General features: G+C 67.8%; 95 protein-coding genes and 2 pseudogenes (1 of these 97 only partly in view). 40 read left to right on the top strand and 57 right to left on the bottom strand.

The features are described from left to right. Positions 1-117: 117 nt before the first annotated feature. The 4 genes and pseudogenes from narI to ACJH6H_RS07165 form a co-directional block, all read right to left on the bottom strand. Positions 118-861: a respiratory nitrate reductase subunit gamma gene (gene narI, locus ACJH6H_RS07180; RefSeq protein ID WP_318983978.1), complete on the bottom strand. Its 744-nt coding sequence runs from the start codon at positions 859-861 to the stop codon at positions 118-120. Further along, positions 858-1,544: a nitrate reductase molybdenum cofactor assembly chaperone gene (gene narJ / locus ACJH6H_RS07175; protein WP_318983979.1), complete on the bottom strand. Its 687-nt coding sequence runs from the start codon at positions 1,542-1,544 to the stop codon at positions 858-860. Before narJ ends, narI begins: the two co-directional genes overlap by 4 nt. Continuing rightward, on the bottom strand, positions 1,541-3,136 hold the full coding sequence (narH, locus tag ACJH6H_RS07170; RefSeq protein WP_318983980.1) for a nitrate reductase subunit beta: 1,596 nt from the start codon (positions 3,134-3,136) through the stop codon (positions 1,541-1,543). The genes narJ and narH overlap by 4 nt, the downstream gene beginning before the upstream one ends. Before the next feature lie 12 nt (positions 3,137-3,148). Beyond that, positions 3,149-6,815, bottom strand: a pseudogene (locus tag ACJH6H_RS07165) (nitrate reductase subunit alpha). Positions 6,816-7,202: 387 nt separating this feature from the next. On the opposite strand from ACJH6H_RS07165, the gene ACJH6H_RS07160 reads away from it, so the two are divergent. Beyond that, on the top strand, positions 7,203-8,441 hold the full coding sequence (locus ACJH6H_RS07160; protein WP_406774514.1) for a DUF222 domain-containing protein: 1,239 nt from the start codon (positions 7,203-7,205) through the stop codon (positions 8,439-8,441). Between the two features lie 117 nt (positions 8,442-8,558). Here ACJH6H_RS07160 and ACJH6H_RS07155 read toward each other — a convergent pair whose 3' ends face one another. The 12 genes from ACJH6H_RS07155 to glf all read right to left on the bottom strand — a co-directional run bounded on the left by ACJH6H_RS07155 (position 8,559) and on the right by glf (position 28,873). After that, positions 8,559-9,485, bottom strand: a complete 927-nt coding sequence (locus ACJH6H_RS07155; protein WP_318983983.1) for an alpha/beta fold hydrolase — start codon at positions 9,483-9,485, stop codon at positions 8,559-8,561. 157 nt (positions 9,486-9,642) lie between these two features. Then, positions 9,643-11,217 carry an acyl-CoA carboxylase subunit beta gene (locus ACJH6H_RS07150; RefSeq protein ID WP_212807528.1) on the bottom strand — a complete coding sequence of 525 codons (1,575 nt, stop codon included), beginning with the start codon at positions 11,215-11,217 and terminating at the stop codon, positions 9,643-9,645. Positions 11,218-11,227: 10 nt separating this feature from the next. Then, positions 11,228-16,666 carry a polyketide synthase Pks13 gene (pks13, locus tag ACJH6H_RS07145; protein WP_406774513.1) on the bottom strand — a complete coding sequence of 1,813 codons (5,439 nt, stop codon included), beginning with the start codon at positions 16,664-16,666 and terminating at the stop codon, positions 11,228-11,230. A gap of 45 nt (positions 16,667-16,711) precedes the next feature. After that, positions 16,712-18,595, bottom strand: coding sequence for a long-chain-fatty-acid--AMP ligase FadD32 (fadD32, locus tag ACJH6H_RS07140; RefSeq protein WP_406774512.1), 1,884 nt, complete (start codon positions 18,593-18,595; stop codon positions 16,712-16,714). Between the two features lie 219 nt (positions 18,596-18,814). Continuing rightward, a complete protein-coding gene (locus ACJH6H_RS07135) occupies positions 18,815-19,828 on the bottom strand; it encodes a cutinase family protein (protein WP_212807532.1) in 1,014 nt (337 codons plus the stop codon). Between the two features lie 114 nt (positions 19,829-19,942). Next, entirely contained in the window at positions 19,943-20,812 is an 870-nt protein-coding gene (locus tag ACJH6H_RS07130; protein WP_406774526.1) for an alpha/beta hydrolase-fold protein, read from the bottom strand. A 243-nt stretch (positions 20,813-21,055) separates the two neighbouring features. After that, complete coding sequence (locus tag ACJH6H_RS07125; protein ID WP_133426184.1) at positions 21,056-22,057, bottom strand: esterase family protein; 1,002 nt, start codon at positions 22,055-22,057, stop codon at positions 21,056-21,058. Between the two features lie 163 nt (positions 22,058-22,220). Then, entirely contained in the window at positions 22,221-24,215 is a 1,995-nt protein-coding gene (zomB, locus tag ACJH6H_RS07120) for a flagellar motor control protein ZomB (protein ID WP_371824498.1), read from the bottom strand. Beyond that, complete coding sequence (locus ACJH6H_RS07115; RefSeq protein WP_212807536.1) at positions 24,212-25,126, bottom strand: decaprenyl-phosphate phosphoribosyltransferase; 915 nt, start codon at positions 25,124-25,126, stop codon at positions 24,212-24,214. The genes zomB and ACJH6H_RS07115 overlap by 4 nt, the downstream gene beginning before the upstream one ends. Then, positions 25,123-25,662, bottom strand: a complete 540-nt coding sequence (locus ACJH6H_RS07110; RefSeq protein WP_212814508.1) for a phosphatase PAP2 family protein — start codon at positions 25,660-25,662, stop codon at positions 25,123-25,125. The genes ACJH6H_RS07115 and ACJH6H_RS07110 overlap by 4 nt, the downstream gene beginning before the upstream one ends. Positions 25,663-25,688: 26 nt before the next feature. Next, positions 25,689-27,638: a glycosyltransferase gene (locus tag ACJH6H_RS07105; RefSeq protein ID WP_212807538.1), complete on the bottom strand. Its 1,950-nt coding sequence runs from the start codon at positions 27,636-27,638 to the stop codon at positions 25,689-25,691. Between the two features lie 5 nt (positions 27,639-27,643). Beyond that, positions 27,644-28,873 carry a UDP-galactopyranose mutase gene (glf, locus tag ACJH6H_RS07100; RefSeq protein WP_212807540.1) on the bottom strand — a complete coding sequence of 410 codons (1,230 nt, stop codon included), beginning with the start codon at positions 28,871-28,873 and terminating at the stop codon, positions 27,644-27,646. Positions 28,874-29,074: 201 nt separating this feature from the next. Between glf and ACJH6H_RS07095 the strand changes: the two genes are divergently transcribed. After that, entirely contained in the window at positions 29,075-30,067 is a 993-nt protein-coding gene (locus tag ACJH6H_RS07095) for a hypothetical protein (RefSeq protein ID WP_212807542.1), read from the top strand. A gap of 155 nt (positions 30,068-30,222) precedes the next feature. After that, positions 30,223-31,839 carry an N-acetylmuramoyl-L-alanine amidase gene (locus tag ACJH6H_RS07090; protein ID WP_212807544.1) on the top strand — a complete coding sequence of 539 codons (1,617 nt, stop codon included), beginning with the start codon at positions 30,223-30,225 and terminating at the stop codon, positions 31,837-31,839. Between the two features lie 10 nt (positions 31,840-31,849). Here ACJH6H_RS07090 and ACJH6H_RS07085 read toward each other — a convergent pair whose 3' ends face one another. From ACJH6H_RS07085 to ACJH6H_RS07075, 3 genes are read right to left on the bottom strand one after another with little or no spacing between them, the layout of a single operon-like run. Beyond that, positions 31,850-32,662: an HAD family hydrolase gene (locus ACJH6H_RS07085; protein ID WP_212807546.1), complete on the bottom strand. Its 813-nt coding sequence runs from the start codon at positions 32,660-32,662 to the stop codon at positions 31,850-31,852. Next, a complete protein-coding gene (locus ACJH6H_RS07080) occupies positions 32,662-33,399 on the bottom strand; it encodes a 1-acyl-sn-glycerol-3-phosphate acyltransferase (RefSeq protein WP_212807548.1) in 738 nt (245 codons plus the stop codon). Before ACJH6H_RS07080 ends, ACJH6H_RS07085 begins: the two co-directional genes overlap by 1 nt. A gap of 4 nt (positions 33,400-33,403) precedes the next feature. Beyond that, positions 33,404-34,177 carry a 1-acyl-sn-glycerol-3-phosphate acyltransferase gene (locus ACJH6H_RS07075; RefSeq protein WP_212807550.1) on the bottom strand — a complete coding sequence of 258 codons (774 nt, stop codon included), beginning with the start codon at positions 34,175-34,177 and terminating at the stop codon, positions 33,404-33,406. Positions 34,178-34,229: 52 nt separating this feature from the next. Between ACJH6H_RS07075 and ACJH6H_RS07070 the strand changes: the two genes are divergently transcribed. Genes ACJH6H_RS07070 through ACJH6H_RS07060 form a run of 3 tightly spaced genes read left to right on the top strand, consistent with a single transcriptional unit; the run spans position 34,230 to position 36,876 of the window. Next, a complete protein-coding gene (locus ACJH6H_RS07070) occupies positions 34,230-34,907 on the top strand; it encodes an aminoglycoside 3'-phosphotransferase (RefSeq protein ID WP_212807552.1) in 678 nt (225 codons plus the stop codon). Between the two features lie 38 nt (positions 34,908-34,945). Next, positions 34,946-36,508: a Rieske 2Fe-2S domain-containing protein gene (locus tag ACJH6H_RS07065; RefSeq protein ID WP_406774511.1), complete on the top strand. Its 1,563-nt coding sequence runs from the start codon at positions 34,946-34,948 to the stop codon at positions 36,506-36,508. Then, positions 36,505-36,876 carry a hypothetical protein gene (locus ACJH6H_RS07060; protein ID WP_406774510.1) on the top strand — a complete coding sequence of 124 codons (372 nt, stop codon included), beginning with the start codon at positions 36,505-36,507 and terminating at the stop codon, positions 36,874-36,876. The genes ACJH6H_RS07065 and ACJH6H_RS07060 overlap by 4 nt, the downstream gene beginning before the upstream one ends. 14 nt (positions 36,877-36,890) lie before the next feature. Here ACJH6H_RS07060 and ACJH6H_RS07055 read toward each other — a convergent pair whose 3' ends face one another. Together ACJH6H_RS07055 and ACJH6H_RS07050 are read right to left on the bottom strand one after the other, a co-directional pair. Next, on the bottom strand, positions 36,891-37,139 hold the full coding sequence (locus ACJH6H_RS07055; protein WP_244872731.1) for a hypothetical protein: 249 nt from the start codon (positions 37,137-37,139) through the stop codon (positions 36,891-36,893). 69 nt (positions 37,140-37,208) lie between these two features. After that, a complete protein-coding gene (locus tag ACJH6H_RS07050) occupies positions 37,209-38,018 on the bottom strand; it encodes a DUF5718 family protein (protein WP_406774509.1) in 810 nt (269 codons plus the stop codon). Positions 38,019-38,123: 105 nt separating this feature from the next. On the opposite strand from ACJH6H_RS07050, the gene ACJH6H_RS07045 reads away from it, so the two are divergent. After that, positions 38,124-38,849 (top strand): hemerythrin domain-containing protein, encoded by a 726-nt coding sequence (locus ACJH6H_RS07045; RefSeq protein WP_212807559.1) that lies wholly within the window; start codon positions 38,124-38,126, stop codon positions 38,847-38,849. Here ACJH6H_RS07045 and ACJH6H_RS07040 read toward each other — a convergent pair. Together ACJH6H_RS07040 and serS are read right to left on the bottom strand one after the other, a co-directional pair. Then, positions 38,846-42,160: a BTAD domain-containing putative transcriptional regulator gene (locus ACJH6H_RS07040; RefSeq protein ID WP_406774508.1), complete on the bottom strand. Its 3,315-nt coding sequence runs from the start codon at positions 42,158-42,160 to the stop codon at positions 38,846-38,848. The genes ACJH6H_RS07045 and ACJH6H_RS07040 overlap by 4 nt on opposite strands. A gap of 22 nt (positions 42,161-42,182) precedes the next feature. Continuing rightward, positions 42,183-43,439 (bottom strand): serine--tRNA ligase, encoded by a 1,257-nt coding sequence (serS, locus tag ACJH6H_RS07035; RefSeq protein WP_212807563.1) that lies wholly within the window; start codon positions 43,437-43,439, stop codon positions 42,183-42,185. Positions 43,440-43,561: 122 nt separating this feature from the next. On the opposite strand from serS, the gene ACJH6H_RS07030 reads away from it, so the two are divergent. From ACJH6H_RS07030 to ACJH6H_RS07020, 3 genes are read left to right on the top strand one after another with little or no spacing between them, the layout of a single operon-like run. Further along, positions 43,562-45,037: a septum formation family protein gene (locus ACJH6H_RS07030; RefSeq protein WP_212807565.1), complete on the top strand. Its 1,476-nt coding sequence runs from the start codon at positions 43,562-43,564 to the stop codon at positions 45,035-45,037. A gap of 2 nt (positions 45,038-45,039) precedes the next feature. Beyond that, positions 45,040-45,390 (top strand): metallopeptidase family protein, encoded by a 351-nt coding sequence (locus tag ACJH6H_RS07025; RefSeq protein ID WP_212807567.1) that lies wholly within the window; start codon positions 45,040-45,042, stop codon positions 45,388-45,390. A 49-nt stretch (positions 45,391-45,439) separates the two neighbouring features. Then, positions 45,440-45,637 carry a hypothetical protein gene (locus tag ACJH6H_RS07020; RefSeq protein WP_212807569.1) on the top strand — a complete coding sequence of 66 codons (198 nt, stop codon included), beginning with the start codon at positions 45,440-45,442 and terminating at the stop codon, positions 45,635-45,637. Here ACJH6H_RS07020 and ACJH6H_RS07015 read toward each other — a convergent pair whose 3' ends face one another. Both ACJH6H_RS07015 and pheA read right to left on the bottom strand, forming a co-directional pair. Beyond that, positions 45,638-46,312: a histidine phosphatase family protein gene (locus tag ACJH6H_RS07015; protein ID WP_212807571.1), complete on the bottom strand. Its 675-nt coding sequence runs from the start codon at positions 46,310-46,312 to the stop codon at positions 45,638-45,640. It abuts the gene before it with no gap. Further along, entirely contained in the window at positions 46,309-47,214 is a 906-nt protein-coding gene (pheA, locus tag ACJH6H_RS07010; RefSeq protein WP_212807573.1) for a prephenate dehydratase, read from the bottom strand. Before pheA ends, ACJH6H_RS07015 begins: the two co-directional genes overlap by 4 nt. A gap of 121 nt (positions 47,215-47,335) precedes the next feature. Here pheA and ACJH6H_RS07005 point away from each other — a divergent pair, with 121 nt between their 5' ends. From ACJH6H_RS07005 to ACJH6H_RS06995, 3 genes are all read left to right on the top strand, one after another. Further along, positions 47,336-48,139 (top strand): DUF2470 domain-containing protein, encoded by an 804-nt coding sequence (locus tag ACJH6H_RS07005; protein WP_212807575.1) that lies wholly within the window; start codon positions 47,336-47,338, stop codon positions 48,137-48,139. 91 nt (positions 48,140-48,230) lie between these two features. After that, a complete protein-coding gene (locus tag ACJH6H_RS07000) occupies positions 48,231-48,998 on the top strand; it encodes a CPBP family intramembrane glutamic endopeptidase (protein ID WP_212807576.1) in 768 nt (255 codons plus the stop codon). Positions 48,999-49,160: 162 nt separating this feature from the next. Beyond that, positions 49,161-49,709, top strand: a complete 549-nt coding sequence (locus ACJH6H_RS06995) for a ferritin (protein ID WP_212807577.1) — start codon at positions 49,161-49,163, stop codon at positions 49,707-49,709. A 10-nt stretch (positions 49,710-49,719) separates the two neighbouring features. Here the strand turns inward: ACJH6H_RS06995 and ACJH6H_RS06990 are convergent, their stop codons facing one another. The 3 genes from ACJH6H_RS06990 to ACJH6H_RS06980 are packed head-to-tail and all read right to left on the bottom strand — an operon-like array spanning position 49,720 to position 51,936. Then, positions 49,720-50,580, bottom strand: a complete 861-nt coding sequence (locus ACJH6H_RS06990) for a glycerophosphodiester phosphodiesterase (protein WP_212807579.1) — start codon at positions 50,578-50,580, stop codon at positions 49,720-49,722. Between the two features lie 4 nt (positions 50,581-50,584). Continuing rightward, the gene (locus tag ACJH6H_RS06985; protein WP_244872730.1) at positions 50,585-51,532 is read right to left on the bottom strand and encodes a DUF4328 domain-containing protein; all 948 of its coding nucleotides are present in this window, start codon (positions 51,530-51,532) and stop codon (positions 50,585-50,587) included. Between the two features lie 59 nt (positions 51,533-51,591). Beyond that, positions 51,592-51,936, bottom strand: coding sequence for a rhodanese-like domain-containing protein (locus ACJH6H_RS06980; protein WP_212807583.1), 345 nt, complete (start codon positions 51,934-51,936; stop codon positions 51,592-51,594). A gap of 395 nt (positions 51,937-52,331) precedes the next feature. Here ACJH6H_RS06980 and ACJH6H_RS06975 point away from each other — a divergent pair, with 395 nt between their 5' ends. The 4 genes from ACJH6H_RS06975 to ACJH6H_RS06960 all read left to right on the top strand — a co-directional run bounded on the left by ACJH6H_RS06975 (position 52,332) and on the right by ACJH6H_RS06960 (position 54,851). Continuing rightward, the gene (locus ACJH6H_RS06975; protein ID WP_212807585.1) at positions 52,332-52,487 is read left to right on the top strand and encodes a hypothetical protein; all 156 of its coding nucleotides are present in this window, start codon (positions 52,332-52,334) and stop codon (positions 52,485-52,487) included. Between the two features lie 144 nt (positions 52,488-52,631). Beyond that, entirely contained in the window at positions 52,632-53,255 is a 624-nt protein-coding gene (locus ACJH6H_RS06970; protein WP_212807586.1) for a superoxide dismutase, read from the top strand. Positions 53,256-53,474: 219 nt separating this feature from the next. Then, positions 53,475-54,005 carry a hypothetical protein gene (locus ACJH6H_RS06965; protein WP_020099576.1) on the top strand — a complete coding sequence of 177 codons (531 nt, stop codon included), beginning with the start codon at positions 53,475-53,477 and terminating at the stop codon, positions 54,003-54,005. Between the two features lie 447 nt (positions 54,006-54,452). Beyond that, on the top strand, positions 54,453-54,851 hold the full coding sequence (locus ACJH6H_RS06960; protein WP_406774507.1) for a transcriptional regulator: 399 nt from the start codon (positions 54,453-54,455) through the stop codon (positions 54,849-54,851). A 48-nt stretch (positions 54,852-54,899) separates the two neighbouring features. Here the strand turns inward: ACJH6H_RS06960 and ACJH6H_RS06955 are convergent, their stop codons facing one another. The 3 genes from ACJH6H_RS06955 to ACJH6H_RS06945 form a co-directional block, all read right to left on the bottom strand. After that, positions 54,900-56,066: a hypothetical protein gene (locus tag ACJH6H_RS06955; RefSeq protein ID WP_406774506.1), complete on the bottom strand. Its 1,167-nt coding sequence runs from the start codon at positions 56,064-56,066 to the stop codon at positions 54,900-54,902. Continuing rightward, positions 56,063-56,554 carry an ImmA/IrrE family metallo-endopeptidase gene (locus tag ACJH6H_RS06950; RefSeq protein ID WP_061006642.1) on the bottom strand — a complete coding sequence of 164 codons (492 nt, stop codon included), beginning with the start codon at positions 56,552-56,554 and terminating at the stop codon, positions 56,063-56,065. The genes ACJH6H_RS06955 and ACJH6H_RS06950 overlap by 4 nt, the downstream gene beginning before the upstream one ends. 62 nt (positions 56,555-56,616) lie before the next feature. Then, positions 56,617-57,486 (bottom strand): hypothetical protein, encoded by an 870-nt coding sequence (locus ACJH6H_RS06945; RefSeq protein ID WP_406774505.1) that lies wholly within the window; start codon positions 57,484-57,486, stop codon positions 56,617-56,619. An 874-nt stretch (positions 57,487-58,360) separates the two neighbouring features. Here ACJH6H_RS06945 and ACJH6H_RS06940 point away from each other — a divergent pair. From ACJH6H_RS06940 to rraA, 3 genes are read left to right on the top strand one after another with little or no spacing between them, the layout of a single operon-like run. Next, positions 58,361-59,017: a DUF6474 family protein gene (locus ACJH6H_RS06940; RefSeq protein WP_212807597.1), complete on the top strand. Its 657-nt coding sequence runs from the start codon at positions 58,361-58,363 to the stop codon at positions 59,015-59,017. Between the two features lie 21 nt (positions 59,018-59,038). Further along, positions 59,039-59,461, top strand: coding sequence for a hypothetical protein (locus tag ACJH6H_RS06935; protein ID WP_212807598.1), 423 nt, complete (start codon positions 59,039-59,041; stop codon positions 59,459-59,461). 25 nt (positions 59,462-59,486) lie between these two features. Next, positions 59,487-59,966, top strand: coding sequence for a ribonuclease E activity regulator RraA (gene rraA / locus ACJH6H_RS06930; protein ID WP_212807599.1), 480 nt, complete (start codon positions 59,487-59,489; stop codon positions 59,964-59,966). 54 nt (positions 59,967-60,020) lie between these two features. Here the strand turns inward: rraA and ACJH6H_RS06925 are convergent, their stop codons facing one another. Continuing rightward, positions 60,021-61,490 carry an NAD(P)/FAD-dependent oxidoreductase gene (locus ACJH6H_RS06925; RefSeq protein ID WP_212807600.1) on the bottom strand — a complete coding sequence of 490 codons (1,470 nt, stop codon included), beginning with the start codon at positions 61,488-61,490 and terminating at the stop codon, positions 60,021-60,023. Between the two features lie 78 nt (positions 61,491-61,568). Between ACJH6H_RS06925 and ACJH6H_RS06920 the strand changes: the two genes are divergently transcribed. Then, positions 61,569-62,201 (top strand): TetR/AcrR family transcriptional regulator, encoded by a 633-nt coding sequence (locus tag ACJH6H_RS06920; RefSeq protein ID WP_212807602.1) that lies wholly within the window; start codon positions 61,569-61,571, stop codon positions 62,199-62,201. A gap of 17 nt (positions 62,202-62,218) precedes the next feature. Here the strand turns inward: ACJH6H_RS06920 and ACJH6H_RS06915 are convergent, their stop codons facing one another. From ACJH6H_RS06915 to ACJH6H_RS06905, 3 genes are read right to left on the bottom strand one after another with little or no spacing between them, the layout of a single operon-like run. Further along, positions 62,219-63,403, bottom strand: coding sequence for an FAD-binding domain (locus ACJH6H_RS06915; RefSeq protein ID WP_212807611.1), 1,185 nt, complete (start codon positions 63,401-63,403; stop codon positions 62,219-62,221). Continuing rightward, positions 63,400-63,891, bottom strand: coding sequence for a nitroreductase family deazaflavin-dependent oxidoreductase (locus ACJH6H_RS06910; protein WP_212807613.1), 492 nt, complete (start codon positions 63,889-63,891; stop codon positions 63,400-63,402). The genes ACJH6H_RS06915 and ACJH6H_RS06910 overlap by 4 nt, the downstream gene beginning before the upstream one ends. A gap of 42 nt (positions 63,892-63,933) precedes the next feature. Continuing rightward, entirely contained in the window at positions 63,934-64,560 is a 627-nt protein-coding gene (locus ACJH6H_RS06905) for a TetR/AcrR family transcriptional regulator (protein ID WP_212807615.1), read from the bottom strand. A gap of 57 nt (positions 64,561-64,617) precedes the next feature. Between ACJH6H_RS06905 and dinB the strand changes: the two genes are divergently transcribed. Both dinB and ACJH6H_RS06895 read left to right on the top strand, forming a co-directional pair. Continuing rightward, positions 64,618-65,841: a DNA polymerase IV gene (gene dinB, locus ACJH6H_RS06900; protein WP_406774504.1), complete on the top strand. Its 1,224-nt coding sequence runs from the start codon at positions 64,618-64,620 to the stop codon at positions 65,839-65,841. A 28-nt stretch (positions 65,842-65,869) separates the two neighbouring features. Further along, on the top strand, positions 65,870-66,301 hold the full coding sequence (locus ACJH6H_RS06895) for a pyridoxamine 5'-phosphate oxidase family protein (protein ID WP_212807618.1): 432 nt from the start codon (positions 65,870-65,872) through the stop codon (positions 66,299-66,301). Here the strand turns inward: ACJH6H_RS06895 and ACJH6H_RS06890 are convergent. From ACJH6H_RS06890 to ACJH6H_RS06875, 4 genes are read right to left on the bottom strand one after another with little or no spacing between them, the layout of a single operon-like run. After that, positions 66,298-66,690, bottom strand: coding sequence for a hypothetical protein (locus ACJH6H_RS06890; RefSeq protein WP_212807620.1), 393 nt, complete (start codon positions 66,688-66,690; stop codon positions 66,298-66,300). The two genes, ACJH6H_RS06895 and ACJH6H_RS06890, sit on opposite strands and share 4 nt — an antisense overlap. Further along, positions 66,687-67,007 (bottom strand): DUF4333 domain-containing protein, encoded by a 321-nt coding sequence (locus ACJH6H_RS06885; protein WP_212807622.1) that lies wholly within the window; start codon positions 67,005-67,007, stop codon positions 66,687-66,689. Before ACJH6H_RS06885 ends, ACJH6H_RS06890 begins: the two co-directional genes overlap by 4 nt. Positions 67,008-67,035: 28 nt before the next feature. Continuing rightward, positions 67,036-67,458 carry a hypothetical protein gene (locus tag ACJH6H_RS06880; RefSeq protein ID WP_212807624.1) on the bottom strand — a complete coding sequence of 141 codons (423 nt, stop codon included), beginning with the start codon at positions 67,456-67,458 and terminating at the stop codon, positions 67,036-67,038. Between the two features lie 10 nt (positions 67,459-67,468). Further along, positions 67,469-68,473: a PHP domain-containing protein gene (locus tag ACJH6H_RS06875; protein WP_212807626.1), complete on the bottom strand. Its 1,005-nt coding sequence runs from the start codon at positions 68,471-68,473 to the stop codon at positions 67,469-67,471. A gap of 72 nt (positions 68,474-68,545) precedes the next feature. Between ACJH6H_RS06875 and ACJH6H_RS06870 the strand changes: the two genes are divergently transcribed. Next, on the top strand, positions 68,546-69,397 hold the full coding sequence (locus ACJH6H_RS06870; protein ID WP_212807628.1) for an LLM class F420-dependent oxidoreductase: 852 nt from the start codon (positions 68,546-68,548) through the stop codon (positions 69,395-69,397). Positions 69,398-69,929: 532 nt separating this feature from the next. On the opposite strand, the gene ACJH6H_RS06865 is transcribed toward ACJH6H_RS06870, so the two are convergent. The 4 genes from ACJH6H_RS06865 to gltB all read right to left on the bottom strand — a co-directional run bounded on the left by ACJH6H_RS06865 (position 69,930) and on the right by gltB (position 78,454). After that, complete coding sequence (locus ACJH6H_RS06865; protein ID WP_029119172.1) at positions 69,930-70,721, bottom strand: polysaccharide deacetylase family protein; 792 nt, start codon at positions 70,719-70,721, stop codon at positions 69,930-69,932. Between the two features lie 186 nt (positions 70,722-70,907). Continuing rightward, a complete protein-coding gene (locus ACJH6H_RS06860) occupies positions 70,908-72,239 on the bottom strand; it encodes a glycosyltransferase 87 family protein (RefSeq protein WP_406774503.1) in 1,332 nt (443 codons plus the stop codon). 148 nt (positions 72,240-72,387) lie between these two features. After that, entirely contained in the window at positions 72,388-73,854 is a 1,467-nt protein-coding gene (locus tag ACJH6H_RS06855) for a glutamate synthase subunit beta (protein ID WP_212807632.1), read from the bottom strand. Beyond that, positions 73,847-78,454 carry a glutamate synthase large subunit gene (gene gltB, locus ACJH6H_RS06850; protein WP_406774525.1) on the bottom strand — a complete coding sequence of 1,536 codons (4,608 nt, stop codon included), beginning with the start codon at positions 78,452-78,454 and terminating at the stop codon, positions 73,847-73,849. Before gltB ends, ACJH6H_RS06855 begins: the two co-directional genes overlap by 8 nt. Positions 78,455-79,003: 549 nt before the next feature. Between gltB and aqpZ the strand changes: the two genes are divergently transcribed. Next, positions 79,004-79,753 carry an aquaporin Z gene (aqpZ, locus tag ACJH6H_RS06845; RefSeq protein ID WP_406774502.1) on the top strand — a complete coding sequence of 250 codons (750 nt, stop codon included), beginning with the start codon at positions 79,004-79,006 and terminating at the stop codon, positions 79,751-79,753. On the opposite strand, the gene ACJH6H_RS06840 is transcribed toward aqpZ, so the two are convergent. From ACJH6H_RS06840 to ACJH6H_RS06830, 3 genes are all read right to left on the bottom strand, one after another. Continuing rightward, a complete protein-coding gene (locus tag ACJH6H_RS06840; protein WP_406774501.1) occupies positions 79,750-80,646 on the bottom strand; it encodes a DNA-3-methyladenine glycosylase family protein in 897 nt (298 codons plus the stop codon). The two genes, aqpZ and ACJH6H_RS06840, sit on opposite strands and share 4 nt — an antisense overlap. 9 nt (positions 80,647-80,655) lie before the next feature. Then, a complete protein-coding gene (locus ACJH6H_RS06835; RefSeq protein ID WP_212807638.1) occupies positions 80,656-81,021 on the bottom strand; it encodes a DUF427 domain-containing protein in 366 nt (121 codons plus the stop codon). A gap of 99 nt (positions 81,022-81,120) precedes the next feature. Further along, on the bottom strand, positions 81,121-81,600 hold the full coding sequence (locus tag ACJH6H_RS06830; protein ID WP_406774500.1) for a chitin-binding protein: 480 nt from the start codon (positions 81,598-81,600) through the stop codon (positions 81,121-81,123). Positions 81,601-81,861: 261 nt separating this feature from the next. Here ACJH6H_RS06830 and ACJH6H_RS06825 point away from each other — a divergent pair, with 261 nt between their 5' ends. Then, the gene (locus ACJH6H_RS06825; protein ID WP_212807640.1) at positions 81,862-82,332 is read left to right on the top strand and encodes an SRPBCC family protein; all 471 of its coding nucleotides are present in this window, start codon (positions 81,862-81,864) and stop codon (positions 82,330-82,332) included. 13 nt (positions 82,333-82,345) lie between these two features. Here ACJH6H_RS06825 and ACJH6H_RS06820 read toward each other — a convergent pair whose 3' ends face one another. The 3 genes from ACJH6H_RS06820 to ACJH6H_RS06810 all read right to left on the bottom strand — a co-directional run bounded on the left by ACJH6H_RS06820 (position 82,346) and on the right by ACJH6H_RS06810 (position 84,759). Next, positions 82,346-83,167 carry a class I SAM-dependent methyltransferase gene (locus ACJH6H_RS06820; protein ID WP_212807641.1) on the bottom strand — a complete coding sequence of 274 codons (822 nt, stop codon included), beginning with the start codon at positions 83,165-83,167 and terminating at the stop codon, positions 82,346-82,348. 63 nt (positions 83,168-83,230) lie between these two features. Beyond that, a complete protein-coding gene (locus ACJH6H_RS06815) occupies positions 83,231-84,250 on the bottom strand; it encodes an NAD-dependent epimerase/dehydratase family protein (protein WP_212807642.1) in 1,020 nt (339 codons plus the stop codon). Continuing rightward, positions 84,247-84,759 carry a nuclear transport factor 2 family protein gene (locus ACJH6H_RS06810; protein WP_212807643.1) on the bottom strand — a complete coding sequence of 171 codons (513 nt, stop codon included), beginning with the start codon at positions 84,757-84,759 and terminating at the stop codon, positions 84,247-84,249. Before ACJH6H_RS06810 ends, ACJH6H_RS06815 begins: the two co-directional genes overlap by 4 nt. A gap of 92 nt (positions 84,760-84,851) precedes the next feature. Between ACJH6H_RS06810 and msrA the strand changes: the two genes are divergently transcribed. Beyond that, positions 84,852-85,355, top strand: a complete 504-nt coding sequence (gene msrA / locus ACJH6H_RS06805; RefSeq protein WP_212807644.1) for a peptide-methionine (S)-S-oxide reductase MsrA — start codon at positions 84,852-84,854, stop codon at positions 85,353-85,355. Between the two features lie 48 nt (positions 85,356-85,403). On the opposite strand, the gene ACJH6H_RS06800 is transcribed toward msrA, so the two are convergent. After that, entirely contained in the window at positions 85,404-86,219 is an 816-nt protein-coding gene (locus ACJH6H_RS06800; protein ID WP_212807645.1) for an alpha/beta fold hydrolase, read from the bottom strand. Positions 86,220-86,228: 9 nt separating this feature from the next. Further along, on the bottom strand, positions 86,229-87,572 hold the full coding sequence (locus ACJH6H_RS06795; RefSeq protein WP_212807646.1) for a cytochrome P450: 1,344 nt from the start codon (positions 87,570-87,572) through the stop codon (positions 86,229-86,231). A 102-nt stretch (positions 87,573-87,674) separates the two neighbouring features. Here ACJH6H_RS06795 and ACJH6H_RS06790 point away from each other — a divergent pair, with 102 nt between their 5' ends. Then, complete coding sequence (locus ACJH6H_RS06790) at positions 87,675-88,301, top strand: TetR/AcrR family transcriptional regulator (RefSeq protein WP_212807647.1); 627 nt, start codon at positions 87,675-87,677, stop codon at positions 88,299-88,301. Here the strand turns inward: ACJH6H_RS06790 and ACJH6H_RS06785 are convergent. Next, complete coding sequence (locus ACJH6H_RS06785) at positions 88,278-88,847, bottom strand: TetR/AcrR family transcriptional regulator (RefSeq protein ID WP_212807648.1); 570 nt, start codon at positions 88,845-88,847, stop codon at positions 88,278-88,280. The two genes, ACJH6H_RS06790 and ACJH6H_RS06785, sit on opposite strands and share 24 nt — an antisense overlap. Positions 88,848-88,902: 55 nt before the next feature. Here ACJH6H_RS06785 and ACJH6H_RS06780 point away from each other — a divergent pair, with 55 nt between their 5' ends. Further along, the gene (locus ACJH6H_RS06780) at positions 88,903-89,451 is read left to right on the top strand and encodes a nicotinamidase (protein ID WP_406774499.1); all 549 of its coding nucleotides are present in this window, start codon (positions 88,903-88,905) and stop codon (positions 89,449-89,451) included. A gap of 26 nt (positions 89,452-89,477) precedes the next feature. On the opposite strand, the gene ACJH6H_RS06775 is transcribed toward ACJH6H_RS06780, so the two are convergent. Then, the gene (locus ACJH6H_RS06775; RefSeq protein WP_318984021.1) at positions 89,478-90,278 is read right to left on the bottom strand and encodes an enoyl-CoA hydratase-related protein; all 801 of its coding nucleotides are present in this window, start codon (positions 90,276-90,278) and stop codon (positions 89,478-89,480) included. A 55-nt stretch (positions 90,279-90,333) separates the two neighbouring features. Between ACJH6H_RS06775 and ACJH6H_RS06770 the strand changes: the two genes are divergently transcribed. The 4 genes from ACJH6H_RS06770 (at position 90,334) to ACJH6H_RS06755 (ending at position 93,593) form a co-directional block, all read left to right on the top strand. Next, positions 90,334-90,792, top strand: coding sequence for a MarR family winged helix-turn-helix transcriptional regulator (locus ACJH6H_RS06770; protein WP_406774498.1), 459 nt, complete (start codon positions 90,334-90,336; stop codon positions 90,790-90,792). After that, complete coding sequence (locus ACJH6H_RS06765) at positions 90,789-91,598, top strand: ATP-binding cassette domain-containing protein (RefSeq protein WP_406774497.1); 810 nt, start codon at positions 90,789-90,791, stop codon at positions 91,596-91,598. The genes ACJH6H_RS06770 and ACJH6H_RS06765 overlap by 4 nt, the downstream gene beginning before the upstream one ends. A gap of 58 nt (positions 91,599-91,656) precedes the next feature. Further along, on the top strand, positions 91,657-92,397 hold the full coding sequence (locus tag ACJH6H_RS06760) for an ABC transporter permease (RefSeq protein ID WP_212814504.1): 741 nt from the start codon (positions 91,657-91,659) through the stop codon (positions 92,395-92,397). Positions 92,398-92,519: 122 nt separating this feature from the next. Beyond that, positions 92,520-93,593 carry a cellulase family glycosylhydrolase gene (locus tag ACJH6H_RS06755; RefSeq protein ID WP_318984024.1) on the top strand — a complete coding sequence of 358 codons (1,074 nt, stop codon included), beginning with the start codon at positions 92,520-92,522 and terminating at the stop codon, positions 93,591-93,593. A 25-nt stretch (positions 93,594-93,618) separates the two neighbouring features. Here the strand turns inward: ACJH6H_RS06755 and ACJH6H_RS06750 are convergent, their stop codons facing one another. Both ACJH6H_RS06750 and treS read right to left on the bottom strand, forming a co-directional pair. Beyond that, positions 93,619-94,884, bottom strand: a complete 1,266-nt coding sequence (locus ACJH6H_RS06750) for a maltokinase N-terminal cap-like domain-containing protein (RefSeq protein WP_212807654.1) — start codon at positions 94,882-94,884, stop codon at positions 93,619-93,621. After that, positions 94,884-96,623 (bottom strand): maltose alpha-D-glucosyltransferase, encoded by a 1,740-nt coding sequence (gene treS, locus ACJH6H_RS06745; protein ID WP_135355617.1) that lies wholly within the window; start codon positions 96,621-96,623, stop codon positions 94,884-94,886. Before treS ends, ACJH6H_RS06750 begins: the two co-directional genes overlap by 1 nt. A 38-nt stretch (positions 96,624-96,661) precedes the next feature. On the opposite strand from treS, the gene ACJH6H_RS06740 reads away from it, so the two are divergent. From ACJH6H_RS06740 to ACJH6H_RS06710, 7 genes are all read left to right on the top strand, one after another. Then, the gene (locus ACJH6H_RS06740) at positions 96,662-97,462 is read left to right on the top strand and encodes a HugZ family protein (protein WP_406774496.1); all 801 of its coding nucleotides are present in this window, start codon (positions 96,662-96,664) and stop codon (positions 97,460-97,462) included. 10 nt (positions 97,463-97,472) lie between these two features. Beyond that, positions 97,473-98,042: an orotate phosphoribosyltransferase gene (gene pyrE / locus ACJH6H_RS06735; protein ID WP_267325981.1), complete on the top strand. Its 570-nt coding sequence runs from the start codon at positions 97,473-97,475 to the stop codon at positions 98,040-98,042. Positions 98,043-98,102: 60 nt separating this feature from the next. Beyond that, the gene (locus ACJH6H_RS06730) at positions 98,103-98,696 is read left to right on the top strand and encodes a hypothetical protein (protein ID WP_061010110.1); all 594 of its coding nucleotides are present in this window, start codon (positions 98,103-98,105) and stop codon (positions 98,694-98,696) included. Then, positions 98,696-99,097, top strand: a complete 402-nt coding sequence (locus tag ACJH6H_RS06725) for a TIGR03668 family PPOX class F420-dependent oxidoreductase (protein WP_061002696.1) — start codon at positions 98,696-98,698, stop codon at positions 99,095-99,097. Before ACJH6H_RS06730 ends, ACJH6H_RS06725 begins: the two co-directional genes overlap by 1 nt. 69 nt (positions 99,098-99,166) lie before the next feature. Further along, a complete protein-coding gene (locus ACJH6H_RS06720) occupies positions 99,167-101,215 on the top strand; it encodes an elongation factor G (protein ID WP_406774495.1) in 2,049 nt (682 codons plus the stop codon). A 119-nt stretch (positions 101,216-101,334) separates the two neighbouring features. Beyond that, positions 101,335-103,131, top strand: a complete 1,797-nt coding sequence (locus tag ACJH6H_RS06715) for a hypothetical protein (protein ID WP_406774494.1) — start codon at positions 101,335-101,337, stop codon at positions 103,129-103,131. A 98-nt stretch (positions 103,132-103,229) separates the two neighbouring features. Continuing rightward, entirely contained in the window at positions 103,230-104,099 is an 870-nt protein-coding gene (locus tag ACJH6H_RS06710; RefSeq protein ID WP_406774493.1) for a DUF559 domain-containing protein, read from the top strand. A 56-nt stretch (positions 104,100-104,155) separates the two neighbouring features. On the opposite strand, the gene car (ACJH6H_RS06705) is transcribed toward ACJH6H_RS06710, so the two are convergent. Together car (ACJH6H_RS06705) and car (ACJH6H_RS06700) are read right to left on the bottom strand one after the other, a co-directional pair. Then, positions 104,156-107,674: a carboxylic acid reductase gene (gene car / locus ACJH6H_RS06705; protein ID WP_406774492.1), complete on the bottom strand. Its 3,519-nt coding sequence runs from the start codon at positions 107,672-107,674 to the stop codon at positions 104,156-104,158. A 172-nt stretch (positions 107,675-107,846) separates the two neighbouring features. After that, positions 107,847-111,307 (bottom strand): annotated as a pseudogene (car, locus tag ACJH6H_RS06700) (carboxylic acid reductase); it runs 60 nt beyond the window's last position.

Genomic DNA, 111,307 nt, shown 5'->3' with positions numbered 1-111,307 from the left:
TGCTTCGAATGCGGATACCCACTGGGCACGACAACCTCCCAAATCAATGGATGTTGTCTTGACCGTATGAATCTGCCGGCGATTTCTCGCTCTTGACGTTCGGCACAGCAGCAGGATCTAGACCCAGCGACTGCGAGGAGGCGGCGCCTGCGGCGTCACCCAGGCCTTCGCGTACCGACTGTTGCTGGCGCGCTGCGGGTCCCGGCTGCGGTAGACGACGTACGGCCGCACCAGGTACCCGACCGGGGCGCTGAACATGTGCACCAGCCGCGTGTAGGGCCAGATACCGAAAAGCGTCAGGACGATGAGCACGTGCACCTGGAAGGACAGGGGCGCTGTCGACATCAATTCGGGCGTCGGGTGCGGAGTGAAAAGACTCCGTAGCCAAGGGGATACGGTCTCCCGGTAGTTGTATGCCGACACCACGTTGCCCAGGGTGTTGACCATGCCGGTGACCAGTGCGCCGACCAGCAGCAGGTACATGAGCTTGTCACTGACGGTGGTGGCAGCGCGTACGGCGGGCACCTTCGTACGGCGGTACAACAGGATGGCGGCGCCGGCGATCACCGCGAACCCCGCCGGCGCACCCATCCCGATCGCCATCAGGTGATAGGTGTGTTCGGAAATGCCGATCGCCGAAGTCCACGATTCCGGGATGAGCAGGCCGACTACGTGTCCGCCCAGCACGCCGAGGATGCCGAAGTGGAACAGTGGGCTGCCGAGCCGCAGCAGTCGGCTCTCGTAGATCTGCGATGACCTTGTGGTCCAGCCGAATTGGTCGGTCCGGTAGCGCCAGATGTGCCCCAACACGAACGACGTGAAGGCGATGTACGGCAACGTCATCCACAAGAGGTTGGTCATCGTCTGCCTCCAGTCATGGCGGGATCCATCATCATCGGATCCATGCCGAACGGATCCAGGCCGACGTCCTCCTCTGGCGGGCCGTCGGCGGCGAGTTCAGTGATGCGCCGGCGATCGGCGGTGTTGATCGGCGGCAGGGTCGCCAGGACCGCGGCCAGCAGAGCGGCATATGGAGAACCGCTGTCCTGCAACGACAGCCGCAACAGCTCGAGAACCGGCACGTGCTCGGCCAGGAGTCGTTCGCCGCGCGCCTGGTCGACGGTGGCGGCGAATTCGAGCACCAGCGGCAGGTAGTCGGGCAGCTCTTCGTCGCCGATGGTGATGTCCGCCTGCCGATAGGCGTGCTTGAACCGCAGCAGCGCCATCCCTCTCTTGCGGGTGTCGCCGTAGGCGTAATACGTCAGGTGCAGGCTCGTCCGTCGGCGCATGTCGAACGTCTCGACGTACCGGGTGGCGCGCTCGGTGGCGTTGGTCTCGCAGAAGTACCACAGGAAGTCGGTCACGTGAGTGCGGATCGGCTCCGGCAGTTCACCTGCGGCAGCAGCCAGTTCGTCGGTGAGGGCGCATGTTTCGGCGGTCGGGTAGTCGAGCAACAGCGCCGTGATGCGCCACACCAGCCGTTGCTGGTGCTCGGACAGGTCCGGACCGGTCGCCGTCCGGCGCCCCAGGGACAGGAGCTTCATCGGCTCGGCACCAGTCCGTCGGGACTGCGGCCGTCCCAGTTGAGCAGGTTGACCCGCGTCGGATCGTCCTTCGGCACAGCACTGTTGGTGTCGACGAGGTGGAACTTGTCAGCCATCGCGTCGAAGGCCGACATTCCCGGACCACCGTCACCGTCGAGGCTGCAGCCGGTGGCGATCGCGTCGAGTCGGTGCGCGTCGGAACCCGCACCGCTCGGAATGACGTATCGGTCTTGGTATTTGGCGATGGCCAGCAGCCGGTACATCGACTCGATCTCCTCGCCGGTGAGTCGCACCGACTCGGGAATGGTCTCGTCGAACTCCTCGCCGAGGTTCGCCGACCGCATGTAGGCGCGCATGGCGGCCAGTCGCTGTAAGGCCGCCCGGACGGGCCCGACCTCCCCCGCGGTGAACAGCTCGGCGAGGTACTCGATCGGGATCCGCAGCGTGTCGATGGCGCCGAACAGGTTGTTCTTGTTCTCGCCGTCGTGGCCGGTTTCCTTGAGGATGTCCACCACCGGCGACAGCGGAGGGACGTACCAGACCATCGGCATGGTGCGGTATTCCGGGTGCAACGGCAGCGCCACCTGGTAATCGACGATCAGCCGGTAGACCGGTGAATTCTGCGCAGCCTCAATCCATTCGGGCGAGATGCCGGCTCGCTCGGCCTCGGCGACCACGCGCGGGTCGTGCGGGTTGAGGAACACCCCGAGCTGCGACGGATACAGGTCCTTTTCATCGGTGACCGACGCCGCTTCCAGCACCTTGTCGGCGTCGTAGAGCATCACACCGATGTACCGCAGCCGGCCGACGCACGTCTCGGAGCAGACCGTCGGGATACCCACCTCGACACGGGGGTAACAGAAGGTGCACTTCTCGGCCTTGCCGGTCTTGTGGTTGAAGTAGATCTTCTTGTACGGGCAGCCGGTGACGCACTGGCGCCAGCCGCGGCACTTGTCCTGATCCACCAGGACGATGCCGTCCTCGGCACGCTTGTAGATGGCGCCCGACGGGCACGCCGCGGCACAGGCCGGGTTCAGGCAGTGCTCGCAGATCCGCGGCAGGTAGAACATGAACGTCTGCTCGAATTCGAGCTTGACCTTCTGGCTGACCTCTTCGACCTTGGCCAGCAACGGATCCCGGCCCACCTGCTCGGGTCCGCCGCCGAGATCGTCGTCCCAGTTGGCGCCCCAGGTGACCTTGGTGTCCTGCCCGGTGATCAGCGACTTGGGCCGGGCCACGGGCGTCGTGTCCATCAATGGCGACGACAGCAGGTTGTCGTAGTCGTACGTCCACGGGTCATAGTAGTCGCTGACCGTGGGCAGGTCCGGATTGGCGAAGATGTTCAGCAGCCGCTTGAACCGCGAGCCCGATCTGAGCGTGAGCTTGCCGCGCTTGTTGAGCGTCCACCCGCCCTTCCAGCGCTCCTGGTCCTGGTACTGGCGCGGATAGCCCTGCCCGGGGCGGGTTTCCACATTGTTGAACCAGACGTACTCGACACCGCTGCGGTTGGTCCACGCCTGCTTGCAGGTGACGCTGCAGGTGTGACAGCCGATGCACTTGTCGAGGTTCATCACCATCGCAAGTTGCGCCATGACTCTCATAGGTCAGTACTCCACTTCTTGCGAACGGCGACGGATCGTCGTCACCTCGTCGCGCTGATTACCCGTGGGGCCGTGGTAGTTCAGTGCGAAGGACTGCTGGGCATAGCCGCCGATCAAGTGCGTGGGCTTGATCATGATGCGGGTCAGGGCGTTGTGAATACCGCCGCGCTTGCCGGTCTTCTCGGTACGCGGCACGTCGACCGCCTTGTCCTGGGCGTGGTACATGAAGACCAGGCCCTCGGGCATCCGGTGGCTGACGATCGCGCGCGCGTTCACCACACCGTTGCGGTTGGTGCACTCGATCCAGTCGTTGTCCTTCACCCCGATCTTGGCGGCGTCGACATCCGACATCCAGATCGCCTGTCCACCACGGGAAAGCGTGAGCATGTACAGGTTGTCCTGGTACGCCGAGTGGATGGACCACTTGGAGTGCGGTGTCAGGTAGCGGACGGTGATGCCACCACTGGTGTCACCGACGGCCGGCTCGTCGAACAATGCGGTCATGTCCAACGGCGGGCGGAACGTCGGCAACTGCTCCCCCATCTCGTCCATCCAGTCGTGGTCGAGATAGAAGTGCTGGCGCCCGGTGAGGGTGTGCCACGGCTTGAGCCGCTCGGTGTTGATGGTGAAAGGTGAATAGCGCCGGCCACCGGTTTCGGACCCCGACCACTCCGGCGAGGTGTTGACCGGCATGGGCCGGGACTGGGTGTCCGCGAAGGTGATTCGCTTGCCTTCGTTCTCGGCGGCCAGGTCGACGAGTTCGGTTCCCGTCCGACGCTGCAGGGCCTCAAAGCCCTCCACCGCCAGGCGGCCGTTGGTGGTGCCGGACAGCGCGAGGATGGCTTCGGCCGCGTGCGTGTCCTTGGCCAGCGACGGCCGTCCCGCCGCGACGCCACGATCGGACACTCCGTTGACGCCGGCCAGGTACTCGACTTCGGCATCGGGGTGGGTGGTGACGCCCTTGACCGTCAGACCCAGCGTTTCGACGAGGGGGCCGAGCGCGGCCATCTTGTCGGCCAGCGCCGGGTAGTCGCGTTCCACCGTCACCAGGCGCGGCATGGTCTTTCCCGGAATCGGTTCGCATTCGCCGGCTTTCCAGTCCAGAACCTTTCCGCCGGGCTGGGCGGTGGCGTCGGAGCTGTCGTGGGCCAGCGGCATCGCGACGATGTCCTTGCGCTTACCCAGGTGCTTCTCGGCGAGCCAGGAGAAGCCGCGGGCGATCCGGTGAAAGGCGTCGAAGTCGGTCTTGGTTTCCCACGGCGGCGAGATGGCCGGCGAGAAGGCGTGGACGAAAGGATGCATGTCGGTACTCGAGAGGTCGTGCTTCTCGTACCACGTCGCGGCCGGGAGCACGATGTCCGAGTACAGCGTCGTGCTGGTGTTGCGGAAGTCCAAGGACAGCAGCAGATCCAGCTTCCCTGCCGGTGCCTCGTCGCGCCAGCGCACATCCTGCGGATGTACGCCGTCCTCATCGCTGGCCGCCACGTTGTTGTCGGCGCCCAGCAGGTGCTTGAGGAAGTACTCGTTGCCTTTCGCCGACGAGCCCAGCAGGTTCGACCGCCACACCGTCAGGCAGCGCGGGAAATTCTCCGGAGCATCCGGGTCCTCGCAGGCGAACTGCAGGTGCCCGGACTTCAGGCCGTCCAGTACATGCTGTGCAGCGTCCTTGCCCTGACGCTCGGCTTCGTCGGCCAGATCCAGCGGATTAACGGTTGAACGTCGGGTAACTCGGCATCCACCCCAGCCGGCTCGCGAGAGCGATGTTGTCCGCCGCGGTGCGGCCCGCCAGCATGCCGGTGGCGAGCGGTGAGGTCATCGGCTCGGTGGTGAACCTGTCGTAGCGCCACTGGTCGGTGGCCAGGTACCAGAAAACGGTGCCCTGCATCTGGCGCGGTGCCCGCTGCCAGTCCAGCCCGAATGCCAGTGTCCCCCAGCCTGTTACCGGACGACACTTCTCCTGGCCGACGTAGTGTGCCCAGCCGCCGCCGTTGACGCCCTGACAGCCGGTGAGCATCACAAGAGACAGGAACGAGCGGTAGATCTGATCCGAATGGAACCAGTGATTCGTGCCGGCACCCATGAGGATCATCGAGCGGCCTTTGGAACGCTCTGCGTTGTCGGCGAATTCGCGCGCGATACGCTCCGCGGCCTGCGCCGGCACGCCGGTGATGGCCTGCTGCCACGCCGGGGTGTACGGCTCGGTGGCGTCGTCGTAGCCGGTGGGCCAAGTGCCCGGCAGACCGTCACGGGCCACGCCGTACTGGGCAAGCATGAGGTCGAAGACCGTGGTGACACGCTGTCCCGCAACGATTCTGGTCGGGACGCCGCGCTCCAGGACGCCGGGCTGGTCGGTATCGAACCGAGGGAGTGCAACGGTAGCGACATCATTGGCGCCACCGTGCAGCGTGAGGAGGGGGTCGACCCCCTGCAGGTCCAGGTTCCATTTTCCTTCACCGGAGGCGGTGAAGCGATGGCCCAGGGACCCGTTCGGCACCACCGGGGCGCCGTCGGCGTCGAGCAGTACCGGCTTGGAGACCGCGGCTTCCGTGTCCGCGTGTTCGCCGCCGAGATCCGCTGCGGTGAGGAACTTTCCGGGCACCAACCGGCCGTCGCGCTCGGTCAGCGCGACCAGGAACGGCAGGTCGGTGTACTTCTTGACGTAGTCGGTGAAGTACGGGGTGTTCTTCTCGACGAAGAACTCCTTGAGGATGACGTGGCCCATCGACATGGCGAGCGCGGCGTCGGTACCCGGGTGGGCCGGCAGCCATTCGTCGGCGAACTTGGTGTTGTCGGCGTAATCCGGCGACACCACAACGACTTTCTGGCCGCGGTAGCGCGCCTCGGTCATGTAGTGCGCGTCGGGCGTGCGCGTGACGGGGACGTTCGAGCCCCACATGATGAGATAGCCGGCGTCGAACCAGTCGGCGGATTCGGGGACGTCGGTCTGGTCACCGAACACCTGCGGCGATGCCACCGGCAGGTCGGCGTACCAGTCGTAGAACGACAGCATCGATCCGCCCATGAGCGAAATGAACCGTGCCCCAACGGCATGACTCACCATCGACATGGCGGGAATCGGTGAAAAGCCCGCGACACGGTCCGGGCCGTAGGTCTTGACGGTGTAGACGTGGGCGGCCGCGGCGATCTCGGCGGCCTCCCACCACTCGGCGCGGACGAAGCCGCCGCGACCGCGCGCCGACTTGTAGGCCTTGGCCTTCACCGGGTCTTCGACGACGTCGGCCCAGGCCAGCACCGGGTCCTGCAGCCGTTCCTTGGCTTCGCGGTAGTAGTCGAGCAGGAGGCCACGGACGTACGGATATCGCACGCGCGCAGGCGAATACGTGTACCAGGAGAACGACGCGCCACGAGGGCAGCCGCGCGGCTCGTATTCGGGCTTGTCGGCGCCGATCGACGGGTAGTCGGTTTGTTGCGATTCCCAGGTGATCACGCCGTCCTTGACGTAGATCTTCCATGAGCACGAACCGGTGCAGTTGACGCCATGCGTGGAGCGCACCACCTTGTCGTGGGCCCAGCGGTCGCGATAGAAGTCGTCCGCCGAGCGCCCGCCGACCTTGTGGATCGTGCGCTGGTCTCCGGAGATCTCCCCGCGGTGAAAGTACTTGGACAGTCGCAACAATGCATCGCCGGACGTCGCCGGGCTTCCTGCCAACTCGGCCACAAAGCCCTCCTTTCGAGCCGTCGAAACATGAGGCTAGAACCGGCCGAACGACTGTCAAAAGAACGCACAGAACCCCTCTGACCCTGTGCGACCGCGTTAACAGGGCCGTCATGTCCTGAAACAGACGCGATTTCGGCATCGCGGTTCCTACCTGCGAAGATTCGCCCGTCAGGGCTGGAGCGCAGCAGCGAGTGTGCGTTGCCCGTCACATTGCCGCGGCGGTGCGCCCCGGATTTCTTATCAGCGCGGTAACAAACCGCAGGCGGTGCCCGGAACGGCAGATCCCCTTCCACGGCCGACGACGGCACCGTCGCCGAAGTCCTGATGCAGGGCCCAAAAACCCCTTGCCGTTCGAACATGTGTTCGATACAATTGGGCATGGGAATCGCACCGGATTTCAACGCTCTTCTCGATCACCTGCGTGGCGTGGACATCCCCGACGACATGTCCAGGGACGACGCGGAGGAGGCGCTGCCGTACGTGCTGCGGCTGCGCAATGTGGTCGATCATGTGGCGGCGATGCTGACCGGGGTGCTGGATCGCCGCGATGCGGCGGCGGCGCAGGGGCGGACGCTGCGGGAGTTGTTGATGGCGTTGGGGTGCGCGCCGTCGGTGGCGCAGCGGCTGGTCCGGGTATCGGGCGCGTTGCCGGCGTTGCCGATCCTGGCTGCGCATGCTGCCGATGGTGCGATCTCCGGTGAGCATGTGGATGCGATCGTCAAAGGCATCAACCACATCCAAGCCCGCGCACCCGGTGAGGTGGACGAGGAGACCCGGTTCGCGCAGGTGACCGATCTGTTGGGGCAGTTCTTCTCCGGCGCCACCCCCGCAGACATCGACAAACGCGCCCGCCGGCTGGGCAACCGGGTCGCCGCCGCCGAAGGGGGCCTGCCGGCCGCCGAGGATCGGTCGGTCAACACCGTCGAGCACCGCGTCACCTCCGATGGTCGGGTGCAGGTGCGCGCGGACTTGGACGTGGAGGTGGGCGCCAAGCTGGTCGCAGCGATCGAGGAACACTCGGCACCGCGGCCAGAACCCGACGGCACCCCCGACACCCGCACGGCGGGCAGGCGGCGGGCCGACGCGCTGGAAGCGGTGCTGGACATCGCCGCCCGCGGCGGCGACACCGCGTCCGCGCCGCGCACCCAACTGCTGATCACCGTGCCCGCCGACGCCCCCGACCTGGCCACACTGGAATTCATCGGATCGATCAGCACCATGACCCTGGAACGAATCTGCTGCGACACCACCGTCACCACCATGATCGTCGACGGCGAACACGTACCCCTCGATATGGGGCGCGAGAAACGCCTGTTCCCGGCGCACCTACGCAAAGCGCTCTATCACCGCGATGAATGCTGCATCAAATGCGGCGCCCCACCCGGACGCACCCACGCCCACCACATCATCCACTGGACCCACCACGGTGAGACCTCACTAGCCAACGGCTGCCTGCTGTGCCCAGCCTGCCACGCCAACGTCCACCACGACGGCTGGGACGTCGTCATGGGCCTGGACAAACACCCCTGGCTCATCCCACCCGCGGCCGTCGACCCACACCGAAAACCCATCCCCGCATACAACCGCCGCACCATGCACCTCGACACAGCCGCCTAACACGCAAAGCATTGCGCACCTTGACAACTCAATAGAGAACCTGGCCCTCATGTTCGCGCGGCGGGTCGAATTCGCATCCGCCGCGCGAACATCACGGCTCGCCAATTTCGGCAGCGCCTAGGGTGTCCCGATGAAGTCGACGCCGGCGGTGATCGCCGGGCGATGCCGCAGAATCCGGTAGTGGGCCAGCCGGCCCAGGCCCTTCGTGGTCTCGAGCCGCGCGCCAGGCCACACCTCTGCGATCTCGACACTGGACGAGTAGGGGCTGTCCGGATCATCCGGATCGTGGATGAGCAGTAGCGGCCGGTCGCCGGCGTATTTGGCCGACGCGGTGATGTCGGTGCCCAGCAGCGGCATGCCGAGCCGTCGGTCCAGGCGCCGGTGCAGGCGGTCCCGGATCCGCGGCCCGAAGTTGTGGCGTTCGGCGAAAGCGTCCAGGTACCAGGTGAAGTCGCCCATCGGGGCGAGGAACACCAAGCGCCCCGTCTGCGCACCGCGCGCCGCGGCCAGCGCCGCCGCCTTTGCACCCAGCGAATGACCGACTACGGCGTGCGCCGGCCCGTGCTGAGCGATGACGGCCCGCACTGCTTCCGCGCACTCGACGATGGTGGTGCGGCCCGGCGCCAGTGCCCCCGGCTCCGAATCGTGGTGGCTGGGGAGGTCGAACGCGATGACCCGATACCCCGCCGCGACAAGGGGTTTGACGAAAACCGCCATGTGCGCCCGGCACCCGCCCCAGCCGTGTACCAGGTAGACCAACGGGCCCGAACCCCACGACTGCCCGGCAATGCGGTGGCCGTCCCACGCCGCTTCAAACGGCGTGCTGTCCGGCAGACCGGGCGGCATCTTGGTGCTCAGGTCGACGTCCGGAACCGTGCACCACAATTCGGTGGCCCAGCGAGCTCCGATCGCGGGCGCGAACCGCTCCAGCCACCAGAAGGCCCGGCGCGTTCGGGCCGGGACCGGGGGGAGCACACCGGCATCGGTGTCGGTCACCGCTTCGCCGTTTCGAGCCTGACCGGCACGCGATTCCGTCAATGCCATGCGTCAACCACCTTGGTACGAAGAGTGTCATCCTGCGACGACCGTCGCTGACGGTCTGGCACTACCCACGACGGCCCCATCGCAAACATCGGCCACCAGACGCAAATGTCCCCCAAACACTGTGTGTCGGGGGACATTTGAGTCAGCTCGCGCGAGATCAGAGTGGCGTCAGGCCGTGCTTGCGGGCGATGCGGTCGTGCTTCTGCTTGTCGCGCAACAACTTCAGCGACTTGCGCAGCAGCAGCCGGGACTCGTGCGGCTGGATCACGGCATCGATGTAGCCACGTTCTGCCGCGGTCCACGGAATCGCCATGTTGGCGTTGTAGCCCTCGATGAAGTCCGCCTTGATCTTCTGCACCTCGGGCGCATTCGGATCGGGGAAGCGCTTCACCAGCAGCTGCGCCGCACCCTGGGCACCGATCACCGCGATGCGTGCGGTCGGCCAGGCGAAGTTGAGGTCGGCCGACAGCTGCTTCGAGCCCATGACGGCGTAACCACCGCCGTAGGCCTTACGGATCACGAACGTCACCTTCGGCACGTCGGCCTCGACGATGGCGTTGAAGAAGCGGCCACCGCGCTTGATGATGCCGCCGGTCTCCTCGGCGACACCCGGCAGGGCGCCGGGGGTGTCGACGACGAAAACCAAAGGCAGGTTGAAGGAGTCGCAGAACCGGATGAACCCGGCCGCCTTGTCGGAGGCCTCGTTACCGATGGCGCCCGCCATGAACAGCGGCTGGTTGGCGATGACGCCGACCGGCCGGCCGTCGACCCGCGCGAACGCGGTGATCATCTCCGGAGCGCGCTGTTCGGCGATCTCGAAGATGTCGCCGTCGTCGAACATGCGGAGCAGGATGTCCATCATGTCGTAGCCGGCGTTGTCGGCGTCCGGCACGATCTTGTCCAGCTCGAAGTCGCTGGGCGTCAGCTCCGGCTCCAGGCCCGGGTTGACGATCGGCGGGTCGTCCCAGGTGTTGGCAGGCAGGAAGCTCAGGTAGTCGCGGACGTACTGGAAGGCGGCGGCCTCGTCCTCGACGACCTTGTGGATGTTGCCGCGCTGCGCCTGGACATCCGCGCCACCGAGCTCGTCGAAGGTCACGTCCTCGCCGGTGACGTCCTTGATGACGTCCGGGCCGGTGATGAACATGTAGCCCTGATCGCGCACGGCCACCAACAGGTCGGTCTGGATCGGCGAGTACACCGCACCACCGGCGCACTTGCCGAGGATGATCGAGATCTCCGGCACCGTGCCGCGCAGCATCTCGTGGCGGCGGCCGAGCTCGGCGTACCAGGCCAGCGAGGTGACGGCGTCCTGGATGCGGGCACCCGCGGAGTCGTTGATGCCGATGATCGGGCAGCCGACCATGGCCACCCACTCCATCAGCTTGGCGACCTTGCGGCCGAACATCTCGCCGACCGAGCCCTGGAACACCGTCTGGTCATGGCTGAACACCGCGACCGGACGGCCGTCGATGGTGGCGTGGCCGGTCACCACACCGTCGCCGTACAGCGCGTTCGGGTCGCCGGGCGTCTTGGCGAGCGCGCCGATCTCGAAGAAGCTGCCCGGGTCGACGAGCGCGTGGATGCGGGCGCGGGCCGACGGAATGCCCTTCTTGTCGCGCCGCGCCTTGGCCTTCTCGTCACCGGGATCGGCTGCCAGCTCCAGCTTTCGGCGAAGCTCTGCGAGCTTCTCTGCCGTCGTGGCAGGGCTGCGCTGTTCGGTAACTTCAGTCACGGTTCTCCTACTACTTCCCGGCCTGGATCTGGTTGATGGCCTGGCTCATGTGCGCCCCGACCTTGGCAATGTACGGCTCGTCGATGGCCTGGATGTGCTCGCCGCCGATATTCACGACCTCGAGATCGGGCGCGAACTCGCCCCATCCGCCGTCGGGCTGACGGGTCGCGTACGCAGGTTCGAACACGATCGCGTCGTCGTGGTAACGGTCCGCCATGTAGAGCACGACGTGGCCGTCATACGGCTGGATGTCGATGGTGTCCAGCGCGCGGTTGTCGAGATACGACGTGCGCTGGTGCTCGATGATGCCGCCCGGGATCTGCACGCCGCTCTGCGCGACGATGTCCAGCACGAACTTCACCTGGCCCTCGTCGTCGAGCTTCTCCAGCTCCTCGTACGGAATCTCCGGAATCTCGACGTTGAAGGTGCGCTCGGCGAAGCGGGCATAGCGATCCCAGCGGGCTCGCATACCGGCCTGGCTCTTGTCGATCGGCGTGCCGGGTCGCACGCAGTCGATCAACCCGACGTACTGCACATCGGCACCGGCCTGCTTGAGCCCGATGGCGCACGCGTATGCCAGCGCCCCACCCAGCGACCAACCGGCCAGCACGAACGGGCCCTTGTGCATCTCCAGCAGCTTCGGCACGTACTCGGCGGCGCGCTCCTCGATGGAGCCTTCGACGCGTTCGATGCCGTAGACCGGGATGTCCTCGGGCAGGCGCTTCAACAGCGGCTCGTAGACCACCGTCGAGCCACCGGCCGGGTGGAAGACGAACAGGGGTACCTGCGACCCACCTTCTTTCGGTGCCCGCAGGGTGCGGACGAAGCCGTCCACCACGCCGTCTTCCAGCTGATCACGCACGATCGTGGACAGCTCTTCGATCGTCTTGGCCGTCCGCACCTGCTCGACCGTCACGATGCCCTCGGCGCGCTCGGAAAGCCGCTCGGACAGTTTGGTCGCGGTCGCGTCGTCGACGGCCGGCAGCTCGTTGAAGATGCCACCCGGTGACTTGCCGGTGACGATCGCCCACGTCGCGAAGGTGACGCGCTCAGCCGCATCGCGCGGCGGCACGTCGGCGCCGAGCGCCTCGGTGACCGCCTCCTGCGTGAGGACCTTGGCGGCAGCCGCCGCAGCGGTCGCCTGGCTCGGTCCGGCCGGTCCCGACGGGTTCGTCGGCGGCGGCGGGACGGCCGCCGGGCCGGCGGGGTTCGTCGGGGGCGGCGGAACCTCCAGCGCGACAGCGGAGTCCGTGGCGATCTCGGCCGCCGCCGGCTTGTCGTCGTCCTTGTCGGCCAGCGGGTGCCCGGCCTCGGCCAGCTTGGCCTCCAGCTCGGCGACCGTCGTCGCGCCACCCATCAATTCGGCCTGCGCGGCGGCGATCTCCTCGGCCGTCTGCCCCTTCTGTGCCTCGGCAAGCTGGCCGACCTCGTCGCGGTGCTCGATGGCGTAGTGGATCAGCTTCTCCACCGCGTACAGGTTGGCGTCACGCACCGCGGTCAGCTGGATCGGAGGCAGGTCGAAGTCGTACTCGACGCGGTTCTTGATCCGGACCGCCATCAGCGAGTCCAGACCCAGCTCGATCAGCGGCACCTCCCACGGCAGGTCCTCAGGCTCGTAGCCCATGGCGCCGCCGACGATGGCACCCAACCGGTCCGCGACGGTCTCGCCGGAATCCGGCGACCACTTCTTGAAACCGGCGGCCAGGCCGGCGCCCGCGGTCAGGTTGTCCTGCAGGATGGCGGCGTCGTCTTCGGGTTCCGGTGCGGCGGCGGCGGTTTCGGCCACTGATGCGCCGACGGCGGCCGGCAGGGCCGCACCACCCATGGCGACCGGCAGCGCCGCACCATCACCACCGCGGGTGACGACGGCGTCGTACACCAGGGTGAAGGACTCGCCCATGCGGGCGTGCACCTGCACCGTGCCGCCACCGGGGTGCCGGGTCAGCGTGGTGACCAAGCGCGCGCCCTCACCCGGGATGGCACGCTGCTCGTAAGCGGTCAGCGCCGCATCCGGAAGCACCTGCGCCGCAGCGGCTTTCACCAGCTTGGCCAGCGCCGCGGCGTCGACCTCGCCGCGCGGGGCGTACTCCCACACGTGCCGGCCGTCCGGGGTCGCGACGTGGCTGCCCGGCTCGATGGCCGAGCTGTCGGCGGTGAAGTGCGCGTCCAGCCAGTGCGGCTTGCGCTTGAAGCGCGTCGGCGGGATGGGCGCGTAGTCGACGGCCGGGTTCTCGGCCGGCGAGAACAGCGTCCGGAAGTCCAGGTCGTGGCCGTGCACGAACAGCTGGGCCATGGCGTTGGTCATCGAGTCGACCTCGTCCTGCTTACGGGCGAGGGTCGGGATCAGCTGACCGTCATGCAGGCCGGCCGACATCGTGGTGAGCCCAACCTGCATGAGTGCCACCGGGTTCGGCGCAAGCTCGAGGAAGGTGGTGTGCCCGTTGTCGACGGCGTTGCGGATGCCGTGGGTGAAGTAGACGCTGTGGCGCAGCCCCTTCTTCCAGTACTCGACATCGTGGATCGGCTCCGCACCGGCCCGGATCAGCTGACCCTCGTGCACCGTCGAGTAGTAGGCCGTCTGCAGCGGGCGCGGCTCGATGCCCTGGATTTCCGCGGACAGCTCACCGAGCAGCGGGTCCATCTGCTGTGTGTGGCTGGCGCCCTTGGTCTGCATCTTGCGGGCGAACTTGCCCTCGGATTCGGCGCGGGCGATGATCGCGTCGACCTGCTCCGGCGGACCTCCGATGACGGTCTGGGTCGGGGCGGCGTAGACGCACACCTCGAGGCCCGGGAAGTCGGCGAAGACCGTCTTGATCTCCTCGGCCGAGTACTCGACCAGCGCCATCAGGCGGATGTACTCGCCGAACAGCATGGCCTCGCCCTCACCCATGAGGTGGGCACGCGAGCAGATCGTGCGGGTGGCGTCGGCCAGCGACAGGCCACCGGAGAAGTAGGCCGCGGCCGCTTCACCGAGCGACTGGCCAACTACCGCACCGGGTTTCGCGCCGTGCGCCTTCAGCAGCTCGCCGAGCGCGATCTGCAGCGCGAAGATCACGGTCTGGACGACCTCGATCGGGTATTCGCAGGTCTCGTTGGTGTAGTCGATGGCGTCGTCGAGGATCAGCTCGACGACCGAGTAGCCACGCTCGTCCTGGATGAGCGCGTCGACCTTGTTGATCCACTCCGCGAAGATGGGATCGTTCAGGTACAGGCTCTTGCCCATCTTGCGGTGCTGCGCACCGAAACCGGCGAGCACCCACACCGGGCCGTTGGTGACCGGGCCATCGGCGGCCAGCACCAGCGGGCTCTGCTTGCCCTCGGCCAGCGCCCGCAGACCCTTGACGGCTTCGTCGTGGTCGTGCGCGAGAATCACTGCGCGCGAACGGCCGTGGTTGCGGCGCGACAGCGAGCGACCGATGGACTCCAGCGAGTAGGACCGGCCCACCTCGCTGTCGATCCAGTCCGCCAGCTCAGCGGCAGCCGACTTCTTGCGCGAGGTGAGGAAGCCCGAAACCGCAAGCGGGACAATGCGCTTGACCGGCTCGGCAGCCTCCAGCTCGGCGCGGCCGGCCTCGATCAGCTCCAGCGCCCGCTCGGTCAGGCCGGGGAGCTCGGGCTCGTCGTCGGTCCCGTAGCCGTAGAACTCGGCGTCACCACGCGTGTCGTTGTCGTCGTCGATGAACTCGCCGTACTCGTCCATCTTGACGCCACCCACGTAGACGGCGCCCGCATCCGAGGCCGGCTTCTCCTCGGCCACAACCTCTTTCGGCTCCGGCTCGACGAGGTCACTGGGCAGCACCTGACGCATGACGATGTGCGCGTTGGCGCCACCGAAACCGAAACCGGAGACACCGGCGATGGCGTGACCGCTGTAACGCGGCCAGTCCGACAGCTCGGCGTTGACCTTGAGGTGTTCCTTGTCGAAGTCGATGTACGGGTTGGGGCCCGCGTAGTTGATCGACGGCGGCAGCTTGTCGTGGTACAGCGCCAGCGTCATCTTCGCGACGCTGGCCGCACCGGCGGCCGACTCCAGGTGTCCCACATTGGATTTCACGGCGCCCAGCAGCGCCGGCTTGTCGGCGGCGCGGCCACGGCCCACGACGCGGCCGAGCGCGTCGGCCTCGATCGGGTCACCCAGGATGGTGCCGGTACCGTGCGCCTCGATGTAATCGACGGTCTTCGGGTCGACGCCGGCGTCCTTGTAGGCCTTGCGCAGCACCGCTTCCTGCGCGTCGGGGTTCGGGGCCAGCATGCCGTTGGAGCGGCCGTCGTGGTTGATGGCCGAACCGGTGATCACCGCGAGGATCTCGTCACCGTCGCGACGGGCGTCGGCGACGCGCTTGAGCACGACCATGCCGCCACCCTCGGAACGGGCGTAGCCGTCGGCATCGGAGCTGAACGACTTGATGCGGCCGTCCGGCGCCAGGACGCCGCCGACCTCGTCGAAGCCGACCGTCACCATCGGGGTCACCAGGGCGTTGACACCACCGGCGACGACGACGCTGGCCTCACCCGAGCGCAGCGCCTTGACGCCCTCGTGGATCGCGACCAGCGACGACGAACACGCGGTGTCGATGGCCATCGACGGCCCGCGGAAGTCGAAGAAGTACGACACCCGGTTGGCGATGATGGAGCTCGCGGTGCCGGTGATGGCGTACGGGTGCGTGATCGACGGGTCGGACACCGACAGGAAGCTGTAGTCGTTGGTCGAGCTACCGACGAACACGCCTACCGACTCGCCGCGCAGCGACGACGCCGGGATACGGGCGAACTCCAGTGCCTCCCAGGTCAATTCGAGCGCCATCCGCTGCTGCGGATCGATGTTGTCGGCTTCCATCTTGGCCAGCGCGAAGAACTCGGCGTCGAAGCCCTTGATGTCCGACAGGTAGCCGCCGCGGGTGCGGGCCTTGGCCACGCGCTCGGCGATCCGGGGCTCGGACAGGAACTCTTCCCAGCGGCCCTCGGGCAGGTCGGTGATGGCGTCGCGGCCTTCGACCAGCGCCCGCCACATCTCGTCGGGCGTGTTCATGTCACCCGGGAAGCGGGTGGCCAGGCCGACAATCGCGATGTTCATCGCGTCGTCGTCGGCGTCGCGGGACCAGTCCTCGGCGTTCGCGGCGTCCGTGTCTTCCTCGGGCTCGCCCTCGACGATGACCTGCGCCAGCGACTCGATGGTCGGGTGCCGGAACGCCACCGTGGCGGTCAGCGTGACACCGGTGAGGTCCTCGATATCGGACGCCATGGCGACCGCGTCGCGCGACGCCAGGCCGAGCTCGACCATCGGCACCGACTCGTTGATGGAGTCCGCCGGCTGACCGGTGGCATTGGCCACCCAGTTGCGCAGCCACTCCCGCATCTCCGGCACGGACATGCCGTTAGCCCGAGCGGGAACCTGCCCCTCCTGCGGCGAAGTGTCGATTTCGTTCGAATTGTCTTCGGTGTCAGTCATTTTCACTGTTCACTTTCGCCGCCGGACAGGGTTGCCGGGTGTGGGTCAGTTCAGATCGTCGGGGAAGGCGTTGGCCACCTTGCCGCTGCGCAGCGTGCCGTCCAGGTACGCCGCACGGGTGGCCCGGCGGCCGATCTTGCCGCTGGAGGTGCGCGGGATGGCGCCGGCCGCGGTCAGCAGCACGTCGCGCACGGTGACGCCGTGACGGACCGCGACGGCGGCCCGGATGTCGTCGACGATCGGCTGCGGTTCGAGCTTGTGCGCGCCCGGGGCCCGCTCGGCGACGATGACCAGCTGCTCGGAGCTGTCGTCGGGATCGCGCTTGAGGCCCGAGTGGGCGTCGGCGAAGACCTCGTCGGGCAGCTGGTTGGCCGGCACCGAGAACGCCGCGACGTAACCGACGCGCAACGCCTTGCTGGCCTCCTGCGCCGAGTACTCGAGGTCCTGCGGGTAGTGGTTACGGCCGTCGATGATCACCAGGTCCTTGACGCGGCCGGTGATGTACAGCTCGCCGTCGTGGTAGGCGCCGTAGTCGCCGGTGCGCACCCAGGTGGCGTCGTCGGCCGCGCCCTCGGCGTGCGACGGGCTGGTGCGCGACTTGAGGGTGTTCTGGAACGTCTCGACGGTCTCCTCGGGCTTGCCCCAGTAGCCGGTGCCCATGTTGGCGCCGCTGATCCAGATCTCGCCGATCTGGCCGTCGGGCAGCTCGGTGGCGGTCTCGGCGTCCACGATGACGGCCCATTCGTCGACACCGACCTTGCCGGCGCCGGCCTGGGCGACAGCCTTCGGCGAGTCGTCCGGAACCACCACGAAGGTGCCGGTGTTGAGGGCGTCGCGATCCACCGACACGATGGTCGGCTCGTCGGCCGACGGCGTGGTCGACACGAACAGCGTCGCCTCGGCCAGGCCGTAGGACGGCTTGATGGCCTTGGCGGGGAAGCCGAACGGACCGAAGGCCTCGTTGAACCGCCGCACCGTCGCCGCCGAGATCGGCTCGCTGCCGTTCAGCACGGCCTTGACGTTGGAGAGGTCGATCTTCTCCTTGGGCACGCCACGGGCGGCGGCGTGGTCGAACGCGAAGTTCGGGGCCACGGAGATGGTGCCGCCGGTGTCGCCTTCCTTGCGGGCGAGCTCACGGATCCAGCGCTCCGGCCGACGCACGAAGGCCGCCGGGGTCATGAACGTGAAGCTGTGGCCGATCATCGGCGCGAGCAGCGCGGTGATCAGGCCCATGTCGTGGAAGAACGGCAGCCAGGACAGGCCGCGGTCGCCCTCTTCGCCCTCGAGGGCCTCGACGACCTGCACCACGTTGGTGGCCAGGTTCAGGTGGGTGATCTGCACGCCCGTCGGGATGCGGGTCGAACCCGACGTGTACTGCAGGTAGGCGATGGTGTGCTCGTCGACGTCGTCGAATGGGATCCAGGTGACGGCGACCTCGTCCGGCACGGCGTCGACGGCGATGACACGCGGACGTTCATTGGCCGGGCGGCTGCGGAAGAACTTGCGGACGCCTTCGGCGGCGGCGGTCGTGGTCAGGATGGCCGACGGCTTGCAGTCGTCGAGCACGGCGTGCAGGCGGCCGACGTGGCCGGGCTCCGACGGATCGAACAGCGGCACGGCGATGCGGCCGGAGTACAGGACGCCGTAGAACGCCACGAGGTATTCGAGGTTCTGCGGGCACAGGATTGCGACGCGGTCGCCCACCTGGGTCACCTGTTGCAGCCGCGCGGCCACGGCTTTGTTGCGCGCGCTGAACTGCGACCAGGTCAGGTCTTTGGCCTCGCCGTCACGCTCCGTGGAGAAGTCCAGGAACCGGAACGCGAGCCGGTCCCCACGGACCTTCGCCCAGCGCTCGACGTGCTTCACGATGCCGGCGCCGTCCGGGAAGGTGATCTTCCCGTTCTTGACGAACGGGTTGTGGAACGCCATCAAAATCTCCTGTTCACAGCCTGCCGCGCTGGTTACGTCGTATGCGGCCAGTCACGCCAAATCCCGGCAAATGGTACCGGGCAGTAGCGATATGCCACCCCAAGATGCCCAGTCAATGATAAGACCGTGCTCTTAGCTATCTCTTAATGTTAGGTGACGCGAATTCGCAGGCCAAATCGCCCCACCGGTTTTGTACTCGCCAGTAGCCAACAAGTGATGTCAGCCGTGTTTGGGGTGCGGCGCGTTGTCGACGAGGTCCTTGGCCCAGTTCAGCGTCCACTGTGTGGAGGTCTGGCCGTCGAGCGTCCAGAACTGCGGCGTGTTGTACAGCGCGTGCACCGGTCCCGCGGCGCTGCCCGACAGCGTGGCGAGCGTGCTGGGCAGGTTGACGACGTTGAACGCCTCGGTCGGCGCGGCGCAGATCAGGTCGCCCTTTCCGCAGATCTCGTTGACCCGGTCGTTGAGCGCACCGAAGCCGCCGACGCGCGGTCCCGTCATGTTCAGCCCGAGCATGCCGAGCGGCAGTTCGTGCAGCGTGATCTCGGCGCCCTGTCCCGGCGGGTTCGGACCGATGTCCTTGCCGACATTGGGCTGGCGCCGGCCGTCGGCGATCAACGTCACGCCGAGCACGAGGTCCTGGTCGATGGGACCGCGGCCGTTGCCGATGTCACTGGCGATGTCGCCGGCGATCACCGCGCCCTGTGAGAAGCCGATGATGACGAAGCTCGTCAGCGGGCAGCGGTTGTTGATGTCCGTGATGGCTTCGACGGCCTTCTTCTTGCCCTCTTCGCGGCTGTCGTTGTACGACATCTGATTGTCCGCGGCCAGCGGGTTATGGAACTGCGCGGTGTAGGGCACCGTGTACTGCGCCAACCGGTCGGCACCGAACTGCTGGCCGAGCGGGTTGCTGACGTTCAGCAGCAGCGCGATCGGGAACGACGGCGTCGGGTTCAGCGGGTCGAGCGCCCGTGAGGACTCCCAGGTGCCCGGGATCGAGATCAGCTGCACATCGGGGCAGTCGGCCGACTGGTACGCCGGCCGCGGCTTGGACGGCTTCGCGCTGGGACCGGACGTCGGCGGCTGCGCCGAGGGCGGCGTCGGCCCCGGGATCTCACCGGGCTGACGCAGCCACACCACGATCGCGAACGCGACCACGATGACCAGCAGTGCCACCGCACCCGCCGCGGCAATGGCGAGGATGCGATGGCGGCGGCGGCGATTGTTGGTGGCCATGTGGTGTGAGGTCTCCTGCGGGCTGAATCAAGCGGTTGCCATCCGAATCTAGTCAGCAGGCGTCACGGACTGGTCACGCCGGCGCGTTCCGTCGGCAAGATCACTCCGGTTGGGCTAGCGGATGACGCTCACCAGTTCGCCCGACATGGCACCGAGCTGACCACTCCAGCTGCCCCAGTCGTGCTGCGGGCCGTCGGGGAAGTCGAAGTGCCCGTTGTGGCCGCCCACGCTGCGGTAATGCGCGTAGAAGGCGCGGTTGCTGCCCTGCGCCTGGTCGCAGTAACCGATCATCGCGGCCGGGTCACTGCAGGTGACCGTCGACGGGCTGAACACCCAGATCCGGGTGTTGTTCTGGTTCAGCAGGCTCACGTGCACATCCGGGTCGTGCCACTTCCAGCGGCCCAGCTGCGGGGCGCCCCACATGCCGTAGGTGTCCACGCCGCCGAACTCACGCATGCCGGCGGTGATGGCGCCGTTGAACGTCGTCGCCGACGGGGTCAGGAAGCCCGACAGCGAGCCCGCGAAGCGGAACCGGTCCGGGTGGAACTCGGCCAGCGTCAGGGCCGCGGTGCCGCCCTGGGCCGCGCCGACGACGCCGTGGCCGTTGGGGGCCAGGCCCTTGGTGGCGGCCAGATAGTCCGGCAGCTCCTGGCTCAGGAACGTCTCCCACTGCTTGCTGCCGTCCTGCTCCCAGTTGGTGTAGAAGCTGAACGCGCCGCCGGCCGGGGCGACCACCGAGATGCCCTTACCGGCGAGGGTGCCCATGGCGTTGCCCGCGGTGACCCAGTTGCTCACATCCGGGCCGGCGTTGAAGGCATCGAGCAGATAGACCGCGTGCGGGCCACCGGCCTGGAACGTCACCGGGATGTCGCGGCCCATCGCGGCCGAGGGCACCATCAACGTCTCGACACCCGCGGCGCGGGCCGTTCCGGTGCCCGTCAGGAGGCCGCCGGCGAGCACTACCGCCGCCGCCGTCGCGGCCATCGTCCGGAACATTGCCTGCAGCCCCATAACCAACCTCACCTGTCGTGATCGTCGAGCGTCCTGAACCCGCGTTGTAGTGAACCACATCACCTCGACGGCTGTCCCGGACAAAGGGAGGGAACGTTGCCAGCGGATGGGGTGATGTTCGGCTACGCCGCCGTAAACGACTGGCGGCGACGACCCGTCAAGGTCGCCGCCGCCAGTGCGAGTTGTTGCCAGAGGATTTACCTCAGGATGAGCGTGTTACGCCTGTCCCGAAGCACCCAGCACACGCTGCAGGTCAGGCTTCATGGCCTGCAGCTGCTGGCCCCAGTAGCCCCAGTCGTGGGTGCCGCTGTTGGGGAAGTTGAACACACCGTTGGTGCCACCGGCAGCCAGGTAGGTCTGCTGGAAGGTGCGGTTGGTGCGGATGGTCAGGCCCTCCAGGAACTTGGCCGGCACGTTGTCGCCGCCCAGGTCGCTCGGGTTGCCGTCGCCGCAGTAGACCCACAGACGGGTGTTGTTCGCCACCAGGGTGCCGATGTTCACGAACGGGTCGTTGCGCTTCCAGGCGTTGTTCGGGTCGCCAGTGGAGCCCCACATGTCGTCGGCCTTGTAGCCGCCGGCGTCACCCATCGAGATGTTGACCAGGAACGGCCACCAGCCCTCGGACAGGTTCAGGAAGCCCGACATCGAGCCCGCGTAGATGAACTGCTGCGGGTGGTAGATGGCGAGGGTCATCGCGGCCGAGCCGGCCATCGACAGACCGACAGCAGCGCCACCGGTCGGCTTGACCGACTTGTTGGCCTGCAGGTAAGCGGGCAGCTCCTGGGTCAGGAAGGTCTCCCACTTGTAGGTCTGGCAGCCCGACTTGCCGCACGCCGGCTTGTACCAGTCGCTGTAGAAGCTGGACTGGCCACCGACGGGCATGACCATCGAGATGCCCGAGCCGTTGTACCACTCGAAGGCGGCGGTGTTGATGTCCCAGCCGTTGTAGTCGTCCTGCGCACGCAGACCGTCCAGCATGTACACGGCCGGCGAGCCCGCGCCACCACTCTGGAACTGGATCTTGATGTCGCGACCCATGGCCGCGGACGGAACCTGCAGGTACTCAACCGGCAGACCGGGACGCGAGAAAGCCCCTGCAGTCGCCGTTTCACCGACGACCCCGACAAGACCGGGCAGCGCTGCCGCGGCAACGGCCGCAACCGCCATCCGGCGCGGCATGGCCTTGGCCATCGACCGCATCTTCCCAACGAAACTCATACCGCTCCCTAATCTTTCCTATGACGGCGTACGGACAACCCTCATCACCGCCTCTGCCGTTGAGGTGACGATCAGGCCGGGCGCACACGCCCGAGTGGTTATCGCCGCATGGTTCCCCGGCGTTACCTACGCTTCAGACCGTGCCAGCGCTCATGCGCTGAAACTACGGACCGGTAGCCGGTAAGCCAGTGTAAGGGGTCGACAGCCTCGGAGGCACATCGAGCTTGCACCTGTACAACTCGTATAACGGCACGCGATCGATCCGGTAACGCGTAAATGTGAACGCGTGTACCAGATTTGACATGAAGCGGTGAACGCCCATCGGGGCGCGCACCGAGCTCAGCATCGTCTCGGTCTCCGGGCATGTCAGCGCGACCGCTGCTTGGGCCACCCAGTCCTCGTCGAGATACGTCGGAATCCACGGGCGCTTGCGCAGGAACGGCCCCTCGGCCACCGCCCAGTCCGGGAACAGATCCTTGTCGTGACCGATGCGCGCGTCGTCCAGCCGTGCCGTGTGCGCGGCCAGCGGGTTGGCCAGCCCGATCTGGTCGATCACCCGGACCTCGAGCGGCAGGTTCATGCCCATCATGCCCAGGTTGGTGAAAAAGACTGTGTGTGGACCTTTTTCGAACCAGTTCGGCGGCGGCGGCGACGTCGGGTCCGGAACCGGCGGCGGCATGGCCGGAACCACGTCCCACTGGTCGTAGTTGCCCGACGGCAGCAGCAGCGCACCGACCGGGGTGTTGTCGATGGCCGCCAGCACCGCTCGCATGCGCGGGTAGTCCAGGTAGTCCGCGGCCGTCAGCGGATGCGCATGCCCGGTGGCCTGCGAATAGAAGCGCCGTTCGTCGACGATTCCCGAGTAGGTCACGCGGGTGGCGTCGTATCCGAGGCCCGGCGAGTTGGCCGCCCACAGCGACCAGCCGACCACCGCCAGCCACAGGGCCGCCGTCGTGCCGGCCAGCGCGTAGCCGACCTCGCGGGCGATGTTCTTGCCGTCGGGAAGCACGATCGGAATCACCGCAACCGGGATGACCAGGCAGAACAGCGGAACCAGCAACACCCGGCCGTGCATGAAGTCGCCGCCCTGACGCAGCCAGTACAGCCCCTGCACCAGGCCGCTGCCGGCCATGAAAATCACTACGGCAGTGGGACTTTGAACCCGGCGGGCCAGCGAGCTGTAGCCGCGCGGGGCCGTCTGGCCCCACCAGGGCCGGCTGTGAGTGACGAACAACACAATCGCCAGCGCCACGGTCAGCACCGCGGGGATCCACAACAGGTAGGGCCGGTTGAAGTTGCCGAGGTAGACGAACCCCTGCTGCCACTTGGAGCCGGTGGCGTCCTTGGCCAGCGCGGTGATGGGCACCAACAGGCCGTAGTAGCCCATCCGGAAGATCTCGTAGGCGATCGGGAGCAGGCCGCCGGCCACCACGATGACGAGGCGGCGGCGCCGGCCCCGGGCCGCGACCAGTTGCATGACGAGGGCCACCCCGCCGATCAGGGCGAGTTCGGGCCGCACCAGGACCGACAGGCCGGCCAGACAGGCCAGGGCGCCGTCGAACCGGGCGCTGGTGGCGTTGGCATCGGCTTCGCGGGCCTCGGGCGGGGCCACGGCCAAGGCCTGCGACCAGCACACCATCATCCACCAGAGCAGCCCCAGGTAGGCCATGATCAGGCCGTTCTCCAGGCCCGACGTCGCGAAGTCACGCGCCGGCGGCACGGCCATGTAGACGAGGGCGCCGGCCGGCACCAACAGCGCGCGACGCCCCCGCAGTCCGGGGGCGTACAGCCGGCCGGTGCCGAGCATCGCGAAGACCAGGCCCGCCACGCTCAGCGTCAGCGCCAATGCCAGGACCACGTACTCGAGCTGCACCGAGCCGCCGATCCAGGCCCCGAGGGTGACCAGATAGGTCCACAGCGTCGACGTGTTGGACTCGACGCGCTCACCGACGTTGAAGACGGGACCGTTGCCGGCCAACAGGTTTCGCACCGTACGCAGCACGATGAGGCCGTCGTCCGCGATCCACCGGCGCTGCCAGGCGCCCCAGCCGAACAACGCGGCAGACACCGCGACGCTCAACCACAGGCTGATCCGCGCGGCCCGGCCATACGGGAAGACCGGCCCGCGCAGCAATTGCCGAGCGGGCGAGTCGATCACCGGACCAGTCCGGGCAGAATCGCGGCGACCAGCGTGGCGACCAGGGCGACGCCCAGCAGCTGCAACACGCGGTCGTTCAGCACGATCTCCTCGGGTTCACCCGCTGCTCCGCTGTCGACATCGACGGCGTAGCGCAGGATCGCGACGGTGAACGGCACCATCGACACGGCGAACCACGGGCCCTTGTTGCCCTCGAAGGCCCACAGGCCGTAGCAGAGCACCACGGCCGTCGCCGACAGCGTCCAGACGAACCGCAGGTAGCTGCTGGTGTAGGACTCCAGCGCCTTACGGATCTTGGCGCCGGTGCGTTCGGCGAGTTGCAGTTCGGCGTAACGCTTTCCGGCCGACATGAACAGCGAGCCGAACGCGAACACCAGCAGGAACCACTTGGACAGCGGGATGCCGGCGGCCGCGCCACCGGCGATGGCGCGGATCAGGAATCCCGACGAATTGATGCAGATGTCCAGCACCGCTTGATGTTTCAGACCGAAGCAGTAAGCCAGCTGCGTCGCGAGATACACCGCCATGACGATCGCCAGGCTGGGCGTGAGCCACCACGAGATGGCCAGCGAGCCGACACCGAGCACGACGGCCAGCGAGTAGGCCAGCTGTACCGAGACGACACCGGCGGCGATGGGCCGGTATTGCTTGGTCGGGTGGACCCGGTCGGCCTCGACGTCACGGGCATCGTTGATGAGGTAGATACACGACGCGGCCATACAGAACACCACGAACGCGACACCGACGGCCTTGAAAACCTCGCTGTAGCTGTAGTGGGCCCCGACGCCGAGCGACGCCAGCGGTGCGGCCAGAACCAGGACGTTCTTCACCCATTGCCGCGGCCGCAGCGCCTTGACGATGCCGGCGGCCAGATTCTTCGGCGGCCCCAGCTCCTGCGTCTGTTCGGTCATACCCCAGCCTTCGGTTCGCGCTTGGCAGTTCGCTCCGAAACCGCCCCGACTGATTCGGCGACCACGGTTCCCACCACGACACCGGTGAGCACATCACTGGGGTAGTGCACGCCGAGAACCAAGCGGGACAACGCCATCGGCGGTACCAGGAACCACGGCAGCGACAGGCCCGTGGCCCGGCCGATCAGGATCGCGGCGGCGGTCGTCGACGTCGCATGCGCCGACGGGAAGCTCAGCCGGCTCGGGGTGCCGACGTTGACGGCGATGGCCGGGTGCTGCGGGCGTTCGCGCTTCACCACCCGCTTGATCAGGACGGCGGCCGCATGGGCGAGGAACGTGCCGACACCGGCCGTCACCCAGGCCCGGCGGCGCTGCGGCTGCAGCAGCGCGCCCAGACCGCACACGGCGAACCAGCCCAGGCTGTGCTCACCGAAGTACGACAGCGCCCGGGCGCCGGCAAGGACGCCGGGACGACCGGTCAGCGCGGACTGGACACCGACCAGGATGGCGTCCTCGCCGCGCGGCGCACTGGCGATGGCATCACCCTCGATACCTTCGAGGCTCACCGGGCACCAGCCGACTCGGGCTGGGAGGCCAGCAGCACGGTCTCCCACTTTTCCTTGCTCGTCAGCTCCGGCAGGGCGTTGCGGTACACCTTCCGCATGCGGTTGAACTTGCGGACCAGCAGCGCCTGACGCTTGAGCGACTCACGCAGCAACTCGAACATCTTCTCGCGGTCGCGCTGGCGGTAGACGACACCGCGGCCGTCGGCGGTGGTGACGGTGACACCGTCGACCATGCACAGCGAGAACCAGCGGGCATCCTGCGTCGCGACGTTGATCTGCGGCCGCACATGGTGTTCCGGGTCGTGCGGCTTGAGCTGGTTCACGACGCCGCGGGTGAGCCGGACCGCGATGGCGGGCAAGCTGGTGGGAATCTTGACCTTGCGGCGCCACTTCTTGTCCGACGGCGCGGGCAACGAGGTCGCGCTCTCCAGCACCACCGCGTCCGGGTACTCGGCACGCATGGCGCGCACCTCGGGCAGCGCGGACTCGAGGATGGTGAACAGGTTGTCCGGCCCGGCGAGGAAGTCGTCCATCGCCCGGTTCTGGATGGCCACCGTCGAATACTCAAGGCACAGAAGGTGTTTCATGGTCGCCTTGAAGTGGCTCGCCACCAGGCCACGGATGTTGCCGTCCCAGTGCAGCGCCGCCACGACGAGGCGGTTGCGCAGGTGGAAGTACGCCTGCCAGTCGATGGCGTCGTCCTTGTCGCTCCACGCCATGTGCCAGATCGCCGCCCCCGGCAGGGTCACCGTCGGGTAGCCGTGCTCGCCGGCACGCAGGCCGTAGTCTGCGTCGTCCCACTTGATGAACAGCGGCAGCGGCTGACCGAGTTCCTCGGCCACCGCGCGCGGGATCATGCACATCCACCAGCCGTTGTAATCGACGTCGATGCGGCGGTGCAGGATCCGGCTGCGGTACTCCTCCTCGTCGGCGAGGGGGTACTTCGCGAAGTTGTGGTCGTACTCGGCGTTGATGGCGTGCGTCCACATGAAGTTCGCCGAATCGACCATCTCGCCCATGACGTGCAGGTGCGAGGGTTCCTGCAGGTTGAGCATCTGGCCGCCGACCAGGGTCGGCGTCTTGGCGAACCGGTTGAACGCCAGCGCCCGCAGGATCGAGTCGGGCTCGACGCGGATGTCGTCGTCCATGAACAGAATCTGTTCGCAGTCAGTGTGTTTCAGCGCTTCGTACATGACGCGGCTGTAGCCGCCGGAGCCACCGAGGTTCGGCTGGTTGTGGATGGCCAGCCGGTCGGCCAGCGGCGCCGCGGCCGCCGCGAAGTCGGGGTGGTCCTTGACCTTGTTGGCGCCCTGATCGGACACGACGACCGCACCGATCACCTTGTCCACCAACGGATCCGACGTCAGCGCCGCGAGGGCGTTGACGGCGTCCGCCGGGCGGTTGAAGGTCGGGATACCGACGGTGATGTTCGCGCGGCCCGGCGCTTCCACGGGGGCGTACCACCCGGCGTTGTGCACCGTCACCGCGCTGTCGGTGGTGATGTCGAACCAGATCCAGCCGCCGTCCTCGAACGGCTCCAGGCCGATCTCGAACTCGACCACCGCCGGGAGGCCGTCCTCACCACTGGCGATCTCGCTGCCGCCCACGGTGATTCGCGCGCCGGTCGCCTTCGACCGGTAGACGTCGACACGGGCGCTGCCGGTCAGCTCGACGCGCAGCACCACCGACGTCAGGATCGTCCAGCGCCGCCAGTAGCTGGCCGGGAACGCGTTGAAGTAGGTGGCGAACGAAACCTCGGACTCCCCACCGATTTCCAGGGTGGTGCGGGTCGGGGCGTGCGCGCGCCGGGCGTTGGTGGACGACTCCTCGATGTACAGCTTGCGGACGTCGAGGGGCTCACCCGGACGGGGCAGGATGACCCGCGACAGCAGGCTCACCGCACGGGACTCTCCCGACGCCAGTGCGCCGGATGGGATGTCGCTCATGGTCTTCAGCTACTTTCTGCACCGGCGAGTGCCACGCCGTCACGAAGATGCGGCATCAGCACGTTGTCGTACATGTTCAGCGCACTGGCGATGGCCATGTGCATGTCGAGGTACTGATAGGTGCCCAACCGGCCCCCGAACAGCACCCGGTTCTCCTCGGTTTCGGCCTTGGCCCTGGCGCGGTAGGCCGCCAGGATCGCGCGATCCGAATCGGTGTTGATCGGGTAGTACGGCTCATCGTCGTCGTTGGCGAAGCGCGAGTACTCCCGCATGATGACGGTCTTGTCGGTCGGGTAATCCCGCTCGGGGTGGAAGTGCCGGAACTCGTGGATGCGGGTGAAGGGCACGTCGGGATCGTTGTAGTTCATGACGGGCGTGCCCTGGAAGTCCCCGATGGGCAGCACTTCCATCTCGAAGTCCAGGGTGCGCCAGCCCAGCCGCCCCTCGGAGTAGTCGAAGTAGCGGTCGAGCGGGCCGGTGTACAACACCGGCGCGTCGGGGTTCTCGGCCCGCAGCCGGTCGCGCACGTCGAACCAGTCGGTGTTCAGCACCACGTCGATGCGCTCGTCGGCGGCCATGTTCTCCAGCCAGGCGGTGTACCCGTCGACCGGCAGACCCTCGTAGGTGTCGTTGAAGTAGCGGTTGTCGAAGTTGTAGCGCACCGGCAGGCGGCTGATGATCGACGCGGGCAGATCCTTGGGATCGGTCTGCCACTGCTTGGCGGTGTAGCCCTTGACGAAGGCCTCGTAGAGCGGCCGGCCGATCAGCGAGATGGCCTTCTCTTCGAGGTTCTGCGCGTCGTCGGTGTTGATCTCGGCGGATTGCTCGGCGATCAGGGCGCGGGCCTCGTCCGGGCTGAAGTAGCGCCCGAAGAACTGCGACACCAGACCCAGCCCCATCGGGAACTGGTAGGCCTGGCCGTCGTACATGGCAAAGACGCGGTGCTGGTAGCCGGTGAAGTCGGTGAACTGCCGCACGTAGTCCCACACCCGCTGATTGGAGTTGTGGAACAGGTGCGCGCCGTACTTGTGCACCTCGATGCCGGTTTCGGGCTCGGCCTCGGAATAGGCGTTGCCGCCCAGGTGGTGACGGCGCTCGACGACCAGCACCCGCTTGTCGAGTTGGGTTGCCGCGCGCTCGGCAATCGTCAGTCCGAAGAATCCGGAGCCGACGACGATGAGGTCATAAGGGCCGGAGGACTGGGTCGCAGCGCCCCGGGAATCAGCGGAGGTCATCGGCGTTCAGGGTATCCGACAGAGGCCGTTCGGCCCGAAAACACCCGGTCGGGTCGGGCAGTGCGCGGGCCGGTCGCAATTCGCTCACGATTCCGCATCGTCACTCTAATCCCACTAATCACAGCTTTAACATCGATTGCGTCAGTACCGACGACTCAGCAAGCCAGCTCGAGCCGTACCCCACAGATTGAGGAGACTTCCGTGCCTAACCGACGTCGACGCAAGCTCTCGACAGCCATGAGCGCAGTCGCCGCCGTGGCCGTCGCAAGTCCGATCGCACTCGTGGCGGTCGCCGAGATGACCCCGGCAAACCCGACACCGCAGCACCGGGAATTCGTCCAGGCCGCGCTCGTGACCGACCTGCCCAACGAGGTCATGTCCGCGCTGTCGCAGGGCCTGTCCCAGTTCGGCGTCAACCTGCCGAACCTCATGGGCGGAGCCGCGAGCTCCCCCAGCCCGCTGACCGGTGGCCTGACCCCGCAGACCGGCCTGACCCCCGGCCTCGGTACCAGCCCCAGCCTGGGCACCACCCCCGGCCTGACCCCGCCGGCCGGCCTCACCCCGGCGGGTGGGCTCACTCCGCCGGCCGGTCTGACCCCGGGCCTGGGCACCACCCCGTCGACCGGGCTGACCGCGCCTGGCCTGACCCCGCCGACCGGGGCGACCGCACCCGGCCTGACCCCGCCGACCGGCCTGGGCGCCACCAGCCCGTCATCGCTGACCCCGGGCCTGGGCGCCCTGCCCAGCGCGGGTCTGACGACCCAGGGCGCGACCCTCCCGAGCGTGAGCACGCCCGGGTTGACCGCTCCCGGCCTGAACGCCACGGGTCTGACGACGCCGTCGATCAGCGCGAGCCCGGCGGGCCTCGGCACCGCAGGCATGCCCATGACCGATCCCAACGCGAGCCTGGGCCTCGGCCCGGGCCAGGGCCTCGGTGGCAGCTACCCCATCCTCGGCGACCCGTCGGTCGGCCTGGGTGGCGGTGACGGCCTCGGCCTCGGCGCGGCGCCGAGCAGCGGTGGCGGCGGGCTGATCAGCGACCTGACCAGCGCGGCCAACCAGCTGGGTGCGACGCAGGCGATCGACCTGCTGAAGGGCATGGTCGTGCCGGCCATCACGTCAGCGGTGAAGTCCGCCCAGGCCGCCCCCGCGGCAGCCGCTGCGGCCGCACCGGCACTGCCGGCCCCCGCGTGACATCTGTCATACACAACTGAAGACCTGTAACCGAGACGGCACCGCAGAAGCCACAAGGCTCTGCGGTGCCGTTGCGGCGTCTTGCAGAGAATTGACAGCCCAGTAATCCGTGTCGAAACACGGGTAACACCTGACACATACGTAACATTCGCGCTGTGCCGCGCCGTCGTCCCGCACCGTCAATACTGTTGTCCGCCCTGGCGGCGACCGTCGTGATGGTGCCGCTGGCCGTCAGCGGCATCCCCGGCATCCCCGGCCTGACCGACGACAAACCGTCCGCACCCGAGCTCCACACGCAGCCACTGGCCGGCGTCGGCGGCGGACAGACCGTCCGGGAAATTCACCAGGACACGCCCTTCTCCCTGGTCGCCCTCACGGCGTCGGACTTCACCGGAACCTCGGCGCGCGTGCGCGCCCAGAAGGCCGACGGAACCTGGGGCCCCTGGTACGAGGTCGAGGCGCCCGACGGCGTCGGGGAAGCGCATGCCACCACGCGCGGCACCGAACCCGTGTTCGTCGGCCGCACCAACACCGTCCAGATCGCGGTGACCCGGCCCGCCGAAGCCGCCGCCACGCCGCCGGCCGGCGACCGGCCGCAGGGCCCCGGCCTGGGATACCGCCCGGTCGACGTCGAAAAGCCGTTGGGCCCCAGCATGAAAGCGGTGCTCATCAGCCCGCCGGAGGCACCCGCGGACGTGCAGTTCCAGCCGACCGCGGTGTCGGCGCCCAACCAGCCGCCCAACATCATCAGCCGCGCCCAGTGGGGCGCCAACGAGAGCGTCCGCTGCGGACAACCGGTCTACGACCCGGGCGTGCGCGCGGCCATCGTGCACCACACCGCAGGCAGCAACGACTACGCGCCCGAGGATTCCGCGGGCATCGTCCGGTCGATCTACGAGTACCACACCCGCGAATTGGGTTGGTGCGACATCGCTTACAACGCCCTGGTCGACAAGTACGGACAGGTCTTCGAGGGCCGGTTCGGCGGCATGACGCGACCCGTGGAGGGCTCGCACACCGGTGGCTTCAACGTCGACACCTGGGGCGTGGCCATGCTCGGTGACTTCGACGCCGTGCCCCCGACGCCGTTGCAGCTCAAGATGACCGGCCGGCTCATCGGCTGGCGGCTGAGCCTGGACCACGTCAACCCCCTCGGCAGCGTGGTGCTGACGTCGGGTGGCGGCTCGTTCACCCACTTCCCCGCCGGCGCGACGCCGACGCTGCCGACGATCTTCACCCACCGCGATGTCGGCAACACCGACTGCCCGGGTAACGCCGCCTATGCCGCCATGGGCGAATTGCGGGACATCGCAGCCTCTTTCACCGCGCCGCCCGGCGCCCTGAGCGCGATGGACATGCTGCGCGGCGGCGCCATCTTCGACAAGTGGCAGGCGATGGGCGGGGCGTCCGGCCCTCTCGGTGTCGCCACCTCACCGGAGGCCGCGGCCGACGGTCACACCCGCTACGCGACCTTCGACCACGGCGCCATGTACTGGTCGCCGAACACCGGCGCCCAGCCGCTCACCGGAGCGCTGTACGACGCCTGGGGCGCACTGGGTTTCGAACGCGGCGCCCTCGGGCTGCCCACCAGCGGCGAGATCGCCGAACCCCAGTGGATCGTGCAGAACTTCCAGCACGGCACCCTCAACTTCGACCGCGAGAACGGCACCGTGACGCGCGTCATCGACGGTGTCCCACAAGAACTTCCGCCGCCGCCGAAGCAGGAGCCGGTGCAGCTCGAGCGGTTCAGCCGGATCGAGATGCAGAGCTAGCGGGCTCGGACTAGAGCCACCAGCGTTCGAGGACCCGGGCCACCCCGTCGTCACTGTTGGTCGTGGTGACCTCGTCGGCGGCCGCCAGGGCCTCCGGATGCGCATTGCCCATCGCCACGCCCAGCCCGGCCCAGGTCAGCATCGGGATGTCGTTGGGCATGTCGCCGAACGTCACGACGTCCTCGGCGGTGAGGCCCAACGGCCGGATGATCTCGGCGACGCCCGTCGCCTTGCTGATGCCCAGCGGCACGACCTCGATCAGCCCGTTGTTGGTCGAATAGGTCAGGTCACCCGTGACGCCGACGTGCGGCGCCAGCGCCGCGGCCAGATCGGCGCTGTGCGCGCCGGCCTTGCGGATCAACAGCTTCACCGCCGGCACGCTGAGCATGTCCTCGACCGAGACCTCGGTGTTGTCCGGGTTGTGCCAGGCATGCTCGTAGCCGGGCGAACTCGCGAACTGCGGCATCGACTCGTCGAACGCGGTGCGGCCCACCCGTTCGACCGCCAGCCCGACGCCGGGGATCACCCGGGTGGCGATCTCGGCCAACTCGCCCAACGCATCCGGGCTCAGGGTGTGGGCCGAGACGATCCGGTCGGCCGCGGAGTCGTAGAGCACCGCGCCGTTGGCGCACACCGCCATCGGCGACAGTCCCAGGGCGTCGACCACCGGGGGAATCCAGCGTGGCGGCCGGCCGGTGGCGAGCACGAACTTCGCGCCGTTCGCGACGGCGGCCTGCACGGCGGCGCGCGTCCGCGGCGTCACCCGCTCATGGGTGTCGAGCAGCGTGCCGTCGACGTCGGTGGCAATCAGTGCGGGCAGCATCACCGGCCCCCAGCTGCCCGGCGGGCCCGCTCGGCCTTCTCCAGCACTTCGGCCTCCTCGGGCGTCGGGGCGCCGCCGCCCAATCGGCTCGGCACCCAGTATTCACCCGGCGGGTGCGGGTACTCCTCCTGGACGGCGTGCAACTGCTCGGTCATCGTCTGCTGCAACGTCGCCATCACCTGCGCGACAGGACCGCTCGCCTCGATCGGCGCACCCACCCGAACGATGACGGGAATCTTCTTGCGCCCCAGCCGCTTCGGGTGATCCTTGGTCCACATCCGGTGCACGCCCCAGACGATCACCGGGATGATCGGCACCTGCGCGTCGAGCGCCATCCGCGCCACGCCGGTCTTGAACTCCTTGAGCTCGAAACTGCGGCTGATCGTGGCCTCCGGGTACACCCCGACCAGTTCCCCGGCGCGCAGTCGCTCGACGGCGATGGGATATGCGTCGCCACCGGAGCTGCGGTCGACGGGGATGAGCCCGGCGCGCTTGACCAGGAAATTGCCCATCGGCACCTGCTGCACCTCGGCCTTGAGCATGAAGCGGACCCGGCGCCGCCGATGCGTGGCGGCCAACCCGGCCGGCAAGAAGTCGACGTACGCGGTGTGGTTGATCGCGATCACCGCACCGCCCGTATCCGGAATGTGTTCCAGCCCTTGGTAAGTGATCCGGGTTCCCGTGGCGGCGACGGCCGCCTTGGCGGCAATCTCGATGCCGCGGAAAACTGGCTCCATGGCGCTACTCCGGCGCCCCTTCCGCCTGCCGCGCCGCCCGACGCGCCGCTTTCTCGCGGGCTTCGTCGAGGTCCATCTGGTCGGCCTCGGCCAGCGTCGGCGCGCCGCCGCCCAGCCGGTGCGGCACCCAGAACTCGCCCGCGGGATGTTCGGGGTAGCGGTCCTGGACTTCCGACAGCAGGTGCTGCATGCGGGCGTGCAGCAGCGCCGTCAGCTCGGCGGCGGGCAGCGTCGGGTAGATGGGCTCACCGACGTGGATGAAGATGGGCACCTTGGGACGGCGCATGTTGCGCGGATGACCCTTGGTCCAGATCCGCTGGGCACCCCAGATGATGTGCGGGACGATCGGCACGTCGGCCTCGATGGCCATGCGGGCCGCGCCCGACTTGAACGCCTTGATCTCGAAGCTGCGGCTGATGGTGGCCTCGGGGTACACGCCGACAAGCTCGCCTGCCTTGAGCTGCTTGACCGCCTCGGCGTAGGAGTCCGCGCCGCTGCCGCGGTCGACGGGGATGTGGCGCATCTTGCGCATCAGCCAGCCGCCGTACTTGTTGTCGAAGACTTCCTTCTTCGCCATGAACCGCACCTTGCGGCCGCGCTTCTGCATGACGGCGGGCAGCCCGGCGAACGTGAAGTCGAAGTAGCTGGTGTGGTTGATCGCCACCACCGCGCCGCCACTGACCGGCAGGTTCTCCGCGCCCGTCACGGTGAAGGTCAGACCCTGCGCCCGCCACACCGTGCGCGCCAGCTTGATCACGGTGCCATATACCGGTTCCACGGGGATCAGCCTAGTGCGGACCGTCGGTACCGTGCGTGGAAAGGTCGGGTGGGTGACCTTCCCCAGCGGACCCGTACCTGTTCCCGACGTCGTCGACACCCTCGCCGCCGGCCGTCCCGTCACCGCGGTCTGGGAGAACGAACTCGGCGGCGTGACGTTCGCCATCGGCGCCGGCGCCGAGTACGTGAAGACCTATCCCGCCGAGCACGCGCCGCTGCTGACCGACGAGGCCGTCCGGCTGCGCTGGGCCGTCCGGTACATAGCCGTCCCGCGCGTGCTCGGCGCGGGACCGGGCTGGCTGCACACCGCGGGCCTGCCCGGCCGCTCCGCCGTCGACCCGCTGTGGTCCGACGATCCCGAGACCGCGGCCCGCGCGATCGGGGCCGGCCTGCGGGCCATGCACGACGCGCTGCCCGTCGCGGACTGCCCGTTCGGGCGGCCCTCCTGGGTCGTCGACGTCCCCGATCCGGACCGCCTCGTGGTCTGCCACGGTGACGCGTGCTCGCCGAACACCCTGATGAGCGACGACGGCGCGTTCGTCGGGCACGTCGACATCGGGGACCTCGGGGTGGCCGACCGGTGGGCCGACCTCGCGATCGCCACCATGTCCCTGGACTGGAACTACCCCGGCAACTACGAGGCCGCCCTGCTGGACGCCTACGGGGTGGCGCGGGACGACGAACGCATCGACTACTACCGCTCGCTCTGGGACGCTCCGGAATCCAGCTAGACTCGCTGGCGAACTCGTCACCGCCAAAAGGGGCATTTGTGCAGGTCACAAGCGTTGGACACGCCGGATTCCGGATCGATACCGCCGCGGGCAGCATTCTCTGCGACCCGTGGGTGAACCCTGCCTACTTCGCGTCGTGGTTCCCGTTCCCCGACAACAGCCGGCTGGACTGGGATGCGCTCGGCGACTGCGACTACCTGTACGTCAGCCACCTGCACAAGGACCACTTCGACCCGGAGCACCTGCGCGCGCACGTCAACAAGGACGCGACGGTGCTGCTGCCCGACTACCCGGTGCCGGACCTGCGTCGCGAGCTCGAGGCCCTGGGCTTCCACAAATTCTTCGAGACCACCGATTCGGTGAAGCACCGCGTCAGCGGGCCCAAGGGTGATCTGGACATCATGATCATCGCCCTGCGCGCCCCGGCCGACGGCCCGATCGGCGACTCGGGCCTCGTGGTGTCCGACGGCGAGACCGTCGCGTTCAACATGAACGACGCCCGCCCGATCGATCTGGACATGGTGGCCACCGAGTTCGGTGACGTCGACGTGCACATGCTGCAGTACTCGGGCGCCATCTGGTACCCCATGGTCTACGACATGCCGGCCCGGGCCAAGGAGGCCTTCGGCACCCAGAAGCGGCAGCGCCAGATGGACCGCTGTCGCCAGTACATCGCGCAGGTCGGCGCCACCTGGGTGGTGCCGTCGGCCGGGCCGCCATGCTTCCTGGATCCCGAATTGCGTTGGCTGAACGACGATCACGACGATCCGGCCAACATCTTCCCCGACCAGGCGGTGTTCCTGGACCAGCTGCGCAGCCACGGCCACAACGGTGGGCTGCTGATGATCCCGGGCACCGTGGCGACGTTCACCGGGTCGGCGCTCGACTCGCTTGTGCACCCCATTCCGGACGCCGAGGCCGAGGCGATCTTCACCACCGGCAAGGCCGCCTACATCGAGGCCTACGCGCAGCGCATGGCGCCCGTGCTGGCTGTCGAAAAGGCTTCCTGGGCACCGGCTTCCGGCGATTCGCTGCTGGAGCCACTGCGCGCCAAGTTCGAACCGATCATGGTGCAGAGCGACCAGATCTGCGACGGCATCGGCTATCCGGTTGAATTGAGGATCGGCACTGGGGTCGAATCTCAGACCGTGGTCCTGGACTTTCCGAAACGGGCTGTGCGGGAAGCGATTCCGGATGAGAAGTTCCGCTACGGCTTCGGCATCGCACCCGAGCTGGTGCGCACCGTGCTGCGCGACGACGAGCCGGACTGGGTCAACACCATCTTCCTGTCCACCCGGTTCCAGGCGTGGCGGGTCGGCGGCTACAACGAGTACCTGTACACGTTCTTCAAGTGCCTGACCGACGAGCGCATCGCCTACGCCGACGGCTGGTTCGCCGAGGCGCACGACACCTCGGCGTCGATCGAGCTGGGCGGCTACGAAATTCAGCGCCGGTGCCCGCACCTGAAGGCCGACCTGTCGAAGTTCGGGATCGTCGAGGGCAACACACTGACCTGCAATCTGCACGGCTGGCAGTGGAACCTGGACAACGGCCGCTGCCTGACCTCCAAGGGTCATGAGTTGCGGAGCGCCAAGCGGTGACGAGCGCCCGGTCCGGCGCTCGCCCGGACGCGCACTACGACGACGGCCAGATCTTCCTGGACCGGCAGGCGATCACGTTGCGCCGCTACCACTTTCCGTCGGGCACGTCGAAGATCATCCCGCTCAGCGCGGTCCGTGGCTACAAGGCCGAGTCGCTCGGCTTCATCATGGACCGGTTCCTGATCTGGGGCGGCACCGACCCGCGCCGCTGGCTGCCGCTGGACATCTGGCGGCCCATCAAGTCGACGCTGGTGACCCTCGACGTCGTCGGCACCACCCCGGCGCCGGCCTGTACCCCGTTGCGGCCCAAGGAGTTTCTGGCGACGCTCGACGAGTTACTGGGAGAGCAGGCCGCTCGCCGACAGTGACCAAATGGCGGCTGCTACCACCTGGTGCCGTCGAGCCCCGGAATCACGCACCGCCCGTCCGCGGCGACGCGGCCGATGAGCATGCCGTCGTAGCCGGTGCAGGACGAGTTGAGCGGCTCGCAGGTGTTGATGGACGTGATCACCTTGTCCTGGCCGCACGGGGTACCCGGGGCAGGTGGATCGGCGGCGGCCACAGCAGCGCTGAAGCCCAACGCGAGCATCACCGTGGACGCGAGGACGAGAGAGCGGGTCGAGTCGAACATCATGGACACCTCCGGCCGATGGCCCCGACGTGCACCAATGCTACGCCGAAACCGGCGAGGTGAACCCGGCTAATTCGCGGTCCGCACCGTCTGCAGCAACTCCGAGACGTCGTCGGAGGCGGTGTCGTACACGCGCACGATCGCCCGGTCGCCCGGCTTGAGGTAGGTGGACTCCCCCAGCTCGGTGTAGCGCGTCGCGCCGATGCCGACGAGCAGATTCCTCGGGTGACCGCTCGCCACCATCAGGGCGCCGACATCCTCCAAAGGTGTGTCGTCCGAACCCTTCTGGTTCGCCAGGCGGTCCACGATCCAGTCCAGCAGCTGTGTCCCGTAGTACGAGTAGCCCAGCAGCGGGCTGTCCTGGCCGTACGCCTGCTCGACGCCGCTGCCGTCGTCCAGGAAGCTCGCCAGCCGCAGCGACGACGTCGGACCGTCGGGGCTCAGGTCGTCGATGGCGAAGAACTGCGGGGCCACCCCCTTGGATGCCGGACCCCAGTTCTTCTTGTGGCTGATCTTCGGCGCGTTGGGCCGGCGGATCGAGCAGTCGTTGAACGCGCCCAGCGCGAACGGCCGCAGCCCGACCACCCGGTCGCCCGACCACGACACCTCGCACGCCAGCCCGACCTCGGGCTCGATCTGCAGGTTCAGCGGGGTGTCACTGACCGGCAGCTGCACCGCATCGGTGGACAGCGGGAACTCGCCGAGGAACGTATCGCTGCCCGGCGCGTACCACGGAAAAATGCCCTTGGGTGCCCCGCCCTCGGACCGGACGTTGACGAAATCGACTGCCTCCCCGGCCTGTTCGAGGTGCCCGGCGAAATTGCCCGCCACCCCGAAGCCGAACCAGCCACGCATGTCGTCCAGGTCGAGATCGATCATGGCTGCCACCCTACTGCGGCCGTGACCAGCACCGACAAGCCACAACCAAGTCGCGCTTAAGTCACGGGCACCACGCTGTGCGCAACCGATCACGAGGAGTCTGCTGTGCCCACCTCCGTCCCCGCCGTCAGCGTCGCACCCCGCCAGGCCGGCGAGCCCAAGCCCGACCTGCTGGGCATCAGGCTGGCGCACCGCGCCATGCTCGTCGACCTGGTCCGGCTCACCGAGCTGGCCAAGGCCGTGCGCGACCGCGACGTCATCTGCACGCCCGCCCGGGCTCGCGCCATCTCGCAGTACATCGAGATGCTGTGCGACTCGATCCATCACCACCACAGCACCGAGGACACCGTGCTGTGGCCGGTGATCCAGGCCAGCGTCGGCGCTCACCTCGACCTGAGCGAACTCACCGACGACCACGCCGCGCTGGACCCGCGCCTCGATCAGCTGCGGGCGCGCGCCGCGGCGTTCCGGCTGTCCAACGGTGACCGCAAGGTCGCGTTCCTCATGGCGTTCGAACTGGCCGAACTCACCGCGCTGCTGACCGAACACATCAACGACGAAGAATTCGACCTGTTCCCGCTGATCACCGAGCACGTATCGGTGGACGACTGGGAGGACGTGGAGGCAGCCGCCCGCGCCGGCAGCCGGATGTCGTTCGACGGCCCGCGTTCACTGGCCGTGATGACCGACGACGAGCGCGCCTCGATGGCGGGCAAGTTGAGCATCGGGTTGCGGGCGTTTCTGGCGGTCCTGATGTTCCGGCACCGGCGCGTCGTGCGCACCGTCTTCGGCGACCTCGCGGAGAGCCGGTACGAGGCCCTGGCCGGCTAGTCGATGAAACTCAACGCCTCGGCGGCGAGCCGGGACCGCAGCGCGTCGGCGGCCTTGCGGTAGGCGCGGGCCTCGTCGGGCCGGCCCAGCGCATCGGCGGCCGCGGCCAGCGCGTCGTCGACGGGCCCGACCATGAGCCCGTCGACTCCGAGCCCGGCGATGCTGCCGGAGTAGCGCTCGAGTTCGGCGGCCCGGGCCCGCACCTCGTCGAGGTCACCCATTGCGACCGCGGCATTGACGCGCAGCACGGTGAACGGCACCCAGAAATAGGCCCGCTCGATCGGTTTGCGGTCCGGCCACAGCGCCCGGGCCTCGGCCTCGCGGCCCCGCGCGACCAGCGCCAGCACCGCCGCGTCCAACGCGGCGACCGAAATCTCGCGGTAGAAGAACACCAGCTCGTCGGCCAGGGTGCCCAGGTCGCCGAGACAGAACTCCCCAGTCACCCGGCCGACCATCGCCAGCTTGGCGCCGTTGGCAGCGCCGTTTTCGGCCATCCGCGCGGCCAGGTCGGTGTAGGCGCTCACCGCCTCCTCCAACCGGCCGGCGAGCAGGTACATCCGGGCCTGGAACAGCCCCAGCACGCCGAGCAGATGGACCAGCTGGCCGGTGCTCGCGCGCGCCACCGCGAGGTCGACGTGACGCTTCGCCGTCGCCAGGTCGGACCGGTTGCCGGCGGCCAGCGACAGCAGCCAGTGCGCCACCGCCTGGTAGTCGGCCTGCTCGGCGGCCTCCGCGGTCTGCAGCAGTTCGGCGGCGAGCACGTCGCGCTCGCCGTCCAGGTCGGGGCCGAGGGCGCAGAAGGCGTGCACGTTGAGCGCGGTGCACAGCAGGCGGCCCGCTCCGGGATCGTCGGCGTACACCTGCCGCGCCAGCGCGAGCATCTCGGTGCTGGCGGCCAGCGCACCCTCCGGGTCGTTGCCCTCCAGCTCGACATAAAGCGCCTTGAGCAGCCGGATGCGGTCCGCCGCAGAGACGTCGCCGGCCAGCACGTGCCGCAGCAGCCCGATCATCTGACCGTCGGATTCGTCGTACTCGCGGTCGCGCCACACCAGCGGGGTGTCCCACGCCGTGAGGATGCGCACCACCAGGTCGTCACGCGACCGGCCCGAGACCAGCTGCAGCGCACATTTCATCTCACTGCGCGCCGTGACGGCGTCGCCGGACTGCGCTAGCGCGGCGATCAGGCCGCAGCGGACCTCGATGTCCTGGTCCAGCATCGCCACGCTCGGCGCCAGCTGCCGGCTGGCGGCCAGTTCGAGCATCTGGACCGCGGCGCGCCACTGCCGGGCGGCTTCGGCATGCGCCCCGACCGAACCCGCGTCCCGAGCAGCGGCGGTGGCGAAATCGGCTGCCGCCGAAGCGGTTTCCGCGGTCGCAGACGCGACGGCGTGGTGGGCCAGCGCGGCCGGATCGACCGAGCGACCAGGCGCGCGCAGCAGCTCGAGCGCCGCGGCATGCAACCGCGACCGCCGCAGTTTCGAGGTGTCCTCATACAGGGTGTCGCGGACCAGCCCGTGCGCGAACTGCAGCCGGCCGGGCGTCGGTTCGTCGAGCAGGCCCAGCAGCACGGCCGGTTCCAGCGCGTCGAGCAGATCGTCGGGGTCACTGCGGCCCAGTTCGGCCAGCAGGTCGACATCGATGTCGCGGCCCAGCACGGCCGCTTGACGCAGCGCGGTGACCGTCGGGCCGGGCAGCCGGGCCAGCCGGCGCCGCAGCACATCGCGCACGCCGACCGGCACCGACGCCCACACCGCGTCGGGCCCCTCGGCGGCCATCAGCCGGGCCAGTTCCCGCACGAACAGCGGGTTGCCGCCGGTGCGTTCGCGCAGCAGGCGCAGCGCCTCGCCACTGGTCGTCAGTCCGCAGTCGGCGGCGACGGCGGCCGTGGCCGCGGCGTCCAGCCCGCCGAGAATCAGGTGCGCCGACGTGTGCACCGTCAGCGCCGCCCGCGCCACCTCGAGTTCGCCGCGATCCTCCGACGGGCGGTACGTCGCGATGACCAGGACGCGACGGTCCTGGGTGCGGTCGGCGACAAGCCGCAGCAGCTCCAGCGTCAGGCCGTCGGTGCGGTGCAGGTCGTCGAGGACGACGGCCAGCGGCTGCTGCTCGGCGACGGCGCTCAGAGCGTCGGCGACCGCCTGCCCGAGCCAGAACGTGCCCTGCTCGGCCGCGGCGCGGTCGTGCAGCAGCGGGGCCAGCGCCTGCCGGTCCTGATCCGTCGCATCGCCCAGCTCCCGGAGCACCTCGGTCCACGCCCAGCCCGCGGGCGCGCCGTGGACCTCCTGGCACCGGCCGTGCACGGTCCGCCAGCCTGCCGCGCGCAACCGGGCCGCGGCGGCCGCGGCCAGCGTGGTCTTGCCGGAGCCCGCCTCGCCGCCGATCCACAGCACCGCACTGACACCGGCGGCGACGCTGCGTGCCGCGGCGTCGATGGCTGCGAGCTCCTCGGCCCGGCCGTACGCGACGAGGCCCGCCGGTTCGCGCGGCGCCGCGTCCGGGACCTCCGGCGCCGTCGCCCGGACCGGCGCGGGCCGCGACGGTTCCAGATGGTCGGCCTGCCGCAGGATGTCGCGCTCGAGATCGCGCAGCGCGCGGCCGGGCTCCAGGCCCAGCTCGTCGATCAGGTGCTCGCGGGTGCGCCGCAGTACCTCGAGCGCGTCGGCCTGCCGACCGGTGCGGTACAGGGCGGTCGCCAGGACTGCGGCCGCGCCTTCGCGTCCCGGATGCGCGGCGACGTGTCCTTCCAGCGCCGCGACCGCGGTGCCGTACCGACCGAGCTCGACATGCGCGGCGGCATGGCTTTCCACCGCGGCCGACCGGAGTTCGGTCAGCCGTGCCACCTCCGGCACCGCCCACAAGGCGTCACCGGCCCCCGCGAACGGCTCACCGGCCCAGCCCGCCAGCGCCTCGTCGAGCAGCTGGGCGCGCCGCCGTGGGTCTGATTCATCTTGCGCCGCAGTCACTTTCGCTTCGAAGTACCAGGCGTCGACGGCGTCGTCCGGCAGCCGCAGGCAGTATCCGGGCGCGGCGCTGACGAGGATGCGGGCCGGTGCCCGGCGCTGGCGATCAGGCTCCAGGACGCGGCGCAGATGCGAGAAGTAGACCTGCAGCGCCGACAGTGCCTTGGGCGGCGGTTCGCCTTCCCACAGGTCGTGGATGAGCCGGTCGACGGACACCGTGTGCCCGCGGGCCGCCACCAGCCGGGCGAGCAGCGCCCGCTGCATGCGCGCGCCCAGGTCCACCGGATCGGTACCGACCCAGGCCCGTACCGGGCCGAGCACCGTCACCCGCACCGGTTGTGCCACCGTCATGCCCCCGCCGACGTGGTTTCTTCTACTTGGGCTGTAACACCGAGGTGCCGACGTACGGCACCAACGCCTCGGGCACCCGGACACTGCCGTCGGGCTGCTGGTGGTTCTCCAGGATCGCGACCAGCCAGCGCGTCGTGGCGAGCGTGCCGTTGAGGGTCGCCGCCGTCTGCGGCTTGCCGTTCTCGTCGCGGTAACGCGTGGACAGGCGCCGGGCCTGGAATGTGGTGCAGTTCGAGGTCGACGTCAGCTCGCGGTAGGCCTGCTGCGTCGGCACCCAGGCCTCGCAGTCGTACTTGCGGGCCGCCGACGAACCGAGATCGCCTGCGGCGACGTCGATCACACGGTAGGGCACCTCGATCATGGCGAGCATCTGGCGCTGCCAGGCGAGCAGCTTCTGGTGCTCGGCCTCGGCGTCCTCGGGCTTGCAGTAGATGAAGGCCTCGACCTTGTCGAACTGGTGCACGCGGATGATGCCGCGGGTGTCCTTGCCGTAGCTGCCGGCCTCGCGGCGGAAGCACGACGACCAGCCGGCGTACCGCAGCGGACCCTCGGACAGGTCCAGGATTTCGTCGGAGTGGTAGCCGGCCAGCGGCACCTCCGAGGTGCCGACGAGGTACAGGTCGTCGGCCTCGAGACGGTAGATCTCGTCGGCGTGGGCGCCGAGGAATCCGGTGCCGCGCATGACTTCCGGCCGCACCAGCACCGGCGGGATCATCAGGGTGAACCCGTTCTCGGTGGCCAGCCGGACGGCCAGCTGCAGCAGACCGAGCTGCAGCAGGGCGCCCTGGCCGGTGAGGAAGTAGAACCGCGAGCCCGACACCTTGGCGCCGCGCTCCATGTCCAGCAGGCCGAGGGCCTCGCCCAGTTCGAGGTGGTCCTTGGGGTTCTCGATCTCCGTCGGCGTACCGACGACATCCAGCACCTCGAAGTCGCTCTCGCCGCCCGCGGGCACGCCGTCGATGATGACGTTGCCGATCGCCAGGTGTGCGGCGGTGAACGCCTCTTCGGCCGCGACCTGTCGGGCCTCGATGTCCTTGATCGCCGCGGACAGTTCCTTGGCCTTCTCCAGCAGCGCGGGCCGCTCTTCCGGCGAGGCCGCGCCGACGAGCTTGCTCGCCGCCTTCTGGTTGGCGCGTGCGGTGTCTGCCTCGGCGATGGCGGCGCGCCGGGCCGCGTCAGCGTCGAGCAGCGCATCCACGAGGCCGGGGTCTTCGCCACGGGACCGTTGCGATGCCCGTACCCGGTCCGGATCTTCGCGGAGCAACTTGAGGTCGATCACGGGCGTCAGACTACTTTTGTCGCCGCGGCCGTGGAATGTCGAGGGCCTCTAGCGGGGCCCGGGCACAACCACATAACAGTACAACTGCAACTCTTGTCACACGTCCTACGGCGGCTGTCACAATGGAACCGATGTTGGACGCACCCCCGGCAGTCGAACAGGGCCTGGACACGCCCCCAGACGCGCCGAAGACGACGACCACCTGGCGGCAGCGCATGCATGGCATGCATGCCACCGGGACGCAGCGCGCGCTCGTCCTCACCGCGCTCGGCGGACTGCTCATCGCCGGTGTCCTCACCGTCATGCCGGACGGCTCGCTCGGTCCGACCGGACTCGGCTTCAACACGGGCCGCGTCAACGCCGGCCGTGTCAGTGACACCCTCGACCACGCCAAGCCCGGTGAGTGCTTGAACTGGCCGGATCGCTCGCCCGACGCCGTCGAGATCGTCGACTGCAAGAACGAACACCGCTTCGAGGTCGCCGAGTCCCTGGACATGCGGACGTTCCCGGGCAGTGAATACGGCCCCGATGCCGCGCCGCCGTCCGACGCCCGGATCAAACAGATCAGCCAGGAGCAGTGCCAGAACGCGGCGCGCGACTACCTCGGCCCGCGCTACGACCCCAACGGCAAGTTCGCGGTCAGCCTGGTCTGGTCCGGCGACAAGGCCTGGAAATCCAAGGGCCAGCGCCGCATGCTGTGCGGCCTGCAGCTGCTCGGCCCGAACAGCCAGCAGCTGGCCTACAAGGGCAAGGTCGCGGACGTCGACCAGTCCAAGGTGTGGCCGGCCGGCACCTGCCTCGGCATCGACCCGGCGACCAACCAGCCCATCGACATTCCGGTCGACTGCTCGGCGCCGCACGCCATGGAGGTCACCGGCGCGGTCAACCTGGCCGACAAGTACCACGACGTCATGCCGGCCGAACCCGACCAGCTGGCGTACATCAAGGACAACTGCACCAAGGCCACCGACGAGTACCTGGCCCCGGTGCAGCTGCGTGCCACCACACTGACGCTGATCTACAGTTCCATCGCGCTGCCCAGCTGGACCGCCGGCAGCCGGCAGGTGTCCTGCAGCATCGGTTCGTCGCTCGGAAACGGCGGCTGGTCGACGCTGGTCAACAGCGCCAAGGGACCGCTGCTGATCAACGGGCAGTCGCCCGTCGCACCGCCGGCCATCCCGGAGGAACGGCTGAACCTCCCGCCGATCCCGGTCGTCGAGCCGCCGGTGGACACGTCGTCGCAGAGCTCGTCGTCGTCCTCGTCGTCGTCCTCGTCGCAGGGTTCGCAGTCCGGCTCCTCCAGCCAGTCGAGCCAGAACCAGCGCGACCAGCAGACGTCGCAGTCGCCGCAGGGCAACCAGCACATGCCCGGCCAGACCGACACCTCCAACCAGCACGGCAACACCACCCCCGGCGGCCCTCAGCAGCAGCAGGGCAACACATTCCTCAACGGCCCGCCGCCCGCGCCGGCGCCGCCGCCCGGATTCGGCGCGCCGCTGGACGGACCGCCGCTCGAGGAGGCACCCGCACCGGCGCCGGCCGGACCCGTGGGTGGGGGCGCACCCCCCGGACCGGTGGTGCCCGCGCCCGCGCCGTAGCCATGCCTGTCCGTATGGGGCAGCAGCGGTTCGAGGAGCTGGTGTCCGACGCGCTCGACCTGATCCCGCCCCGGCTCGCCGCGGCGCTCGACAACGTCGTGGTGCTGGTGCAGCCGCGGAACCCCGACGATCCCGGCATCCTGGGCCTGTACGAGGGCGTCGCGCTCACCGAACGCGATTCCTTCTATGCCGGCGCGCTGCCCGACACCATCACGATCTACCGCGACGCCCTGCTCGACATGTGCGACTCCGAGGAGGAGGTCGTCGACGAGGTGGCCATCACGGTGATCCACGAGATCGCCCACCACTTCGGCATCGACGACGAGCGGCTGCACGAGTTGGGCTGGGGCTGAGCCGCGCGGCACCGCGGTTTTGTCGGACCGCGGTGCTACAACAGAGGTCATGAGCACCACCTGCCGCAATTGCGTGGATGGGCTGGCGCACTGCCACGGCACGGTCATCGTGCACGTGGGCCTGCCGGCCGAATGTACCGACGAGATGTGCGCGCTACCCGAATCCGAGCACACCCTGCGCATCGACTGCGACGTGGTCGGGTGTGGCTGCGCAGAACCCGCGATGGGTCTGCGCGCCACCGGATAGTCAGGCCATCGGGTCGGGCGCCGGCGGCGCTTCGGGGTCGTGCCCCGGGTAGAACGGCGGCGTCTTCGCACCCCACTGCACGCAGCTCCACCGGCCGTCGGTGATCGGGCTGAGCACCACGCATTCGGCGTTGAGCAGGTGATGCTCCAACGCGAAATCGGCGTCCACACCGGCCAAGTGGGCGGCCACCAGCCGGATCGCGGCACCATGGCTCACCACCACGATGTCCCCGACCCAGTCGTGATCGTCGAGGCTGCGCACGCGCAGGTTCGTCAGCACCGGCACGTACCGATCCAGCACCTCGCGGCCGGTCTCGCCACCCGGCATGGCGACATCCAGCTTGCCGCGCTGCCAGTCCTCGTAGATGGCGTCGAACTGCTCGATGGCGGCCGCGTCACTGCGGTCTTCCAGATCACCGACCTGCACCTCGTGGATCCCGTGCGCCTCGACCGGATCGAGGCCCAGCCCGTCTGCGATCTCGGCGGCGGTCTGCTGGGCGCGAGCCGCGACCGAATGCACGACGAGGCCGACGGGGTGCGCCCAGTCGATCCCGAAATCGCGAGCCTGCTGCCGGCCGAGTTGGGTCAGCGCCGCTCCCGGCGGCCGGGTGTCCAGCCGCTTGGCGACGTTCGCCTCCGACTGCCCGTGCCGCACCAGAACCAAACGGCCACTCATCCGCGTTGCCCCTCTCTCAACCCCGCCAACCACTGCGCTGCCTCATCGGTGACCGGCGGCGCCGCGCCGGCAGCCACTCCGGTCGGCCACGACCCCAGGTACCGCACGTCGGCCACCCGGCGGTGCAGCGCCTTGAGCGCCTCGGCGACCGGCGCGTCGTCGATATGTCCGACACAATCCAGGAAAAAGATATACGTGCCCAATTCCGTTCTGGTGGGCCGAGATTCGATGCGCGTCAGATCGATGTCCCGGATCGAGAACTCCGTCATCGCGGAGACCAGGGCACCCGGTTCGTTGCGCAACCGCAGCACGACGGATGTCCGGTCGGCGCCGGTGCGCGGCGGCGGCGGACCCGGACGGCCGACGAGCACGAAGCGCGTTCTGGCGTTGGGCTCGTCGACCACACCGTCGGCCAGCGAGTCCAGTTCCCACCGCGCGGCCGCGAGCGCGGTACTGACACCGGCGTCCACCAGACCTTCGGAAACCTGCTGCGCCGCACCGGCATTGGAGATCGCGGGCACCAGGGTGGCGTGCGGCAGCCGGTCTGCCAGCCAGCGGCGCACCTGGGCCGCGGCCACCGGGAACGCCGCGATGGTCGACACCGCAGCGGCGGTGACCCCCGGCCGGACGACGATGCTGAACGCGACGTCGAGCGTGTGCTCGGCGAAAATCTGCACTCCGCTGCCCGACGACAGGCTGTCCATGGTCGGCAGCACCGAGCCCTCGATGGAGTTCTCGATCGGCACGCACGCGTAGTCGGCGTCCCCCGCCCGGACGGCCTCCACGGCCGCGCTCGAGCTGTCACAGGCGACCGGTTCGAAATCCGGGTCGCCGGCGACCAACTGCAACATGGCCGCTTCAGTGAAGGTGCCTTGCGGCCCGAGATAGGCGATGCGTGCCACGCCGCAACCCTACTGGCTGCCGGTCGGCCGACGCCCGCGACGCGGGCCTTTCGATAGGCCTTGCGCCAACACCCCGCGATAGTTAACTTAGGCTTACCTCACTTACCAGCGAAGGCGGGACATGCGCGACCTCACGACGACAATCGCAGCACCGACCACGGCCGAACGTGTCCGCAGCGCGTGCGCCCGGGCCGCCGACGCGACCCTGGCCGCCGACGGCGTCACACCGACGACCACGCCCGTGCATCACCTGCTGGCCGACGGCTCCGTCGCCCTGACCGTGCCGGCCGCGGGCCTGCTCGCCGCCACCGTCACGGCCGCCGGGGCCGTTGGCGTCGCCGCCATGCTGGAGCTGACCGACCTCGCTGCCCTGCCGCTGCGCGAACGGGTCCGCTCCCTCGTCTGGTTTCGCGGACGTCTCCACGATGTGCCGTCCGCCCGCGTCCCGGCCATGCTCGACCTGATCGCCTCCGAGCACCCGCACCCGGCATTGCTGCAGGTCAACACCGGCTCCGGGGCCGGTGACACCGACACGCCCTACACGCTGGTCCGCCTCGAGATCGAGTCCGTCGTGGTGGCCGACGCCACCGGCGCCGAGTCGGTGCCCGTCGGCGCGCTCCTGGAAGCCCGCCCCGACCCGTTCTGCGCCATGGAGTCGCACTGGGTGCAGCACATGGAGAGCGCGCACCGCGACATGGTCGACCGGCTCGCCAGCCGGCTGCCGGTGACGCTGCGCCACGGCCACGTGCGCCCGCTGGGTCTGGACCGCTACGGCGTCCAGCTGCGCATCGAACGCGAAGACGGCGACCATGACGTCCGGCTGCCGTTCACCAAGCCCGTCGACGACGTCACCGGCCTGAGCCGAGCCATCCGCACCCTGATGGGCTGCCCGTTCCTCAACGGGCTCCGCGCGCGCAAGATCTGAGGGCGTCGATTAGCCGCTTGCGCGAAGAGCATCAGGACGATGAGCCGCTTGCGCGCCGAGCATTAGACAAGCGCCGGTTACCGTAGCTGCGATGACCGGGCCGCAGCAGGAACACACCGAACGTCGCGCGCTGCGCCTCGAGATCGCCGTGGTGCTGGCCGTGACGTTCGGCCTGTCGGCCTACACGGCCGTGGTCAGCCTGGCCGAGGCCGTCATCCTCGGCTTGTCGGGGCAGAAGGTCGCGCTCAACCGCCGTCGCTCCCCGATCGACTTCATCGACTTCCTGCTCAACCTCAGTCCCGTCATCACCCTGGTCGGCTGGGGCTTCCTGGCGCTGTACCTGTTGTGGCGCAGCGGCTTCCGGCCCGCGGCGATCGGTCTGGGCCGCTTCCGCTGGCGCCCCGATCTGCTGGGCGGTCTGGGCCTGGCCGCGCTGATCGGTCTGCCCGGACTCGGGCTGTACGTGGCCGGCCGGGCGCTGGGCATCGGCGTGGATGTCGTGCCGAGCACGCTCGGCGACACCTGGTGGCGGATTCCGGTGCTGCTGCTGATGGCGTTCGCGAACGCCTGGGCCGAAGAGATCATCGTCGTCGGGTTCCTGCTGACCCGGCTGCGCCAGTTGGACGTCTCGGCGACCAAGTCCCTCGTCCTGTCGGCTCTGCTGCGCGGCGCCTACCACCTGTATCAGGGTTTCGGCGCCGGACTCGGCAACATCGCGATGGGTCTGGTGTTCGGGTACACCTGGCGGCGCACCGGCCGGTTGTGGCCGTTGATCATCGGGCACGGCGTGATCGATGCGGTGGCGTTCGTGGGCTACGCGTTGGCCGCCCGCCATTTGGGCTGGCTGCACCCGGCGTAATTCCGGGCGAATTCCCCATCACGTCAGCCAAGCCTTACCTATTCGCATTCAGCAATTCGAATTAATGGATATTGCATACGTCACACCGGGTAAGGATATGCTTTCCTGAATTAGGTTGACCTTGCATGACAAGGCCATTTGACCTGCACTATCTTCACTTTCATGACCGACGCGACACGCCTCGAAACGAAATTCCACCAACTGCTCCAGGAACAGATTCGAAGCGAATTCGGCGCGTCTCAGCAATACATTGCGGTGGCCGTGTACTTCGATGGCGAAGACCTCCCCCAGCTCGCCAAGCACTTCTATGCGCAGGCCGTCGAAGAACGCAATCACGCCATGATGCTGGTGAAGTACCTGCTCGATCGCGACATCGACGTCGAGATCCCGGGCGTGGACCCGGTGCGCAACACCTTCGCCTCGCCGACCGATGCGCTCAAGCTCGCACTCACCCAGGAACGCGTCGTCACCGAGCAGATCAGCCGGCTGGCCAGCGTGGCCCGCGAAGAGGGCGACTACCTCGGCGAGCAGTTCATGCAGTGGTTCCTCAAGGAGCAGGTCGAAGAGGTCGCGACCATCACCACGCTGGTGAAGATCGCCGACCGCGCCGGCGAAAACCTGTTCAATCTCGAGGATTTCGTCGCCCGCGAACTGGCGGGCACCGGTGCTGCCGACCCGACCGCGCCCGCGGCCGCCGGCGGCAACCTCTAGGCGGTCAGGCCTAGGCGTCCTGCCCGGCGTCCTGGCCGGTGTCCCGGCCCGCGCCCGTCAACCCGTTCTGCAACCAGTCCTTGGTTCGGCCCGGGTGATTGGTGGCGACCCAGCCGACACCGAGATCCGCGCAGTAGCGCACGTCCTCGTAATGGTCGACGGTCCAGCAGTACAGCGCACGCCCATGCGCGGCGGCATGGTCGACCAGTTCGGGATGCTCACGCAGCGTGGTGATCGACGGGCCCACTGCCGTCGCACCGACCGTCGTCGCCGCGCTGCCGCCCAGGTATCGCGACGTCTCGCCGAGCAGCACGGTCGGCAGCATCGGTGCGGCCCGGCGAATCCGCCACACCGCCGCCGCCGAGAACGACATCACCACGGCGCGGGCGAGGTCGGCGGAGGCCGGCGCCGCGATGCCGTACCGGTGCAGCAGCGCGAGCACCTTGCTCTCGACGAGCGCGCCGTACCGCACGGGGTGCTTGGTCTCGATGAACAGCTTCACCGGCCGGCCCCAGTCCAGCGCCAGCCGGATCAGGTCGTCGAGGGTGAGCAGGCCGGCCGAACTCTGGCCGCCGTCGGCCCGGCTGGGATGCCATGCGCCGTAATCCAATTCGCGCAGCTGCGCGAGGCTCATCTCACTGACCAGCCCGGTGCCGTTGGACGTGCGGTCCACCTTGCGGTCGTGGACACACACCAGATGTCCGTCGCGGGTCAGCCGGACATCGCATTCGAGGCCGTCGGCGCCCTGGCTCAGCGCCAGTTCGTAGGCCGCCAGCGTGTGCTCGGGCCGCTCGGCCGATGCGCCACGGTGTGCCACCACGAAAGAGCTGTGGCGTGTGCCGTCCGTCCCGCCAGTGCCGTCCACGCCCATGGTCCTATGCTGCCGGTTCCTCCGCTGTGGGCTCAACCGGAACCGCCGATTGGGCACCTGATTCTTCGGCCTGCTCCGCGTCGACGACGACCCAGCGCTGTGCGGGTGCGTCGGCCTGCGTCCGTTCGAAGGCGTGATAGACGCGCAGGACCATCGCCAGCGACAGCATGCCCATCAGGTACGCGATGACCGTCACCTCGGTGCTGTCGGCGATGCCCTGCGGGTCCGTCGCGAACATGCCCACGATGGACCACGCGACGACCAGACCCGACACGGCCCAGATCGCCCACCAGATGCCGATCGGGCGGCGCAACGCATTCACGCGGTTCTCGGCCGTGGCCATCTCGGTGACGAACACCGGCGCGAGGAACATGTTGACCACCGGGACGAGGCAGCCGACCCACAGCACCCAGCGGCGGCGCGGCTCGGTGGTGCCGGCGCGGTGATAGGCCGCCGCGCGGCGGGCGATCAGCCAGTTGGTGAGCACGATCGCCGTCGCCAGCACCGCGAACAACGCGACGACGCCGGCCGCGACGCCGAGCCAGCTGCCGGCGAGGGCCACCCACGGGTTCAGCAGCACGGTGCGGTTGATCAGCAGCAGGACGTAGCGCACGACATGCATCAACGCCGCGGCGCCGAGCGCGATCATCGTGATGGCCGCGACCGTCTGCACCACAGCCGTCGACGGTCCGCGATGCGTCTGCTCCGGCGCGGCGGGCGGCCCCGGATCCTGGGCGAACTCTTCGGTCAGGCCCCAGCGCGGAATGTGGTCGTAATGCGGGGTCGGCCCCAACGGGGGCCGCTGCCGCCGTGGCTTAGGCGCAGGACCCGGCCGCACGGCAATCCACCGGTATCCGCGCGCCGACTTCGTCTGCCCGGCCGGCGCCTGCGCGTCGGGGGCCAGCAGCGGACCGCGGCAGCGCGGGCACCACTGACGCTGGCGATCACGCACGTTCCAACGCGTCGAGCACCGGGAACAGACCTGGATCACGGAACCAGCCTACGGGCCCGTCAGACGGCGCCGGGGGCGCCGTCGTCGGTGACGATCGCGCGACCTGCACCGGCCCACGCCAGCATCCCGCCGTTGACGTTGATCGGCTCGAACCCATTGCGCGCCAGGTAGTGCGAGACCTTCAGCGACCGGCCGCCGGCATGGCAGATGACGTACAGCGCGGCATCACCGTCGATCTCCCCCAGCCGGGCGGGCACCTCGCTCATCGGGATGTGCTGGGCCCCTGCGGCGTGGCCACGGGCCCACTCATCGTCTTCCCGCACGTCGAGCAGGACCGCGTCCGAGTCGAACGCGGTGGGCAACTGATCGACGTCGATCTGCGGCACGTGCACATCATCATCCATGCGTACATGCTGGCACGGGCGGGGCTCACGCCACCACAGCACGCCATGACAGCAATCGCAGAACTATCCACAGTTTCCACAGGTTCATCCACAGGGCGACGGGAGGCCCGCCGACGGCCTTACCGGCCACAGCGCGCCGAACGCATAATTGACTGGGGATAAACAAGGGGCCATTGGTCCCCGTTGATCAACAGGCCGACACGCGGCGTGAGCGAAAAAGCTTGCCGGGCTAAGTAAATCCGGGGCCGCAAATCCGGCCCGCCGCCGATGGGGCCCGATTTCCCCGTCCCGCCGGCAAACAGTTATGATCGGCGTCACAACATCGGGTTGTGACAATCCTCACTCCGCTCGAAATCGGGAACTCAGGGTTGTTCTGGCAGGTCAGGGAGTATGCAATGGCGGCACATCCGTTGCGTCCGGGTTCGGGCGCATCGCCCGAGTGGCAATCGGCGTTCCCGTCCCGCACACACAGCCAACTCGTCGCGTGTGTCCGCGCCGGAATCATCGCGCTGGTCCTGCTCGTCGTGCTCGTTCTGATCGTTCTGGTCTAAAGGCCCAACAGGCACCGATCCCACCCCTGTTCCGGGGGTGTCCTTGCGGTGCGCGCAGCGATGGAGCAATGTGGTCTGGGATCTGTGGACGAACCCCAACTAGGGTCGTTGATCCCGCACGCGATCATCTAAGGAAGGAATCCTGTGGCTGAGTACACCCTGCCGGACCTGGACTACGACTACGGCGCCCTGGAGCCGCACATCTCCGGTCAGATCAACGAGATCCACCACAGCAAGCACCACGCGGCCTACGTCAAGGGCGTCAATGACGCGGTGGCCAAACTCGAAGAGGCGCGGGCCGGCGACGACCACGCCGCGATCTTCCTGAACGAGAAGAACCTGGCCTTCCACCTCGGCGGCCACGTCAACCACTCGATCTGGTGGAAGAACCTGTCCCCCAACGGTGGCGACAAGCCGACCGGCGAGCTGGCCGCGGCCATCGACGACCAGTTCGGTTCGTTCGACAAGTTCCGCGCGCAGTTCACCGCGGCCGCCAACGGCCTGCAGGGCTCGGGCTGGGCGGTGCTCGGCTACGACAGCCTGGGCGGCCGTCTGCTGACCTTCCAGCTGTACGACCAGCAGGCCAACGTGCCGCTGGGCATCATCCCGCTGCTGCAGGTCGACATGTGGGAGCACGCCTTCTACCTGCAGTACAAGAACGTCAAGGCGGACTACGTCAAGGCTTTCTGGAACGTCGTCAACTGGGCCGACGTGCAGGAGCGCTTCGCCGCCGCCACGACCAAGACCAACGGTCTGATCTTCGGCTGATCTCACGCTTTCCGGTAACGGGGCGTCGCGCATGTGCGCGGCGCCCCGTTCTCGTTTACCACCGAAGCTCCCCCCGCGCGAGCCGGAAGCCACTCTCGGCTCACGTGACACTTCTGGCACTCGGGCCATCTTGCGTGCTAACCCGTCACTGCCGCACCCTGGAATCAGCGATCCACTGCCGTATCGACTGATTGCTGATCGAGGTACCGGAGGGCAGCCATGGAGAGGTCTGGGCAAGCCGTCGAGATTGCGCCGTTCCATTCCGGCGGCGCATTGAAGGGGTTCGTGGTGTCCGGGCGGTGGCCGGATTCCACCAAGGAATGGGCCCAGCTACTGATGGTCGCCGTCCGTGTCGCATCACTGCCCGGGTTGCTGGCAACGACCACCGTCTTCGGCACGCGCGAAGAACTGCCAGAACATCCACAGCCAGGAACCGTCGGCCTCGTTCTCGCCGAAGGCCCCGTTGTTGGCGAAGCAGCAGTGACACCCGGATATTTCGCCGACCATCAGCCGACGGCGCTGTTGATGCTTCACCCGCCTGCCGAGACGACGCCGTCCCTTCCGGAGTGCCGCGGCGCCGCGTCCGGCTGCCTGCTCCTGCCTGGACTGCCTTACCTGGGACTGGATCATCGGGCCGCGTGGGTGGAAGCCGAAGCGGACGGCACCATCACCTCGATGGTCAGCAGGGTCGGCGTCGATCCCATCAGCCATCCGGACACCGCCATTCTGGCGATGCTGCTTGCCGCCTGACCCAACAGTGGGTTAACAGCAAAGAGGCCGAGAATTTCCCCAGGTCACCGGCCGGCGGTCTCGGGCGCGCCACGTATGGCTCGCGTGGTTGCCGAGCCCCGCCGCTCCGGTTAATCGTCGGTACGCTGATGGCAAACACTTCGGACGACATCGAGCGCCACCCCGCCGGATTGCTGAATCGTCTACCGCCCGACAGCGACTGTGACGCGACGTGCAGTCGAGGTTCGGGCAAAATAGCATACGCGTCAAAATTTGCCTCATCAGGCTGCGGGCCGGCACCGGGATCCACCCTCAGATCCCCAGCTCGGAGCCTTTTGAGCCGACAAATTTGGTAGCTGGATCGAGTTTTCCGTGGTTTGCACTTGGTTCCCGGCGCAACTCTCGCTACGATAGTCAGCAAATAGTGACACTGACGCCTGCAGATATCGCTAAGTGGAGGAATAACCGATGAGCATGACGTTCGCCGCTCGGCTGAACCGGCTGTTTGACACCGTCTACCCGCCCGGACGCGGCCCCCACACATCCGCCGAGGTGATCGCTGCACTCAAGGCCGAGGGTGTGACCATGTCGGCCCCGTACCTGTCGCAGCTGCGTTCGGGCAACCGGACCAACCCGTCTGTCGCGACCATGGCGGCGCTTGCCAACTTCTTCCGGATCAAGCCGGCCTACTTCACCGACGACGAGTACTACGAGAAGCTCGACAAGGAACTGACCTGGCTCGCCAACATGCGCGACGAGGGCATCCGCCGCATTGCCGCTCGTACCGTCGGCCTGTCCCCCGAAGCCAAGAAGGACCTGGCCGACAAGGTCGACGAGCTGCGCCGCCAGGAGAACCTCGACAGCTGAACCGGTTAGCCCGACCGGGCTCGACCACATTACGACCAGCGGATTCCGTTAATCCGCTGGTCGTACTGCTTTCACGCGACCGACAGACGCCTTCGCGGCGGTTCCGGGCGCATCCGCCTTACCCTGCCGATCCAGCTCGCGGTACTGCGCGGCAATCGCCAGAATCCACTCCCGATCCGAATACGTCGCGGGCTGCCTGAGCCAGCTCGGCCCCGGGAACTTCGTCCGCGAACCGCCCTTCGGACGGCTGCTACGCCCGTCGTAAATCCAGCTGGCCACCCGCCGCGCCTGCACATCCGGCGCCACGTCGACGCGTCCGGAGCCGGCGGCCTCACCGGCACCGTCCAGGACGGCGGTGGCCTCCAGGTACAGCGCATCGGAGATCAGCGACATCTGCTCGGCCACCCGGAAGAGCAGCGGACCGCGGGGCCGCACACCGATCCCGATGTTCGGATGGCGGCGACTCAATTCGGCGAGCAGCGGGGCGATGGTCCGCAGTTCGCGCCGCGCCCCGAACCAGTCCTCGACACTGGGCAGCAGCGAGCCGCCGGCCACCACCAGCATGGCGCAGCCGAGAATGGTCGCCGCCGCGCCGACACCGACCAGTTGAGTGCTGCCCACCGCCCGCAACAGGATGAAGGCGCTGGCCAGCACGATCAGCACGATGCCGACGCTGAAGACGAACAGAGCGCGGCCCCGTCGGGTGCGGTTGGAATTGCGCACCCCGGCCCACGCCACCAGCGTCAGCGCCAACAACACGTACAACAACGGCAAGAGCCACGACAACGAGTTGCCGCCCGAACCCAGATTTCTGCGCAGGTACTCCTCGGGCGCCATCTCCGGCTGCTGCGGGGTCAGGAAGAACAGCACCAGGGTGAGCAACGCGATCGCCCCGGCGACGCCGTACTGGGCCAGGGCGATGCGGCGGATGACGAGCGGTTTACGACTCGACGATGCCGAGGTGATCATCACGCAACTGCCTGCGGCACACGCGATCAGCGCCACCTGGCTGAGCATGCTGGACACGTTCGGCCAATGCAGGATGGTGTCGAGCAGGAGCGTGAGCGGCTCCCAGTTCAGTGCCGCGACCAGGCCGAGACTGCCCAGCGCGACGATCATCGCGGCACTGACGAGGGACTGTTTGTTGACCAGCGCCCAACCGATACGCAGGCCGGTCGCCAGGCCGAGCAGGCCGGCGATAACCCAGATGATCAACCAAACGCCTCGCCGAGACGGATCTGGACGATCGAGGAGCGGTCAGAAGGCAGCCGGCCCAGCCGGTGGATGAGCAACGCGGCGAAATCTTCGGCTTCCTGTTCGGCTTCCTCACCGGCCGGCCCCATACAGCCGGTCCGCTGATTCAGCATGTAGCCGATGAGATCGGAACTGGCCAGCTCCATGGAGTCGCGGGCGGCCTCGACGACGGACACGCCCTCATGACCCAGCACCAGGTGGCCGAGCTCGTGGGCGAGGGTCCGGTCACCGGCCGGCAGTCCCTTCTGCAAGAGGAACACGTCACGGTCGTTGTACTGGCGCCACTGCCCACAGACGCCGGGCGGCAGGTCGGCCATGGTCACCTCGATCGGGCGGCCACGGTCCTCGCTGACTGCTTCGACGAGACGGGCAAGTGAGACCTCGCCACGTCGCGGGGCAAGATCCAGCACCGAATTGACTGCGCGTGTGACACGGCGGCTCGCGGGCATGCCGAACCCCCTTTCGCTGCGATTGGCACGGTTGCCATCAATTGTGCCGCAGACCCATTGCCTCAGGTCATAAATCGTGCAGTGCCGCTGCGGCGGACCACGTGACCAGCGCGCGCCTGCCGGTAGCCGACCAGGCCACCCGCGCCTGTCAGGATGAGGATGCCGGTGAAGCCGGGAACGGCCACCGCGGCCACCTCGCTGAGACCGGCTGCACGCAGGTAGTCAGGATATCCGGCGCGGAACGCGGGTTCAGCGATGATCTCGTTCTTGGTGCCGAACGTGGTCGGTTGCGGCGACCGCACCGCCGGGAGTTCTGCCGGGGCGCTGACGACGACCGGGTTGTCGAGCTTCAGCGCGGGAAACGCCGGCGTATCCAGCACCGGCGCCAGCGGTAGGCCCGCAGCCGGCATCGGCATGCGGTTCGGGCGCCCGACGTTCAGGTTCATGGTCGGAACGACTTGGGCACTCAGCATCGACAGCGACGTCTGCATGAAGGGCAGCGACGTCGCGGCGTCGAGCGTCGCGTTGGTGAGCCCTGCGACGAAGTCATAGACCGGCTCGATGTGGGCGAGGACGAAAACCGGGATCGCGGCGAGCTGCGCCAGCACCGGGATGTTCGACATGTCGGGCAACTGCGGGAGCTGATCCCACTTCGGCAGTCGCGGCACCAGCGACGCCAACGGGATCTTCGTCAGATCGATGCTCTGCACGGCCCCGGTCGGCGACGTGTGGACAGCCGCGGACGGCAGGGAGAACGTCAGACCCATCAGGTTGATGCTGGTGGTCGGTCCGGCCGGGGTCGCCTTGACCGTCGCCTTGGTGGGTGACGCGGTCGGCGACGCGGGGCTGTCCGAACCGCTTCCCGGCTTGACGCCGCCTGCGGTGGGCAGGCCGGGCAGCTTGGGCAGACCCGGGAGCGACGGCAGGCTCAAGATGTTGGGCAGGCTCGGGAACCGGATGGCGGGGGCGCTCGCCGCGGTCGCGGGCGCGGGACCGGTCGCGGCAGCCGGCTGCGGTTGGCTTGTCCCGCCCGTCGTCGCGGGTGCGGTGGTGCCGGACGTCGTACCGGTTTCGGTCTGCTGAGTCGACGAGCCGGCCGACGGCTGATGTTCGCCAGCGGCCGCGTTCGACGTTCCAGAATCCTCGGGCCGCCCCGGAGAAGTGACATTATTTTGTTTGCTGGGGGCGTTGCTTTCAGACGCATTCTTGCCGGATTCACCGGTTTTGCCGGGGTCGTGAACACCAGCTTCAGAACCACTCTTGGCAACGCCGCCGGAGGCACCGCGCTTATCCTTTTTGCCCCCAGAACCGGCGCCCCCGGCCGACGGCGCCTGTGACTGGCCGTCCGTCGGCTTGGCCGGCCGCGCCGGGGCCTTGTGCCCGCCACCAGCGGACGAGCTGCCACCGGGCTTCGTGCCGCCATGAGAAGCCCCGCCACCGTGGCCACTCGAGTCACTACCGGAAGCTGCCGTATCAGCGAAGGCGTTCGCACCACCCAGGCCAGCGATCAACAGCCCAGATGCCATCAGCGCGGCAGCTGTAGCTATTCGTTGGCGTGGCGCCATCGTTCCCTCTGCTTTCATGGCATCAAAAACCCGCTCCGATGAATTCCGAATAATTGTCGCACAGCCGCCGGACTTTGTTTGCTGGATAAAGTAGCGAGAAATGTGGGAAATTCCACCCCCGAATTGCGGCGGAATTCGACCCATGGCCCGATGCCCGATTCCGGCCCACGGACGATAAGGTGACGTCACCATCACAGCAAGATCGTGCACACGTGTCGAGACGACCGGGAGGTCAGCCGGAATGGGCCTGTTCAAGCGACGCAAGAGCCGGGCAACCCGTCGCGCCGAGGCGAAGGCGATCAAGGCGAAGGCGAAACTCGAGGCACGGCTGTCCGCCAAGAACGAGGCCCGGCGCATCAAGGCGGAAGGCCGTCGGCAAACGAAACGGGACCGGGCCGGCGTCAAAGCCCAGCGGGACAGCGACAAGATGGCACTCAAGGTTGCTGAAACGCAGCTGCAGGCGGTCCGTGAAGGCAAGCTGCTGTCGCCGACCAAGATTCGCCGGCTGCTGATGGTGTCGCGAATCCTCACCCCCGTTGTCGTGCCCGTGGCGTACCGGGCCGCGATTGCCGCGCGCGGTCTCATCGACCAGCGCCGCGCGGACCAACTGGGTGTTCCGCTGAGCCAGATCGGGCAGTTCTCCGGTGCCGGCGGCGCGCTGTCCGCCCGGATCGCCGGTGCGGAGCGCTCGCTGCGCCAGGTCGCCGAGAACAAGCCCAAGGACGCCGAGACCAAGCAGTTCGTGGCGACGCTGTCGAGCAAGCTCGCCGATCTGTCCGCCGCGGTGACGGCGGCGGAGAACATGCCGGCGCCGCAGCGGCGGACCGCGCACGCCGCCATCGAAAGCCAGCTCGACGGCATCGACGCAGACGTCCTGGCCCGCCTCGGGGTGTCCTGACCCACCCGGAGGAGCACCCGCATGGCAGACGAGCAGAAGTCCCCCGACGAGGAGTCGCAACCCGGCGTCCCCCCGAAGGAGACGCCGGCCAAGAAGACGCCCGCGAAAAAGGCGCCCGCGAAGAAGGCTCCGGCCAAGAAGACGCCCGCCAAGAAGGTGCCGGCGAAGAAGACGCCCGCCAAGAAGGCCGCAACCACCGCGCCGGCCAAGAAGGCCCCGGCGAAGAAGGCTCCACCGAAGGTCGGGCCACCCGCACCCCCGGCTTCCGAGGCGCCGGCGCCCCAGCCGCCCGCTCCCGGGGCGCCCGCGCCCGCACCGCTGCCCGTGCTCGACCTGACTCCGCCCGTGCCGCAGCGCTCGCAGGTGCCGGTCACCGCGGTGATCGTCGCGAGCGTTCTGGCCCTGCTCGTCGTGCTGCTGGCCCGACGCCGCGCCGCCGGCTGACTCCGCGCCCTGAGATAATCGGCGGGTGACCATCGAACCCCGCGCCACTGCCGACCTCGTCGACGAGATCTATCCCGATGTCCGCAGCTGCGATCTGCAGCTGCAGAACTACGGCGGTCGAACCATGTTCGCCGGCCGCATCACCACGGTGAAGTGCTTCCAGGACAACGCCCTGCTCAAGTCGATCCTGTCGACGCCGGGCGACGGCGGCGTCCTCGTGGTCGACGGCGACGGATCACTGCACACCGCCCTCGTCGGCGACATCATCGCCGGCCTCGCGCACGACAACGGCTGGTCGGGCGTCATCGTCAACGGCCCGGTGCGCGACGCGTCGACGCTGCGCACCATCGACGTCGGCATCAAGGCGCTGGGCACGAACCCCCGCAAGGGCACCAAGACCGGCGCCGGCGAGCGCGATGTCGAGGTGACCTTCGGCGGCGTCACCTTCGTCCCGGGTGACATCGCCTACTGTGACGAGGACGGCATCGTCGTCGTCACACCGTGACATCAACACGGAAAAGCCCCCACCGTGAGGTGGGGGCTTTTCTCGTCTGACGGATCAAACCGTCACTGCGGCACGGTGTTTCGTGAACTGCAGCGCCTGCTCGTCGACCTTGCCGTACCGGATGGTCCGCATGTCGAAGAAGTAGTTCTGCTTGAGCTTCCACGGCGCTTCCGAACCCGACTTGGGCAGGCTGTCCATGGCCCGCTTGAAGTAGCCGGGCGTGAAGTCCATGAACGGCAGCTCGTCGACGCTGTCGCCCGGGTGCTGCGGCTCGACGCGGTCGAATCCGTTGGCGTCCATGTAGTTCAGCACGCGGCAGATGAACTCGGACACCAGGTCGGCCTTGAGCGTCCAGGACGCGTTGGTGTAGCCGAAGGTGATCGCCATGTTCGGCACGCCCGACAGCATGAGGCCCTTGTAGGTCATGCAGGACGGCAGGTCGATCGGCTCGCCGTTGCGGTTGGCGGTCGCGCCACCGAACAGCTGCATGTTCAAACCCGTTGCGGTGACGATGATGTCGGCCTGCAGCTCCTCGCCGGAGGTCAGCTTGATGCCATTCTCGGTGAAGGTCTCGATGGTGTCGGTGACGACGCCGGCCTTGCCCGAGCGGATGGCCTTGAACAGATCGCCGTTGGGCGCCAGGCAGACTCGCTCGTCCCACGGGTTGTAGCGCGGGCTGAAGTGCTTGTCGTAGTCGAAGCCCTCCGGCAGCCGGCGCTCGGCCATCTGGCGCAGCGCCTTCTTGAACACGGCCGGGAACTTGCGGGCGAGCTGGTACTGCCCGGTGCTGTAACCGATCTGCTTCCAGCGGTTCACGAAGTGCGCCAGGTGCTTCGGCAGATATTTGTTGGCCTGCTTGGCAATCGGGTCCTCGAGTGGCAGCGCACCGATGTAGGTGGGCGAGCGCTGCAGCATGGTCACGTGCCCGGCGCCGCCGTTCACCAGTGACGGGATCAGCGTGACGGCCGTGGCGCCGGAACCGATCACGACGATGTTCTTGCCGGTGTAATCGAGGTCCTCGGGCCAGTGCTGCGGGTGCACGATCTGGCCCTTGAAGTCGGCCGCGCCGGGGAACTCGGGCGAGTAGCCCTCGTCGTAGTTGTAGTAGCCGCTGCACACCGACAGGAACGACGCGGTGACCTGCTTTTCCTCGCCGCCGGCGGTGATGTTGATGGTCCAGCGGTTCTCGGCGTCCGACCAGTCGACCGAGGTGACGTGCTGGCCGGTGCGGATGTGCTGGCGGATGCCGTTCTCGTCGGCGGCCTCGTTGATGTAGTTCCAGATCGACTGGCCGTCGGCGATCGACTTGGCCGACTCCCACGGCTTGAACCGGAAGCCGAGGGTGAACATGTCGGAGTCCGAGCGGATGCCGGGGTACTTGAACAGATCCCAGGTGCCGCCGATGTTCTCCCGACGCTCCAGGATCACGTAGCTCTTGGTGGGGCAGCGGTCCTGGAGGTGCCAGGCGGTGCTGATGCCGGAGATGCCAGCACCGACGATGACAACATCGAAGTGTTCGATCATGGTACCGACGGTATCAACATGGTGTTGAGTCGGTCAACGGTGTGTTGAAAAACTCGACAAACTGTTAGGCTCAGCTGCGTGAGTACCGCTGCGCAGACCCGGGCGCCCCGGGGCCGTCGTGCGGCACGCCCCTCGGGCGACGAGCGCGAAGCGGCCATCCTCGCCACCGCAGCCGCCCTGCTCGAGCAACGCTCGTTCTCCGAGATTTCCGTCGATGACCTGGCCAAAGGCGCCGGCATCTCCCGCCCCACGTTCTACTTCTACTTCGCGTCGAAGGAAGCCGTGCTGCTGTCGTTGCTCGATCCGCTGATCAAGCGCGCCGACACCGGCTTCGACGGCGCGCTCGAGGACATGCCGGCGGACCCGAAGAAGGCCATCCGGCACGGCATCGAGATCTTCTTCAGTTCATTCGGCTCGCACCCGGCCACCGCCCGGGCCGGCGTCGAAGCGGTCAGAACAGTTCCCGAACTCCGCGAGTTCTGGGCCGGGCTCATGCAGAAGTGGATCAACCTCACCGCCGCACTGATCGCCGCCGAACGCTCGCGCGGCGCCGCGCCGGACACCCTGCCCGCCCGGGATCTGGCCACCTCGCTGAACCTGATGAACGAGCGCATGATCATGGCCACCCTGGCCGGCGAGCCGGGCGCCGTCGCGCACGACGACGTCGTGAACACCCTCACCCACATCTGGCTGAGCAGCATCTACGGCTGAAGTCCGCCACTCTTGCGCTACATCGCGTAATCCGGCAATTCGATGTCGTCGCGGAATTCCCGCCGGATCACCCAGGCCGCCAGTGCCGGGATATCCAGCAGCCGGCTGACGCGGTTACGGGTCCAGAGGCCGACCGAGGTCCGCGGTGCCAATACGCCCGCGAAAGCTCTGGCGGACTCTTGTTTGCCCTCGATCAGCGGTTGGACCAGCTGCTCATAGCGGCGAAACGCTTCACCGTGCTCACCGCCGGACCGGTCGAGTTCGCCTGCGAGCACGTACGCCTGGAGCATCGCCAGTCCGGTTCCCTCGCCCGCCAGCAACGACACGCACGAAGCTGCGTCCCCGACCAGTGCGACGCGACCCTGCGACCAGCGGTCGATCTTGATCTGACTGACCCGATCGAAGTACAGATCCTCGGCCCGATCCAGCGCGGCGAGGATTGCCGGGCACTCCCATCCGTCATCGCCGAAAACCCGCCGCAAAGCTCTCCGGACAGCGGTGCCGTCGGCCGTCTCCGCAGCGGTCAGCTGATCGTCGGAGACGATGAACAGGAACAGGGTCTTATCGTTCCGCTGCGCAAACCGGGCGACCACGCGCCCAGGCCTGCCGTGGGCGAGGTAGACGAGTTCATCGCGCGAGCGGTATCCGTCGGATTCGAATGCCGCGACCCAATAGCCCAGCTGCCTCTGGAATGTGGGGTCAGTGCCGAAAACCAGACTGCGCACCGTGGAATGAATGCCGTCGGCGCCGATCACTAGGTCGAACTCGCGGTGCCCGCCGTGTTCGAGCACGACCTCCACTCCCTCGTCAGATTGTTCGATCGCGGTGATCCGGTCGCCGAACACCGTCTCGACGTCGTCTCCGACTGCCTCGTAGATCAGCCTCGCCAGCTCGCCGCGCGGCAAGCTGATGTATCGCCCGTCGAAGACCCGCCGGAACGGGCTGACGGCGAACCCGCCTGTCTTGCGGCCGCGGCCATCGACCAGCCGGACCTGCTCGATCCCGTAGCCTGCCCGCTGTATTGCATCCGCCAAGCCCATCCGCTCGGCGATCGCGTAGCCGACGCCCCAGAAGTCGATGAGGTAGCCGCCGGTGCGTAGCTGCGGCGCCGTCTCGATCAGCACCGGGTCATGGCCGCTGCGGGACAACCAATAGGCCAGTGTCGGCCCGGCTATGCCCGCGCCACTGATGGCGATCTTCATGAGGTCGTGTCGAGCCGCAACTCGACCATCGGGAGCGCCGTGTGGGTTGGGCTCACTTCGGTACCCAAGGTCTGGTCGAGGACGCCTTTGAGTCGGGCCCAGGCGCGCGGATGACGGTCGATGTACGCACCCAGTGCCCGGTCGGCGGCCGACGGTGGCAGCACCCGCGCCGTCGCTGCCGTCGGCGGGCGGCTACCGGCGTAGACCCGCACCCGCGGATTGGCCGAAATGTTGCGGAACCAGTGGGCTTTCGTACCGAATCCGGAAGCCACCACGTAGGTAGCGGCCGACGGATGGTCGATGACTTCGAGGACGACGTAGCGGCGTGCCCCCGATGTGCGTCCGGTGTGTTCCAGCATCAGCATCCGCGATCCGAACAGCGCGCCCGCACGGGTCCGATAGATCCAGATCGGCGCGCGTACCAAGCGTCGGCACCGCAGCAGCCTGGCACCGCCGGCCGCCAAGCCACCAGTACGGGGCGTGGACATTGTTGTCTCCCTACCTTTCTCGCGCACTGTCGATGAGGCCGCTCACGTGGTGCCAGGCGATCCGGTCAGGCCATCGCGGTAGATGGCGAAGGCTTCGGTGGCCCAGCGCTCCATGCCGGCGGCGGTCAGCGGGTCGACCCCGAGCACTTCCGCGACGCGCCGACGCAGCATGAGCACCGCCAGGTCGTTGAGCAACAAGAAGGCCGCGCGCACCGCCGGATCGTCGCCGGCATCCGCCGTTCCGGCCGCCACCATCGCGCCGAGCGCGTCCTGGCTGATGGCGTACAACCGGGCGAACAGAACGGATCCCATTGCGCCGCCGGCGATCAGCGATCGGCCCAGGTAATCCGGAATCGGCGACTGTGGCGGCAGGTGGACGGCGAAGGCCTCGAGCAGCGTCGGCGTCGCGGAGGGCTGCGTGCCGTCTTGGACCGGTGCTGTCACCTCGGTCAGCAGCGCCTCCAGGGTCTGCACGACGTAGTTGTCGACCGCGTCCACCAGTCCGTCTTTCGAGCCGTAGTGCCGGACCAGCAGCGCGGGCGAGACACCAGCCGCGGCGGCGATGTCGCGCATCGTCACCGCGTCGGCACCGCGCTCGGCGAACAGGCGCAGGGCCTCGTCGCGAATCCGTGCCCGCGCGGTCCGGTCGTCGACCATGGGTGAATGCATGTTCACCAATGTAAACAATTGTTCAGCCGAGCGCCAGGCATTCATCGATGCGAACATATGTGCGAAGATTGGCCGGTGTCGGACGTTGAAGCAGCCGCGATCCTGCATGCCGACCTCGACTCGTTCTACGCATCGGTCGAGCAGCGTGATGATCCCGCGCTGCGCGGCCGGCCGGTGATCGTCGGCGCCGGTGTGGTGCTGGCGGCCAGCTACGAGGCCAAAGCGTTCGGCGTGCGCACCGCGATGGGCGGGCATCAGGCCCGCGGCCTGTGCCCGCAGGCCATCGTCGTGCCGCCGCGGATGTCCGCCTATTCAGAGGCGAGCCGCGAGGTCTTCAAGGTTTTCCATGACACCACGCCGCTGGTCGAGCCGCTGTCGGTCGACGAGGCCTTCCTCGACGTCAGCGGCCTCGGCCGGGTGTCCGGCACCCCGGTGCAGATCGGGGCAGCGTTGCGGGAAGCGGTGCGTGAGCGTGTGGGGCTGCCGATCACCGTCGGCATCGCGCGCACCAAGTTTCTGGCGAAGGTCGCGAGCCGCGAAGCCAAGCCCGACGGACTACTACTGGTGCCGCCGGACCGCGAGCAGGCCTTCCTGCATCCGCTTCCGGTGCAACACCTCTGGGGCGTCGGCGCCAAGACTGCGGAGAAGCTGCGCGAACACGGCGACGAGACGGTGGCCGACGTCGCGGCCCTCACCGAGTCGGCGCTGGGCGCCATGGTGGGCGCGGCCATGGGGCGTCAGCTTTTCGCGTTGTCGCACAACATCGACCGCAGGCGTGTCACCACCGGCGTGCGACGACGGTCCGTCGGCGCCCAGCGCGCGGTGGGACGGCGTGGAAACACCATGTCCGACAACGACATCGACGCGATGATCATCAACCTGATCGACCGCATCACCCGCCGCATGCGCAGCAGCGGCCGAACCGGCCGGACGGTCGTCCTGCGGCTGCGGTTCGACGACTACAGTCGCGTGACGCGCTCGCACACCATGCACCGCGCGACCGCGTCGACCGAGGAAATCCTCACGGCCGCACGTGGATTGGTGGCGGCCGCCGGACCGATGATCGCCGAACGCGGCCTGACGCTGATGGGGTTCTCGGTGTCGAACGTCGACACCGCCGGCACCGAGCAGCTCGAGCTGCCCTTCGACGGCGAACCCGACACCGCCGCGGTGGACTGCGCCGTCGACCTGGTGCGCCAGAAGTTCGGCAACGCGTGCCTGACGCGCGGCGTGCTGGTCGGCAAGGACCCCGGCTGGGAAATGCCGATGCTGCCGGAATAGCGCGGAACGAAGCGGCGTTGGCGGAGTCATGCCGAGAAAACTGACCGAAGCCGAGCGTGAACAGTTCCTCGCCGACAAGCACGTAGGGGTGCTGTCCGTTGCCGCCGAAGATGGCCGTCCGCCGTCGAGTGTCCCCATCTGGTACGACGTCACCTCCGACGGGCTGATCCGGATCAACACCGGCGCCGGCAGCCGCAAGGCGAAGCTGATCCAGCAGGCGGGCGTAGTCTCGCTCGTGGTCCAGCGGGAAGAGCCTCCCTACCAGTACGTGATCGTCGAAGGCTCGGTCGTCGACACCGCCACGCCCGCGCCGGAAGACGCACGGGAAGCCATCGCGATCCGCTATCTGGGGGAAGAGGCCGGGCGCGAGTTCGTCCGTTCGATGGCAGGTGTTGCCACCGTCTTGTTCACTGTCCGCCCCGACCGCTGGCTCACGGCCGACTTCTCTGAAGAGGTCTAACCCACGCGATACGTCCATCCCGCATCGGCGACGCACTGCTGGATCGGGACCTTGATGTCGTCGGTCGTGATCAGGTGGTGCGTGCAGTTCGAATTGCCCGACCAGAACAGCTTCAGGTCGCCGGTGTCGTGGCACTCGATCCATTGGCCTTCGGCGTCCTGGCGCCATTCGACGAGGTGATCCACCGCGTGCAGGAGCCGGCTCTCGGCATCCAGGCGCAGATGGATTTGGAAGGTCAGCGCCACGGCCAGGTCTTCGAGCACCTGTCGCCAGTCCGGATCGTCCGACTTCCACTCGGCCACGAGGTCGACGCCCTCGGGAGCGCCGTCGCGGATGAGCCACGGGCGCGCCGGACTGTTCAGCTGCAGTAGCCGGTCGTGCAGGGTCACTTACCGGGGATGATTTCGATGCTGAGTGCGATGTCGGAACCCCGGATATCCGCGACTCGCGCCGTCGCGTGGCGACTCGTCTTGCCCGTGACGACGGTGCAGGTCTGGGTGGCCCCGATGGTGGCCTCGATGCCACCGTCGCAGGACACGGAATCGATGTTCGACGCGGTCTGCGTGCTCAGCTTGTTCTTGACCGCCGTCTCCAATTTGTCCTTGGACATGGTGGTGGCCCCGCTACCGACGTGAAACGAACACGAGGCCAGCAGAACTGCCGCAGCCAGCGTGGCGACCCGACGCGCTTTCGATCGAAGTGCCATGTTCACCGAGTATGCCCGCACACCGGCTTCAGAACTGCGCAACCACAAATCCCGACAACAGCACCAGGAATCCGCCGACCTCACCGAGGATCAGCGCCACCATCCCGGCGTGCAGACCACCGCTGGGGTGCTCGAACTGGTTGGTGGTGTCCTGCCGGAGCCCATGCTGGATGTACGCGGCGATGGCGACGACGAAGAAGAACACCAAAACCATTGCGGCCGTGAGGTTCACCCACGCCGGCCAGGAACTGAGCTGGACGAACACCGCCACCAGCAGTGTGGAGAACGAGTACAGCAGCGCGGCCCGGTGTGCGATGTCGACGTAGGGGTGGGCCAGATGGTCGGGGTTGACGGCCATCTGCCGGTACTTCCAGATGCCGAGGATCAGGGCCAGCAAGAAGATCAGGCCGGCGGCGAAAAGCGTGATGACGGTTGCGGTACCGAGAACCATGCGCCAGACGCTACGCGGCGGCCCAGGACAGCAGTCGCTCGACCGGCCAGGTGTTGACGATCCGGTCCTGCGGAACACCGGCATCCAGCGCCCGCTGCGCCCCGTAGCCGAGAAAGTCCAGCTGGCCGGGCGCATGCGCGTCGGTGTCGATCGAGAACAGACACCCGGTGTCCAACGCCATGTTCAGCAGCCGGGTCGGCGGGTCGCGCCGCTCAGGGCGCGAATTGATCTCCACCGCAACATCATTGGCGGCGCACGCCGCGAACACCGCTTCCGCGTCGAACTTCGATTCCGGCCGGGTGCCGCGCGAGCCCTCGACGAGGCGACCGGTGCAGTGACCCAGCACGTTCGCCTGCCCACCGGACACCGCGCGGACCATGCGCCGGGTCATCGCGGCGGCGTCCATGGCCAGCTTGGAGTGCACGCTGGCGACCACCACGTCCAGCCGCTCCAGCAGTTCGGGTTCCTGATCCAGCGAGCCATCTTCGAGGATGTCGACCTCGATGCCGGTGAGAATCCGCATCGGCGCGAACCGGTCCCGGATTTCGTCGATGACGTCCAGCTGCTGACGGAGCCGGTCCGGACTGAGCCCGTTCGCCACGGTCAGCCGCGGCGAGTGGTCGGTGAGCGCACAGTACTCGTGGCCCAAACGCTGTGCGGTGGCCATCATTTCACTGATGGGCGCCGAACCGTCGGACCAGTTGCTGTGCAGATGCAGGTCGCCCTTCAGCGCAGTGCGCAGCGCTCCCCCGCCCAAATCTGCTGCCGCCGTACGAAGTTGGACGAGCGCGTCGGGCTCACGACCGGCCCAGGCCTGCGCGATCACGGCTGCGGTCTTGGGTCCGACGCCGGCCAGCGTCTGCCAGCCGTTGGTGCGGCCCAGCTTCTCGCGTTGTTCGGGTGTCAGCGCCTCCACCACATCCGCGGCCTTGCGATAGGCCATGACGCGACGGGATTCCTCACGAGCGCGGTCCTTATAGAAGGCGATCTCCCGCAGCGCGGCCACTGGGTCCATGGCATCCAGTCTGCCAATGCGCGGAGGAAACTCACAGGAATTAGGAGCCCGTCGTGACTAGTTTCAATAAGCGTGCGATTCGCCTTCAAAACCTCACCGCAAGACACCACCTGGTCGGACATGCTCGCCGTTTGGCAGGCTGCCGACGACATCGACGTGTTCGAGTCCGGCTGGACCTTCGACCACTTCTATCCGATCTTCTCCGATTCGACCGGCCCCTGCCTGGAGGGCTGGGTCACGCTGACCGCGCTGGCGCAGGCCACCAAACGGCTGCGGGTCGGCGTCCTGGTCACCGGCATCCACTATCGACACCCGGCAGTGCTGGCCAACATGGCGTCCGCGCTGGACATCGTCTCGAACGGCCGGCTGGAGCTCGGTATCGGCGCCGGTTGGAACGAAGAGGAGTCCGGCGCCTATGGCATCGAGCTCGGCTCGGTCAAAGAGCGGTTCGACCGCTTCGAAGAGGCCTGCGAGGTGCTCAAAGGCCTGCTCAGCCAGGACACCACTACCTTCGACGGCAAGTTCTATCAGTTGAAGGACGCCCGCAACGAGCCGAAGGGGCCGCAGCAGCCGCATCCGCCGTTCTGCATCGGCGGTAGCGGCGAAAAGCGGACCCTGAAGATCACCGCCAAGTACGCCGATCACTGGAACTTCGTCGGCGGGACGCCGGAAGAGTTCGCCCGCAAGCGCGACGTGCTCGCCGCGCATTGCGCCGACATCGGCCGCGACCCCAAGGAGATCACCCTGTCGGCGCACGTCCGGCTCGGCCAGGACTGCGACTACCGCAAGGTGGTCGACGAGGCTGCGGGCCTGGGCGCCGAAGGCCTGGACCTGGCGATCATCTACATCCCCCAACCGCATGACCCGGCCGTGCTGGAGCCGCTGGCCGAAGCCATCCGGGACTCAGGCCTGCTCACTGCCTGAGATACGGCAACCGCCCGGAGCCGAGAATTCGGTTCCGGGCGGGCGTGCGTTCTTAATTATCGCGGAGGTCACAAATCGATAACGATCAGCAAAGCAGCTGACGTTACTGCCGAATACCGTCGGCCAGAGCGGTCGAGCGAGCGCTAGACGCCGAAGCGGACCATGTCCGCAGCGGTGACCAGACGCTCGTTCTTGGCCGGAAACTCACGGCTCTTGACCGGGTGGCGGAGCAGGGACCAGGCAATACGTCCCATGCGTGAACGCGATAGCGGGTTGTTGTACACGGTGATCACTCCTGCGGTCGGCGATTGGTTGCACCGTGGGGCCAGACTATCGCACGGCCCCCGCGATTTCATTACAACGCCGGTCATCGGCAAACCTTTGGAGGCGCGCCGAAAGTAACAGCGGCGTGTCGCGTGTGACTGGTGTGATTCATGTTGCGGAAGAAGCCCTTAATGGCCTCTTAATTTAAGAGAGTGACCAGCCGGGCAAGTGACCCACCAGACAATATGAGCTATGTCACTCGGGTGAATCAGACCGGAAGCTCGCGCGGCTTCCGGAACACGTCATCCAGTGTGACGGTGCGCAGATTGCGCTCCTTCAGCAGATCGACCAGTTGGCCGTAGACGTGCGTCACCGGCAGGTGGTTGAGATGGCCGATGACCACCGTCTGCTCCGTGAAGTACTTGCCCGCCATCTTGAGGATGTAGTCCTCGGTGACGATGTTCTCGTCGCCCAGCGATCCCGTCCACATGGTCGGCGTCGAGTAGCCGAGCTCCGCGGCGATCTTGTCGACGATCGCGTTGTGGCTGCCGTACGGCGGCCGGTAGTACGGCCGGGAGTCGACCCCGAAGGTCGACTGCAGGAACTTGTGGTTGCGCTCCAACTGGTCGACGATCTCGTCCTTGGACAGTTTCGCCAGGTCCGGATGCGACCAGGTGTGGTTGCCCAGCTGAATCTGGCCCGACTCCACGAGCGGCAGCATCAGGTCCCGGTTCTCGGTCCACGACTGGTAGCGGCCGTTGACGAAATAGGTGAGCCGCATGCCGGTGTCCCGTGCGAGCTTGGTGTACGCGCGCACCACCTCGGAACTCACGCCGTCGTCGAGCGTGATCGCCACGCGGTTGCCGGCCACGTCCGGCAGGCTGCTGAGCTCGCCGCCGCCCGGCAACGCCAATCCCATGCCCCGCTGTACCGGTTCCTTCGGAGCCTTCGGCGGCGCCGCGGCCACGGTCGCGGCCGGTCCGTCGACGGCGCACCGCGCCAGGCCGACGCCGGCCACCACCGAGGCCGACAAGCCCACGAGAAAGCGTCGCCGGCTCAGCTCGGAGCCGGCGAACAGGGATGCGGGTGCGCTGGTGTAGTTCGCCATAAGTATTCAGTTCTGGTCGATCGGGACCCGAACCGATCAATTGTGCAACTCCAGTCACACCAGCCTCACGCGACACACCCGACGGTATCGAGTCGTTATCAACGGCATCATCAGGTACCGAGGCGCGCCCCGACCGCGCTAGACGCGAGCAGGCACCTCGTCGTCAAGGAATTCCGGCGGGTAGTCCCCGAGATCGTCGGCACTCATGGCCGTCGCGCCCACCACACGCGGCTCCGACGTACTCAACCGCAACCAACCGACCGCACCGATCAGGAAGCACAGGTACACCAGCGGATACCAGCCGCTCATCACTTGGCCGATCCAGAACGGCCGCAGGTCGAGGAAATTCCAGTACACGCCGCTGAAGTACATCGTGGTGTGGTTCCGGCCGGGTTTGTGCAGCGTCCACATGAACACCGCCGCGAACAAGCCGGCGGCACGGTACGCCCAGCCCCGAGCCCAACCACCCTGCGTCGTACAGGCTTTCCCGACGAGCCAGAAGATCACCGGCGCGAACCAGACCCAGTGCGCAGCCCAGCTGAACGGCGAGACGGCACAACCGGTCAGGCCCACCACCACGAGAGCCAGGGCCTGCTCGCCGCGGCGGTGGGCCCACCACGCCACCGCCAGTCCGGCAACCAGGACCAAGAGGCTCAGGGTGATCCACAACCATTCAGGCCGTGGAAGTGGTGCGAAGAAGCGCGCGAGAAAGCCGTTGATCGACTGGTTCGCCAGGTGATCGATAGGCGCGATGTGCGTGGTATCTCCGAGGTGACTCCAGAACCAACCGCTGTCCGCCGGAAGGAATGGCCAGGTACCTACCATCGTTGCCACGAAAGTCCCTGTGGCAACGGCAAAAGTACGCCATTGTCGAGTCAGCAGCAGGTACGGCAGGAACACCAGCGGCGTCAGCTTGATGCCCGCCGCCAGCCCCAACCCGATACCTCGAGAACGGGAAGCTTTGGGCCGCAACAGATCCAGCAGCACCATCGCCATGAGCAGCACATTGATCTGTCCCCACCAGAGCGTGGCCTGCACCGGCTCGACATCTATGACCGTCACGCCGAGTGCCGCGCTGACCGTCGCCAGTCGCCAGTCAGCGCGAACGCCGGCCAATCGCATTGTGCGCCAAGCCAACAGCGCCAAAAGCCCTACCGACAGGACCAACAGCGACCACTTCGCGACTTCGAAGCCGGCCAACGCGAAAGGGGCAAGCAGCACTGTCGCGAACGGCGGGTAGACGAACCACGCCTCTTTCAACGCCGGCGTCTCGTACAACGGCTTGCCGTGCCAGAGCCCATCGACCGCAGCTCGGTACGTCGACAGGTCGAAGTCGTTCTCCATCAATCCGAAGAACTTCACATCGAACGGCACCAGCTGGTTGTGCACCACCAACGCCAGTATCGCGACCGCGACCGCACCCAACACCACTGGATGCGGCAGTCGCGTCGGCCCTCCCCCACTGCTCACCGGCCGATTTTATCGAGCAGTGCGTGCGGCGCCCGTCGCCAATCTGCACCACCCATGCAGCGTGAGAGTCACCGGTTCTGCGTTCCTGACGTGAAAAAACCGTGGCCCGGCGGTGCATCGCACCACCGGGCCACGGTTGATTGTCAGATCAGCGCTGCGGCGCAGCCGTCGGCTTGATGGGCTTCGGCAGCGCCGACTCACCCATCAGGTAGCGGTCCACGCCGGCGGCCGCGGCGCGGCCCTCGGCGATGGCCCACACGATCAGCGACTGACCGCGGCCCATGTCACCGGCGACGAAGACGCCGGGCACCGTGGTCTGGAAGTCGTTGTCCCGGGCCACGTTTCCGCGGTCGGTGAGCTCGACGCCCAGCTCGGTCAGCAGGCCTTCACGCTCGGGGCCGACGAAGCCCATGGCCAGGAAGACGATGTCCGCCGCGAGTTCGAAGTCCGAACCCTCGACCTTCTCGAACTTGCCGGCCTTCATGACGACCTCGTGCACCTTCAGCGCCGAGACCTTGCCGTCGGTGCCCACGAACTCCTCGGTGTTGACCGAGAAGACGCGCTCGCCGCCCTCTTCGTGTGCCGAGGACACCCGGAACATGAGCGGGTAGGTCGGCCACGGGGTCGACTCGGCGCGCTCCTCCGGCGGACGCGGCATGATCTCGAACTGGTGGACGCTCTCGGCGCCCTGCCGGTGGGCGGTGCCCAGGCAGTCGGCGCCGGTGTCACCGCCACCGATGATGACGACCTTCTTGCCCTTGGCCGTGATCGGCGGCTCGCCGTCGGGTCCGAGGACGTCGTCGCCCAGCTGCACGCGGTTACCCCAGGGCAGGTACTCCATGGCCTGGTAGATGCCCTCGAGCTCGCGGCCCGGGATCGGCAGGTCACGCCATGCGGTCGCGCCGCCGGCCAGGACCACCGCGTCGTAGTCTTCCTGCAGCTGCTCGACGGTGATGTCGACGCCGACGTTGACGTTGGTCCGGAACTGCGTGCCCTCGGCCGCCATCTGCTCCAGACGACGGTCGATGTGCCGCTTCTCCATCTTGAATTCCGGGATGCCGTAACGCAGCAGACCACCGATGCGGTCGGCCCGCTCGAGCACGGTCACGTCGTGGCCGGCGCGAGTCAGCTGCTGGGCAGCGGCCAGACCGGCCGGTCCGGAACCGACGACGGCGACCTTCTTGCCGGTCTTCACGTCCGGGATCATCGGCTTGACCCAGCCCTGGTCGAAGGCGTTGTCGATCAGCTCGACCTCGACCTGCTTGATCGTCACCGGGTCCTGGTTGATGCCGAGGACGCACGACGCCTCACACGGCGCCGGGCACAGCCGCCCGGTGAATTCCGGGAAGTTGTTGGTGGCGTGCAGGCGCTCGATGCCGTCGCGCCAGCGGTCCCGGTACACCAGGTCGTTCCACTCGGGGATGAGGTTCCCGAGCGGACAACCGTTGTGGCAGAACGGGATACCGCAGTCCATGCAGCGCGAGGCCTGGACCTGCAGGGTCTCCTTGGAGAACTCCTCGTAGACCTCTTTCCAGTCCTTGAGGCGCAGGTCGACCGGCCGGCGGACCGGGGTCTGACGGTGGGTGTGCTTGAGGAAGCCGTTCGGATCAGCCACGAGCGGCCGCCATGATCGCTTCGCTGACGTCCTCGCCGGCGGCCTCGGCCCCGGCGATCGCCTCCAGTACCCGCTTGTAGTCGCGAGGCATCACCTTGATGAACTGCTCCTTCTGATTCTGCCAATCGGCCAGAATCCGCTGTCCCACAGCCGATTCGGTGCCATCGACATGGGCGGTGATGATCTCGTGCAGCCACAGTTCGTCGGTGGCGTCCAGCGCATCGAGATCGACCATCTCGCCATTGATGTTGCCCGGCAGGGCGCCCTTCGGGTCGTAGACGAAGGCCATACCGCCGGACATACCGGCGGCGAAGTTACGGCCGGTCTCGCCGAGGATGACGACCTTGCCACCGGTCATGTACTCGCAACCGTGGTCGCCCACGCCCTCGACGACCGCGACGGCGCCCGAGTTACGCACCGCGAACCGCTCGCCCACCACACCGCGCAGGAACGCCTGCCCGCTGGTGGCACCGAACAGGATCACGTTGCCGCCGATGATGTTCTCCTCGGCCACGTAGCCGGCGGGCGCGTTCTTCGACGGGCGCACCACGATGCGTCCACCCGAAAGACCCTTGCCGACATAGTCGTTGGCGTCGCCGTTCACCCGGAGGGTGATGCCCTTGGGCAGGAACGCGCCGAAGCTGTTACCCGCCGAGCCGTCGAACGTGATGTCGATGGTGCCGTCCGGCAGACCCTGGCCGCCGTGAACCTTCGTGACCTCGTGGCCCAGCATGGTGCCGACGGTGCGGTTCACGTTGGTGATCTTCATGGCGAGGCTGACCGGCACCTCGGACTCGATGGCGTCCCGGCACTCGGCGATCAGCTGCTGGTCGAGCGCCTTGTCCAGACCGTGGTCCTGGCTCGACGTGCAGTACAGATCCTGCTTCATGAAGGCCGACTCCGGTTCGTACAGCACCGGGGTCAGGTCCAGCTTCTGCGCGCGGTAGTGCGCGATGGCCTTGCTGGTGTCCAGCGCGCCGACCTGGCCGACCATCTCGTTGATGGTGCGGAAGCCCAGCTGCGCCATGAGTTCGCGGACCTCTTCTGCGATGAACAGGAAGAAGTTCTCGACGAATTCCGGCTTGCCGGTGAACCGCTCGCGCAGCACCGGGTTCTGGGTGGCCACACCCACGGGGCAGGTGTCGAGGTGGCAGACGCGCATCATGATGCAGCCCGAGACCACCAGCGGTGCGGTGGCGAAACCGAATTCCTCGGCGCCCAGCAGCGCGGCGATGACGACGTCGCGGCCCGTCTTGAGCTGACCGTCGACCTGCACGACGATGCGGTCGCGCAGACCGTTGAGCAGCAGGGTCTGCTGCGTCTCGGCCAGGCCCAGCTCCCACGGTGCACCCGCGTGCTTCTGCGAGGTCAGCGGCGTCGCACCGGTGCCACCGTCGTGCCCGGAGATGAGCACCACGTCGGCGTGCGCCTTCGAGACACCCGCGGCGACGGTACCGACGCCGTTCTCCGACACCAGCTTCACGTGGATACGGGCCTCGGGGTTGGCGTTCTTCAGGTCGTGGATCAGCTGCGCCAGATCCTCGATCGAGTAGATGTCGTGGTGCGGCGGCGGCGAGATCAGGCCGACACCCGGGGTCGAGTGGCGCACCTCGGCCACCCACGGGTACACCTTGTGCCCCGGAAGCTGACCGCCCTCACCGGGCTTGGCGCCCTGGGCCATCTTGATCTGGATGTCGGTGCAGTTCGTCAGGTAGTGCGACGTCACACCGAAGCGGGCCGACGCGACCTGCTTGATGGCGCTGCGCCGCCAGTCGCCGTTGGCGTCCCGCTCGAAGCGCTCGACGTTCTCGCCGCCCTCACCCGAGTTCGACCGTCCGCCAAGGCGGTTCATGGCGATGGCCAGCGTCTCGTGGGCCTCGGCCGAGATCGAGCCGTAGCTCATCGCGCCGGTGGAGAACCGCTTGACGATCTCGCTGGCGGGTTCGACCTCGTCGATCGAGATCGGTTCGCGCACACCTTCTTTGAACGTGAACAGGCCACGCAGGGAGGCCATGCGCTCGCTCTGGTCGTCGACCAGCTTGGTGTACTCCTTGAACACCGAGTACTGCCCGGTGCGGGTGGAGTGCTGCAGCTTGAACACCGTGTCCGGGTTGAACAGGTGGTATTCGCCCTCGCGGCGCCACTGGTACTCGCCGCCGACCTCGAGCTCACGGTGTGCCCACTCGTCGGGCCGGTCGAGGTAGGCGAGGCTGTGCCGCGCCGCGACGTCGGCCGCGATGTCGTCGAGGTCGATGCCGCCGGTCGGACAGGAGATGCCGGTGAAGTACTCGTCGAGCACGCGCTGGCTGATGCCGACGGCCTGGAACAGCTGGGCGCCGGTGTAGGAGGCCAGCGTCGAGATGCCCATCTTGGACATCACCTTCAGCACACCCTTGCCGGCGGCCTTGACGTAGTTGGCCTTGGCCTGGTCGCTGGTCAGACCGGTGATGACACCGCGGTCGACCATGTCCTCGACGGTCTCGAAGGCCATGTACGGGTTGATGGCGGCCGCGCCGACACCCACCAGCATGGCCATGTGGTGCACCTCGCGGGCGTCACCGGACTCGACCACGAGGCCGACCTGGGTGCGGGTGCGTTCCCGGACCAGGTGGTGGTGGACGGCCGCCGTCGACAGCAGCGACGGGATCGGCGCAAGCCATTCGTTGGACTCACGGTCCGACAGCACGATGATGCGGGCACCGTTGCGGATGGCCTGCGACACCTTGGTGCGGACGTCCTCCAGGGCGCGGCGCAGACCCTCTCCACCGTCGGCGACGGGGTACAGGCAGCTGATGACCGCGGCGCGCATGCCGTGCTTGCGGCCCCGGATCTCGTGGTCGGGGTCGACGCAGATCAGCTTGGACAGGTCGCCGTTGCGCAGGATCGGCTGCGGCACGACGATCTGCCGGCACGAGTTCTCGTCCGGGTTCAGCAGGTCACCCTCGGGGCCGATGACGCCCGAGAGGCTGGTGACGACCTCTTCGCGGATGGCGTCCAGCGGCGGGTTGGTGACCTGTGCGAACAGCTGCTGGAAGTAGTCGTAGAGCATCCGCGGCCGCTGCGAGAGCACAGCGATCGGGGTGTCGGTACCCATGGAGCCCAGCGCCTCGGCGCCGGTGCGGGCCATCGGCACGATCAGCTGATTGACCTCTTCGTTCGTGTAGCCGAACGCCTGCTGGCGCAGCACCACGCGGTGGTGCGGCATCTTGACGTAGTCGCCCGGGGGCAGATCGTCGATGTGGAACAGGCCGTTGTCGAGCCACTCCTGGTAGGGGTGCTCGGCCGCGAGCTTGTCCTTGATCTCCTCGTCGTCGACGATCCGGCCTTCGGCCATGTCCACGAGGAACATCCGGCCGGGCTGCAGGCGCATCTTCTTGACGACGGTCGAGGGGTCCAGATCCAGGACGCCGGCCTCAGAGGCCATGACGACGAGCCCGTCATCGGTGACCCAGATGCGCGAGGGGCGCAGGCCGTTGCGGTCCAGGACCGCGCCGACGATGGTGCCGTCGGTGAAGCACACCGACGCGGGTCCGTCCCACGGCTCCATGAGCGATGCGTGGTACTGGTAGAACGCCCGGCGGGCGGGGTCCATGGTCTCGCTGCGTTCCCATGCCTCGGGGATCATCATCAGCACGGCGTGGTGCAGCGGACGTCCACCCAGGTGCAGGAGTTCGAGCGCCTCGTCGAACCGTGCGGTGTCCGAGGCGCCCGGCGTACAGACCGGGAAAATCTTGTTCAGGTCGTTGTGGTACCCGAACACGTCGGTGTGGATGAGCGCCTCACGGGCCCGCATCCAGTTCTCGTTGCCGTTGACGGTGTTGATCTCACCGTTGTGCGCGACCCGGCGGAACGGGTGCGCCAGCGGCCACGACGGGAACGTGTTGGTCGAGAAGCGCGAGTGCACGATGCCCAGCGCGCTCTTCATCCGCTCGTCCTGCAGGTCCAGGTAGAACGCCTTGAGCTGCGGGGTGGTGAGCATGCCCTTGTAGACGATGGTCTTGCCCGACAGGCTCGGGAAGTACACCGTCTCGCGACCGGGGCCGTCCTGGCCCGGGCCCTTGGTTCCCAGCTCGTGCTCGGCGCGCTTGCGGATGACGTAGGCGCGGCGCTCGAGCTGCATGCCGTCGGCGCCGGCGATGAAGATCTGCCGCAGGGTCGGCATGGCGTCACGCGCCAGCGCACCGAGCGACGACTCGTCGAACGGCACATCGCGCCAGCCCAGGACCTGCAGGCCCTCGGCTTCGACGATCTTCTCGACGGCCTCGCACGCCAGCTTGGCGTCGCGGGCCGACTGCGGCAGGAAAGCGATGCCCGTGGCGTAGCTGCCTTCGGCAGGAAGCTCGAAGCCTTCCTCGGCGCACACGGCGCGGAGGAACTCGTCGGGAACCTGCAGCAGGATGCCTGCGCCGTCGCCGGTGTTCGGCTCGGCACCTGCGGCACCGCGATGCTCCAGGTTCAGCAGTGCCGTGATCGCCTTGTCGACGATGTCGCGGCTCCGACGTCCGTGAATGTCCGCGACCATGGCGACGCCACAGGCGTCGTGCTCATGCGCGGGGTTGTACAGCCCGACCTTGCTGGGTCCGCCGTGCTGCGGCGCCATTCCCACCTAACCCTTCACCATCTTCTTTACGAAGCATCGCTTGACCGCCGCTTTCAACGGCGTCAGCGGACTGAGCGACGGTATGCCAGCGTGCAGCACTGAACGACGGGCCGTCCCGCTCGCCTCGATTGAGACAAAACGATATGACAAACCCGGCCTGACATGCCAACTTAGGCAGACCTAATGAGGTTGCTGTGACTGTGTTGCACAGCACTCTAAAGCTACCGGTCGGTAGGGCCAATTTTATTGGAGCCCTTGCGTTTTCGCCAATCAATTCCGGTCACACCCCGACGGGGCCCACCTGCACCACTGGTCACGACACCGCAATATGGTTTGCTAGAAGTCACATTTACGCAGGCTGTTACCAAAAGTTTATTTGCTGCAAAGATTGCTCAGATTCTTAGATTCCGGGCCGGTCAGCGGGCACCCGCCGGTCACCTTTGAGCTGCTATTCAGCAACAGCCGGGCTCCCGGCCGCCCACCGGTGGGATCCTCGAAATGCTGTTTGCTGACCCGGCTTTTTCGACAGGAATTGGAGGGTTCGACCAAATGAGTGCTCCCACGATGACACACAAGCTGGCGGCGGAGGCCGTCGGCACCTTCTGGCTCGTGCTCGGCGGTTGCGGCGCCGCGGTCTTCGCCGCCAATCCCACCGAACACACCTCTATCGGCATCGGATTCCTCGGTGTCGCAATAGCTTTCGGCCTCACGGTACTGACGGGCGTCTACGCCTTCGGCACCGTCTCGGGCGGCCATTTCAATCCCGCGGTCACGCTCGGCGCGGCCCTGGCCCGGCGGATCGACTGGAAGGCACTGCCTAGGTACTGGATCGCCCAGGTCATCGGCGGCCTCATCGCCGGCGCGGTCATCTACTGGATCGGCAGCGGCCAGAAGGGCTGGTCGGCGACCGGCAACATGGCCGCGAACGGTTTCGGGGACCACTCCCCGGAACATTTCGGCCTGGCGTCGGTGCTCATCACCGAAATCGTCCTGACCGCGATGTTCCTGTTCGTGATCCTGGGCTCCACCGACGCCCGGGCGCCGAAGGGCTTCGCCGGACTGTCCATCGGCCTGTCCCTGACCCTGGTCCACCTGATCTCGATCCCGATCTCCAACACCTCGGTGAACCCGGCCCGCTCGACCGGCGTCGCGTTCTTCAACGGCAACGGGGCGCCGACGCAGCTGTGGGTGTTCTGGCTGGCGCCGTTGGTCGGCGCCGCCATCGCGGGCATCGCCTATCCGCTGTTGTTCGGCACGGCCGAGACGGATCACGAAGCCGACGTCGTGGCCGCCGCCTAGATTTCCTTCAGGCTGGGAATCGCCTGGCGCGCACCGAATCTCGGATTGCGCGCCAGGCCGCTGGCCTCGAGCAGCCGTACCGCCCGATGCCGGTGCGGCCGGAGCGGTTCCAGCAGTTCGACCATCGCGGCGTCGTCGATCGGGTGGCCCAGCAGGGTCCAGCCCACCATCTTGGCCAGGTGATAGTCGCCGACCGAGAGCGCGTCGGCGTCGCCGAACGCCTTCTGCACCGTCTCGGCGGCCGTCCAGAGCCCGACTCCCGGCAACGACATCAGGGCCGTGATCGCGGTCTCGGCGGTCAGCCGCTCCAGCGCGTCGGCCCGCTGTGCGCAGCCGACCAGGGTGCGGGCCCGGCCCGGATCCACGTTCGCGCGGTGGAATTCCCAGGACGGGATGCGGCGCCACGCCTCGGCAGTCGGCGGCAGCCGCATGCCGGCCGGCGCCGGGCCGGGCGCAGGTGCGCCATACCGCACGGTGAGCTTGCGGAACGAATTCCACGCATCCCGGCCTTGCACCCGTTGCTCGAGGATCGCCGGGACCAGTGCCTCCAGCACCCGTCCGGTCCGGCACACGCGCAGGTGCGGCACGCGGCGCCAGGCCTCGGCAATGGTCGGTTCGGTGGGTGCGAATCCCGTGGCGTCGTCTTCGGCGCCGACCAGCGCGGGTAGGCGGTCCAGGAACTCGGCGGCGCCGTCGCCCCACACCTCGCAGTCGACGGTCCTGAGATCGGGTGAGCTGAGGCGCGCGGTGACCCCGCCGGTGCGCATCAGGCTGGTCCGCCAGATGACGCCGTCGACGGTCCGGAAGGTCGGATCGGTCCCTCCGCGGCGCAGCGGCGACAACGTCAGGCCGAGGCCGGCCGGGCCGTCCAGGGCCAGGCTGGCGGTGGGCACGGCTCCAGGTTAGGCGGGGTGCACCACGATGTCGGCCTTGTCGGGGTAGAACGCCACCCGGCCGGCGATCTCAGCCACCGCGGGGTACGGCTGTTCGTACGTCCAGATGACGTCTTCGACGCCGCCGACGTGGTAGTAGCCGGCGTCACCCTTGTACGGGCAGTAGCTGGTGGTCGTACTTCGGGACAGCTCCGTCTGGTCGACGTCGGCGAGCGGAACATATTGCACCGCTGGGTAATTCGACTCTTGCAGAGTGAGTGCGTCAGTGGTGTCCGCAACCACGCGGCCGTTGACCGTCACGGTGACACGTCCGGCGGTCGGCGTGATGGTGATGGGGTGAGCCGCACTGGGCTCGAGCACGGGACGCTCGGTCATGTTCAGTGCAACACCTTTCCCGGCGGCGCCGATTCCCGACATGACGCTGGGCCTGTCACCAGTGACAGGCCCAGCCATCAGACGGCAACTACTGACGGATTACAGCGCAATCCAGATGCCGAAGAACCAGAAACCCCACGCCATGAAGCCTGGATCCCACACCGGGTAGACGGTGTAGCCCCAGTAGTCGAACGGGGGCGGCGGCGGTGCCCACGGCGGGGGCGCCACCCAGATGATGTTCGGCCTGGGCGGTGGTCCCCAGCCCCACGGCCCAGGACCATGGCCCCACGGCGGCGGGCCGCCACGCCAGTGCCAGTCGCCCGGTCCCGGGTCGCCCGGCCTGGGGTGCCAGTTCCCCTGGTCGCCGGGATGCCAGTCCCCACGGCCATTGTCGTTGTCGCCCGGGTGCCAGTCGTCGTGATTGCCCGGGTTACCTGGCGGTGGCCCACCCGGCCCGCCGCCGGGATCACCGGGGTTTCCAGGTGGACCGCCGGGGTTTCCAGGTGGACCGCCGGGGTTTCCGGGCGGACCGCCGCCACCCGGTCCGTGTCCGTTACCCGGACCGTTGCATACCTGCATCGGCGGGCAGGGTGCAGGCTTCGCCTGCGCGATATTGACTCCTAATCCCATAATCGCCGCGCTCACACCGGTGGTGAGCGCGGTAGCTGCCACAAACGTCTTTTTGCTCATATCAACCCAACTCCTTCGTTGGAAGGTGCCGTCACGCGGTATATCGCCGGGATACCCCGAAACGGTTACCGCAAAGATCGAGCATTCTTGTTGCGCCACCGACAATTACCGCTTGCCCAACCCCAGGACGGTCTGTCTACGATCAGCGCCATGACCGCACAGGGACCCGCCTCCGTCACCGCCGCCATCGAGATCGCCGCCAGCCCGTCGGCTGTCTACGCGCTGCTGACCGATCTGCCCACCTTGGCCTCGCTCGCCGAGGAGGCACACACCATGGAGTGGCAGAAGGGGTCCTCGGCGGTACCCGGTTCGGTGTTCAAGGGACACAACCGCAACGGCTCGAAGACCTGGACGACCAGCTGCACCGTCACCGAAGCCGAGCCGGGCAAGACGTTCGGCTTCGCCGTGAAGTCCTCGATCGTGCCCATCGCGCACTGGCGCTACGACATCACCGAGACGCCGAACGGCTGCCGGGTCACCGAGTCCACGTGGGACAACCGGCCGGGTCTGTTGAAGCTGTTCGCCGCCTCGCTCACCGGGGTCGCCGACCGGGACGCGGCCAACGCCGAGAACATCCGGCTGACGCTCGAGCGGCTGAAGGCCCGCGCCGAGGCCGCCTGACCGGGCCGGGCGGTCAGCCCCACGAATACCGGTGGTACTGCGACATGTGGCGCATGCCGGGCACGGCGCGCATGACGGCGGCCATCACGCGCAGTCCCGTCGGCAGCAGGTTGTAGCCGTCGGGGCCGAGGGCGGACTCCCATGACAGCAGCCGCAGTCCCGGCACTGCCGACAGGACGTCGTCGGGGCCGTCCATGGCCCACTTCAACGTCGCGCCCGAACGGCGCACCACGGAGTTCGTCCACTGCAGCTTCACACCGAGCCGGCTGAAGGCATCGAATTGCAGTTCCCCACTTGGGAAATGCGCCACGATGCGACGGAACAGTGCCTGGCCGTCGGCCTCGCTGAGGTACATCGTGAGGCCCTCGGCCAGCATCAGTACCGGGCGGTCGGCCGGGATGCCGGCGAGCCACGCCGGGTCCGTCACCGATGCCGGGACGATGTGGCAGTGCTCGCGGGCCGGGTAAAGCTGACGGCGCAGCTCGGCGACCTCCGGGTAGTCGATGTCGTACCAGTCGACGCCGGGTCCCGGGTCCAGCCGGTAGTGTCGGCTGTCCAGTCCGCAACCCAGGTGCAGCACAACGGCTTCCGGGTAAACGGCCAGGAACTGCCGGGCCGTCTTGTCGAAGTAGGCCGACCGCAGCGTGACCCCCGGCGACCTGGCGGCCGTGATCGTGGTCTGCGACCAGTCGTAGTCGATGCGGGCGACGACATCGCGGGCGTAGGTGTCGTGCAGCACCGACTTCGGCAGGTCGGCGTCCAGTGCCTTGGCGTACAGCGTGGCCAGCATGGTCTGCGGTGCCCCGGTCAGGTCCACCTGCAATCTGTCCGTCATGGCTTCGACGCTAGCCGCGGTAGGCCTTGCCGCGCCACGACTTAACGCTGCACGGCGCGTTGTTCAGCCCCGGGATTTCTGGGCCTGCCGAGCCTTTCGCAGGCCCACCCAGAACCGCGCCGCTTCCCGCACCGCGTCCTCGACGGGCCTTGGCTCCCAGCCCAATTCAGCCCTCGCCTTGCTGCAGTCGACGGGCGCCTCAGCGCGCATCAGTCGCAGTGACGCCAGCGACATGTGTTCGTCGGTGCCCTTGAGCCGGCCTTTGACGGTGCCCAGGGTGGCGAGTGTGTACGTCACCGGCAGCGGCAGCGACTTGGCCGGCGCCGGCACCCCGGCCTCGGCCGCGGCGATGCGCGCCACCTCGGCATTGCTGATCATCTTGTCGGAGATCAGGTATCGCTCACCGGGCCGGCCCTTGTCGGCGGCCAGGATCAGCGCGCGGGCGGCGTCGTTGACGTCGACCGCTTCCAGCTCGATGCCGCTCATCACGAACGGCAGCTTCCCGAACGCGGCGCCGGCGATGATGGCGCCGTGCGGCGTACGGCCCCAGTCCGTTCCGCCGTACGTGGTGGACACACACATCGCGACGGCCGGCAGCCCGCGTTCCCGGGCGTACTGCAGCACCAGTTTCTCGGCCTGCACGCGCGAGCGCACGTACGGCGGCAGCGTGCGCTCGTCGGCGATGTCGTCCTCGGTGGAGACGAAGCCGCGCTTGCGCCCCACCGTGGCGTAGCTGCTCGTGAAGACGAATTTCCTTAGGCCCGACGCGATTTCGGGTTCAACCGCGACGTCCAGCACATTGCGGGTGCCCTCGACGTTGGTGCGGAACAACGGCGACGGATCCCGGAGCCAGCCGCGGGTGTCGACGACGCAGTAGTAGATGACGTCGGCGCCGGTCATCGCGGCCCGCAGGGTGTCGTTGTCCCAGATGTCGCCCTCGTAGCGGGTGACGGCGAGGTCGTCGATGCCGATGGTGTTGGCACCGGCCCGAACCATGACCCGCACGTCCTCCCCGGCCGCCACCAGCTGCCGGGTGACGTGCGAGCCGAGATAGCCGTTGGCCCCGATGACAAGCGACGTCATCGGCGTCCCCTACCGCCGAACTTCTGCATCCACTCCTCGGCCACCTCCGGCAGCGTGCCCAGCGCTTCGGCCTTCTTGCACCACGCCATGGTGGCCTCGAGGAACTTCATGGGGTTGTAGATGTCTTCCTGCTTGCTCCACAGGCCGTCGCCCGCGTACGTCATGATCGAGATGTTGGTGGCGCCGATGATGGTGCCGTCGCCGGGATCGCGCATGGGGTTGTCGAGCTCGCAGATGACCCGACCGGTCGCCTCGTCGTACACCTTCCACAGCGACGGGAACGACGTCATGTAGCTGCCGGGGAAGTTCTCCATGGTGTTCCAGATCCAGGGCCGCACCTCCTCGCGGCCGTGCATGGTGCCCATGGCGTGTTCGATGTACAGCACGTCCTCGGTGTAGTGGTCGGTCCACGGATCCCAGTCGCGCGTCTGGGCGGCGCGGTCCACGGTCTGCTCGAAGACGTCGAATGCCGCGATGAGTTCGTCGCGACTGAAGGTGTTGCCCGTCACAGGAAAACTAGAACACGTTCTAGTGACGTTTGTCGAGCACTTGCGCACTCGCCGGGAGTTCGGTTCGCTGGAATCAAAGCGAGGAGGCGTACATGACCGACACTGCGACCGCGATCCTGGCGGGCGGCTGCTTCTGGGGGATGCAGGACCTGATCCGCAAGCAGCCGGGTGTGCTCAAGACCCGGGTCGGTTACACCGGCGGGACCAACGATCACCCGACCTACCGCAACCACCCCGGCCACGCCGAGGCCGTCGAGATCATCTACGACCCCAGCCAGACCGACTATCGGGCGCTCCTGGAGTTCTTCTTCCAGATCCACGACCCGTCGACCGTCAACCGGCAGGGCAACGACGTCGGCACCAGCTACCGCTCGGCGATCTTCTACACCGACGACGAGCAGAAGCGCATCGCCGAAGACACCATCGCCGACGTCGACGCCTCGGGTCTGTGGCCCGGCAAGGTGGTCACCGAGGTGACGCCGGCCGTCCCGTTCTGGGAGGCCGAGCCGGAGCACCAGGACTACCTGGAGCGCATCCCCAACGGCTACACCTGCCACTTCCCGCGGCCGGGCTGGAAACTGCCCAAACGAGCGTGATTTGTGCACGATTTTCCGCGCGGGCCGCGGAAAATCGTGCACAAATCGCTAGGTGGCGGCGCGCTCGGCGATCAGCCGGGCCACGAGCTCGGGGTGCTGGTCCGGCAACCAGTGGTTTGCGCCTTCGACGATCTCGAACTTGTACGGCGCGTGGACGAACTGCTCGGTCAGCAGGGCACCCTTGCGGCCGAGCGCGATGTCGCCGTCGCTCCAGATGTATGTGGTCGGCCGCGTCACCGGGATGAACGCCGATTTCGGGTTCACGAACGGCATGGCGCGGTACCAGTTGAGTGCGGTGGTCAGGGCCCCGCTGTCGAACACCTCGGCCCGCGTGACAGCCAGCGCCTCATCGGTCATTCCGCTGCGCGGCATCGCCAACTGCGCGAACCGTTCGCCGAGCCACGGCAGCTGGAAGATCAGCATGTAGTACGAGTGCAGCGCCTGCGTCCCGACGGCCATCGCCTTCAGGAAGGCACCGGTATGGGGCACCGACACCGCGGTGAGGGTGCGCACCAGCTCGGGTTTGGTCGCCGTCAGCGCCCAGGCGATCGCGGCGCCCCAGTCATGCCCGACCACGTGCACCGGCCCGCCGACCAACTCGATCAGCGCGGCGACGTCGTCGGTCAGTTTGGGGATCGTGTACTGCCGCCGGCCCTTCGGCCGGGCACCGGGCGAGTAGCCGCGCTGATTGGGCGCCAGCGTCCGGAAACCGTTGGCATGCAACAGCTCCGACACGGCAGTCCAGGACTCGGCGGTCTGCGGGAAGCCGTGCAACAACACCACGACATCGCCGTCGACGGGGCCGGAGTCGACCACGTCGAAGGTCAGTCCGTCATGGCGGTACTGCGTAATCCGTTCGGTCACAGCATGAACCTACAGCGGGGTGACCCGCCGGCGTAAGGTCACGCGGCCGCCGTCTTTGGGCGTGTAGGCCACACCCCGCGAGAAGACCTTCTCCCCCGGCGCGCTGCTGACCTGAATGGCGAAGTGCCGCAACACCGTCCGCAGCACCACGTCCATCTCGACCTGCGCGAACACCGCCCCGACGCAGCGCCGGGTACCGCCGCCGAACGGCAGGAACGCCAGCGGCGGACGGCGCCCGAGGAAGCGCTCCGGGTCGAACCGCTCCGGATCGGCGAATTCCTTTGCGTCCTCGTGCATGTGGTCGATGGCGACGATGATCGAGAAGCCCCGCGGGATGACCCATTCCCCGAGCTGGAAGGTCGGCGCGTACACGTGCCGGCCGGCGAAGTCGATGATGGTGCGGATGCGTTGCACCTCGAGGATGGTCGCCTGGCGGTACTCGTCGGTGTCACCGGCTGCCACCTCGTCTTCGAGACGGCGCAGCACCTCGGGGTGGCGGGAGATCCGTTCGAAGACCCACGCCATGGTGGCCGCGGTGGTTTCGTGGCCGGCGGCCAGCAGTGTCAGCAGTTCGTCGGCGATGTCGCTGCGGGACATCGCCGTTCCGTCCTCGTAGGTGCTGCGCAGCAGCAGCGCCAGCACGTCGTCGCGGCTGTCGAGATCAGGGTCGGCCGCGACCGTGTCGATGAGTCTGCCGACGACCTCGTCGTACCGGCGCCGGTATTCGGCGAGCCGGCCCCACGGCGTGAAGCGGCCGTAGGTGCGCGGCGGCATGGGCAGCACCGCCAGTCGCGACCCCAGGGTGACCCACGGCGGGATGATGCGCCGTAGCTCGTCGAGGTGGTGACCGTCGGCGCCGAACACCGCGCGCAGGATGGCGTTGAGGGTGATGTGCATCATCGGTTCGAGCGTGGGGAACGACTTCCCCTCGGGCCAGGACGCCGCCGCACGCAGCGTCTCCTCTTCGAAGATGCGCTCGTAATTCTTGATGCTCTTGCCGTGGAACGGCGGGGTCAGCAGCTTGCGGCGCAGCCGGTGCTCGGAACCGTCGAGCGCGAACACCGATCCGCTGCCGAGGACGCGGGACAGGTTCGGCTGGATGTTGCCGACGTCGGCGGGGTTCGCGGCGAACACCTGCTTGGCCAACTGGGGGTCGGTCACCATGACGGCGCGGCCGAAAACCGGTGCATCACAGGTGAATACCGGACCGAGTCGCGGCACCATCCGGTTGACGAACCGGCGCCGATTGGTCGCGAACGCGACCCCTTGAAGAATCTTGGGCACTCCGGTCGCCGGTGGCAGATGGATCGCCGGGGCGCACTCGGTGAGTTCAGCGGTGACGGTTTCGGTCATGGCACGCTCCAAACCACTGTTTACGCGGTACCACGGTGTACCGCGTGGTTATCCGGTACGGTACCGGCTGGTACCAAAGGTGACAAGGGTTTTGGGAGAGCGATGGCAGGCAGCGAGGTCAACGCGGCGCAGACGGCTCCGCAGCCGTTCCGCGGGCGGCTGCTCGACGGGCTCGCCACCTCCCTGGAGACCCGGGGCTACCGCGACACCACCGTCGCCGACATCGTCCGGAACGCCAAGACCTCCAAGCGCACCTTCTACGACCAGTTCGCCAGCAAGGAAGAGTGCTTCGTCGAACTGCTGCGCTCCAACAACGACGACCTCATCGCCCGGATCCGCGCCGCCATCGATCCCGATGCCGACTGGGAGCAGCAGGTGCGCAACGCGGTCGACGCGTACGTCGCGCACATCGCCTCCCGGCCCGCGATCACCTTGAGCTGGATCCGGGAGGCGCCGGCGCTCGGTGACGCCGCGCTGCCACTCAATCGCCTGGCCATGGAGCATCTCACCGACATGGTCGTCGACCTCACCAGTGGTTCGGGGTTCCAGCGTGCCGGCATCGCCCCGATCGACCGGCCGGTGGCCCTGATCCTGCTCGGCGGTCTCCGCGAACTCACCGCACTGCTCGTCGAGGACGGCCGCGACGTCGCAGAGCTCACCGAACCTGCTGTCACCGCCGCGCTCGCGATGCTGGGCACCCGATCGTCAGCGCAGCATCAGCCGCGCTGACTTCTCCAGCCGCGCGGCGATCTCGTCGTACGACGTGAACCCCATGCCGGCCCGGACCAGCGCGCCCGAATAGAGCATCTCCAGCGACTCGATGACATCGTCGTCGACGTCCGGACCGAGCGCCGCGGCCAGTCGGGAGCGGATATCCGCGGCGATGCGCTGCCGCAGCACCTCGACGTCGGGGTCGCGGCCCAGCAGCGCGTTGGTGACGGCGCCGGCGAACTCCGGCTCGTCGATCACCAGTAGTGCGATGTGCCGCAGCACCTCGGTCACCCGCGTGGCAGGATCGTCGGAGTCATGCGCCGCGGGCGGCGACGACGCCAGGCGACGCCAGAACACCTCGGCGACCAGGTGTTCCTTCGACGAGAAGTAGGTGTAGGCCGTCGCCGCGCCGACACCGGCGTCGGCCGCGACCCGGCGGACCGTCAGCCCCGCGAAGCCTTCGCGGCGCAACAGGTCGAGCGCGGCACGGCTCAGCCGGTCGACCGTATCGGCCTGTTTGGCCGTCAACCGGCGCCGGGTGGGCTCAAGCGCCTGTTCAGACACGTGTCCGGACGCTACGGCAACGGGCGAACCGCAGCAAGCGGTCTACCGTGGACACATGCGGGCGTTGATCGTCGTCGACGTGCAGAACGACTTCTGCGAAGGGGGTTCCCTCGCGGTGTGCGGTGGCGGTGAAGTGGCCCGCGCGATCAGCGATCTGCTGGCCCGGCGCGAGTACGACCACGTCGTCGCCACGGCCGACCATCACATCGACCCGGGCGCGCATTTCTCCGACCAGCCCGACTACGTGACGTCGTGGCCGCCGCACTGCGTCGCCGGGACACCGGGCGCGCAGTTCCACCCGGAGCTCGACGTTTCCACGGTCGAGGCGGTGTTCCGCAAGGGCCCGTACTCCGCGGCCTACAGCGGGTTCGAAGGCGAGGACGAAAGCGGCACCACACTGGCGGACTGGCTGCGCACCCGCGGCGTCGACGAGGTCGACGTGGTCGGCATCGCCACCGACTACTGCGTCAAGGCCACGGCGGCCGACGCCGCCGACGCCGGGTTCCGCACCCGCGTCCTGCTCGATTACACCGCCGGGGTATCGGCCGAAAGCACGACGAATGCCGTTGCCGCCCTGAGAGATTCCGGTGTGACGGTCGCCTGAGGCACTTCCCGTCGCTCCGCTCGCCCCTAACGCGTCGGATCCACCGGCCGGCCCGACCACCGCGGCAACCGCCCGGCCTGCAGCGCCCGCACGCCCTCCTTGGCGTCGTCATGCGCCATCACCGCGAGATGAATCTCGGTCTCCCGCCGGCCCACCTCGTCGCGCGACAGGTCGAACGAGTCCCAGAGCAGCCGCTTGCTGGCGGCCACCGACATCGGCGCGGTGTTGTCCGCAATGTCGTGGGCCACCGCCAGCGCGGCCGGCAGCACCTCATCAGCGGGCAGCACGCGGCTCGCGATGCCGAGCTCCGCGGCGCGGCGGCCGTCGAAAGTCGTTCCGGTCAACAGGATTTCCGCGGCCCGGGCGATGCCGACCAATCGCGGCAATGCCCAATGCGAGTAGGCGTCCCCCACCACCCCGCGGCGCACCTGCACGACGCCGTAGCGGGCGTCGGCGGCGAAAATCCGGATATCGCACTGCAGCGCCAGGGTGAGCCCCAGCCCGATGGCGTGCCCGTTGACCGCCGCGATCACCGGCTTGCTCAACGACCACGCCGGAACCGGGATGCCGGCCGCACTGAACTCCGGGCCCGGCGCCGCGAACGTCTCGTCACCCGCGGCCAGGTCGGCCCCGGCGCAGAACGCCGGTGGCGCCCCGGTCAGCACGACGGCACGCACGTCGTCTGCCTGGTCGCACCGGGTGTAGGCGTCGGCGAGTTCTTCCCGCATCCCGTCACCAAAGGCGTTGCGCCGCTCGGGCCGGTTCAGCGTCAGCGTCACCACACCGCCGTCGAAGCCGGTCAGCAGCGTGCGGTATGCGGGGAACACCGCCCGAGTAAACCACGATTCTGCAATACCTCTGTAACAGAGCTATTGTTGAGACGTGCCCGCCCACACCGCTCCCGTCCCGGACCTCACGACCGACCTGTTCCACACGGTCGGCACGTTCCGCCGGCAGTTGCGCCGGACCGCCGGCGGGAGCTTCGCGGGCGTCACCCAGTCGCAGGCCGAACTGCTCAGACTCGTCGGCCGCCGGCCCGGCATCTCGGTTCGGGAAGCCGCACAGGAGTTGGGCCTGGCCGCCAACACCGCGTCGACCCTGGTCTCCAAGCTGGTCACCGACAACCTCCTGGTCCGCACCGTCGACCCCGACGACCGCCGCATCGGGCGCCTCCGGCTGACCGAGCCGGCCCAGCAGCTCGCCGATCAGACCAGTGCCTCCCGCCGGGCCGCCCTCGATGTCGTGCTCAATCAGCTCAGCACCGAGCAAATCGATGATCTGTCAAGGGGTTTGACCGTCCTGGCCGAGATGACCCGAATGCTCCAGGAGAGCCAGCCATGAGTACTCCCGCAATCGAATGCGATCACGTCACGCACTGCTACGGCGATTTCACCGCCGTCGACGACCTGAGCCTCACCGTCGACGTCGGGGAAACCATGGGACTGCTCGGCCCCAACGGCGCCGGCAAGACCACCCTGGTGCGCCTGCTCACCACCCTGACGCCCGTGCAGCACGGGCAGGTGCGCATATTCGGGCTCGACGCCGGCCGCCGCACCATGGATATCCGCCAGAACCTCGGCTATGTGCCGCAACAACTCTCGATCGAATCCGCCCTCACCGGACGCCAGAACGTCGACCTGTTCGCGCGGCTGTACGACATACCGCGCCGCGAGCGCCGCGACAGGGTCGACGACGCGCTGCGCGCCATGCAGCTGCTCGACGTCGCCGACCGGCCCGCCAAGACCTACTCGGGCGGCATGGTTCGGCGACTCGAGCTGGCGCAGGCCCTGGTGAACCGGCCGTCGCTGCTGATCCTCGATGAACCCACCGTCGGCCTGGATCCCATTGCGCGCGACAGTGTCTGGACCCAGGTGGCGAACATGCAGCGGGAGTTCGGCATGACGGTCCTGCTCACCACGCACTACATGGAGGAAGCCGACGCGTTGTGCGACCGGGTTGCCCTCATGCACCACGGCGTCTTGCAGGCCGTCGGGTCGCCCACCGATCTGAAGGCGTCGCTCGGTCCGGCTGCCACGCTCGAGGACGTGTTCCGGCACTACGCCGGGTCCGACCTGTCCGGGGACGACGACCGCCAGACCTTGAAGGACGTCCGCGCTGGAAGGAGGACTGCCCGTCGTGTCAGTTGACGTCGAACTCGTCGCCGCACCGCGCGGCGCCAGGCGCATCGGCGGGCTCGCCCGCCGGATGGGCGCCTTCGCTCTGGTCGAGTTGCAGAAGCTGCGCTACGACCGCACCGAGTTGGTCACGCGGACAATCCAGCCCGCCCTGTGGCTGCTGATCTTCGGCCAGACCTTCTCGCGGCTGCATGTCATCAACACCGGCAGTGTGCCGTACCTGTCGTTCCTGGCGCCGGGGATCATCGCCCAGTCGGCGCTGTTCATCTCGATCTTCTACGGCATCCAGATCGTCTGGGACCGCGATGCCGGCATCCTGGCCAAACTGATGGTGACCCCGTCGCCGGCCTCGGCGCTGATCACCGGCAAGGCGTTCGCGGCGGGAGTCCGCTCGATAGCGCAGGTGATCGGAGTTCTGGTGATCGCCCTGCTGATGGGCATCCATCTCAGCTTCAACCCGCTGCACATCCTGGCCGCCATGGCGGTGGTGATGCTCGGGTCGGCGTTCTTCGCTTGTCTGTCAATGACTCTGGCGGGCCTGGTCCGCAACCGCGACCGCCTGATGGGCATCGGCCAGGCCATCACCATGCCGCTGTTCTTCGCCTCCAACGCGCTGTATCCGGTGGACATCATGCCGGGCTGGCTGCGCGCGCTCTCCACCGTCAACCCGCTGTCGTACGAAGTGAACGCGCTGCGCTCGCTCCTGCTGGGCACGCCCGGCCACACCCTGCTGGACATCGCGGTCCTGGCCGTCGCCGCGGTGGTGGGCATCGCTGCGGCCTCGGCCCTGCTGCGCCGCCTGGTGCGGTGACGAACGCTGCGGCATTGGTGTCGTATCGCTCGGTCCTGCCTGCTGCGGCCTGAACAGCTGTTAGGTTCAACCCATCCGGCGGGGGTCAAGATCAACAGCAGTGCCTCAGATTGGAGTAAACGTTGCGCAACGTCACCAAGATCGCTGCAGCAGTCTTCACCGTCGCGGCAGTTTCCGCCGCCGCCACCGAAACCCTGTCCAACAGCCCGGCCACCATCCCGTTCATCCCGACGGGCATCAGCCAGTCGGCCAGCAGCGTCGGCTTCGCCGACTCCGACGTGTATGGCATGAACGCCGACGACATCAACCACACCTTCGACCTGATGTCGGCGACGGGCGTGCGCACCGTCCGCATCATCATCCCGTGGGCAGGCATCGAGGGCACCCAGGGCAGCTTCAACTGGGGCCAGGTCGACACCGTCGTCGGGGCGGCCAACGCCCGCCACATGTCGGTGGTCGGCGCGATCGTCGCGACACCGGCCTGGGCCGTCGCACCCGGTGCCATCCCGATCAGCAGCCCGCCCGCCTCCGCCGCGGTATACGGCGATTTCGCCGGCGCGGTCGCCGCGCACTACCGGGGCCGGGTTGACGCCTACGAGATCTGGAACGAGCCCAACGCCGTGATGTCGTGGACCTCCGGCCCGCAGGGCCCGGAGCCCGCCGTCTACGCCGACATGCTCAAGGCCTCGTACCCGAAGATCAAGGCCGCCGATCGCGGCGCCGTCGTCATCGGCGGTGTCGTCGGCGCGGTCGTGTCGTTCGGCTCGCTGACCCTGGACCCCGTCACCTTCATCCAGCGCATGTACGCCGCCGGCGCGGCCGGTTCGTTCGACGCGCTGTCGTTCCACCCGTACCACTACAACCTGAAGTTCTCGGCCGGCGCCGGCGTGCCCAACTCGCCGCTGAGCCAGACCGACGGCATCCACCAGGCCATGGCCGCCAACGGTGACGGCGGCAAGAAGATCTGGGCCACCGAGTACGGCGAGCCCAACTCGGCTGTCGACGAGGCCACGCAGGCCGACTACATCCGCGACTTCCTGGCCAAGTGGCGCACCCTGCCCTACGCCGGTCCGTCGTACATCTACACCACGCGCGACCGTGTCACCGGCAGCTCGAACCCCGAGGAATCCATCGGCGTCTACCGCTCCGACTGGACCCCGAAGCCGGCTCAGGCCGCCGTCAAGGCCATGGCCTGACGGTCATCGTCGGCGGTTGGTACACCTAACCGCCGACGATGTTCGCGATCGCTCCCAGCGGCAGGTCCAGCCAGTGCGGCCGGTGCCGGGCCTCGTATCCGGCTTCGTACACCGCCTTGTCGAGCTCGTAGGCGGCGAGCAGTTCCGCGTCGGGCTCGGCACCGCCGGCCTCGGCATAGCCTGTGCAGAACGCCGCCCGGTTGCGGTCGGCCCATTCCCTCGCACGCGCCGCGAGTTGCTTGCGGCGCTGCTCGTTGCCGCCGCCCTCGGTCAGCCGCTGGAACGCCGCGTACTGATAGGACCGCAGCATTCCGGCGACGTCCCGCAGCGGTGAGTCGGGTACCCGGCGCTGATCCAGTGACTGCCCGGGTTCGCCTTCGAAGTCGATCAGCAGCCAGGTCTCGGGGGTGCGCAGCACCTGGCCGAGATGCAGGTCGCCGTGAATCCGTTGCACCGTGATCGGCTGCCCCTCGAGCGCGCGGTAGCGACCCTCGATGGCCGCGGCGTACTCGCGGACCTGTGGCACCGACGCGGTCACCGCGGCCAGCCGCTCCAGCATCGTCTCGACCGGAAACAGCGCCGTGGCCGTGCCCAGTTCAGCGGCCAGCGTCGCGTGCACCGCGGCGACGGACTGCCCGAGCCGCTCCGATTCTCCCGCGAAGTCGCCGCCGACCTCGTTGGCATACAGGTCGCCCTCGGCGTAGAGGTCCCGGGTACTGGCGACTGCCATGTCCCAGCCCTCGGCGGCGTTGTCGGCGAAGCGGGCCAGCATGCCCAGCGCCGTCTCCGGTCCGCCGTCCAACGACATCGTCCCCAGCAGCGGCGCCACATGCGGGCTGCCGGCGCGGCTCAGCACCCGGGTCAGCTCGATGTCGGGATTCACGCCGGATGTGACGCGGCGGAACAGCTTGAGGATGGCGGCTTCGTCGAACACGACACTGGTGTTGCTCTGTTCGGCGCCCATCACGCGCGCCGTCTCGCCCGCGGGCAGCTCGGCGTCGGGCTCCGCGGCAAAGGAGACCGGACCGATCGTCGCCGAGTCGGCGATCAAGCCGAGCAGCAGGGTCGCGACTTCCGGGTCACCGAGGGCGTCACCGACCTCGCCGTCACCCTGGCGCAGCACCAGCTGGTACCGCTCGCCGGGCCCGTCGTCGTAGCTGACGTCGAGCAGCACCAGGTCGACGTCGTCGCGCAGCGCCACCACCAGCGCCGGTTCGGCGCCGGTCAGCTCCCGGTTGCGGCCGGCGTACCAGCGCTGCTGGGTCAGGTATTCGGTCAACTGTGGATCCATCACGGCTCCTCACCGACGGGCGCACGCAACGAGAACCAGTAGAAACCATGCCCCGGCAGTGTCAACAGGTAGGGCAGTTCCCCGATGCGGGGGAATTCGACCTGGCCGGTCAGTTCAACCGGTGTGTAGCCGTTCCAATGCTGCAGGTTCAGTTCGATCGGCTGGGGAAAACGGGACAGATTGTTGACGCACAAAACAGTGTCAGCCTCACCATCGTCTCGCACGAGCTCGCGGACATAGGTGAGCGCCGACGGATTGGAGCCACCGAGTTCCCGGAACGAGCCGACGGCGAACGCGTCGTGCCGCCGCCGCACCGCGAGCATGGTGCGCGTCCAGTTGAGCAGGGAATTCGTGGTGTCGCGCTGGGCTTCGACGTTCACCGCCTGATAGCCGTACACCGGGTCCTGGCTCGGCGGGACGTAGAGCCGGCCGGGGTTGGCGGTGGAGAACCCGGCGTTGCGGTCGGCCGACCACTGCATCGGGGTGCGCACGCCGTCGCGGTCACCCAGCCAGATGATGTCGCCCATCCCGATCTCGTCGCCGTAGTACAGCACCGGGGAACCGGGCAGCGACAACAGCAGCGCGGTGAACAGCTCGGTCTGGTTGCGGTCGTTCTCGAGCAGCGGGGCCAGGCGCCGGCGGATGCCGACGTTGGCTTTCATCCGCGGATCCTTGGCGTACTCGGAGTACATGTAGTCGCGCTCTTCGTCGGTGACCATCTCCAACGTGAGCTCGTCGTGATTGCGGAGGAAGATGCCCCACTGCGCGAGGTCGGGGATCGGCGGCGTCTGGGCCAGGATCTCCGAGATCGGGAACCGGGACTCCCGGCGCACTGCCATGAAAATCCTTGGCATCAGCGGGAAATGGAACGCCATGTGGCATTCGTCGCCACCGGTCTCGGGATCACCGAAGTAGGCGACGACGTCCGCCGGCCACTGATTGGCCTCGGCCAGCAGCACCCGGCCCGGGAATTCGTCGTCGATCACCTTGCGGCAGCGCTTGAGGAAGGCGTGCGTCTCCGGCAGGTTCTCGCAGTTGGTGCCCTCCCGCTCGAACAGGTACGGCACCGCATCCAGCCGGAATCCGTCGATGCCCAGACCCAGCCAGAAGCGCAGCACGTCGATCATCGCTTCCTGCACCGCGGGGTTCTCGTAGTTCAGGTCGGGCTGATGGGAGAAGAAACGGTGCCAGTAGAACTGCTTGCGCACCGCGTCGAAGGTCCAGTTGGACTCCTCGGTGTCGACGAAGATGACGCGCGCGTCCTGGTACTTCTCGCTGGTATCACTCCAGACGTAGTAGTCGCCGTAGGGCCCGGCCGGGTCGCGGCGGGATTCCTGGAACCAGGCGTGCGCATCCGAGGTGTGGTTCATCACCAGGTCGGTGATGACGCGGATGCCGCGCTTGTGCGCGGCATCCAGCAAAGCGACGAAGTCGTCGACGGTGCCGAACTCCGGCAGCACCTTGTAGAAGTCACGGATGTCGTAACCGCCGTCACGCAGCGGCGAGTCGTAGAACGGTGGCAACCAAATACAGTCGACACCAAGCCATTTCAAATAGTCGAGTCGCTCGGTGAGACCTCGGAGGTCACCTGAGCCGTCGGCGTCTGAGTCGTAGAAGGCGCGGACCAACACCTCATAGAAAACCGCGTGCTTGAACCAGGTGCGGTCCTCGGGGAGGACTCGCGCATGTCCGAAGTCTGCGGCGCTTGGATGTTCCACGCCACCGTTGGAGGCGTCCATCGTCAACCAACGTACCCGCGCCTGGGTAGGGTGCAAACGTGGCGACACGCGATCATGGCGACCCAGGTGATGCTCCGACAATCCCGCCGCCGCTGGCCGAAATCGTCAACGCGACCCGGCCCTCGGCCGCCGAAGAGGCCCGCACCATCGCGGCGTCGACCAACACCGGAACCCTGGCCACCCTGACGGCCGACGGCGATCCGTGGGCGTCGATGGTCACGTATGGACTGCTAGGCGGTTCGCCGGTGCTGTGCGTCTCGAATCTCGCCGAACACGGCCGGAACCTCGCCGGCGATCAGCGGGCCAGCATCTCGATCATCGCGGCCAGCACCGACAAGGATCCGCTGGCCGGTGGCCGGGTGACCCTGGCCGGCCGGGTGGCGCGTCCGGAGGGCGCCGAACGCGACGCCGCCCGGGACGCCCATGTCGCGGCGGTGCCGGCCGCGAAGTACTACATCGACTACACCGACTTCGCCCTGTGGGTGCTGCACGTCGACCGGGTCCGGTGGGTCGGCGGCTACGGCCGCATGGACTCGACCACGGGCGCGGATTACGCTGCGGCCCAGCCGGATCCGGTGACACCCGCGGCCGCCGGGGCGATCGCGCACCTGAACGCCGACCATGCCGACTCGCTGGCGGCCATGGCCCGGGTTCTGGGCGGATACCCCGACACCGAGTCGGCGACCTGTACCGGCGCCGACCGCTACGGCCTGGACTTACGGGTCAACACCGCCCGCGGCATGGCCTACACCCGGGTCGGCTATGCACAGCCACTCCAATCCATCGACGAATTACGTTCCGCGACAGTCGAATTGGCTCGACTGTCCCGTCAGGTTTAGGATTCGCACCATGTCTGATCGCCCCGAGAACTGGGAAGCCGCATTCGACCTGATCCGCACCCGCGGTTACGCGCGCCGTGAGGAGCCGTTCCGGCTGGCCAGCGGGCAGCTGAGCCACGACTACATCGACGGCAAGTACGCCGTCGACAACGGCGTCAGCCTGACGATCGTCAGCAAGGCGGTGGCGGAACTCGCCGCGCTGCGCGATATCGAGTTCGACGCCGTCGGCGGCCTGACCATGGGTGCCGACCCGCTGGCGCACGGCGTCGCGATGGTCACCGGCAAGGCCTGGTTCTCGGTCCGCAAGGAACAGAAGGCCCGCGGCCGCGAGCAGTGGATCGAGGGCACCCGCATCGAACCTGGCACCCGCGTGCTGCTCGTCGACGACGTGATCAGCACCGGCGGCTCCACCGAGATCGCCTACGAACGTGTCACCTCCCTCGGCGCGGTGGTCACCGGTGTCATCCCGATGGTCGACCGCGGCGACATCGCCACCGAGCGTTTCGCCAAGCGCGGGGTGCCGTTTGCCGCACTGGTCAGCTACCGGGATCTGGGCATCGAACCGGTCAAGGACGTCTAAAGCGCGGACACGCGCGCCGATACCGAGCAATTGGCGCGACCCACCCCTAGCATCTGGGAGGTGGCTGACAGCGACGACCCAGAGCGCGAACTATCGCCGGGTGGCGTGCTGGAATCAGCCGCCGAGGAGCCGGACGACGACCCGGACACCGATCCGTTCCGCGCCGTCGACCCGGGGCCGCACGGCACGGGACCGTTTGCCGGCCCGACGACCGGCTCGTTCGTCATCCCCGAACCGGAGCCGACGGGCGACACCTTCGACGCGTTCAACACCGACACCTGGCGGTTCCGCGAGCCGCCGCCACCCTGGTACCGCAGGAAAGACGCCCGCCTGCTGCTGATCGTCGTCACCGTCGCGGTGATCGCTCTCGTCGTCTCACTGGTGGTCCTGGCCACCCGCCGGGATTCCGGCGCCGACGAGGCACCGGTGGAACCCAGCGCCACGACGACGACCACCACCACGACGACGCCGGCCCCGTCGACCTCGTCGACTCCCGCTCCGCCGCCGCCTCCCCCACCGCCGGCCGAACCGCCTCCGGCCGCGGCGCCCCCGGCGTACCACGCACCGGCCGCGCCGCCCGCACCGACGCGTCCGCCGGAGATCAACGTGACGCGCATGCCCATGAGCGTCGCCCCGAACCCACGCCACCGCTGATGACCGATCCCGCCGCCCTGTTCTCCGCCACGCCCGTTGCGGTGCTGGCGACGGTGTCCGGCGAGGGCCAGCCGCACGTCGTCCCCGTGGTTTTCGCGGTCAGCGGGGACCGGCTCTATACGGCGGTGGACGCCAAGCGGAAGTCGACGCAGCATCTGCGGCGGCTGGACAACATCGCGGCCAACCCGCGGGTGAGTCTGCTCGCCGAGGAATACGACGACGACTGGTCGCACCTCTGGTGGGCCCGGGCCGACGGCATCGCCACCGTGCACCCCAGTGGCGACGAGATGGCGATCGGTTACTCGCTGCTGCGCGCCAAGTACCACCAGTACGACCGGGTGGCGCTGGACGGCCCGGTGATCCGTGTCGCGATCAGCAGATGGAGTTCGTGGCACGCCTGAGGGCTTGAGTCTTGTGCCGACGGTTGCGACAGGAGCATGGTGGACGTGAGTCGTCGATAGGGGCACGCCATGGCCGACAAGTCGAATAGCTCATCCGGAGCCGCGCCCAGTGCGGACAGTCCGGCCGCGATCCGAAATGTGGTCCTGGTGGGGCCATCTGGGTCCGGCAAGACCACCCTTGTCGAGGCACTGCTGCTGCATGCCGGCGTGCTGACGCGGGCCGGGACGGTGCTGGACGGCACCACGGTCTGCGATCACGAGCCGGCCGAAGTCGAGCAGCAGCGGTCGGTGGGCCTGGCGCTCGCCTCGCTTCAGCACGGGGCGGTGAAGATCAACCTGCTCGATACCCCGGGCTACGCCGATTTCGTCGGCGAACTGCGGGCCGGCCTCCGCGCTGCCGATTGCGCGTTGTTCGTGATGGCCGCCAACGATGTGGTGGACGCTGCCACCAAGGCGCTGTGGCGCGAATGCGCTGACGTCGGGATGCCGCGCGCCGTCGTGGTGACCAAACTCGACCACGCCCGCGCGGCGTTCGCCGGGGCGGTGCAGTCCGCGCAGGAATCGTTCGGGGACAAGGTGATTCCGCTGTACCTGCCCGAGGGGGACGGGCTCGTCTCGCTTCTGGCGGACGATGCCACGTTGATCGAGGGCATCATCGAGGAGTCCGAGGACGAGACGTTGATGGAGCGGTACCTGGGCGGCGAACAGATCGACAACGCGGTGCTGGTCGCCGACCTCGAGCGCGCCGTGGCCCGCGGCTCGTTCTTCCCGGTGATCCCGGTGTGCAGCACCACCGGTACCGGAGCTGCCGAACTGCTCGACGTCATCGCCCGCGGGTTCCCTTCTCCCCCAGAGCATGTACCGCCGCAGGTGTTCACCCCGGCCGGTGTGGAGAAGTCCGCGCCCGCCTGCGATCCCGCCGCACCGCTGTTGGCAGAGGTGGTGAAGACGACGTCGGACCCGTACGTCGGCAAGGTCAGTCTGGTCCGGGTGTTTTCCGGCACCATCAGGCCCGACACGACGGTTCACGTGTCGGGCCATTTCAATTCGTTCGCCGATCCCGCCGCCGGATGCGCCGCGCACGAGGACCACGACGAGGACGAGCGCGTCGGCGCGCTGTCGTTTCCGTTGGGCCGCAAGCAACGCCCGGCGGCCGAGGTGATCGCCGGCGACATCTGCGCCATCGCGCGGCTGACGTGCGCCGAGACCGGGGACACCCTGTCGGACAAGGCTTCCCCGCTGGTGTGCCGGCCGTGGACCATGCCCGCGCCGCTGCTCCCGATGGCGATCGTGCCGCACGCCAAGACCGATGAGGACAGGCTGTCGGTGGGGTTGACCCGGCTGTCCGCCGAGGATCCGACGCTGCGCATCGAGCAGAACCCGCAGACCCACCAGATCGTGTTGTGGTGCATGGGCGAAGCCCATTCCGCGGTGGTCCTGGACGCGCTGTCGCGGCGGTTCGGCGTCGCGGTCGACACCACGGAACTGCGCGTCCCGCTGCGAGAAACGTTCGGCGGCAACGCGAAAGGCCACGGTCGGCACGTCAAGCAGTCCGGCGGCCACGGGCAGTTCGCGGTGTGTGACATCACCGTCGAACCGCTTCCGGAGGGGGCCGGATTCGAGTTCGTCGACAAGGTCGTCGGCGGTGCGGTGCCGCGGCAGTTCATCCCGAGCGTGGAGAAAGGCGTTCGCGCCCAGATGGATCGGGGCATCTGCGGATACCCGATGGTCGACATCCGCGTGACCCTGCTGGACGGCAAGGCGCACAGCGTGGACTCGTCGGATTACGCCTTTCAACTCGCAGGCGGGCTGGCGCTGCGCGAGGCGGCCGCCGCCGCATCGGTGAATCTGCTCGAGCCCATCGACAGCGTCCACATCGTGGTGCCCGACGAGATGGTCGGCGCGGTGATGAGCGACCTGTCCGGACGGCGCGGCCGCGTACTCGGGACCGACACCGCCGGTGACTCCTGCACCGGCATCGACGCCGAGATTCCCGAGATCGAGCTGACCCGGTACCCGATCGAACTGCGGTCGTTGTCGCACGGCGCCGGCTCCTTCACCCGCTCCTTCGCCCGCTACGAACCCATGCCCGAGGCGGTGGCGGCGCGGGTGCGCTGACCCCGCCACAGTGACCCACAACTTTGGCAAACCTGATCGTGACTGACATCACCCGTGTCATAGTGTCGTCAGATTCGTGCGCGCGCGGGCGGGCACCAGGGATGTCAAAGGGGACACCTATGGGGACACAGTCGGGGCTCAGTCTGCGTAAATCCGGTCGGTACCGCCTGGCAGTGATTGCCGCGGCCATGGGTATCGCGGCGGCGACCAGCCAGAACGTCGCCTGGGCCGAGACCGGGACGACCGATTCGCCAGGCACCTCGACCAGCCAGTCCGGGCCGCAGAAGCCCGGCCCCGCCGAGCCCAAGCCGGCGAACACCGACAAGAAGGACAAGAAGAAGCCCGGTAAGAAGGCCGGCAAGACCGAACCCGACGCGGGCAAGTCCGCCGCGTCCGGCACCAAGCCGGACGCGGCGACCGACACGTCGGCCACCGACCCCAAGTCAGACGTGGAACCGGAAGCCAAACCGGAGCCCAAGTCCGACCCGAAGCCGGCCGCGAAACCCGACCCCAAGCCGGCCGCCAAACCGGCGAAGAAGGGGTCCGATTCGGTCAAGCCCGCAGGCGACGGCAAGAAGGCGCCGAAGCTCCAGACCGCCACCGTGGGCGTCCCCGCCAAGGACGCACCGGTCAACTCTTCCGCGGCCACCGCCACCGCCCCGGCCGCGGCAACCGACACCATCGCCCCCGCGCCGGTCAAGACGCCCGCACCGACCACCCGGCTCGCGGCCCTGGCCGCGACCAACAACTCCGTCGGCACCCTGACGACGCCGACGCCACCGCAGCCGCTGAACCCGATCGCGAAGATCATTCAGCTGCCCGGTCGCATCATCAACACCGTCCTGCAGGTGCTGGACCTGACGGTGTCGCAGAGCGGCCCGAAGAGCCCGTTCAACTGGTCGCCCATTTCCGAGGCGCTGTTCGCGGGGTTCCGCCGCATCGAGGACATGCTCGGGCTGAGCAAGACGCCCACCGCGGCGCCGGTCGTCCCGGAACTGACCTACACCGGGCCGACCAGTGGCGACACCCCGACGGTGGAGCAATTCCTCAACGCGTCGGCCAACGCCTACGTGCTCGGCGCCCAGCCCGGTGATCTGAAGCCGTTCACGGTCAACGGTTTTCAGATGCAGACCTTCAACCCGTTGTCCGGCGCCGTCGGCAAGGCCTGGGTGACGCCCGAGGGCCAGATCATCGTCGCCTACCAGGGCACGACAGGCGGCACCAATCTGCTGTTCCATCCGCTGATCGCGCTGTCGCAGATCTTCACGGACATGCAGATCATCTTCACCCACACCACGCCACAGGCGTTCTGGGACTCGTTGGCGTTCGAGCGCAAGGTCGAGGCGGCGGCCCTCGCGCAGGGCTACACCACCGATGACATCTTCGTCACCGGCCACTCACTGGGTGGTTGGGAGGCGCAGTTCGTCGCGCAAAAGACGGGGCGCGGCGGTATCGGCTTCGAAGGTGGCGGACTGAACACCTCGGTCGCGGGCAACGGCATCAACTCGAACTTCGTGAACATCGAGACCTACGGCGACACCGCGGCGTACTTCTCCACCGACCTGCCGGGGTTGCAGCCGTTCATGCCGGCCTACGACCCCACCGGCGGCAGCAAGCCGCACTACGGCAACATCGTGATGATCGGCGACCCGGATGCGGTGAACCCGCTGTTCAACGCGTCCGCGCTGTGGGGTCCGAACCCGATCAACGACATCATCTTCGCCGTCGACATCCTCGGTAACTTCTTCGAGCACCACCTGCCCGGCATGCAGGCCTACAACCTCGGCGTCGCACCGGATCCCGGTGTGGTGCCGTGGCTGGGCTCCTACACCGGGCCGATCAACGACTGGGGCGACCTCGACATCTACGAACTGCAGCACGCCGCCTCCGACGCCGGTGTCCTCATCGCCCCGTAACCAGTGATTTGTGCACGATTTTCCGCGCCAGCCGCGGAAAATCGTGCACAAATCCCCGTTGATGGAACCGCGGAGCCACCGCATACGTCCGAATCTGTGTGCTTGACGACTACCTTCGCCGCCACGATGGCGTAATCACCCGAGCCCAAGCCTTGACCGCGGGGATCAGCGATGACGCCATCAGCCGCAGAGTCCGCTCCGGCCACTGGTTGCGATGCGCCCCCGGGGTGTTCTTCGTCGACGATCGCCCGTTCAGCGATGCGGCCCGGGTACGCAGCGCAGTCTGGTCCTACGGCCCGGCGGCCACCGCCAGCGGACTGGCCGCCGCGTGGTGGCTGGGTGTCACGCACTACGCGCCGGAGACGGTGGAAGTCACCGTGCCGAAGGTCAGCAATCACCGCAAGCGCGACGGCATCCGGGTCCGCCGCCGCGACTTGCTGTCACAGGACATCGTCGAACGCGGCGGACTGCGAGTCACCGCACTCCCACTGACCGTCATCGAAGCTGCGACGCGGCGCGGAGGTGGCGCCAAACTCATGGACACTGCGTTGCAGCGACACGTCGAGCTGAAGAAACTCTGGGATGCGCACCTGCGCAACAAAGGACGACACGGATCGCCCGCGGCTCGGATACTGTTGCTGGCCGCCGAATACGGGGCTCGCTCTCAAGCTGAACGCCTACTCGTAAAACTACTGCGCCGCAACAAGATCACGGGATGGAAGGCCAACTGTCCCGTCGCCGGATACAAAGTCGACGTCGTGTTTCCGGCAGCAAGACTCGCCATCGAAGTCGACGGGTGGGCCTTTCACAGCAGTGCCGACGACTTCGAGAACGACCGGAAGCGGCAGAACACCATCTCGCTGCTCGGCTATCAGATCTTGCGGTTCACGTGGCTCGACCTGACCGAATATCCGGACCGGGTGCTCGCCGAAATCCGCAATGCCCTGCTGTCCAGGCACGCCGCCTGAAAATTTGTGCACGATTTTCCGCGGCAACCGCGGAAAATCGTGCACAAATCCCTGGGTCAGAGCAGGCCGAGCAACTGCAGATCGGTGATGTACTTGACGATCACCGGCGCGGTGACGTGCGGGATGTCCTTGTCCGGACCCAGCTTTGCCTCCTGCACGGCCTCGCGGAACACGACCACCGGCGCGATGGACCCGTTGTGTGGGTGTTCCGGCATCTGGTAGTTGTGCAGCAGCGGCAGCAGTGACGCCTGGCGCTGCCGGTCCGGCAGCGCCCGCAGGGTGGTCTCGAAGCGGGCCAGCCATTCGGCGTAATCATCAACGCGGGCAATGGAATACCCGGCGTCGATCAGCCAGTCGACGAACTCGTCCATGCCCAGGCCGTCCGAGTGCGGGTTCATCACGTGATAGGTGACGAACTCGCCCGCGGGCCGCACGCCGAGCGTGTCGATGGCCTCGGCGATGAATTCGACGGGCAGCCCGTCGTAGTGCGCGGCCTGCCGCTTGCCCTCGGCGTCCCGCTCGTAGAACGAGTACGGCGCGATGCCGGTCGCCACGAGCGAGAACATCATGCGGGTGAACATGTCCGGCAGGTTGAGCTGCCCGGCGTACGACGTGTCCGCGAGGATCATGTCGCAGCGGAACACCGAAACCGGCAGTCCGCAAAGGTCATTCGCCTCGCGCAGCAGCACCTCACCGGCCCACTTGCTGTTGCCATAGCCGTTGGCGTAACCGTCGTGCACGGCACGCACCGGGCTCATCACGCGCACGTCGGCCTCTTCGGTGAATGTGCCCGGCGCCAGCTGGTCACCGACGCCGATGGTCGAGACGTAGATGTACGGCTTCTGTCGGGTGGTCAGCGCGATGCGGATCAGCTCGGCGGTGCCGAGCGCGTTGGGTCCGAAGAGCTCGCTGTACGGCAGCACGTGGTTCACCAGCGCGGCGGGGTCGACGATGACGTCGACTTCGTCGGCCAGTCGCTGCCAAACCTCCTGCGACAGACCCAGATTCTCGTCGCCCTTGTCGCCGGCGATGACCTCGAGGTGATCGGCGGCCAGGGCCTGGTAGTGCGCCAGCAGCTTCGGATCACCGGAGTCGAAGGTGGCATCCAGCCGCGCCCGAGCCTCGTCGTCGGACTTGGCGCGCACCAGCGCGATCACCTTGCCGTCGACTAGGTCCATGCGCTCCAGCCATTCCAGCGCCAGATAGCGACCCAGGAATCCGGTTGCGCCCGTCAGCAATACGGTGCGAACCTCGGAGGCCGGTCCCGGCAGCGACGGCGCGGCGGCCAACGTCGCGGCGTCGATGAACTTGTCCAGCGTCAGGTCCGCAGCCCGCACCTCGACGGCGTTCTTGCCGTGCACCGAGCTGAAGCTGGGACGCTTGGCGCCACCGCTGCGTTCGTTCTCGATGTAGGCGGCCAGCGCTGCCAGGTCGTTGGCCGGGCTCACGATGATGCCGACCTGGACCTCGACGCCGAAGATTTCCTCGAGCAGGTTGCCGAAGGTCAACGCCGACAACGAGTCTCCACCCAAATCGGTGAAGTGGGCGTCGGCCGACACCTCGCCCGACGCACCGAGCAGCGCGCTCGCCGCACGGATGACGGTCGGCAGGGCCGGGCCCTCCGCGCCGTGCTGCCGCAGTTCGCGGAGTTCATCAGCTTGTCCGGCAGCAAGACTCACGTACAGATCTTCCAGCGCCGGGCCGTAGTGCGCCTTGAGCTTCGGCCAGGCCAGCTTGCGGATGCCGGTCAGCAGCCCGTTCTCCAGCGAGAAAGGTTCCGTCTCGATGATGAAGTCGCGGGGGATCTCGTAGGACTGCAACTCGGCGGCCTTGGCGACCTCCTGCAGCGAGTCACTGATCCGCTGCTTCAGCTCGGCGGAATCCCAACGGGCCAAGGCATCTTCGGTCGGAACCACGACGGCCAGCAGGTACGGCTGCGCGCTGTTGCCGTAGACGTAGATCTGCCGGACCAGCGGGCTGTTGTTGCTGAACGCCGCCTCCAGCTTGGCCAGCGTGACGAACTCGCCCTGCGCCAGCTTCAGCACGTTGTTGCGGCGGTCGACGTACTGGATCTGGTCGGGACCGATCTCGGCGACGACGTCGCCGGTGCGGTAGAAACCGTCCTCGTCGAAGACGCTCGCGGTGACCTCGGGCCGCTTGTAGTAACCCGGGAACAGGTACTGGGTCTTCACCAGCAGCTCACCGCGCGGGTAGGGCTGGTCGGTCAGGTAGTAGCCCAGGTCTGGCACGTCGACCAGCTTGTAGTCCAGGGTCGGCGGACGCTGGATGACGCCGTCGAAGAAGACCATGCCGGCCTCGGTGGAGCCGTAGCCCTCCAGCAGGTGGATACCGAGGAACTTCTCGACCCACGCCTTGAGCTCGTCGGTGATGGGCGCCGAGCCGGTCATCGCCTTGATGTAGCGGCCACCGATCAGGTTCTGCCGCATGTCGGCCATCACCTGCTGCTCGATGTCGTCGCGCTCGGCCTCACCGGCACCGGCGGGCACCAGCTTGTCGACGCGGCTCTGGAATTCGAGGTACAGCATCTCCCAGACGCGGGGCACCAGGTTCAGCTCGGTGGGCCGCGCCAACGCGAAATCCTCGAGCAGAGTGGACAAGTCGCTCTTGGCGGCGAAGTAGACGATGCCGCCGTTGGCCAGGCTGGAGTACAGGATGCCGCGGCCCATGACGTGGCTCATCGGCATGAACGCCAGGTTGATCGACGACTCACTGGGTCCGAACCATGCCGTGCTGGCGCGCCGCCAGAAGCTCGTCATGTTGCTCTCGGGGTACATCGCACCCTTGGGCGCACCGGTCGAGCCGGACGTGTAGATCAGCAGGGCCAGTGGGTCGGCCTCTTCGGAGACCGGGGTCGGGGCGTCCGGCAGTTCGCGGCCGCGGCTCAGCACGTCGCCGAAGGTCTCGACCGTGACGTTCAGGCCGGACAGGGCGTCGCGCGCCTGGTCGATGGCCTCACGCTCGTCGTCGACCTCCGGGTGGTGGTCGAACACCAGGAACCGGGCGGGCGCGGGGCCACCGACCGCGAGTTCGACTGCGTCGGCGACGTAGTCCACGCTGACGGCGATCAGCACCGGTTCGGTCTCGGCGACGATCGGCAGCAGCGACGACGCCGCGGAACTGGTCTGCAGCGGCACCGAGACGGCGCCGATCTGCCCGAGCGCGGTGTCGATGACGGTGTAGTCGGTGCTGGTGAAACCGAGGATGGCGACGCGGTCGCCGGCCTTCACACCGTCAGCGTGCAGGGCGGCGGCGACGGCGCGGATGCGGTCCCACAGTTCGGCGTAGGTGATGGTGTCGTACTTCGGCAGCAGCCGGGCCACGGTGCGGCCGTTCTCGGTGACGAACTCGACGGCGCGCTGCCCGAGGGCGGTCCGGTCGGCGTAGCCCTCGATGACGGTCTTCACGATCTCGGGCAGTCGCATGCCGGGCTTTTCGACCGACTCGGCGACCGACTGCAATGGCACGGCCGCGGCGAACTGCGGATCATTGGCGGACAATTCGGCGATCCGGCGGGCGAGCCCGTCGGCAGTGCTCTCGGCATGGTCAATCGACATGAAAAAACCTCACGAAAAATCGAAATCTCGAATGGGGTAGGCCCCGTTGCATCCCCACTAATTGAATGACGCTGGCGCGGCCGCCGTTGTTCCGGCGATTTCCTGCCAGTTCCCTGTGATTTGTGCACGATTTTCCGCGGTCACCGCGGAAAATCGTGCACAAATCCCTAGGTCAGAGCAGGCCGAGCAACTGCAGATCGGTGATGTACTTGACGATCACCGGCGCACCGATGTGCGGAATGTCCTTGTCCGCACCGATTTTCGCGTTCTGCACCGCAGCGCGGAATCGCTCGACCGGGGCGATGGACCCCGGCACCGGGTAGCTCGGCTGCTGGTAGTTGTGCAGCAGCGGCAGCAGTGACGCCTGGCGCTGCCGGTCAGGCAGGCCGCGCAGGGCCGTCTCGAACCGGGCCAGCCAGTCGGCGTAATCGTCAACGCGCGCAACAGGATAACCGGCCTCAATCAGCCAGTCGACGAACTCGTCCATGCCGATGCCGTCGTCGTGCGGGTTCATCACGTGGTACGTCTCGAAGGTCGAGTCGGACTCACCGGCCGCGACCTGCACGGCCAGCGTCGAGATGGATTCTGAGACGAACTCGACGGGCAGCCCGTCGTAGTGCGCCCGTTGGCGCTGACCCGAGGCATCCAGCTCGTAGAACGACTTCGGGGCGATGCCGGTGGCCACCAGCGAGAACATCATGCGGGTGAACATGTCGGGCAGGTTGAGCTGTCCGGCGTAGGTGGTGTCGGCCAGGATCATGTCGCATCGGAACACCGAAACCGGAAGTCCGCAAAGGTCATTGGCCTCACGCAGCAGGACCTCGCCGGCCCACTTGCTGTTGCCGTAGCCGTTGGCGTAGCTGTCATCGACCGGCCGCACGCCGCTCATCACGCGTACGTCAGCGGCCTCGACGAACTCGCCGGGTGCGACACTGCCGCCGACCGCGATGGTCGAGACGTAGGCGAACGGCTTGATCCGCGTGGTCAGGGCGATCCGGATCAGCTCGGCGGTGCCGAGGGCGTTGGGTCCGAAGAGCTCGCTGTAGGGCAGCACGTGGTTCACCAGCGCCGCCGGGTCCACGATGAAGTCGACGGTGTCGGCGAGCCGCTGCCAAACCTCCTGCGACAGACCGAGATTCGCTTCACCCTTGTCGCCCGCGATGACCTCCAGGTGGTCGGACAACGACCGGTAGTGCGCCAGCAGCTTCGGATCACCGGAGTCGAACGTCGCGTCGAGACGAGCGCGGGCGTCGGCGTCGGACTTGCCGCGGACCAGACAGATGACCTTGCCTTCGACCAGGTCCATGCGCTCCAGCCACTCCAGGGCCAGGTATCGACCCAGGAATCCGGTTGCGCCCGTGAGCAATACGGTGCGCACCTCGGAAGCCGGCCCCGGGAGCGACGGCGCGGCGGCCAAGGTCTCGGCGTCGATGAACTTGTCCAGCGTCAGGTCCGCGGTGCGCGCCTCGGTGGCGTTCTTGCCGTGCACCGTGGAGAACGTCGGCCGCTTGCTGCCGGGCGCGCGCTCCCCCTCGATGTAGGCCGCCACGCCCGCGAGGTCGGTGGCCGGGCTGACGATCACGCCGACGGGCACCTCGACCTCGAAGATCTCCTCCAGCAGGTTGCCGAAGGTCAACGCGGACAACGAATCTCCGCCCAGGTCGGTGAAGTGGGCGTCGCCGGCAACCTCGGAGGCGGACGCGCCGAGGGTGGCACTGACAGCGCGCAGCACGGTCTCGAGCACCGGCGCGTCGGACGCGCGCAGTGAACGCAGCGCCCGCAGTTCAGCGGCCTGCCCTTCGGCCAGCTCGGCGTACAGCTGCTCCAGCTCGGCGCCGTACCGGGCCTTCAGCTTGGGCCAGGCCAGCTTGCGGACACCGGTGAGCAGCCCGTTCTCCAGCGAGAACGGTTCGGTCTCGATGATGAAGTCGCGCGGCACCTCGTACGACTGCAGCCCGGCCTCGCGGGCCACCGTCTGCAGTGCGTCGGCCAGTTCGGGACGCAGCGCCTCGGCGTCAGAAACGCCGCTCAAAGCTTCCGCGGTGGGCACGATCACGGCCAGCAGATACGAACGAGAGCTGTTGCCGTACACGTAGATCTGGCGGATCAGCGGGCTGGTGCCGAAGGCAGCCTCCAGCTTGGACACCGTCACGAACTCGCCCTGTGCCAGCTTCAGCACGTTGTTGCGGCGATCGAGGTACTGCAGGTGATCAGGACCGAGCTCGGCGACGATGTCACCGGTCCGGTAGAAGCCGTCGGCGTCGAAAACGTCAGCGGTGACGTCGGGCCGCTTGTAGTAGCCGGGGATCAAATCCGTTGACTTCAAGAGCAATTCGCCGCGCGGATGCGGACGGTCGGTGGAGAGGTAGCCGAGTTCGGGCACGTCGACCAGCTTGTAGTCGAGCACCGGCGGACGGCTCACGTGGCCGCTGACCATGACGCCGCCGGCCTCGGTAGAGCCGTACGCCTCCATCAGCTCCAGTCCGAGGAACTTCTGCACCCAGGCCTTGAGTTCGGGCGAGATCGGCGCCGATCCCGTCATGGCGACCAGCTGCCGCCCGCCGATCAGGCTGAGGCTGCGCTCGTCGAGCACCTGCTGCTCGGGGACGCCGTCGAGGGCGCGGCGGTCGACCTCGCTCTGCACGTCCTGGTGGATCATCTCCCAGACCCGGGGCACGAACGTCATCTGTGTCGGCCGGACCAGCGCGATGTCCTCCAGCAGGGTGGACAGGTCGCTCTTGGCGGCGAAGTACACGGTGCCGCCGTGGGCCAGCGTGCGGTAGACGGTGCCGCGGCCCATCATGTGGCTCATCGGCAGGAAGCTCAGGACGATCGAGGGCAGCGCGGGCTGCTGGTGCGTGAGGCCGGTCCGCCACGCGTTGGTGACGAGGCGCTCGGGGTACATGGCGCCCTTGGGGGTACCGGTGCTGCCGGAGGTGTAGATCAGCACCAGCAGGGGGCCACGTCCGCGGACACCGCGGGCTCGACGGCCGGCAGCGCAGCGCCGCGCGCCACCATCTCGGCGAAGGTCTCGACCACGACGCCGCGTTCGGCCAGCCGGGTAGTCGCCCGTTCGACGGCCTCACGCTCGTCGTCGACCGCGGCATGGTGGTCGAACACCACGACGCGCGTCAGCTCGGCGCCGGCGCCCAGGACGAGTTCGACGGCGTCGTCGAGGAACGTCACGTCGGCGAACAGTGCGCGGGGTTCGGTCTCGTCGATGATCGGGCGCAGCTGCTCGGCGGGTGCGCTCGTCTGCAAGGGGACGGCGACGACGCCGGCGCGCGCGAGCGCGGTGTCGATGATGGTGAATTCGGCGCTCGTGAAACCGAGCATCGCGACGCGCTCGCCGGGGACGACGGCGTCGGGGCCGGTGAGCAGGGCGTTGTCGACGGCCTGAATCTGCCGCCAGGCCTCGCCGTAGGTGATGGTGTCGTAGCGCGGCAGCAGCCGCAAGACGGTGCGGCCGGCGGCGTCGGTGACGTACTCGACGGCGCGCTGTCCCAGCGCGGGCCGGTTGGCGTAGGCGGCCATGACCGTGTGGATGATTTCGGGGAGCCGGATGCCGGGCTCTTCGAGGGCGGCGCCGACCCCGGCGAGGGGCCGCGCGGCGGCAAGTTGGGGGTCGGCGGC

The organism is Mycobacterium sp. SMC-21 (assembly GCF_045310825.1).
Taxonomy (GTDB): Bacteria; Actinomycetota; Actinomycetes; order Mycobacteriales; family Mycobacteriaceae; genus Mycobacterium.
Note: the sequence above shows the minus strand (reverse complement) of the source record. Positions and strands in the feature narration are given on the sequence as shown.

Coding starts and splice junctions, on each gene's coding strand:
- ACJH6H_RS06750 (WP_212807654.1), bottom strand. CDS start 94,884: ATGGATCCACAGTTGACCGAATACCTGACCCAGCAGCGCTGGTACGCC.
- ACJH6H_RS06980 (WP_212807583.1), bottom strand. CDS start 51,936: ATGGATGATGATGTGCACGTGCCGCAGATCGACGTCGATCAGTTGCCC.
- ACJH6H_RS07055 (WP_244872731.1), bottom strand. CDS start 37,139: ATGTTCGACTCGACCCGCTCTCTCGTCCTCGCGTCCACGGTGATGCTC.
- ACJH6H_RS06875 (WP_212807626.1), bottom strand. CDS start 68,473: ATGGACCCAGTGGCCGCGCTGCGGGAGATCGCCTTCTATAAGGACCGC.
- ACJH6H_RS06905 (WP_212807615.1), bottom strand. CDS start 64,560: ATGCATTCACCCATGGTCGACGACCGGACCGCGCGGGCACGGATTCGC.
- ACJH6H_RS07085 (WP_212807546.1), bottom strand. CDS start 32,662: ATGCTGCCCGCACTGATTGCCACCGACGTCGACGGCACGCTGCTCGAC.
- ACJH6H_RS07030 (WP_212807565.1), top strand. CDS start 43,562: ATGGAACCGATGTTGGACGCACCCCCGGCAGTCGAACAGGGCCTGGAC.
- ACJH6H_RS06885 (WP_212807622.1), bottom strand. CDS start 67,007: ATGGCACTTCGATCGAAAGCGCGTCGGGTCGCCACGCTGGCTGCGGCA.
- ACJH6H_RS07050 (WP_406774509.1), bottom strand. CDS start 38,018: ATGATCGATCTCGACCTGGACGACATGCGTGGCTGGTTCGGCTTCGGG.
- pyrE (WP_267325981.1), top strand. CDS start 97,473: ATGTCTGATCGCCCCGAGAACTGGGAAGCCGCATTCGACCTGATCCGC.
- pks13 (WP_406774513.1), bottom strand. CDS start 16,666: ATGACTGACACCGAAGACAATTCGAACGAAATCGACACTTCGCCGCAG.
- ACJH6H_RS06950 (WP_061006642.1), bottom strand. CDS start 56,554: ATGCCCGCGAGCCGCCGTGTCACACGCGCAGTCAATTCGGTGCTGGAT.
- ACJH6H_RS06720 (WP_406774495.1), top strand. CDS start 99,167: ATGGCCGACAAGTCGAATAGCTCATCCGGAGCCGCGCCCAGTGCGGAC.
- ACJH6H_RS07080 (WP_212807548.1), bottom strand. CDS start 33,399: ATGGAGCCAGTTTTCCGCGGCATCGAGATTGCCGCCAAGGCGGCCGTC.
- ACJH6H_RS07135 (WP_212807532.1), bottom strand. CDS start 19,828: ATGGCCACCAACAATCGCCGCCGCCGCCATCGCATCCTCGCCATTGCC.
- narJ (WP_318983979.1), bottom strand. CDS start 1,544: ATGAAGCTCCTGTCCCTGGGGCGCCGGACGGCGACCGGTCCGGACCTG.
- ACJH6H_RS07020 (WP_212807569.1), top strand. CDS start 45,440: ATGAGCACCACCTGCCGCAATTGCGTGGATGGGCTGGCGCACTGCCAC.
- ACJH6H_RS06975 (WP_212807585.1), top strand. CDS start 52,332: ATGGCGGCACATCCGTTGCGTCCGGGTTCGGGCGCATCGCCCGAGTGG.
- ACJH6H_RS06725 (WP_061002696.1), top strand. CDS start 98,696: ATGACCGATCCCGCCGCCCTGTTCTCCGCCACGCCCGTTGCGGTGCTG.
- ACJH6H_RS06925 (WP_212807600.1), bottom strand. CDS start 61,490: ATGATCGAACACTTCGATGTTGTCATCGTCGGTGCTGGCATCTCCGGC.
- ACJH6H_RS06790 (WP_212807647.1), top strand. CDS start 87,675: ATGGCAGGCAGCGAGGTCAACGCGGCGCAGACGGCTCCGCAGCCGTTC.
- ACJH6H_RS07105 (WP_212807538.1), bottom strand. CDS start 27,638: ATGAGCGACATCCCATCCGGCGCACTGGCGTCGGGAGAGTCCCGTGCG.
- ACJH6H_RS07000 (WP_212807576.1), top strand. CDS start 48,231: ATGACCGGGCCGCAGCAGGAACACACCGAACGTCGCGCGCTGCGCCTC.
- ACJH6H_RS06765 (WP_406774497.1), top strand. CDS start 90,789: ATGAGTACTCCCGCAATCGAATGCGATCACGTCACGCACTGCTACGGC.
- ACJH6H_RS06935 (WP_212807598.1), top strand. CDS start 59,039: ATGGCAGACGAGCAGAAGTCCCCCGACGAGGAGTCGCAACCCGGCGTC.
- narI (WP_318983978.1), bottom strand. CDS start 861: ATGACCAACCTCTTGTGGATGACGTTGCCGTACATCGCCTTCACGTCG.
- ACJH6H_RS06830 (WP_406774500.1), bottom strand. CDS start 81,600: ATGCAGGTATGCAACGGTCCGGGTAACGGACACGGACCGGGTGGCGGC.
- car (WP_406774492.1), bottom strand. CDS start 107,674: ATGTCGATTGACCATGCCGAGAGCACTGCCGACGGGCTCGCCCGCCGG.
- glf (WP_212807540.1), bottom strand. CDS start 28,873: ATGACCTCCGCTGATTCCCGGGGCGCTGCGACCCAGTCCTCCGGCCCT.
- ACJH6H_RS07160 (WP_406774514.1), top strand. CDS start 7,203: ATGGGAATCGCACCGGATTTCAACGCTCTTCTCGATCACCTGCGTGGC.
- ACJH6H_RS06990 (WP_212807579.1), bottom strand. CDS start 50,580: ATGGGCGTGGACGGCACTGGCGGGACGGACGGCACACGCCACAGCTCT.
- ACJH6H_RS07115 (WP_212807536.1), bottom strand. CDS start 25,126: ATGACCGAACAGACGCAGGAGCTGGGGCCGCCGAAGAATCTGGCCGCC.
- fadD32 (WP_406774512.1), bottom strand. CDS start 18,595: ATGGCGTTCCACAACCCGTTCGTCAAGAACGGGAAGATCACCTTCCCG.
- ACJH6H_RS06715 (WP_406774494.1), top strand. CDS start 101,335: ATGGGGACACAGTCGGGGCTCAGTCTGCGTAAATCCGGTCGGTACCGC.
- ACJH6H_RS06965 (WP_020099576.1), top strand. CDS start 53,475: ATGGAGAGGTCTGGGCAAGCCGTCGAGATTGCGCCGTTCCATTCCGGC.
- dinB (WP_406774504.1), top strand. CDS start 64,618: ATGTGCGAAGATTGGCCGGTGTCGGACGTTGAAGCAGCCGCGATCCTG.
- ACJH6H_RS06795 (WP_212807646.1), bottom strand. CDS start 87,572: ATGACCGAAACCGTCACCGCTGAACTCACCGAGTGCGCCCCGGCGATC.
- ACJH6H_RS06940 (WP_212807597.1), top strand. CDS start 58,361: ATGGGCCTGTTCAAGCGACGCAAGAGCCGGGCAACCCGTCGCGCCGAG.
- aqpZ (WP_406774502.1), top strand. CDS start 79,004: ATGAGTGCTCCCACGATGACACACAAGCTGGCGGCGGAGGCCGTCGGC.
- treS (WP_135355617.1), bottom strand. CDS start 96,623: ATGGACGCCTCCAACGGTGGCGTGGAACATCCAAGCGCCGCAGACTTC.
- ACJH6H_RS06820 (WP_212807641.1), bottom strand. CDS start 83,167: ATGACGGACAGATTGCAGGTGGACCTGACCGGGGCACCGCAGACCATG.
- ACJH6H_RS07025 (WP_212807567.1), top strand. CDS start 45,040: ATGCCTGTCCGTATGGGGCAGCAGCGGTTCGAGGAGCTGGTGTCCGAC.
- narH (WP_318983980.1), bottom strand. CDS start 3,136: ATGGCGCAACTTGCGATGGTGATGAACCTCGACAAGTGCATCGGCTGT.
- ACJH6H_RS07130 (WP_406774526.1), bottom strand. CDS start 20,812: ATGGCCGCGACGGCGGCGGCGGTAGTGCTCGCCGGCGGCCTCCTGACG.
- ACJH6H_RS07015 (WP_212807571.1), bottom strand. CDS start 46,312: ATGAGTGGCCGTTTGGTTCTGGTGCGGCACGGGCAGTCGGAGGCGAAC.
- ACJH6H_RS06825 (WP_212807640.1), top strand. CDS start 81,862: ATGACCGCACAGGGACCCGCCTCCGTCACCGCCGCCATCGAGATCGCC.
- ACJH6H_RS06835 (WP_212807638.1), bottom strand. CDS start 81,021: ATGACCGAGCGTCCCGTGCTCGAGCCCAGTGCGGCTCACCCCATCACC.
- ACJH6H_RS06780 (WP_406774499.1), top strand. CDS start 88,903: ATGCGGGCGTTGATCGTCGTCGACGTGCAGAACGACTTCTGCGAAGGG.
- ACJH6H_RS06910 (WP_212807613.1), bottom strand. CDS start 63,891: ATGTCCACGCCCCGTACTGGTGGCTTGGCGGCCGGCGGTGCCAGGCTG.
- ACJH6H_RS06995 (WP_212807577.1), top strand. CDS start 49,161: ATGACCGACGCGACACGCCTCGAAACGAAATTCCACCAACTGCTCCAG.
- ACJH6H_RS06960 (WP_406774507.1), top strand. CDS start 54,453: ATGAGCATGACGTTCGCCGCTCGGCTGAACCGGCTGTTTGACACCGTC.
- ACJH6H_RS06915 (WP_212807611.1), bottom strand. CDS start 63,403: ATGAAGATCGCCATCAGTGGCGCGGGCATAGCCGGGCCGACACTGGCC.
- ACJH6H_RS06880 (WP_212807624.1), bottom strand. CDS start 67,458: ATGGTTCTCGGTACCGCAACCGTCATCACGCTTTTCGCCGCCGGCCTG.
- ACJH6H_RS07005 (WP_212807575.1), top strand. CDS start 47,336: ATGCGCGACCTCACGACGACAATCGCAGCACCGACCACGGCCGAACGT.
- ACJH6H_RS07155 (WP_318983983.1), bottom strand. CDS start 9,485: ATGGCATTGACGGAATCGCGTGCCGGTCAGGCTCGAAACGGCGAAGCG.
- ACJH6H_RS07125 (WP_133426184.1), bottom strand. CDS start 22,057: ATGAGTTTCGTTGGGAAGATGCGGTCGATGGCCAAGGCCATGCCGCGC.
- ACJH6H_RS06815 (WP_212807642.1), bottom strand. CDS start 84,250: ATGACGTCGCTTGTCATCGGGGCCAACGGCTATCTCGGCTCGCACGTC.
- gltB (WP_406774525.1), bottom strand. CDS start 78,454: ATGGCGCCGCAGCACGGCGGACCCAGCAAGGTCGGGCTGTACAACCCC.
- ACJH6H_RS07040 (WP_406774508.1), bottom strand. CDS start 42,160: ATGACGGTGGCACAACCGGTGCGGGTGACGGTGCTCGGCCCGGTACGG.
- ACJH6H_RS06760 (WP_212814504.1), top strand. CDS start 91,657: ATGGGCGCCTTCGCTCTGGTCGAGTTGCAGAAGCTGCGCTACGACCGC.
- msrA (WP_212807644.1), top strand. CDS start 84,852: ATGACCGACACTGCGACCGCGATCCTGGCGGGCGGCTGCTTCTGGGGG.
- ACJH6H_RS06895 (WP_212807618.1), top strand. CDS start 65,870: ATGCCGAGAAAACTGACCGAAGCCGAGCGTGAACAGTTCCTCGCCGAC.